The sequence below is a fragment of the Bacillus sp. FSL K6-1006 genome (assembly GCF_038593175.1).
GTDB classification, from domain to species: Bacteria; Bacillota; Bacilli; order Bacillales; family Bacillaceae; genus Bacillus; species Bacillus safensis.
Map to the genome: position 1 here is coordinate 805,071 of NZ_CP151970.1, position 115,343 is coordinate 920,413.

Annotated in this window: 114 protein-coding genes, 17 tRNA genes, 3 rRNA genes and 1 pseudogene (2 of these 135 cut by a window edge); 103 read left to right on the forward strand and 32 right to left on the reverse strand. The window is 41.6% G+C overall.

The genetic code is table 11. The features are described 5' to 3' along the window. The 3 genes from NSS65_RS03960 to NSS65_RS03970 all read left to right on the forward strand — a co-directional run. Window positions 1-146, forward strand: partial view of a hypothetical protein gene (locus NSS65_RS03960; protein ID WP_342467359.1) — the final stretch only. Its footprint begins 331 nt before the window's first position; only the last 146 of its 477 coding nucleotides appear in the window; its start codon lies beyond the left edge, outside the window; the stop codon is at window positions 144-146. Window positions 147-169: 23 nt separating this feature from the next. Continuing rightward, entirely contained in the window at window positions 170-1,453 is a 1,284-nt protein-coding gene (locus tag NSS65_RS03965) for a hypothetical protein (RefSeq protein WP_326135423.1), read from the forward strand. A gap of 343 nt (window positions 1,454-1,796) precedes the next feature. Further along, window positions 1,797-2,078: a hypothetical protein gene (locus NSS65_RS03970; protein WP_024425245.1), complete on the forward strand. Its 282-nt coding sequence runs from the start codon at window positions 1,797-1,799 to the stop codon at window positions 2,076-2,078. 53 nt (window positions 2,079-2,131) lie between these two features. On the opposite strand, the gene NSS65_RS03975 is transcribed toward NSS65_RS03970, so the two are convergent. After that, the gene (locus NSS65_RS03975) at window positions 2,132-3,640 is read right to left on the reverse strand and encodes a helix-turn-helix domain-containing protein (RefSeq protein ID WP_149125863.1); all 1,509 of its coding nucleotides are present in this window, start codon (window positions 3,638-3,640) and stop codon (window positions 2,132-2,134) included. A 709-nt stretch (window positions 3,641-4,349) separates the two neighbouring features. On the opposite strand from NSS65_RS03975, the gene NSS65_RS03980 reads away from it, so the two are divergent. The 4 genes from NSS65_RS03980 to NSS65_RS03995 all read left to right on the forward strand — a co-directional run bounded on the left by NSS65_RS03980 (window position 4,350) and on the right by NSS65_RS03995 (window position 12,665). Then, window positions 4,350-10,502 (forward strand): SpaA isopeptide-forming pilin-related protein, encoded by a 6,153-nt coding sequence (locus NSS65_RS03980; RefSeq protein WP_326135424.1) that lies wholly within the window; start codon window positions 4,350-4,352, stop codon window positions 10,500-10,502. A 21-nt stretch (window positions 10,503-10,523) separates the two neighbouring features. After that, the gene (locus tag NSS65_RS03985) at window positions 10,524-11,126 is read left to right on the forward strand and encodes a sortase (protein ID WP_326135425.1); all 603 of its coding nucleotides are present in this window, start codon (window positions 10,524-10,526) and stop codon (window positions 11,124-11,126) included. Continuing rightward, on the forward strand, window positions 11,119-11,445 hold the full coding sequence (locus tag NSS65_RS03990; RefSeq protein WP_326135426.1) for a hypothetical protein: 327 nt from the start codon (window positions 11,119-11,121) through the stop codon (window positions 11,443-11,445). The genes NSS65_RS03985 and NSS65_RS03990 overlap by 8 nt, the downstream gene beginning before the upstream one ends. A gap of 407 nt (window positions 11,446-11,852) precedes the next feature. Continuing rightward, the gene (locus NSS65_RS03995) at window positions 11,853-12,665 is read left to right on the forward strand and encodes a leucine-rich repeat domain-containing protein (protein ID WP_326135427.1); all 813 of its coding nucleotides are present in this window, start codon (window positions 11,853-11,855) and stop codon (window positions 12,663-12,665) included. A 93-nt stretch (window positions 12,666-12,758) separates the two neighbouring features. Here the strand turns inward: NSS65_RS03995 and NSS65_RS04000 are convergent, their stop codons facing one another. The 3 genes from NSS65_RS04000 to NSS65_RS04010 all read right to left on the reverse strand — a co-directional run bounded on the left by NSS65_RS04000 (window position 12,759) and on the right by NSS65_RS04010 (window position 14,077). Next, complete coding sequence (locus NSS65_RS04000) at window positions 12,759-13,073, reverse strand: multidrug efflux SMR transporter (RefSeq protein WP_041116238.1); 315 nt, start codon at window positions 13,071-13,073, stop codon at window positions 12,759-12,761. Next, window positions 13,074-13,418: an SMR family transporter gene (locus NSS65_RS04005; RefSeq protein WP_034283735.1), complete on the reverse strand. Its 345-nt coding sequence runs from the start codon at window positions 13,416-13,418 to the stop codon at window positions 13,074-13,076. It lies immediately after the preceding gene. Window positions 13,419-13,498: 80 nt separating this feature from the next. Then, on the reverse strand, window positions 13,499-14,077 hold the full coding sequence (locus tag NSS65_RS04010) for a TetR family transcriptional regulator (protein ID WP_046314349.1): 579 nt from the start codon (window positions 14,075-14,077) through the stop codon (window positions 13,499-13,501). Between the two features lie 176 nt (window positions 14,078-14,253). On the opposite strand from NSS65_RS04010, the gene NSS65_RS04015 reads away from it, so the two are divergent. The 4 genes from NSS65_RS04015 (at window position 14,254) to NSS65_RS04030 (ending at window position 17,240) form a co-directional block, all read left to right on the forward strand. Beyond that, window positions 14,254-14,799, forward strand: a complete 546-nt coding sequence (locus NSS65_RS04015; RefSeq protein WP_034283737.1) for a VanZ family protein — start codon at window positions 14,254-14,256, stop codon at window positions 14,797-14,799. Then, window positions 14,800-15,264: a DUF6884 domain-containing protein gene (locus NSS65_RS04020; protein WP_326135428.1), complete on the forward strand. Its 465-nt coding sequence runs from the start codon at window positions 14,800-14,802 to the stop codon at window positions 15,262-15,264. A 152-nt stretch (window positions 15,265-15,416) separates the two neighbouring features. Continuing rightward, the gene (locus NSS65_RS04025) at window positions 15,417-16,046 is read left to right on the forward strand and encodes a rhamnogalacturonan acetylesterase (protein WP_025093483.1); all 630 of its coding nucleotides are present in this window, start codon (window positions 15,417-15,419) and stop codon (window positions 16,044-16,046) included. A gap of 153 nt (window positions 16,047-16,199) precedes the next feature. Further along, window positions 16,200-17,240 (forward strand): NAD(P)/FAD-dependent oxidoreductase, encoded by a 1,041-nt coding sequence (locus NSS65_RS04030; protein WP_034283741.1) that lies wholly within the window; start codon window positions 16,200-16,202, stop codon window positions 17,238-17,240. A 67-nt stretch (window positions 17,241-17,307) separates the two neighbouring features. Here NSS65_RS04030 and NSS65_RS04035 read toward each other — a convergent pair whose 3' ends face one another. Then, a complete protein-coding gene (locus tag NSS65_RS04035) occupies window positions 17,308-17,634 on the reverse strand; it encodes a YnfA family protein (protein WP_034283743.1) in 327 nt (108 codons plus the stop codon). A 357-nt stretch (window positions 17,635-17,991) separates the two neighbouring features. On the opposite strand from NSS65_RS04035, the gene NSS65_RS04040 reads away from it, so the two are divergent. The 6 genes from NSS65_RS04040 to NSS65_RS04065 all read left to right on the forward strand — a co-directional run bounded on the left by NSS65_RS04040 (window position 17,992) and on the right by NSS65_RS04065 (window position 21,839). Then, window positions 17,992-18,558 carry a sigma-70 family RNA polymerase sigma factor gene (locus tag NSS65_RS04040; RefSeq protein ID WP_061110585.1) on the forward strand — a complete coding sequence of 189 codons (567 nt, stop codon included), beginning with the start codon at window positions 17,992-17,994 and terminating at the stop codon, window positions 18,556-18,558. Further along, window positions 18,555-19,301: an anti-sigma factor gene (locus NSS65_RS04045; RefSeq protein WP_034283745.1), complete on the forward strand. Its 747-nt coding sequence runs from the start codon at window positions 18,555-18,557 to the stop codon at window positions 19,299-19,301. The genes NSS65_RS04040 and NSS65_RS04045 overlap by 4 nt, the downstream gene beginning before the upstream one ends. Before the next feature lie 100 nt (window positions 19,302-19,401). Continuing rightward, the gene (locus tag NSS65_RS04050; protein WP_034283746.1) at window positions 19,402-19,905 is read left to right on the forward strand and encodes a hypothetical protein; all 504 of its coding nucleotides are present in this window, start codon (window positions 19,402-19,404) and stop codon (window positions 19,903-19,905) included. A gap of 90 nt (window positions 19,906-19,995) precedes the next feature. Beyond that, complete coding sequence (locus tag NSS65_RS04055; protein ID WP_046314304.1) at window positions 19,996-21,021, forward strand: zinc-binding alcohol dehydrogenase family protein; 1,026 nt, start codon at window positions 19,996-19,998, stop codon at window positions 21,019-21,021. Continuing rightward, on the forward strand, window positions 21,018-21,545 hold the full coding sequence (locus tag NSS65_RS04060; RefSeq protein ID WP_061110586.1) for a YfiT family bacillithiol transferase: 528 nt from the start codon (window positions 21,018-21,020) through the stop codon (window positions 21,543-21,545). The genes NSS65_RS04055 and NSS65_RS04060 overlap by 4 nt, the downstream gene beginning before the upstream one ends. A gap of 12 nt (window positions 21,546-21,557) precedes the next feature. Further along, window positions 21,558-21,839: a hypothetical protein gene (locus NSS65_RS04065; RefSeq protein WP_034283749.1), complete on the forward strand. Its 282-nt coding sequence runs from the start codon at window positions 21,558-21,560 to the stop codon at window positions 21,837-21,839. A 22-nt stretch (window positions 21,840-21,861) separates the two neighbouring features. On the opposite strand, the gene NSS65_RS04070 is transcribed toward NSS65_RS04065, so the two are convergent. After that, entirely contained in the window at window positions 21,862-22,341 is a 480-nt protein-coding gene (locus NSS65_RS04070) for a MarR family transcriptional regulator (protein WP_024425228.1), read from the reverse strand. A gap of 168 nt (window positions 22,342-22,509) precedes the next feature. On the opposite strand from NSS65_RS04070, the gene mprF reads away from it, so the two are divergent. From mprF to NSS65_RS04085, 3 genes are all read left to right on the forward strand, one after another. After that, window positions 22,510-25,080: a bifunctional lysylphosphatidylglycerol flippase/synthetase MprF gene (mprF, locus tag NSS65_RS04075; protein WP_034283750.1), complete on the forward strand. Its 2,571-nt coding sequence runs from the start codon at window positions 22,510-22,512 to the stop codon at window positions 25,078-25,080. Window positions 25,081-25,172: 92 nt separating this feature from the next. After that, window positions 25,173-25,721 carry a thioredoxin family protein gene (locus NSS65_RS04080; RefSeq protein WP_034283751.1) on the forward strand — a complete coding sequence of 183 codons (549 nt, stop codon included), beginning with the start codon at window positions 25,173-25,175 and terminating at the stop codon, window positions 25,719-25,721. Between the two features lie 333 nt (window positions 25,722-26,054). Then, a complete protein-coding gene (locus NSS65_RS04085) occupies window positions 26,055-26,522 on the forward strand; it encodes a DUF393 domain-containing protein (protein WP_041116252.1) in 468 nt (155 codons plus the stop codon). A 36-nt stretch (window positions 26,523-26,558) separates the two neighbouring features. Here the strand turns inward: NSS65_RS04085 and NSS65_RS04090 are convergent, their stop codons facing one another. Next, window positions 26,559-27,815 carry a transcriptional regulator gene (locus NSS65_RS04090; protein ID WP_034283753.1) on the reverse strand — a complete coding sequence of 419 codons (1,257 nt, stop codon included), beginning with the start codon at window positions 27,813-27,815 and terminating at the stop codon, window positions 26,559-26,561. Window positions 27,816-28,089: 274 nt separating this feature from the next. Between NSS65_RS04090 and NSS65_RS04095 the strand changes: the two genes are divergently transcribed. Then, window positions 28,090-28,677, forward strand: a complete 588-nt coding sequence (locus tag NSS65_RS04095) for a nitroreductase (protein ID WP_046314306.1) — start codon at window positions 28,090-28,092, stop codon at window positions 28,675-28,677. A 38-nt stretch (window positions 28,678-28,715) separates the two neighbouring features. Here the strand turns inward: NSS65_RS04095 and NSS65_RS04100 are convergent, their stop codons facing one another. The 3 genes from NSS65_RS04100 to NSS65_RS04110 form a co-directional block, all read right to left on the reverse strand. After that, window positions 28,716-28,871, reverse strand: a complete 156-nt coding sequence (locus NSS65_RS04100; protein WP_024425223.1) for a YfhD family protein — start codon at window positions 28,869-28,871, stop codon at window positions 28,716-28,718. A 61-nt stretch (window positions 28,872-28,932) separates the two neighbouring features. Further along, window positions 28,933-29,043: a YfhE family protein gene (locus NSS65_RS04105; RefSeq protein WP_017358836.1), complete on the reverse strand. Its 111-nt coding sequence runs from the start codon at window positions 29,041-29,043 to the stop codon at window positions 28,933-28,935. A gap of 52 nt (window positions 29,044-29,095) precedes the next feature. Continuing rightward, on the reverse strand, window positions 29,096-29,992 hold the full coding sequence (locus NSS65_RS04110) for a TIGR01777 family oxidoreductase (RefSeq protein WP_251232604.1): 897 nt from the start codon (window positions 29,990-29,992) through the stop codon (window positions 29,096-29,098). A 94-nt stretch (window positions 29,993-30,086) separates the two neighbouring features. Between NSS65_RS04110 and recX the strand changes: the two genes are divergently transcribed. Both recX and NSS65_RS04120 read left to right on the forward strand, forming a co-directional pair. Continuing rightward, entirely contained in the window at window positions 30,087-30,878 is a 792-nt protein-coding gene (gene recX / locus NSS65_RS04115) for a recombination regulator RecX (protein WP_284384722.1), read from the forward strand. A gap of 3 nt (window positions 30,879-30,881) precedes the next feature. Then, a complete protein-coding gene (locus tag NSS65_RS04120; protein WP_251232603.1) occupies window positions 30,882-31,196 on the forward strand; it encodes a YfhH family protein in 315 nt (104 codons plus the stop codon). 23 nt (window positions 31,197-31,219) lie between these two features. On the opposite strand, the gene NSS65_RS04125 is transcribed toward NSS65_RS04120, so the two are convergent. Beyond that, a complete protein-coding gene (locus NSS65_RS04125) occupies window positions 31,220-31,393 on the reverse strand; it encodes a YpzG family protein (protein ID WP_008360604.1) in 174 nt (57 codons plus the stop codon). 25 nt (window positions 31,394-31,418) lie between these two features. Next, entirely contained in the window at window positions 31,419-31,568 is a 150-nt protein-coding gene (locus NSS65_RS04130; protein WP_003217849.1) for a small, acid-soluble spore protein K, read from the reverse strand. 116 nt (window positions 31,569-31,684) lie between these two features. On the opposite strand from NSS65_RS04130, the gene NSS65_RS04135 reads away from it, so the two are divergent. From NSS65_RS04135 to NSS65_RS04150, 4 genes are all read left to right on the forward strand, one after another. Then, on the forward strand, window positions 31,685-31,957 hold the full coding sequence (locus NSS65_RS04135; protein ID WP_024425219.1) for a YfhJ family protein: 273 nt from the start codon (window positions 31,685-31,687) through the stop codon (window positions 31,955-31,957). Between the two features lie 300 nt (window positions 31,958-32,257). Beyond that, window positions 32,258-33,241, forward strand: coding sequence for a glycosyltransferase family 2 protein (locus tag NSS65_RS04140; protein WP_284384723.1), 984 nt, complete (start codon window positions 32,258-32,260; stop codon window positions 33,239-33,241). A gap of 87 nt (window positions 33,242-33,328) precedes the next feature. Next, window positions 33,329-35,923 (forward strand): YfhO family protein, encoded by a 2,595-nt coding sequence (locus NSS65_RS04145; RefSeq protein ID WP_342467360.1) that lies wholly within the window; start codon window positions 33,329-33,331, stop codon window positions 35,921-35,923. Between the two features lie 69 nt (window positions 35,924-35,992). Continuing rightward, complete coding sequence (locus NSS65_RS04150) at window positions 35,993-36,529, forward strand: DinB family protein (protein ID WP_260983473.1); 537 nt, start codon at window positions 35,993-35,995, stop codon at window positions 36,527-36,529. Here NSS65_RS04150 and NSS65_RS04155 read toward each other — a convergent pair. From NSS65_RS04155 to NSS65_RS04165, 3 genes are all read right to left on the reverse strand, one after another. After that, window positions 36,438-36,857, reverse strand: a complete 420-nt coding sequence (locus NSS65_RS04155) for a regulatory YrvL family protein (RefSeq protein ID WP_144496686.1) — start codon at window positions 36,855-36,857, stop codon at window positions 36,438-36,440. The two genes, NSS65_RS04150 and NSS65_RS04155, sit on opposite strands and share 92 nt — an antisense overlap. 69 nt (window positions 36,858-36,926) lie before the next feature. Beyond that, window positions 36,927-38,090, reverse strand: a complete 1,164-nt coding sequence (locus NSS65_RS04160; protein WP_034664992.1) for an oxalate decarboxylase family bicupin — start codon at window positions 38,088-38,090, stop codon at window positions 36,927-36,929. Window positions 38,091-38,184: 94 nt separating this feature from the next. Further along, window positions 38,185-38,349 carry a YvrJ family protein gene (locus tag NSS65_RS04165; RefSeq protein ID WP_003217819.1) on the reverse strand — a complete coding sequence of 55 codons (165 nt, stop codon included), beginning with the start codon at window positions 38,347-38,349 and terminating at the stop codon, window positions 38,185-38,187. Between the two features lie 166 nt (window positions 38,350-38,515). Between NSS65_RS04165 and NSS65_RS04170 the strand changes: the two genes are divergently transcribed. Then, window positions 38,516-39,118 (forward strand): sigma-70 family RNA polymerase sigma factor, encoded by a 603-nt coding sequence (locus NSS65_RS04170; protein WP_024425214.1) that lies wholly within the window; start codon window positions 38,516-38,518, stop codon window positions 39,116-39,118. Beyond that, the gene (rsoA, locus tag NSS65_RS04175) at window positions 39,066-39,287 is read left to right on the forward strand and encodes a sigma-O factor regulator RsoA (protein WP_047947016.1); all 222 of its coding nucleotides are present in this window, start codon (window positions 39,066-39,068) and stop codon (window positions 39,285-39,287) included. Before NSS65_RS04170 ends, rsoA begins: the two co-directional genes overlap by 53 nt. A gap of 24 nt (window positions 39,288-39,311) precedes the next feature. Here rsoA and NSS65_RS04180 read toward each other — a convergent pair whose 3' ends face one another. After that, on the reverse strand, window positions 39,312-40,292 hold the full coding sequence (locus tag NSS65_RS04180) for a metal-dependent hydrolase (RefSeq protein WP_342467361.1): 981 nt from the start codon (window positions 40,290-40,292) through the stop codon (window positions 39,312-39,314). A 191-nt stretch (window positions 40,293-40,483) separates the two neighbouring features. On the opposite strand from NSS65_RS04180, the gene mutY reads away from it, so the two are divergent. After that, the gene (gene mutY, locus NSS65_RS04185) at window positions 40,484-41,584 is read left to right on the forward strand and encodes an A/G-specific adenine glycosylase (RefSeq protein ID WP_081124132.1); all 1,101 of its coding nucleotides are present in this window, start codon (window positions 40,484-40,486) and stop codon (window positions 41,582-41,584) included. Here the strand turns inward: mutY and NSS65_RS04190 are convergent. After that, on the reverse strand, window positions 41,571-41,795 hold the full coding sequence (locus tag NSS65_RS04190) for a hypothetical protein (RefSeq protein ID WP_003217808.1): 225 nt from the start codon (window positions 41,793-41,795) through the stop codon (window positions 41,571-41,573). The genes mutY and NSS65_RS04190 overlap by 14 nt on opposite strands. Before the next feature lie 81 nt (window positions 41,796-41,876). On the opposite strand from NSS65_RS04190, the gene fabL reads away from it, so the two are divergent. From fabL to NSS65_RS04240, 10 genes and pseudogenes are all read left to right on the forward strand, one after another. Next, entirely contained in the window at window positions 41,877-42,629 is a 753-nt protein-coding gene (gene fabL / locus NSS65_RS04195) for an enoyl-[acyl-carrier-protein] reductase FabL (RefSeq protein ID WP_024425211.1), read from the forward strand. Between the two features lie 75 nt (window positions 42,630-42,704). After that, window positions 42,705-42,854 (forward strand): annotated as a pseudogene (locus NSS65_RS04200) (gamma-type small acid-soluble spore protein); the annotation flags it as partial. Between the two features lie 175 nt (window positions 42,855-43,029). Next, window positions 43,030-43,290: a YgaB family protein gene (locus tag NSS65_RS04205; protein ID WP_034284208.1), complete on the forward strand. Its 261-nt coding sequence runs from the start codon at window positions 43,030-43,032 to the stop codon at window positions 43,288-43,290. Window positions 43,291-43,437: 147 nt separating this feature from the next. After that, window positions 43,438-43,968, forward strand: coding sequence for a DUF402 domain-containing protein (locus NSS65_RS04210; protein ID WP_024425209.1), 531 nt, complete (start codon window positions 43,438-43,440; stop codon window positions 43,966-43,968). Between the two features lie 95 nt (window positions 43,969-44,063). Further along, entirely contained in the window at window positions 44,064-45,806 is a 1,743-nt protein-coding gene (locus tag NSS65_RS04215; protein ID WP_034284209.1) for an ABC transporter ATP-binding protein, read from the forward strand. 111 nt (window positions 45,807-45,917) lie between these two features. Further along, complete coding sequence (locus tag NSS65_RS04220) at window positions 45,918-46,940, forward strand: ABC transporter ATP-binding protein (protein WP_326135430.1); 1,023 nt, start codon at window positions 45,918-45,920, stop codon at window positions 46,938-46,940. Continuing rightward, on the forward strand, window positions 46,909-47,886 hold the full coding sequence (locus tag NSS65_RS04225) for an ABC transporter ATP-binding protein (RefSeq protein WP_342467362.1): 978 nt from the start codon (window positions 46,909-46,911) through the stop codon (window positions 47,884-47,886). Before NSS65_RS04220 ends, NSS65_RS04225 begins: the two co-directional genes overlap by 32 nt. After that, window positions 47,861-49,447 carry an ABC transporter substrate-binding protein gene (locus NSS65_RS04230; RefSeq protein WP_326135432.1) on the forward strand — a complete coding sequence of 529 codons (1,587 nt, stop codon included), beginning with the start codon at window positions 47,861-47,863 and terminating at the stop codon, window positions 49,445-49,447. Before NSS65_RS04225 ends, NSS65_RS04230 begins: the two co-directional genes overlap by 26 nt. A 61-nt stretch (window positions 49,448-49,508) precedes the next feature. Then, window positions 49,509-50,510 (forward strand): ABC transporter permease, encoded by a 1,002-nt coding sequence (locus NSS65_RS04235; protein WP_070326863.1) that lies wholly within the window; start codon window positions 49,509-49,511, stop codon window positions 50,508-50,510. A 17-nt stretch (window positions 50,511-50,527) separates the two neighbouring features. Continuing rightward, window positions 50,528-51,424: an ABC transporter permease gene (locus NSS65_RS04240; protein WP_034284214.1), complete on the forward strand. Its 897-nt coding sequence runs from the start codon at window positions 50,528-50,530 to the stop codon at window positions 51,422-51,424. A gap of 29 nt (window positions 51,425-51,453) precedes the next feature. On the opposite strand, the gene NSS65_RS04245 is transcribed toward NSS65_RS04240, so the two are convergent. Beyond that, complete coding sequence (locus tag NSS65_RS04245; protein ID WP_034284217.1) at window positions 51,454-52,527, reverse strand: aromatic acid exporter family protein; 1,074 nt, start codon at window positions 52,525-52,527, stop codon at window positions 51,454-51,456. A gap of 247 nt (window positions 52,528-52,774) precedes the next feature. After that, window positions 52,775-54,070: a glutamate-1-semialdehyde 2,1-aminomutase gene (locus NSS65_RS04250; protein ID WP_326135433.1), complete on the reverse strand. Its 1,296-nt coding sequence runs from the start codon at window positions 54,068-54,070 to the stop codon at window positions 52,775-52,777. A 129-nt stretch (window positions 54,071-54,199) separates the two neighbouring features. On the opposite strand from NSS65_RS04250, the gene bcp reads away from it, so the two are divergent. Together bcp and perR are read left to right on the forward strand one after the other, a co-directional pair. Next, window positions 54,200-54,667: a thioredoxin-dependent thiol peroxidase gene (gene bcp, locus NSS65_RS04255; RefSeq protein WP_024425791.1), complete on the forward strand. Its 468-nt coding sequence runs from the start codon at window positions 54,200-54,202 to the stop codon at window positions 54,665-54,667. A 157-nt stretch (window positions 54,668-54,824) separates the two neighbouring features. Further along, a complete protein-coding gene (perR, locus tag NSS65_RS04260; RefSeq protein WP_012009347.1) occupies window positions 54,825-55,262 on the forward strand; it encodes a peroxide-responsive transcriptional repressor PerR in 438 nt (145 codons plus the stop codon). Between the two features lie 35 nt (window positions 55,263-55,297). On the opposite strand, the gene NSS65_RS04265 is transcribed toward perR, so the two are convergent. Beyond that, entirely contained in the window at window positions 55,298-55,645 is a 348-nt protein-coding gene (locus NSS65_RS04265; RefSeq protein WP_024425201.1) for a YgzB family protein, read from the reverse strand. 189 nt (window positions 55,646-55,834) lie between these two features. Here NSS65_RS04265 and NSS65_RS04270 point away from each other — a divergent pair, with 189 nt between their 5' ends. The 23 genes from NSS65_RS04270 to NSS65_RS04380 all read left to right on the forward strand — a co-directional run bounded on the left by NSS65_RS04270 (window position 55,835) and on the right by NSS65_RS04380 (window position 66,042). Further along, window positions 55,835-56,713 carry a nucleotidyltransferase-like protein gene (locus tag NSS65_RS04270; protein ID WP_024425790.1) on the forward strand — a complete coding sequence of 293 codons (879 nt, stop codon included), beginning with the start codon at window positions 55,835-55,837 and terminating at the stop codon, window positions 56,711-56,713. Window positions 56,714-57,029: 316 nt separating this feature from the next. After that, window positions 57,030-58,578: ribosomal RNA gene (locus tag NSS65_RS04275) — 16S ribosomal RNA — on the forward strand. Between the two features lie 182 nt (window positions 58,579-58,760). Further along, window positions 58,761-61,691: ribosomal RNA gene (locus NSS65_RS04280) — 23S ribosomal RNA — on the forward strand. A 109-nt stretch (window positions 61,692-61,800) separates the two neighbouring features. After that, window positions 61,801-61,916: ribosomal RNA gene (rrf, locus tag NSS65_RS04285) — 5S ribosomal RNA — on the forward strand. Together the 16S, 23S and 5S rRNA genes with 16 tRNA genes alongside form the textbook arrangement of a ribosomal RNA operon. A 9-nt stretch (window positions 61,917-61,925) precedes the next feature. Then, window positions 61,926-62,000, forward strand: a tRNA-Asn gene (locus NSS65_RS04290). A 4-nt stretch (window positions 62,001-62,004) separates the two neighbouring features. Next, window positions 62,005-62,095: transfer RNA gene (locus tag NSS65_RS04295), tRNA-Ser, on the forward strand. A gap of 17 nt (window positions 62,096-62,112) precedes the next feature. Next, a tRNA-Glu gene (locus NSS65_RS04300) sits at window positions 62,113-62,187 on the forward strand. Window positions 62,188-62,220: 33 nt separating this feature from the next. Continuing rightward, window positions 62,221-62,296, forward strand: a tRNA-Val gene (locus NSS65_RS04305). Window positions 62,297-62,311: 15 nt separating this feature from the next. Then, window positions 62,312-62,388, forward strand: a tRNA-Met gene (locus tag NSS65_RS04310). A gap of 4 nt (window positions 62,389-62,392) precedes the next feature. After that, a tRNA-Asp gene (locus NSS65_RS04315) sits at window positions 62,393-62,469 on the forward strand. Window positions 62,470-62,487: 18 nt separating this feature from the next. After that, window positions 62,488-62,563: transfer RNA gene (locus NSS65_RS04320), tRNA-Phe, on the forward strand. Window positions 62,564-62,569: 6 nt separating this feature from the next. After that, window positions 62,570-62,642, forward strand: a tRNA-Thr gene (locus NSS65_RS04325). Between the two features lie 15 nt (window positions 62,643-62,657). Continuing rightward, a tRNA-Tyr gene (locus NSS65_RS04330) sits at window positions 62,658-62,742 on the forward strand. A 14-nt stretch (window positions 62,743-62,756) separates the two neighbouring features. After that, window positions 62,757-62,830: transfer RNA gene (locus tag NSS65_RS04335), tRNA-Trp, on the forward strand. 30 nt (window positions 62,831-62,860) lie between these two features. Continuing rightward, a tRNA-His gene (locus tag NSS65_RS04340) sits at window positions 62,861-62,936 on the forward strand. 9 nt (window positions 62,937-62,945) lie between these two features. Further along, window positions 62,946-63,017 (forward strand) — tRNA-Gln (locus NSS65_RS04345). Window positions 63,018-63,024: 7 nt separating this feature from the next. Beyond that, window positions 63,025-63,099: transfer RNA gene (locus tag NSS65_RS04350), tRNA-Gly, on the forward strand. A 5-nt stretch (window positions 63,100-63,104) separates the two neighbouring features. Continuing rightward, a tRNA-Cys gene (locus tag NSS65_RS04355) sits at window positions 63,105-63,175 on the forward strand. Between the two features lie 14 nt (window positions 63,176-63,189). Then, window positions 63,190-63,278 (forward strand) — tRNA-Leu (locus tag NSS65_RS04360). A 36-nt stretch (window positions 63,279-63,314) separates the two neighbouring features. Beyond that, window positions 63,315-63,396: transfer RNA gene (locus NSS65_RS04365), tRNA-Leu, on the forward strand. A gap of 290 nt (window positions 63,397-63,686) precedes the next feature. After that, complete coding sequence (locus tag NSS65_RS04370; RefSeq protein WP_061109577.1) at window positions 63,687-64,112, forward strand: hypothetical protein; 426 nt, start codon at window positions 63,687-63,689, stop codon at window positions 64,110-64,112. Between the two features lie 412 nt (window positions 64,113-64,524). After that, the gene (locus NSS65_RS04375; protein WP_326135002.1) at window positions 64,525-65,319 is read left to right on the forward strand and encodes a phosphotransferase; all 795 of its coding nucleotides are present in this window, start codon (window positions 64,525-64,527) and stop codon (window positions 65,317-65,319) included. Window positions 65,320-65,337: 18 nt separating this feature from the next. Then, a complete protein-coding gene (locus NSS65_RS04380) occupies window positions 65,338-66,042 on the forward strand; it encodes a hypothetical protein (RefSeq protein WP_211043020.1) in 705 nt (234 codons plus the stop codon). Between the two features lie 34 nt (window positions 66,043-66,076). On the opposite strand, the gene NSS65_RS04385 is transcribed toward NSS65_RS04380, so the two are convergent. The 5 genes from NSS65_RS04385 to NSS65_RS04405 form a co-directional block, all read right to left on the reverse strand. Further along, entirely contained in the window at window positions 66,077-66,619 is a 543-nt protein-coding gene (locus NSS65_RS04385) for a histidine phosphatase family protein (RefSeq protein WP_326135004.1), read from the reverse strand. Between the two features lie 62 nt (window positions 66,620-66,681). Beyond that, entirely contained in the window at window positions 66,682-66,879 is a 198-nt protein-coding gene (locus tag NSS65_RS04390; protein ID WP_034282315.1) for a hypothetical protein, read from the reverse strand. Window positions 66,880-67,021: 142 nt separating this feature from the next. Continuing rightward, window positions 67,022-67,291 carry a hypothetical protein gene (locus NSS65_RS04395; RefSeq protein WP_034282314.1) on the reverse strand — a complete coding sequence of 90 codons (270 nt, stop codon included), beginning with the start codon at window positions 67,289-67,291 and terminating at the stop codon, window positions 67,022-67,024. Between the two features lie 65 nt (window positions 67,292-67,356). Next, window positions 67,357-68,046 carry a DUF1963 domain-containing protein gene (locus tag NSS65_RS04400; protein ID WP_041116895.1) on the reverse strand — a complete coding sequence of 230 codons (690 nt, stop codon included), beginning with the start codon at window positions 68,044-68,046 and terminating at the stop codon, window positions 67,357-67,359. A gap of 18 nt (window positions 68,047-68,064) precedes the next feature. Then, on the reverse strand, window positions 68,065-68,868 hold the full coding sequence (locus tag NSS65_RS04405; protein WP_041116897.1) for a DUF2262 domain-containing protein: 804 nt from the start codon (window positions 68,866-68,868) through the stop codon (window positions 68,065-68,067). Between the two features lie 540 nt (window positions 68,869-69,408). On the opposite strand from NSS65_RS04405, the gene NSS65_RS04410 reads away from it, so the two are divergent. Next, window positions 69,409-71,352, forward strand: a complete 1,944-nt coding sequence (locus NSS65_RS04410; RefSeq protein WP_326135005.1) for an LTA synthase family protein — start codon at window positions 69,409-69,411, stop codon at window positions 71,350-71,352. A gap of 155 nt (window positions 71,353-71,507) precedes the next feature. Then, window positions 71,508-72,074, forward strand: a complete 567-nt coding sequence (lepB, locus tag NSS65_RS04415; RefSeq protein WP_041116900.1) for a signal peptidase I — start codon at window positions 71,508-71,510, stop codon at window positions 72,072-72,074. A gap of 47 nt (window positions 72,075-72,121) precedes the next feature. Here lepB and NSS65_RS04420 read toward each other — a convergent pair whose 3' ends face one another. Beyond that, the gene (locus NSS65_RS04420; RefSeq protein ID WP_061109582.1) at window positions 72,122-73,417 is read right to left on the reverse strand and encodes a homocysteine synthase; all 1,296 of its coding nucleotides are present in this window, start codon (window positions 73,415-73,417) and stop codon (window positions 72,122-72,124) included. 265 nt (window positions 73,418-73,682) lie between these two features. Between NSS65_RS04420 and NSS65_RS04425 the strand changes: the two genes are divergently transcribed. The 12 genes from NSS65_RS04425 to NSS65_RS04480 all read left to right on the forward strand — a co-directional run bounded on the left by NSS65_RS04425 (window position 73,683) and on the right by NSS65_RS04480 (window position 82,906). Further along, on the forward strand, window positions 73,683-73,838 hold the full coding sequence (locus tag NSS65_RS04425) for an FbpB family small basic protein (protein ID WP_029707817.1): 156 nt from the start codon (window positions 73,683-73,685) through the stop codon (window positions 73,836-73,838). A gap of 163 nt (window positions 73,839-74,001) precedes the next feature. Continuing rightward, the gene (locus tag NSS65_RS04430; RefSeq protein ID WP_024427408.1) at window positions 74,002-74,769 is read left to right on the forward strand and encodes an ABC transporter ATP-binding protein; all 768 of its coding nucleotides are present in this window, start codon (window positions 74,002-74,004) and stop codon (window positions 74,767-74,769) included. Window positions 74,770-74,783: 14 nt separating this feature from the next. Next, window positions 74,784-75,776 carry an aliphatic sulfonate ABC transporter substrate-binding protein gene (locus NSS65_RS04435; RefSeq protein WP_211042993.1) on the forward strand — a complete coding sequence of 331 codons (993 nt, stop codon included), beginning with the start codon at window positions 74,784-74,786 and terminating at the stop codon, window positions 75,774-75,776. Continuing rightward, complete coding sequence (locus tag NSS65_RS04440) at window positions 75,773-76,603, forward strand: ABC transporter permease (RefSeq protein WP_061109584.1); 831 nt, start codon at window positions 75,773-75,775, stop codon at window positions 76,601-76,603. Before NSS65_RS04435 ends, NSS65_RS04440 begins: the two co-directional genes overlap by 4 nt. A 17-nt stretch (window positions 76,604-76,620) precedes the next feature. Continuing rightward, window positions 76,621-77,763: an FMNH2-dependent alkanesulfonate monooxygenase gene (gene ssuD, locus NSS65_RS04445; RefSeq protein WP_061109585.1), complete on the forward strand. Its 1,143-nt coding sequence runs from the start codon at window positions 76,621-76,623 to the stop codon at window positions 77,761-77,763. 539 nt (window positions 77,764-78,302) lie between these two features. Next, a complete protein-coding gene (locus NSS65_RS04450; protein ID WP_012009371.1) occupies window positions 78,303-78,515 on the forward strand; it encodes a hypothetical protein in 213 nt (70 codons plus the stop codon). 115 nt (window positions 78,516-78,630) lie between these two features. Further along, window positions 78,631-79,377 (forward strand): ABC transporter ATP-binding protein, encoded by a 747-nt coding sequence (locus NSS65_RS04455; RefSeq protein WP_211042992.1) that lies wholly within the window; start codon window positions 78,631-78,633, stop codon window positions 79,375-79,377. Next, entirely contained in the window at window positions 79,355-80,821 is a 1,467-nt protein-coding gene (locus tag NSS65_RS04460) for a hypothetical protein (RefSeq protein ID WP_211042991.1), read from the forward strand. The genes NSS65_RS04455 and NSS65_RS04460 overlap by 23 nt, the downstream gene beginning before the upstream one ends. Continuing rightward, the gene (locus NSS65_RS04465; RefSeq protein WP_034282303.1) at window positions 80,805-81,710 is read left to right on the forward strand and encodes a PqqD family protein; all 906 of its coding nucleotides are present in this window, start codon (window positions 80,805-80,807) and stop codon (window positions 81,708-81,710) included. Before NSS65_RS04460 ends, NSS65_RS04465 begins: the two co-directional genes overlap by 17 nt. Further along, window positions 81,707-81,988, forward strand: a complete 282-nt coding sequence (locus NSS65_RS04470; protein WP_024425332.1) for a hypothetical protein — start codon at window positions 81,707-81,709, stop codon at window positions 81,986-81,988. Before NSS65_RS04465 ends, NSS65_RS04470 begins: the two co-directional genes overlap by 4 nt. 60 nt (window positions 81,989-82,048) lie before the next feature. Beyond that, complete coding sequence (locus NSS65_RS04475; protein ID WP_211042990.1) at window positions 82,049-82,705, forward strand: hypothetical protein; 657 nt, start codon at window positions 82,049-82,051, stop codon at window positions 82,703-82,705. Window positions 82,706-82,832: 127 nt separating this feature from the next. Beyond that, window positions 82,833-82,906: transfer RNA gene (locus tag NSS65_RS04480), tRNA-Gly, on the forward strand. Window positions 82,907-83,004: 98 nt separating this feature from the next. Here NSS65_RS04480 and NSS65_RS04485 read toward each other — a convergent pair. After that, window positions 83,005-83,601, reverse strand: a complete 597-nt coding sequence (locus NSS65_RS04485; protein ID WP_326135007.1) for a hypothetical protein — start codon at window positions 83,599-83,601, stop codon at window positions 83,005-83,007. 83 nt (window positions 83,602-83,684) lie between these two features. Between NSS65_RS04485 and queG the strand changes: the two genes are divergently transcribed. The 10 genes from queG to NSS65_RS04535 all read left to right on the forward strand — a co-directional run bounded on the left by queG (window position 83,685) and on the right by NSS65_RS04535 (window position 94,340). Then, window positions 83,685-84,833 (forward strand): tRNA epoxyqueuosine(34) reductase QueG, encoded by a 1,149-nt coding sequence (gene queG / locus NSS65_RS04490; protein ID WP_024427417.1) that lies wholly within the window; start codon window positions 83,685-83,687, stop codon window positions 84,831-84,833. A gap of 61 nt (window positions 84,834-84,894) precedes the next feature. Next, window positions 84,895-85,797, forward strand: a complete 903-nt coding sequence (locus tag NSS65_RS04495; protein WP_111927042.1) for an amidase domain-containing protein — start codon at window positions 84,895-84,897, stop codon at window positions 85,795-85,797. A 43-nt stretch (window positions 85,798-85,840) separates the two neighbouring features. Continuing rightward, the gene (trmL, locus tag NSS65_RS04500) at window positions 85,841-86,314 is read left to right on the forward strand and encodes a tRNA (uridine(34)/cytosine(34)/5-carboxymethylaminomethyluridine(34)-2'-O)-methyltransferase TrmL (protein ID WP_034282301.1); all 474 of its coding nucleotides are present in this window, start codon (window positions 85,841-85,843) and stop codon (window positions 86,312-86,314) included. Window positions 86,315-86,487: 173 nt separating this feature from the next. After that, the gene (locus tag NSS65_RS04505) at window positions 86,488-87,195 is read left to right on the forward strand and encodes a YrpD family protein (protein WP_342467363.1); all 708 of its coding nucleotides are present in this window, start codon (window positions 86,488-86,490) and stop codon (window positions 87,193-87,195) included. A gap of 375 nt (window positions 87,196-87,570) precedes the next feature. Next, the gene (locus NSS65_RS04510) at window positions 87,571-89,466 is read left to right on the forward strand and encodes a PrkA family serine protein kinase (protein ID WP_024425326.1); all 1,896 of its coding nucleotides are present in this window, start codon (window positions 87,571-87,573) and stop codon (window positions 89,464-89,466) included. 139 nt (window positions 89,467-89,605) lie between these two features. Then, window positions 89,606-90,769, forward strand: coding sequence for a sporulation protein YhbH (gene yhbH, locus NSS65_RS04515; protein WP_326135008.1), 1,164 nt, complete (start codon window positions 89,606-89,608; stop codon window positions 90,767-90,769). 364 nt (window positions 90,770-91,133) lie between these two features. Beyond that, a complete protein-coding gene (locus NSS65_RS04520; RefSeq protein WP_024425324.1) occupies window positions 91,134-91,766 on the forward strand; it encodes an HlyD family efflux transporter periplasmic adaptor subunit in 633 nt (210 codons plus the stop codon). A 39-nt stretch (window positions 91,767-91,805) separates the two neighbouring features. Continuing rightward, complete coding sequence (locus NSS65_RS04525; protein ID WP_034282298.1) at window positions 91,806-93,425, forward strand: DHA2 family efflux MFS transporter permease subunit; 1,620 nt, start codon at window positions 91,806-91,808, stop codon at window positions 93,423-93,425. 17 nt (window positions 93,426-93,442) lie between these two features. Then, a complete protein-coding gene (locus NSS65_RS04530) occupies window positions 93,443-93,967 on the forward strand; it encodes a flavodoxin family protein (RefSeq protein WP_024425322.1) in 525 nt (174 codons plus the stop codon). Window positions 93,968-93,980: 13 nt separating this feature from the next. Next, the gene (locus tag NSS65_RS04535; protein WP_024426616.1) at window positions 93,981-94,340 is read left to right on the forward strand and encodes a hypothetical protein; all 360 of its coding nucleotides are present in this window, start codon (window positions 93,981-93,983) and stop codon (window positions 94,338-94,340) included. Between the two features lie 115 nt (window positions 94,341-94,455). On the opposite strand, the gene cspB is transcribed toward NSS65_RS04535, so the two are convergent. Then, window positions 94,456-94,656, reverse strand: a complete 201-nt coding sequence (cspB, locus tag NSS65_RS04540; RefSeq protein ID WP_008349061.1) for a cold shock-like protein CspB — start codon at window positions 94,654-94,656, stop codon at window positions 94,456-94,458. Between the two features lie 211 nt (window positions 94,657-94,867). Continuing rightward, on the reverse strand, window positions 94,868-95,959 hold the full coding sequence (locus NSS65_RS04545) for a diguanylate cyclase (RefSeq protein WP_326135009.1): 1,092 nt from the start codon (window positions 95,957-95,959) through the stop codon (window positions 94,868-94,870). 97 nt (window positions 95,960-96,056) lie between these two features. Between NSS65_RS04545 and NSS65_RS04550 the strand changes: the two genes are divergently transcribed. After that, complete coding sequence (locus tag NSS65_RS04550) at window positions 96,057-96,437, forward strand: hypothetical protein (protein ID WP_041116926.1); 381 nt, start codon at window positions 96,057-96,059, stop codon at window positions 96,435-96,437. Between the two features lie 34 nt (window positions 96,438-96,471). On the opposite strand, the gene NSS65_RS04555 is transcribed toward NSS65_RS04550, so the two are convergent. Further along, window positions 96,472-96,870, reverse strand: coding sequence for a hypothetical protein (locus NSS65_RS04555; protein ID WP_024426613.1), 399 nt, complete (start codon window positions 96,868-96,870; stop codon window positions 96,472-96,474). Window positions 96,871-97,021: 151 nt separating this feature from the next. On the opposite strand from NSS65_RS04555, the gene NSS65_RS04560 reads away from it, so the two are divergent. Together NSS65_RS04560 and NSS65_RS04565 are read left to right on the forward strand one after the other, a co-directional pair. Further along, the gene (locus NSS65_RS04560) at window positions 97,022-97,528 is read left to right on the forward strand and encodes a YhcN/YlaJ family sporulation lipoprotein (protein WP_034282294.1); all 507 of its coding nucleotides are present in this window, start codon (window positions 97,022-97,024) and stop codon (window positions 97,526-97,528) included. Between the two features lie 156 nt (window positions 97,529-97,684). Then, window positions 97,685-98,557: a hypothetical protein gene (locus NSS65_RS04565; protein ID WP_034282333.1), complete on the forward strand. Its 873-nt coding sequence runs from the start codon at window positions 97,685-97,687 to the stop codon at window positions 98,555-98,557. A 25-nt stretch (window positions 98,558-98,582) separates the two neighbouring features. Here the strand turns inward: NSS65_RS04565 and NSS65_RS04570 are convergent, their stop codons facing one another. Further along, window positions 98,583-99,227: a spore coat protein gene (locus NSS65_RS04570; RefSeq protein ID WP_034282292.1), complete on the reverse strand. Its 645-nt coding sequence runs from the start codon at window positions 99,225-99,227 to the stop codon at window positions 98,583-98,585. Between the two features lie 144 nt (window positions 99,228-99,371). On the opposite strand from NSS65_RS04570, the gene NSS65_RS04575 reads away from it, so the two are divergent. The 3 genes from NSS65_RS04575 to NSS65_RS04585 all read left to right on the forward strand — a co-directional run bounded on the left by NSS65_RS04575 (window position 99,372) and on the right by NSS65_RS04585 (window position 106,355). Continuing rightward, complete coding sequence (locus tag NSS65_RS04575; protein WP_326135011.1) at window positions 99,372-102,752, forward strand: CheR family methyltransferase; 3,381 nt, start codon at window positions 99,372-99,374, stop codon at window positions 102,750-102,752. 86 nt (window positions 102,753-102,838) lie between these two features. Then, a complete protein-coding gene (locus tag NSS65_RS04580) occupies window positions 102,839-105,742 on the forward strand; it encodes a 5'-nucleotidase C-terminal domain-containing protein (RefSeq protein ID WP_101677427.1) in 2,904 nt (967 codons plus the stop codon). A 46-nt stretch (window positions 105,743-105,788) separates the two neighbouring features. Continuing rightward, window positions 105,789-106,355, forward strand: coding sequence for a class D sortase (locus NSS65_RS04585; RefSeq protein ID WP_034282287.1), 567 nt, complete (start codon window positions 105,789-105,791; stop codon window positions 106,353-106,355). 38 nt (window positions 106,356-106,393) lie between these two features. Here the strand turns inward: NSS65_RS04585 and NSS65_RS04590 are convergent, their stop codons facing one another. After that, window positions 106,394-107,302 (reverse strand): RluA family pseudouridine synthase, encoded by a 909-nt coding sequence (locus NSS65_RS04590; protein WP_305933602.1) that lies wholly within the window; start codon window positions 107,300-107,302, stop codon window positions 106,394-106,396. A gap of 109 nt (window positions 107,303-107,411) precedes the next feature. On the opposite strand from NSS65_RS04590, the gene NSS65_RS04595 reads away from it, so the two are divergent. The 8 genes from NSS65_RS04595 to NSS65_RS04630 form a co-directional block, all read left to right on the forward strand. Continuing rightward, window positions 107,412-107,759 carry a DUF5365 family protein gene (locus tag NSS65_RS04595; RefSeq protein ID WP_041116937.1) on the forward strand — a complete coding sequence of 116 codons (348 nt, stop codon included), beginning with the start codon at window positions 107,412-107,414 and terminating at the stop codon, window positions 107,757-107,759. 310 nt (window positions 107,760-108,069) lie between these two features. Then, window positions 108,070-108,735: an HAD family hydrolase gene (locus NSS65_RS04600; RefSeq protein ID WP_034282284.1), complete on the forward strand. Its 666-nt coding sequence runs from the start codon at window positions 108,070-108,072 to the stop codon at window positions 108,733-108,735. A gap of 15 nt (window positions 108,736-108,750) precedes the next feature. Continuing rightward, window positions 108,751-110,289: a bifunctional GNAT family N-acetyltransferase/carbon-nitrogen hydrolase family protein gene (locus tag NSS65_RS04605; protein WP_034282283.1), complete on the forward strand. Its 1,539-nt coding sequence runs from the start codon at window positions 108,751-108,753 to the stop codon at window positions 110,287-110,289. 128 nt (window positions 110,290-110,417) lie between these two features. Further along, complete coding sequence (locus tag NSS65_RS04610) at window positions 110,418-110,834, forward strand: VOC family protein (protein WP_041116939.1); 417 nt, start codon at window positions 110,418-110,420, stop codon at window positions 110,832-110,834. An 80-nt stretch (window positions 110,835-110,914) separates the two neighbouring features. Continuing rightward, a complete protein-coding gene (locus NSS65_RS04615) occupies window positions 110,915-111,832 on the forward strand; it encodes an AEC family transporter (RefSeq protein ID WP_061109599.1) in 918 nt (305 codons plus the stop codon). A 33-nt stretch (window positions 111,833-111,865) separates the two neighbouring features. Continuing rightward, a complete protein-coding gene (locus tag NSS65_RS04620; protein ID WP_326135013.1) occupies window positions 111,866-113,458 on the forward strand; it encodes a PucR family transcriptional regulator ligand-binding domain-containing protein in 1,593 nt (530 codons plus the stop codon). A gap of 255 nt (window positions 113,459-113,713) precedes the next feature. After that, window positions 113,714-115,054, forward strand: a complete 1,341-nt coding sequence (locus NSS65_RS04625) for an aspartate aminotransferase family protein (RefSeq protein WP_034282275.1) — start codon at window positions 113,714-113,716, stop codon at window positions 115,052-115,054. A 167-nt stretch (window positions 115,055-115,221) separates the two neighbouring features. Beyond that, window positions 115,222-115,343 carry the beginning of a glycerol-3-phosphate responsive antiterminator gene (locus NSS65_RS04630; RefSeq protein WP_024425304.1) on the forward strand. 436 nt of this gene lie beyond the right edge of the window, so the window shows 122 of its 558 coding nt (coding positions 1-122); the start codon lies at window positions 115,222-115,224; the stop codon falls past the right edge of the window.

Consider the following 115,343-nt stretch of genomic DNA (forward strand, 5'->3'; position numbering starts at 1 on the left):
TGCTTTTTCGTTTTAGAAAAATCGACCGGTCGACTGAAGGCGAATTAACAGGCTATACAAAAGAGTCAAATATAATGGCAATAGCTTTAGGGTTCTTAACTGTAATCATCATCTTCATCTTTATCGTCATCTTTTTTCTTCCATAAAACAGAATTTTGAGGTGAAACAAATGAATGCAAACATTCAACAACTGATCGATCAGACAAAGGCGAAATTTGGTTTAGATCTTTACTATTTAAAAAGACACAGTTTTCATCGCTACGTCAATATGTTCAATGAAACGGTTTATACATTGAATATGGAATGGTTTCCCTCTCATGAAGCTGAACCCGAGGACGACGATCTAAACCCGGACGGCACAGCTGTGATTGACGTGAACTTAAATACAGGCCAGATTGAAACGGTCATTTTTGTCATGGACAAAACCTTCGCGAAGAATGGTGTCACATTTAAGAGGCCTTATCCAGCTCATGTCATTCAATGGATCGAACAAGAAACAGGATTGGTCTATGGTGAGCATTTTCACATGCATCAAAAGGAGAAAGGGGAACTTTTTTTCGAAGAAGCAATAGATGGTGTGAAAGTGACGCCTTCAGGCAGAATCGAAGTGAAATGGGATGAACATGGGCAGCTCATTCACTATATACATCGAGGGCCATTTATGGCAAAAAAACGACTAAAAACTGAAGAATATGTGCTTTCCATTGATAGGATCGAGAATTTAGCTCAGCAGCAAGTGCAGCGGTTTGATTGGCCATCCTTCGAGCAGAATCGAATCCGCCCTATATATGCGTTAGAAGAAATTTATGTGAAGAACGATGGAACAGGAACGATACCGTTTGAAATTGGACGTGAAGAAACGCATTGCATCCACATGCATCAGGTCATGGAGTGGAATGAACCGTTAAACAAAGCCTTTGAAAAAAAGGAAATCGATATAAACGAGGACATTACTGCTGAACAAGCCTTCTCACTGGAGCCTTCACCAGATACATTCCCGATCTCAAAAGAAGAGCAGGCTGCGTGTATCAAAGCGGTTCGAACCTTTTTGGCGCAAAAATATCCAAAGGATACAGGGAAGTGGGTGCTAAAAACACTCCACCGTGATCATGGCTACATCGAAGCGATATTAAAAACGAATGAGCAAGAAGGCTGTGATTTTATGGATAAGATCAAAGTCTTCATTGATGCCAGCACTTTTGAAGCCGTTAATTACATAGATAAAAAAGAGATGTTTCAAGTATGCGGGATACTCAATCCATCTCAAACAGCTAGTAAAATCACCATATCTCAGAAAGAAGCCTTTGAAAAATTGAGGGAACGCCTCGAACTTACACCCATCTATGTCTATGACGATGTGCAAAAACAATATGTTTTATGCGGAAAGCTCGACTGTCATGAAGGCGTTGATGCAGTGAGCGGTGAAGTGTTCTCTTTGACAGACCTTTCATAACTTCTAAAAGAACAGTGAGCAACTGTTCTTTTTTATCCCATTTTCCTCTTTTTAGAATAAAAATGGAATTTTGTAGAAGGAAGTTGTCGTTTCATCACGAAAGAAACAGATAAGAATATACTCATAGGTCCATCGGTTGGAATTCGTATTTCAAATAGTAAACGTCATACATATTGAAAACCCATTGCAGTCAAGTTGATCTACAAATCTTTTAGAAGAAAAAATGAAATCATGTCTCTAGTAGTAAGCGAAAATAGGCGGACTGAGATCATAGGATGAGTTGAACATGTTTGTTTTTAGGTAAGCTTAAAGCCATAAATAGAAGAAAGTGAGGATATCTACCTTGAGTACATTGGAAGTGTTTCGTCAGTTTTTGGTTGACCATTATCCTGCGTTACAAGATGAGCTTTGGCTGAAAGATGTTGATACCCTTCGAATTTCTCCTATTCTTCATCCTTTTCTGAAAAGCAAGCTGCCAGAAGGAATCGAAAAATTCACTTGTGTTCTATTCACGCAGCAGACAGATCAAACCGCTGCACCGCTCAAAGTCTACCTTTTATTAGATGAATATGAGCAATCGCTTTACGCCATTGATTTGATGAATGAACAAATAGCGCTTCATTAATACAGAAGCAAAAAAGCTGCTTGAGAGCTCCTCAGCAGCTTTTCTTGTGAATATTAGTTTGTCATATCAACCAATCTTGAGTGCAGGTTGTCCAATTCTTTCTTTGTTGGAAAAGAGCTGATCAGCAGCGTAGGCCGTCCTAGTTGATTAGGAAGCTCAGTATCGGTCACAATCATATCAATCCCAAGTCGATCCATTGTCAGTTCATTTAATGTATTTTCTGGACTTGTGAAAATATGAATGAGAGGAGGCAATCTTAATTTAATTAAATCCGCAATCAACAAACTATGATTATAACCTAATGTTGAAATGACAAAAATGTTCAACACATTTCTCCGATCCATTTCCAAATGAACAAGCCCCCTCCAGTTAGAAGTAATGATACGAATCAATTCTCGTTCATTTTTCACTAAAGAAGCAAGTATATCGTCTGTTTTTAGCTCTTGGATGATATGAGTAATCCTCGAATAGAAGTAAGGAAGCTGTTTTTTTACCTCTGATAAATACCTCGATTTCTTTTTGAAAAGGAATCCATCTCTTACGGTAATTTCCCTAGAATACACATAATATTGGAGAAGAATCAGTGTCATCGCCTTGCGATTAGCCACCTCTTGATGAAAAATCAACTCCAATTGATTGATAAAGGAATGAATGGCTTCGAAGAGGTGTGGTGTATGCGATTGAAAGAACATCAATTTTTCTTCGACAGTTTCAATTGATTTATAATGGCCAATAGCTGGTTCAATCAATAGTAAAAAGACAAATTCGTGACGATCCAACGTAACACCAAAAGTGTCCTTTGTCATTTGGCAAACGTGTTCTTCCAAGTTTTTGATTTGATTATAGATACCTTTAGCTGTAGATGTTTGTTTTTCCTTATCCAATGAGTACCTATAATTGCGTCGTATTGAAAAATTTTTCCTCACTCGGTGTATGGAAACGGCGAGCCATAGGCAAAATTTATCTATAGCCACATCAGGTAGATTGACTTCGAGCACCTGAAAAAGCTTATGTAAAAAATCAACTGCATCCTGCTTTTGAATATCATCGAATGGCCAAAGCCTGCTTCCATAGACTTCAAACAAAAATTCCACAAAAAATTGACGAATCTCCTTCTCATTTCCATGGAACTGCATACTATCTGGTCGTAACTCAATGTCATACGAGATAAGAAGCGAATTGATTTTATGAATGGTGTTATACAATGTGGATCTACTGATATTCAGCGTGTCCATCCATTCATAGAAAGACCTGTTTTGTTCAAAAAAAACGCCGTCAATCAATCGAATTTCAATCGTATCTTTTAGAATTTCTTTGATATAGTAGTCGACTCGTATCGTCTGTGTATAACAAATGGATATGCCTTGTCTTGGCTTTATGTGGATTAACGGCTCTCCGTTCTCTGTTTGGAACGACTTCATCTGTTCTAAATCGCTTTGAATGGCACGAACCGAACCGATATTTTCATTCGATATCTCTTGTAGGCTCCACCACTTATCTTTTGATACAAGCAGTTTTAAAATGTTTATCCATCTCTTTGATTTATTATCAATGAGCTCCATTAAACAACTAACTCCTTCCCTTGGCTTGCCTCTATATGATGAAGTTCACTTAAAGAACATTTGATTTTCTAAATAGGCATAAAATGATTTTAATGTTTAGGCTAAATCGTTTTGTCTTCACTTTTCATGATAAAAGAGAAAAAAATTAGACGAAAACAAATGTTATTCCCTGTTTCTCCATATATTTCTTTTAAAAGGTGATAAGTAAGCCATGAATCCTATAAAAATGGATCATTTTAGATATTTAAGTTTATTTTTTTGCTGTTGAAACGGTAAATGTAAGAATAAAACGCAACAACTTTTTGATTACCATATGAAAGGGAGTAGAAAGGAATGCGATTTATATAATGCTGAACTCACTCACCTTACATACGATATGATACATGCTTGTTTCATATGAACGAACCATATGTGAATACATGCTTATATATGCATGTACACATCGTTTATTGTTCATTCCAGTATAAATATAAAAATTCACATTTAATCTTTTCACGATCCTCTCACTATTCCCCATTTCTATAGACCCCAATCCATTTACTCAATCCACTACTCATGATGACCTTTCAAGCTCATGATTGATCAACTCATTTTATTCATAGGGTCTTAAGGTGCAATTTTTAGAAAATATTGATCAGAAGCGGGGTGATTGATCTGACAGTATACTAATGATTTTTTTATCGTTGTTGAAAATTAATTTTAGAAAAGGGTGGATGTATTGAAAAGAATATTGTCGCTGGCACTCATTACAGTGCTAGTCATACAGTCTAGTATATTAGGAGTCTTGCCTTTAGCAGGGGCACAAGCAAAAGAAATTCAAGAAAACATTTATGGGGATATTGAATTTGCTGATAGCGAAGGTAATAAGTTATCAAGCATGGAAGATCAGCAAGTAAGAAAGGCCACTGTGCATTGGTCTATAAAAGGAATTGATCTAAAAAAACAATATCCGTATGTTCTCACTCTTCCTTCAGCCATCCAGGTAGAGAAGGAGCAGAAGGAACCCATTACTGTGGGTGACATAACTGTTGGCGAGTATACCGTTTCAAAAGAAAATGAAGTGACGGTGACATTTAAAGAAGATGTTGAGATCGATCCAAATTTAGAAGGATCAATTGACATCGATGTCACCAGTATAACTCAGCAAGAAGAGAAAACAAAGCAAAATAAGGGTGAAGAAAGCCTTCCAAAAGATGACTCAATCTCATCTGAGAAAGATAAAGCTTCTAACAATCAAGAAGCCGCTCAAACGAAACAAAACGATGAAGATGAATTACTAAAAAACAAAGTGAGCGTATCTAAGCGTGCAGGGCTGCAAAGTGTTTCAAAACAAATGCTGATACAAGAAAATCTCCTCACTGATGCGAAATTAATATTTGAAGATCAGGAAGGAAATTCAGTTGAAAAGCCTGATATCAACTCACTGATTTCCATTAACTATGAGTGGGCCATCCCGAACGGTCATAGCTATAATGGCGGGGATGAATTCCATTTCAAGGTTCCAGAGGAATTAGTGATTTATGAAAAAATCGATCGTCTTGAGATGAAATTTAATCAGGCAACCATTGGTTATTTTTCTGTAGATGAAAGCGGAAATGCCTCCATCGAGTTCACTGATTTTATTAAACAATATTCAAATATTCATGGAACACTTCAAGTGTGGACGCAATTAGATAAAAAAACTGTCATTACTGAAGAAAAAGAAGTGGTCATTACCCCGATTGAAGGAAAGGATAAAATATCCATCCCGATTAAATACATTCCAAATGGCCCGAATGTCTCTAAAAAGGGAGAACCAAATCGAACTTACAATGCTGAAACCATTCAATGGACAGTAGATTTTAATATGGATTTAGAAGATGTGAAACAAGCGAAACTGTTAGATCCGATTCAAGAAGGTCAGGCGTTGAAAAAAGATTCAATTAAGCTTTATCGTATTGATACAAAGCTAAATGGCGAAACATCGATTGGTCAGCTGCTTGACGAAAACCACTACACAATCGGCCAAACAGCAGATGGTCAAGATTTCACGATTGAATTTAAAGATGACGTTCATCTAGCTTACCGTTTAATGTATGAAACGGATATTACGAATCAGGATCAATCTGCATTTCGTAATAAAGCGTCCCTTGTTTCTGGTGATAAAGTGATCAGTTCAGCAGAAGGAACAGTGAATGTGACAAGAGGCAGTCCTTTAAATAAAAAAGCCGCTCACTACGATCCAGTCACACAAACAATTACATGGGAAATTCGATATAACTATAACGAAAAAAAGCTGGCTCAAAAGGACGCTTTGTTAGAAGACTACTTTAACGGCACACAGGCGCTGATTTCTGATTCATTTCAAGTCAAAGAAGTCACAATTGATCAAAATGGCAACGAAGCAGGGACTAAAGCGTTTGAAAATTATGTAGTTCAACCTCAAAAAAAGGATGAACAAAACGGGTTTACCTTGCAATTCAATCAAGATATTCAATCAGCTTATCTCATCACCTATCAAACGAAAGCAGCCGAGCGGATTTTTGAAGCTGAAGAGATTATCAATACGGTAACAGCTGGCAAAGAGAGCAAACAAGGGAAGCAAAGAATTGACCAGCAAATCCTAACGAAAAGTCATGGAACACCGAATTACAAGAACAAGACCATTCCATGGCGTATCACCTTCAACAAAGATCAACAAACGATGAACAATCTAATATTAAAAGATACGTTTACAAACGAAGGATTGACGCTGCAAAAAGATAGTTTAAAAGTAACGACAGGCAATTCAGTGCTTGAAGAAGGCACAGACTATCTAATCGTTGAACATGCAAATGGATTTGATATTCAATTTATGAAAGAAATAAACACAGAACATACCGTCACATATACAACGGCTTTTGATTATGAAAAAAGAGCAGATAAGGATCAAAAGAACCTGCGTAATCATGTAAAGCTTGAATGGGTAAATGAAGATGGCAAGGATTTGACGAAGGAAAATCAATCTGTCTTCACGCCTGACACATACACGCAGTCAAATGGATTCAAGAACGGAACTTATGATGCAAAGAAAAAAGAGATCACATGGAATATCGGTGTGAACTATAACTTGAAACATTTAGAAGAGGCGAAAATCGAGGATTTCATTCAAGGAAATCAGCGTTTGCTTAAAGATTCAATCACCGTTTACTCGCTTGATTTACAAGGCGGGGAAAATGGAGCAGAAGAAAAAGAGGTATTAGCGAAAGAACATTATGACATCAAATTCCTTGAAAATGAAAAGGGAGAAACAGGCTTCGAAGTCATTTTCAAAAAAGCCATTGATTCCCCATACAAAATCACGTATCAAACAAGTGTTGAAGGAATGGATTTAGTACAGAAAACCTACGATAATAAGGCGACCCTTTATGATGGACAGACAAAAGAATCAGACGTGAATGCTGTAGTGTCCATTCCAAATGGAGGGAAATACACGAGCAAATCAGGAAATCAACAAGGGAAAGTCATTGATTGGAAACTGAATATCAACTTTGGTCAATCAACCGTCCAAGATGCGACGATTATAGATCATCCAAGCAGTAACCAAGCCATAATAGAAAACTCATTTCATCTCTATTCGACGACAATAGATGAAAAGGGGCAAGTGGCAAAAGGAGAAGAGCTGGAAAAAGGGAAGGATTATGAGCTAGACCTTGAATTCGATCCAGATTCTTTTCAAATTAAATTTAAAGAAGAAATCACGAGACCATATATTTTAGAATACCAATCTCTCATTTTAGATAAAGTGGGAAGTACACTTCAAAACGAAGTAACGTTTAGAGGTGAAAATGTAAAAGAAATCAAAAAGGAATCCGAAGCCTCAATTGTGGTCAAACGCACAGCTGGTATGGGAGATGGCACAGGAGCGATTGGTGCTTTAACCATTAAAAAGGTAGATGCAAGTACTGGAAAAGCGCTAAAAGGAGCAAGCTTTTCTCTGACAGATGCTGCGAGTGGTATCGTCATTGGAACAAAGGCAACAGATGAAGAAGGAGCTCTTCGATTTGATCGTCTTCTGTATGGTGACTATATCGTGACAGAAGAGAAAGCACCTGATGGTTATATTAAGACGAAGGAACCGATCCATGTAACGATTGATCAGCCTTACGAATTAGGAGATCAAGCGAAAACAGGAAATAGCATGACGGTGCAGAACCAAGAAATACGCCAGCATGTCAAATTAATGAAAAAAGACAAAGAGACAGGTGCTGCATTAGAGAATGCAGAATTTGAACTGAAAAATGAATCTGGAGAGACCGTCCAAACCCATTTGAAAACGGACGAAAAAGGAGAAATTCTTTTCAAACATCTTGAGCCAGGTTCCTATTATTTTGTGGAGACAAACGCACCGAAAGGCTATCAATTAAATCAGCAAAAATGGCCGTTCACCATTAAAGAAAATCAAACAGAAACAACAACTGTAACCGCCGTAAATGACATCATCAAAGGCTCTGCAGAATTGAGCAAAATAGGTGAAGGCGGAGAGAGACTAGAAGGTGCACAGTTCAAGCTATTAGATCAAGACGGGCATGAGTTAAAAGGTTCGCTTGTCACAGGAGAAAATGGCAAGATCACGATAAACGAACTAAGACCGGGTACGTATCAGCTCATTGAAACAAAAGCACCAGATGGTTATGTGTTAGATGAAACACCAATCAAATTTGAAGTACCACTTGATCCAAAGGAACCAGTCGTCATTTCGCAAAAGAACCTATATGAAACAAGTGCATTAGAAGTGATGAAAGAAGGGGAAGATGGCGAGAAACTTCAAGGTGTTCGCTTTGAAGTCAGGGATCAAAATGACGAAGTTGTGCGTAAAGATTTGACAACAGATGAAGATGGGAAGCTTTTTGTCGATAACCTCAAACCGGGCAAATATCAGCTCGTGGAGACAGAGAGTGTTGATGGTTACCAAAAGAATAATAAACCATATCCTTTTACCATCGAAGTCGCACAAAAAACACCAGCAGAGATCAAAGTGATCAATGATCTCAAAACTGGAGATGTCCAGCTCACGAAGCTCGGTGAAAAGAATGAAGTGCTTGAAGGAGCAGAATTTAAGCTTGTAGATGCAAATGGAAAAGAGATAAAAACAGGTCTCGTCACTGATCAGAACGGGAAGATCATCGTCAACGATCTGAAACCTGGAACCTATCAGTTTGTTGAAACGAAGGCTCCATTCGGTCATGAGCTCGACGAAACACCTGTCACTTTTGCTATTCCATTTAATCCTGAGAAGCTGGTTAGTGTGACAAAAGAAAATAGCCGCACTACAGGCGGAGTGCTGCTGCACAAAAAAGGCGAAGATGGGAAATCATTAGAAGGGGTTGTCTTTGATCTATCTGATGATAAAGGAAAGATAGTGGCAGGAGGAGAAGGAATCACAACCAATCAGGATGGAAAGATCACCTTCACAGGGCTAAAACCTGGAACCTATCAATTTGTTGAAAGAAAGAGTCTTGAAGGCTATGAATTGAGTGCGAAACCACTTGTCTTTCAAGTTGAATTAGGTCAAAAAGAGTTGATTCAAGTGGAGGCAATCAATCAGCTTAAGAAAGGTTCTGTTGAACTCACAAAAATAGGGGAAGAAAAAGAAAGATTGAAAGGCGCAGAATTTACCCTTTTCAATGACGATGGTAAAGAATTGATGTCAGGTTTAACAACCAACGAGAAAGGCATCATCACTGTCAACGATTTGAAACCAGGCGCTTACCAATTGGTTGAAACGAAGGCTCCTTTTGGACATAAACTAGATGCAGAACCAGTAGACTTTAAGATTGATTTCAATCCAAAACAACTGGTGAAAGTGACAAAAGAAAATATTCGGACGACAAGTGCTGTGCAGCTTCAGAAAAAAGGAGAAGATGGTCAGTTACTCAATGGAGTGACCTTCGATCTGCTTGATGAGCACGATCAACGTATAAAGAAAGACTTAAAGACAGACAAAAATGGTCAACTAACAGTCGATCAACTGAAGCCAGGCACCTATCAATTTGTCGAAACAGCAAGCATTGCCGGCTATGAACTGGATCAGACTCCTGTCTCATTTAAGATTCGTTTAGGTCAAGACAAACCAGCAAAAGTAGAAATGATTAACAAGCTGACGCCGGGAGCAGTGGAACTGACCAAAGTGGATGATGAGGGACACACGCTGGAAAATGCAGAGTTTGCTCTTCTGAGTAAAGAAGGAAAAACGTTGAAGAAATCACTTGTAACGGACCAAAAAGGAAAGCTTCACATCAACGATTTAAAACCGGGACAATATCAATTCGTTGAAACGAAAGCACCTCTTGGCTATCAATTGGATGATAAGCCGATCCTGTTCACAATTGAGAAAAATCAGCAGAAGCCGCTTCAATTAACAGCGAAGAATCACTTGATCTTAGGAAGTCTGCGTATCATAAAGGTAGACCAGCAGACAGATAGAACCTTAAAAGGGGCATCCTTTGACATTCGTACAAAAGTCGGGAAAACCATAAAATCTGTGACAACAGGAAAAGACGGGGAAGCTATTGTCAAAGGGCTTAAACCTGGAGAGTATCTACTCACAGAGACGAAAGCACCGGATGGTTATGTAGCTTTAAAGAAACCGCTCGCTTTTACAATTCAAATGGGCGAAGTGGAGATCAAGACAATGATTGTGAAAAATGCACCAGTGAAGAATGAAGAGGACCACACGAATCCTCCAGCTTCAGATAAAGGGGATCAACATCCGCCTCATGACTCAAACGGTGAGCTGCCAAAGACTGGAGAAGAATGGCTGCGTTACTTGATGTATGCAGGGATATTACTAGTAGCTTCTGGAACTGTTCTTCTTGTTGTCAGAAGAAGAACCATTCAGTAAAAGGAAGGAACGAGTGTATTGATGAAAAAAAGAACCTTATTAGGCAGCTTTTTGGTGGTCACGGGGCTGATACTCACCTCCGTTCCTTTTCTATATGAGTGGCGAATTTCACAAGAGACAGCAGCAATGGAACAGGCATTAAAGATGATTGCAGAAAATGACGGTGATGCCCTTTCTTCTATTCCACATTTAACTGTGTCAGAAGAAGACCTGCGAGATGTGATGGAGCTAGAGATCCCGTCAATTGATTTAAACGAAAAAGTGCTTCCTGTTACATCAAAAGAAAATTTAGGTATAGCACTGACTCAAATTAAATCTCATCAAATGCCAGGTGAAGGGAATTTCACGATTGCAGGGCATAGAGGGTATAGAGGCGACCGTCTTTTCCGTCAGCTGCCAGAGGTACCTAAAGGAGAAAAAGTTGTCTTACATCATCAAGCGGAAACATACGAATATAAAATTGTCAGCTCTGCTACGATTGAACCGACGGATGTGGATGTACTAAAGGATCGTGGGAAAAATGAACTGACATTGATCACTTGTACACTTGATGGTCAGAAACGATTTGTCTTAAAAGGAATACGAATCAACGCTTCAAAGGGTGAGCAGCCATCGGATGTATAACACCAACATAATAAATGATGGATGCGATGGAAAAGCAGCGCTCACGACCGATATGTTACACCAATTGTTATCAGAGCATTATCCAACTTTAAAAAACGAACGTTGGGAAGTTGATGTAGATACAATTCGGTCTTCGCCTATTCTTCACCCTTTATTAAAAAGAAAGCTGCCAATTGGTATTGAAAAATTCACCTGTGTTTTGTTCACGCAGCAGACAGCAGCTTTTGGAGAGCCTTTGATTGTGTACTTTTTATTGGATGAGAAAGGCGAATCGATTTACGCAATGGATTTCTTGCTTGAGCAGCAAGATACCCATTAAACGAGAAATAAAAAAAGAGGCTTTGATGAACGGGTTCGATCTTAAGGTAGAAAAATAAAATCAGTCATATCATGAGGACTCTAATTCGGATAAGAATTAGAGTTCTTTTATTTATATATAGGCATTTTACTAACTTTATTATCTACTAAAATTAGCATATCAATTGGTAGAAGTCCGCTGCCTAGCAGATAGTCTCCAACGTTTAGATGATAAAGATTTTATAAAATGGATTGAAAACAGAGGTCATAATCACGATTGACGACCAAAGAAGATCATCTAGTTTTTATCCCTTCCCCTGTTTCTTCAGAAGAAATATCAGAAAGTGCTAAAGATAATAATGTGTTGACTCCAAAATACTGATAAAATTTATTTAGATATTCCCTAATTATAGGTGTGGAGGTAGAAGAATGCTAAAAGAAGACCCCCAATATATTTTTCATCATGATAAACCACCAGAAGTTGCTCATGATTTAGCCGATGTAGATGAAAATTCCACTGAGTTGTTAATCACAGGAAAAACAAAAAATATTGAAAGGTTGAAATCTTTTTCTAATCTGACGAAATTGTGGATTTACAAAGTGAACCAAAAGGAATTCAATACGATCTTGAGCTTAGTTAATCCCAAAATGCTCTATATGCGTGAACTGAGAGTAGAAGATTTATCAATCATCAGTTCTCTTAAAGATGTTGAGGTATTGGCACTTGAATGGAATACAAAGGCACAAAGTTTATGGGATTTATCAAAAAACACTTTTTTAAAAACTTTATCCATAACAGATTTTTCAAAGTTGAATGACATAGCCCCTTTGCAGAAAAAAACTGATTTAGAATGGTTAGAATTGTCAGGCGGTCTTTTTAATTCATTAAACTTAAATACTCTTCAACCTTTAAGATACCTCAAGAGTTTAACATATCTGTGTTTATCAAATATAAAAGTGAAGGACGAGTCTTTAGAGCCGATATCGGAATTAGTGGGACTCAAGGAACTTGAAATTTCGAACCAATTCCCGACAGAAGATTATGCCAGGTTATCCGTAACCCTCCCAAATACGAAGTGTGATCGTTTTGCGCCATACATCTTTTTATCAAGTCTTATTGTAGATAAAAATGTGATGGTGATTGGAAAGCGAAAACCGAAATTAAATTCAAAAGTTGATGGGGCAAAGCTGCAAAAATACGAAGAACAATTTAAAGCGTACCAAGAAAAGTATATAAATTAACTTAAAAAGCAATGGAACATCAATTCCATTGCTTTTTCTATTGCTACTGTAATGGCTAATACCATCATAAATTTTTTCTTTCTTGTGATTCAATTACGCAAACAGCTTGAGCCCAACCACACCAATTACAATCAGCAGCAAACTCAGTATACGAACCATGTTTTTCGGCTCTTTAAATAGAATCATATTAAACAAGACAGAGCCCGCTGTTCCAAGTCCAATCCAGACCGTATAGGCAACGGATACTTGAACGGAAGAAAACGAGGCGTACAAAAACAAAAAGGATAAGGCAAACCCGCCGACAAATAAAATGCCTGTCGTGAATTGCTTTTTCTTACTAAACATATTGAGGCCAATGGTTCCGCCGATTTCGCAGGCAGAGGCTAACAGTACAAAAAACCAGCCCATTTATACCGCTTCTCCTTTCTGCTCATGTGCATCTCCATCAGACACTTTCAGTCCAATAATTCCGAGAATTAAAATACCCATAAATAAGAGCTTTTCTAATGAAAACGAACCGCCGAACAGCGCATAATCCATCAATGACGTACCAATCGTTCCAACTCCGGCAAACACGGCGTACACAGTCCCTGTCGGCAGCTTCTCGCAGGCCTTCATTAAAAAATAAAAATCAACCGGGATCAGGCAGATAATGACCGCCCATTCCCACACAGCATCAGCTCTATTTAAACCAAACACCCAAAGTAATTCGAATAAACAAGTGAGTGCAACATACATCCAGCTTTTTTTCATCGTATTTCCTCCTAAAACTTAAAAATGACGATTCGTCATTTCGAAACCAAAAAAGAGCGTACAGCAAGTGCTGTACTAAGTTAAGGTGTCTCTAAGCCAAGTGCGTAAAGAAGAAATTGCTTCACCTCTCGCTTTTGAATCAGAACCTCTTCTGTGTCTGTTTCCGTAAATAAGTACATTTGCTCTGCAGAAGATTCAAGTAAACCGATAATGAATTTGGCTGCATATTGACAGTTCAAATTCGCACGGACCCTTTTGTCCTGCTTTGCTTTTTCTAAAAAAGCAGCGACCCATTTGTAAATTGGCTCATAAATATCTTCCCATTCCTTTAAATGCTCGGTGGCGGCTAAGCCTGAGTAGGTCAGGGCAAGGACATCACGGTATTGCCTTGTAAAAGCGAAAATGAATTCAACAAGCGCATCTGCTTGATCGAGGACATCTGCATGCTGAGTTAATTCCTTTTCGATCGCAGGCACCATCTGTGCGATCAAATGTTCAGCGATAGCAGGCATGACGGAAAGCTTTGAAGGAAAATATAAATAAAACGTTCCTTGCGCTACTCCTGCTGCTTTCACAATATCCGAAATGGTCGTCTTTTCGATTCCTTTTTCTTTAAACGCATCAATCGCAGCAAGCATAATCTTTTCTCGTTTCGACATATCATCACCGGCCTTAACTGACTGAATGTCATTCAGTTTAGCGGGAAAATGACGATTTGTCAATATGGTTTTCTCTTCATTGAATGTGAGAATAAGTGATGAATAGATGCGGGCAAGCCTGAATAAGCTGTAAATATGGTCAAGCATCATCATGTGAGAAAGGGGCAGCTTTCTGTATGACATCCAGTGCTATGTTTTCCATTGCTTATTTTCTCCTGCTCGTCCCGCTCTATTTACATATGAGATACAGACAGGCAAAAAAGCACAATCGTTTTATTTATTTGCGGACAGAATTGGTTCTTGCCAGTCTGTTTATTTATACGAATGTTTTATTATATTTGACGGTCTTTCCAAATCGTTTTTCCGCCCCAAGAGATCAGGTGAGTGTTAATCTCTTGCCTTTGCAGTCCATTTATCAAAATCTTCACGCCTACCATCACGGCTATCCAAATCTTGTCTTTTTAAATTTAGCAGGCAACATATTGTTATTTGTACCACTCGGTTTTTTTCTATATCAAGCCTTTCGAACCATGCGCTGGCAAAAGGCGGTTCTTGGTGGCTTTCTCCTGTCAACCATGATCGAATTGCTCCAATGGATGTTCTCACAATCTGGTATCATTACAAGAAGCAGCGATATTGATGATATTCTTTTAAATACACTTGGCACAGCGCTAGGCTGTATCGTGTATCAGATCTATCGAAAAAGGAAGGAGAAAACCTAAGTGAAGCGAGTTTGTATCATTCCATGTGGCGCGAAGAAAATTTGGGACGTCGATCCAGAAGCAGGGAGCCAGCCGGCGAATCTCGTTTATTTAAGTCCGCTGCGTCAGCGTACGAAAAGCTATGCCCAAACTTTTTTTTCAGACTGGATGATCTTATCAGCGAAGCACGGGTTCTTAAAGGCAGATGATATCATACATGAAAATTATGATGTTGCTTTTGGTACACCGCATGCTAAGCAGATCACACGAGAAGAACTGAGCCAGCAATTTCATCAAAAAAATCTTTTCGCATATGATGAACTGGTGGTACTAGGTGGAAAGAAATATCGAAAAGTGATCGACCCTTTATTACAGCCTCATCAAAAAGCAAATTATCCGCTGGCTCCATATAAAGGAATTGGCTACATGCTTCAGGCGTTACATCAAGCAGTGGAATCAAAAATAGAACTTCCGCCGCATATTTAACACATTCACATCTACCGGTAAGCAGGGTTTTGATCTTTAAAAAGAGAATAATTGAAATAGCGATGCTGATTGTTTCATATCTTTTCAGCAGCCAATAGGATGCCCGTATCGCTCGGGTGAAGTGGCTCAATGAAAAAGGGAGGCGTATGAACATGACAACCATCTATTTAGCTGGTGATTCGACCGTTTCATCATATCCAGATCGTCCTGTTCAAGGAGGATGGGGAGAGTTTTTACACCGCTATACAGCGCAAGGGGTGAACGTCGAGAACCGTGCCATTGGGGGAAGAAGCTCAAAAACATTCATTGAAGAGGGACGCCTTGATGACATATTGGCTGACATTCAGCCAGGAGACTGGCTTTTCACACAAATGGGGCACAATGATGCTTCCAAGGAAAAGCCTGAGCGGCATACAGATCCTTTCACGACGTATAAAAGCTACCTGTCTCAATATATTCATGGAGCAAGAGCAAAGGGGGCAACACCACTTTTACTCACGCCAGTCGGCCGTTTTCATGAAAAAGACGGAGAATTTATCAATGATTTTCCTGATTATTGTGCCGCTATGAAAGAATTAGCTGATGAAGAAGAAGTCCTTCTCGTTGATTTAAATACGGCAAGCCTTCAGTTTTATCAAATTTCTGGTATAGAGAAAACGACCTCTTACTTTATGCTGTCAACAGGCATAGAGGATCGCACGCACTTTACAAAAGAAGGCGCAGATGCGATTGCAAGACTTGTTTCTCTTGAATTAAAAGACCTTGGTTTAACCATTGTGTGATGGATGACAGGACGAGTGAGCGCTCGTCCTGTTCTTTTTTTGTAGAAAGCTATTGATTCCCTTCACTAGAGTAGACTACAATAGGTACATATGATAATGAGAATCAATATCACTGAAAAATAGATCATTCGATGGAAAACTGGAGGGACTCAAATGACAGATCAGCTTGAATTGTTTGACGTTACCATTATTGGCGGCGGTCCAGCAGGCATGTACACCGCCTTTTATAGTGGTATGCGGGACTTAAAGACGAAAGTACTTGAGTACAACGAAAGCCTTGGCGGGAAAATCCTTCTTTATCCTGAAAAGGTCATTTGGGATGTCGGCGGTTTGCCGCCAACAAGAGGAGAACAGCTGATACAGCAGCTGGAAACACAGGCGAAAACATTTGAACCAGAGATTGCACTGAATCAAAAAATCACGTCATTCGAGCGAGATGAACATAATCATATCCTGCTGACGGCTGAAAATGGTGATCGTCATTTGACAAAGACCCTCATATTAGCGATGGGTCACGGCATTCCAGTTCAGCGGAAACTTGAAATCGAGGATGCAGACCGCTATGAAGTGACAAACCTTTATTACACTGTCCAGGAGCTCAAGACATTTGCAGGGAAGCGGGTTGTGATTTCTGGAGGCGGCGACTCAGCGGTTGACTGGGCCAATGCTCTTGCACCGATTGCTGAAAGTGTCACCGTCGTGCATCGCCGAGACATGTTTGGCGGACATGAGAAAAACGTCGCCAACATGAAGGCAACTTGCAAACGAATTTTAACCCCGCATGAACTAACAGAGCTGCATGGTCAAGGCGACAAAATTGCTGCGGTCACCATTCAAAACATAGAGACAGGTGAAAAAGAACGAATCGAAACAGATGCTGTGATCGTCAATCACGGGATGAAAGGCGATTTAAGCGTGCTATCAGAATGGGGCCTCAAGCAAGGTGAATGGGGACTGATCGAGGTTAATGAAAAAATGGAAACCAATTTACCGGGCGTCTATGCGGTAGGCGACTTGTGTACACATAAAAGCAAGGTCCGCTTAATTGCCGGCACGTTTGTTGATGGAGTCAATGCACTGAATAGCGCAAAGCTGTACATCGAACCAGAAGCTGAAAAAGTGGCGTACGTTTCCTCTCATAACGAACGCTTTAAAGAGAAAAACAAAGAATTACAAACGGCTGGAGCTCGTTAAATCATTCAAATAACATAGCAAAAGTGCTGCCCGCATCGCATGTGGCAGCACTTTTTATATGGGTCCATTAACTGCGAGGCGCAAATAACATCACACTGACTCCAGCCAAACAAATCAAAGCACCCATCCAGTCATATAGATCAGGTGTTTTTCGATCGACCCACCAGCCCCAGAATACAGCAAGAATGACAAAAACACCGCCATAGGCAGCATAAACCCGTCCGAAAGTCGGGAACTGCTGGAAGGTCGGAATGATGCCATATGCAACCAAGATGAGGCTGCCGGCGATTCCGAAGCTGACAGGCTTTGCTTCACGCAGCCAAAGCCATACCAAATAGCCGCCGCCAATTTCTGCTAAACCTGCTAATAAAAAAAGAACAATCGTCACCATCATATACGGACACTCCAATTTCTCCAATTTACACCCTATTATGACATGAGGAAAGAATGCGTTCTACCTCAATTGAATTGAGAGGGAGACGAGAGTTTGCTAAAATCAGCTGATCAGAGAGTGGTCACACATGGATTCTTGACTTTTGTACCACGAGTGATCCAAATGGTCTGTTATGTCGTAAAGTAAGTACATTCTCATGAGGAGCACACTTCCCTTTTTCAGCGCTCTTTTTTTCTCCTTGAAAAAAGAGTAAAGTACAAGGTAGGCTTATTTCAGTAAATCGAGTGATAAGCAATACGTGAAGGATTTCATGATGAATACGCATGCTCTTTCTCATGAAAAAGGAAGGAGATGACCATGGACACATTGCAAGATTTTGAGCTGTATCAAAAGATCAAATATGATCGTCACAAGCCCTCGCTTGAAGTGCTGTACGATCGCTATGAACGTGTGTTATATTCGTTTATTTATAAAATGACTGGCAACCGTGAGCTCGCGGAGGAAGTGCTTCAAGAGGTCTTCATCAAGCTCTGGCGCGGCATAGGAGAATATCATACGGATAAAGGGAAATTCTCCTCGTGGTTATTTATGATGTCACGCAACACGGCCATTGATCTCATAAGAAAGAACCGGAATGAAACGGCTTTGGAAGATGAGCATATTGAATATTTAGCTGATCATCAAGAAGATATATCAAAAGAAGTAGAATGGAACGAGGAAAAACAAATCATACGTGAAGCAGTATCTACATTGTCAAAAGAACAGCAAACCATCATAGAAGATGTCTATTTTAAAGGAATGACACAAAAGAGCATCGCAGACAAGCTGGGCATCCCTATTGGTACGGTAAAAGGAAGGGTTCGATTGTCATTGAAGCATTTGCGATCGAAACTGTCTCGCGGAGGAAAGGAGGAAGAGGCATGACTCAGTGTAAACATCAAGTGATTGATTATTTCAACGGGCATTTACAAGGAGAAGAAAAAACGCAATTTGAAGAGCACATCAAGCACTGCTCAGCTTGCAAAGAAGAGCTTGAAGAATTAACATCGCTCATGTCTGACATTCCATTTCTAGCAGGTGACCAAACACCTCCGGCAGGGATGAAAGACCGTATTTTATCCCAGGTGTTTGAAGAAGAGACAGTCGAAGAAAAGAACAGCCATAAAAAAGAGCTCAAGGCTGCACCTGAGCCAAACGAAATCAAACCGCTGCAAAAGAAACGAAACCAGTGGCTCTTACCGCTCGTTGCGGCACTGCTTCTCATATCAGCAGCTGGAAATGTGTATTTCTTATCGAATGGAAAAGAACAGGCGGAAGAACCTGTCAGGGTTGTTGCCACAAAATCATTGGCATCGGCCGCATCACCAAAAACGACAGGTGCTTTTTCAGTAATAGAGCATAACGGTAAAAAAGAACTTGTGGTGAGTGCAGACGGCTTAAAGGGTCAGCTTGATTCATCTGCTGTTTATCAAGTGTGGCTTATTAAAGGAGATCAGCCGGTTCCAGCCGGTGCCTTTAAAACAGATAACAAGGGGGAAGGAACCGTCACCTATGCGTTATCTGAAAAAGAAGCAGGCGAATCATGGGATACCGTGGCTGTTACACTTGAACCGAAAAAGGATAACAAGCTCCCGCAAGGCCCTGTCGTACTAAGCGCTGCTTTTTAAGTTTGATTCATGAAAAGGATGCCTTCTTGGGGCATCCTTTTTTGATAGCGAAGGGGAACATTTTGGCAATTGAAACGTAGTACATACGGAGGTGAAACACATGAAAACATCTATAGAAAAAGACCTATTTCTCTTATCAGTCAGACACGCATTGATTGCCATTTATTTTCTTGTGATCCCATTTGCAGTCCCCATTTTTTATCACCCATCTCCTTTATCGATAGCGCTTATTGCACTATTTATAACTCATAACTTAGCAGAAAGTATCATTTGGTTCTACAAATCGAGAAAAATTAGAAAGCACCAGTCTGGTGATTTATTAAAACGCGGGCAGCTTCTTAGCCAGCTCGTGCAAAGAGTTGAACAGCTCATCATCCTCGGTTTTGTGATTCTTTTGATCAATGAATGGATACAAGGAAGGGCGGATCTATCTACACTCTCATTCACTCTTTTTCTATTGACCGTTGTTTTTCTCCAGCACGTCCAGTTTTATTACGTTCAGCTATTTTTTAAAACGAGCAGCTGGTTCACTTATGTTCCTTCTTTGCAAAAGGCACGTCCTTCATACATGGCGAGGGAGCGAAACGCCCTGAAAAGGTCATAAATGTGCCGTCATTCGTTTGATCCAGCCATAAACATCAGAAAATTATGATAAAATGTGGAAAGAAAGAATGGAGAAGGGGAGTGCGAACGAGTGAAAGCAGTTGGACTATTGGAGTATTTGCCGATTGAGCATGAGCAAAGCCTGATGGATCAGGAGGTCGAAAAGCCTAAAGCGTCTGGCAGAGATGTACTGGTGAAGGTAGAAGCTGTGTCCGTGAATCCAGTTGATACAAAGGTGAGATCACCGAAGGATCAGAAGGAAGAAAAACTGAAAATACTAGGCTATGATGCAAGCGGTACGGTTGTTGAAGTGGGTGAATCGTGTACATTGTTTCAGCCAGGTGATCACGTATACTATGCGGGAGATATTACGCGTCAAGGCTCGAATAGTGAATACCAGCTTGTGGATGAACGTATTGTGGCGAAAAAGCCTGCCAATCTATCCTTTGCAGAAGCAGCCGCAATGCCCCTTACAACAATTACGGCTTATGAGGCTTTATTTGACCGGATGCATATGAAGCGGAATGCTGAAGGCTCAACCTTGCTGATCATTGGTGGTGCAGGCGGTGTTGGTTCTATCGCCATTCAACTAGCTAAATTAACGAAGGCAACTGTGATCGCTACCGCATCAAGACCAGAAACAAAAGAGTGGTGTCTGTCCTTAGGTGCCGATCATATCATTGATCATCATCAGCCGCTTTTAGCGCAGCTAGAGGAAAAAGGAATCGGCGAAGTGGATTTTATTTTATGCTTAAATGATACAGATGGACATTTCAAAGGCATGGCAGAAGCCATCAAACCGCAAGGAACGATCTGTACCATTGTCGAAAACCAGCACAACCTAGACATTCAATTACTCAAAAATAAAAGTGCGGCATTTGTATGGGAATTCATGTTCACACGCCCTATGTTTGAAACAGCGGACATGATCAAACAGCATGAGCTTTTGACAGAGGCGGGTGAGTTATTTGAGCAGGGAAAAATAACGCATACTTTAACAAAGGTTCTCAGTCCGATCAATGCTGCTAACTTGAAGCAGGCACATCAAACACTTGAGCATGGAAAGATGATTGGCAAATTTGTACTTGAAGGATTTGAGAAAGGGGAGAACGTATGACGTCATTACAATATCCGATTGGCTTATATGAACCGGTTGAAACAAAAACGAAAGCACAGCTTGAAGCATGGATTGATCAGCTGGCTGCAATCCCCGAAGAGTATGAAGCGGTGACTGCACCGCTTACAGATGCGCAGCTTGATACACCTTATCGGCCGGGAGGATGGACTGTTCGTCAGCTCATTCACCACGTAGCAGACAGCCATCTGAATGCATACTTACGATTCAAACTTGCTTTGACAGAAGATACACCGGACATACGTCCATATGATCAGGAGGGATTTGCCTCACTTCCTGACAGCAAGGCGCCCATTAGTTTATCCCTGCCTTTGATCAGCAGTCTGCATCGCAGGTGGGTCACTTTACTGCGGGGAATGTCAGAGGATGACTTCAACGCTTCTTATTATCACCCTGCCGATCAACAAACGGTGTCCTTATATAATGCAGCAGGAATGTACGTTTGGCATTCAAAACATCACCTTGCCCATATCACGGAATTAATCAAAAGAAATCAGTGGAATTAAAGGAGTAAACGCATGTCTGGTAGAAGAATTGTCGGCGCCATGTTTATCTGTATGGCGGGATTGTTTTATATAGCGAAATATGTTCTTTTTGAGATACGTTATAGTAACAGCTTAGGCTCAGAAAGAACGATTGAGGAACTTGAACAGCTGCTTCCTGGCGGTACGTGGATCAGCATCTTTTTTCTCATCATTGGCTTAGCCTATCTTTTATGGGATGACAGGGAAGTTCTTCAAAAAAATTTCGTCCTCTCAGATAAACAAGTAGAAGAAATAAAAAAGACGGACCTCAAGTGACCGTCTTTTTTCCTTTTCATATTTAGCCGCGTTCAGGACGCAGTGCTTTTTCTAAGATAGCAAGGCCTTCATTGACTTTTTCTTTTTCCTCGTCATTGAGCCGCTGCAGGGAATTTTTGATTTTTTCGTGTCCTTTTTGATAAATACTTCTGAAAATATTTTTCGCTTCCTCTGTCAGCTCTACGACAATGATTCTCCGGTCACGCTCAGAGTGCTTTCGCACGACAAAGTTAGATTGTTCTAACCTGTCAAGCAGGCCTGTCATATTGGACAAAGAAGCGCCCATTTTTTCAGCGATTTCGGATACTTTGAGAGAGCCATGGTTATTGAGCAGCATGAGCACCTTCATTTGAGGCATACTCATATCAAGCTTCATCCATTCAGAAACATCTCCAAGACCTGCAGCTGTGAGCACTTTCATATAAAGAACCCATGTCTTTTTTTCTTCTGGAGATAGAATCTCTTCTTTTAATACGGTGGTGTCATGAATATTATATTCCACGCTTGTTCACTTCCTTTAAGCGGCTCTTTTTCTTTATATTACTGATTTTTACTTCTAATTGAAAGGTTCGTCAAGCTTTTAAATGTTAAACTGCATGAATCAAGTGGTATTTGTTGTATAATAATGTTCAGTTGAAATAATGAAGCAACCTAGAAAGTTGGGAAAAACATGTGGAACAAAAAAACGGGTATGACGATCTTAAAAATGCTTTTTCCGATCGTCATTATCCTTGTCTTAATTTTTGTCGCGAAGCAGGAGCTGAGCGGACTTTCCATTAAAAAGACGTTTTATATTATTGACAGCTTGAACCGAATGGACTTGTTTATTCTTGTCTTTCTTGGACTTGTCGCGGTTTTATCGATGTCCTTATATGATTTTATTTTACGAAAAAGCCTGAATATGCCGATCAGCGGCTGGAAAACGATACGCATTTCATGGATTGCAAACTCCTTTAACAGTGTTCTTGGATTTGGCGGTCTATCAGGAGCAGGGCTTAGAACGCTTCTCTATAAGGAGTACATAACAGATACGAAAAAATTGCTGAAAGGCATTGCCCTTTTGACTTCCTCTGTCCTTTTGGGCTTATCTATTTTCAGTGATTTGATCTTGGTCAGGGTGCTTCCAGTTGAAAGTATTATCAGCCAGGAGCCGTGGCTATGGGCATTTGTCATTATCTTTGCCTGTATTGTACCGATATATATCGTCATGGCATCCATTCGAAAAAGCTCGATTGAGAGCGGTGAAAATGGACTGAAGCATCCAATTTACGCTTATATCGGAGCATCGTTTTTAGAATGGCTGGCAGCTGGACTTGTCATGTACATGGCTGTCGTCTCTATGGGGATGAATGTCGATGTCCGAATTGTCTTAGGTGTATTTGCGATTGCGTCAATCGGCGGTTTAATCAGTATGGTTCCGGGCGGCTTTGGTTCGTTTGACCTTATCTTTTTACTGAGCATGCAATACATTGGTTTTGATAAAGAGATGGTGCTGACGGCGCTCGTCTTGTACCGTTTCGTGTACTCGATTTTCCCGTTTATTTTAGGGCTTTGTCTAGCTGCTTACGATTTAACGGGAACGACGCTTAGACGTCTTGAAGGCAATCCGAAAATGGCACCTGCCATTGAAACAACGAACGTTTTAATTGTTTTGCACCGTGCTTTATTAATCCGTTTATTGTACGGATCTTTATCGATTTTAACCTTTGGAAGCGGCTTGCTTATCATGGCATCTGTTGTGCTTCCAGTTGATCGATTAGGTGTGATTACCAGCATTCCGCGCTTTCTGTTATCAGGATTTAATGGTCTTTCTTTAATGTTCGGAATCATTCTGATGATTTTGTCCATTGAAGTGTATAAAAGAACGAAAAGATCGTACGTGCTGACAATGATCTCCTTAGCAGGCGGTTTTGTGTTTACTTTGTTAAAGGGGTTTAACCTCAGTCTGATCTTTATTTTGCCAGTCATCATGGCTGTGTTTTTCTCTCTTCGAAATCAATTTGTGAAGCAGCAGGCACCTTACTCCTTAAATCAGTTTGTGACGGCTGCCGCTGGTTATTTATTCGTGCTCTTTAACTATAATGTGATTGGCAACTTTATTTGGACAAAAATCGGGCATTTCTTGAGTAAGGATTACTTGGTGCATAATGAACGGCATATCACGATGACAAGCATGATCGCTCTCATCGGTGTACCGCTTTTCTTCTTCATTAGTAAATTGATTTTTAATAAGAAAGCCTTTCCGATTGGAGAAAAAGCAGATGATGAAAAATTAAAAACGTTTTTAGAAGAAAAGGGCGGAAATGCCCTCAGTCATCTTGGCTTTTTAGGCGACAAAAAACTATTTTTCTCAAGTGATGGAGAAGCGATGCTTCAGTTTGGGCGAATTGGCCGCTGCGTCATTGTGCTCGGAGATCCATCTGGACGTGAGGCTTCTTATCCGCTTGTACTTGAAGAGTTTTTACAGGAGACAGAAAAAGCCGGCTACCGCGTCGCTTTTTATCAAGTAGAACGAGAAGGGATGGCTCTTTATCATGACTTAGGCTTTCACTTCTTTAAGCTTGGGGAAGAAGCCATGGTCGATTTAGAAACGTTTACTCTGTCAGGTAAGAAAAAATCAAATTTACGAGCTGTGGCGAATAAATTTGAACGAGAAGGCTACACCTTTGAAATGCTGGAACCTCCCTTTTCAAATGAGTTGATCTCCACCTTAAAACAGATCTCTGACAGCTGGCTCGGAAAGAAAAAAGAAAAAGGATTTTCGCTCGGTTATTTTCAAGAAGACTATCTTCAAAAAGCACCGATTGCGATTCTAAAGGATGAGCAAGGGCAGATCATTTCCTTTGTATCATTGATGCCGATGTATCAAGAAGGGGAGATTTCCATCGATTTAATGCGTCATATGCATGATGCACCGAACGGGATGATGGATGCGCTGTTTATCCACCTGTTTCAATGGGCGAAAGAAAGAGGCTACAAATCGTTTAACATGGGAATGGCACCTTTATCGAATGTGGGGACGTTCCATCAGTCCTTTCTCACGGAGCGTTTGGCGAGTGTTATTTTCAACAATGTCAGATACATGTACAGCTTCAGCGGTTTACGGTCATTTAAACAGAAATATAAGCCTGAATGGCGCGGGAAATATTTAGCGTATAAAAAGAATACGTCACTGCCTGTCACAATGGTGCTAGTCACCAAGCTGATCGGGATGGACCCAAATCGAAAGCGGCGTCCATAAACCAAAAGACCTTTACCTTTCACTAGGTGAAGGTTTTTTTAGACAAAAGAATAGCAAAAGTGGTAAAGTTGAAGGGTAAGGGGGATGTTCATATGACATTAAATGAATGGTTTACAAAGGGATTAGCTGAACGTACATATGTACACAACATGGAGAAAAACCGGGAAAATCTGCTCACGGTGTACAACCAGTATGCAATTCATCAAAAAGAAAAAGAGCTGCTTCAAAAGCTGCAAAAGAAAAAGCTCCGAGCGCTTGTCATCACAGCGGATTGGTGCGGAGATGCGATGGTCAATGTCCCGATTTTCATGCGTATTGCAAATGAAGCACTCATTGATGTGCGCTATTTCATTCGGGATGAGAATCTAGACCTGATGGATCAGTATTTAACGAACGGGACCGCAAGATCGATTCCGATTATCGTCATCATTGATCAGGACGGGAATGAAGTGGGCAAATGGGGACCTCGCTCAGCAGAAGCACAGCGCTTTGTCGATGAGAAAAAACCGGACAAAGATGCACCTGATTTTGAAGAAGCTTTTCAAGTATTTGCGAAAGAAGCCGCACATCACTATACGACCGACCGTTACTTATGGAAAGATATTGAGAAAGAAATAGTAGAAGTTTTGGCAAAAATATAAACCAAAAGACTACTTCGCCGCAATGGGAAGTAGTCTTTTTTTATCTTGTTTTTGCGTTTTACCTACAAAACCACCGCATAAAGATGTAGAAAACCGCAGAATTCTATCAAATACCGCAGAAAACCGCAAAGCACCACGATTTTCCCAACCACTTTTAGTTGAAAAACCTCATATATGCCATAAAATCAATGATTTTGCCCTTATCCAAAGGCTCATATAACGCACAATGGTTGGCTTTTTCCCAATACAAGAGGCCCAGCAACTATAGTAATCTAGTTGTAATCTCCTTTGAACGAACTAAAAAAATGACGGAAAAGGACAGGCGATCAATTTATGAAAAAAATCATTTATCTCGATCAAGAAAAAAAGAAGCTCGCTGAATCGAAAAAAAGAGAACAGCGTTCCATTAAATCACTGAGGCTGCTTGTGTTTTATGACGGACAAAGTCCTGCATGTGCAAAAATGATTGATTTATTAAGATCACTCGATTGGAAAAATCGGATTCACTTTGAATCCTTTAGACACTCGCAGCTGCTCAGGCTGAATAAAATCAGTGAAGAGAAGGCGGAAAAACGAATCGTGTCTATTTCTTTAGCCAAAAATCAGAAGAATTCAGGGATTTATACTTGGCTGCGTATGGCCTGCCATATCCCTGCTTTATGGGGAACGGTCCCATTCATCTTGCTCAGTATTTGGCTTGGCTTTGGACAGCATGCGTACGATTTCTTTGCAAAAAGACGGTATATTCATTCTGTCAAACGGGTGAACCATCATGACACAGATCAACAAGAGACCATTTAATAAATAGAAAAAGCATGACCTTCGATCGGCAGAAGGTCATGCTTTTTTGTAATAGGGAAGATATCCCGCTAAATGATCAAGAAGCTTCTTTGTATAGGACTGATACGTCTGCTCATCAAGCTCAGCACCTGCATAGGTAAGTAAGGTTCTAAGAGCAAACAAATATTCACTGTGCAGCTCATTGTGTTCAAAGTAAGGAAGGGCTGCTTCGACCAAATAGGTTTTCAAATCAAGAGGGTTTTCCTCAATCATCAATTTATAGATTTTGATCATATATAAACAGTTTGGCTGAATACGAGGCTGTTTTAACAGCTCGTGTATGTAGGGAAGTGCTTTTTTGCGGTCATATTCAGCATATAGTGTCGCAATCTCATATAGCGTTTCACAGTAACGATCTTCTATCTGTTCTTGATTAAAGTAATTGAGTGAATCTAATAAATAAGGCACAGCTGAAGAGAAATCACCTTCACGTTTTAAGAGCACCCCGTAATAAAAATAAGCGGACATTTTAATAAAGGCATCAGGGTGAAGGGACGTGTGCAAAATCACTTCCTTTATATATTTCTTCGCAGTTTGATAGGCTTTTAGTTCAAGTGAGATCACGCCGTGAATAAGTGTACAGTGAATAATCCGCTTGAAATTGTTCTTTTGTCTATATAAATCCATCGCTTGATGTGTCGCTTCAAGCGCATCACCCAGCTGTCCCAAGTTTCCAAGTGCTTTTGCATAGTGATAATACAAATCACTTTGTTCAACTGAAGCGTAGGAAAAGCAGCTTTCAAGCTTTTTCAGTCCATCTTCAAGCTGACCAATTTTAATTTGATGAATGCCGTCAAGATATTCAAAAATTTCTTTTTCCGTTTCAATAAAGGTTTTTTCGAATTTTTTGAGCACGCGGTGTGTTTTTAAGGCAAGCGGCTGTTTATCCGTTAGTAAATAAAATTGAAATAAAGACAAATGATACTGAATGCCTAAATCGAGCGAAAAGAACTGCTCCTCGTGCTGAATGATCATTTCTGCATTTTGTTCAGCCTGATCGAGAGCATAGAAATACATATTCATTTGAAACTCATCCAAAAGTGACAGCAGATGACGCGCCTTTTGTGACAGCTTTTCTTGGCTGATGCCAAGCCGTTCAAGCAGCAGATTGATCGTATCTTGATTGGCCTCCTTTGAGCCATTTTCAATTTTACTTAAATGAGAGACAGAACAAATTCCTTCTGCCAATTCAGATTGGGTCATATTTTGTTTATAACGGTAGAGTTTAATGATTTGTCCAATATTAATTTTCATTCCATCCAGAAGCCTCCCTTCCAATCATGGTTGAAAGCCTTTTGACAAAAAAACAAGATCAGACAAAATGGGAATACTTGAAAATCATTTCATCATCTTGGCTTTTTTCTCAAAATTTGTTTAAAACGTAATATGATTGTAACATTACTTGAAAAAGTCAAACAACTATTTAGCAGACGGGGAGAAGAGATACTTGATTTGCAACTGCACGCGATGACGTTTATAATGTGAATGAGAATCAATTTCAATTAAGTTGATTGAAAGGATGACATTTATGCCAGAAATGAAACAACAAACAGAAGCGTTAACGGTTCGAGACGCTGTCAGATATAGACGATCGATTCGAAAATTCAAAGACACACCGGTGACGATTGAGCAGCTTCAGCCGCTATTAGAGGATGCAGTCTATGCACCTAATCATAAAATCACGGAGCCGTGGCGCTTTTTATATGCGGTGACGGATGAAGCCAAAGCGACTTTTGTAGAGCGCTTCATTGCTTTCTTTCAGCGCAACAACCCAGATGCAAAAGAAGAAAAAATCAATCAATACAGAGAATACTTTTCTAAGGTTCCGGCGCTTTTACTTGTCGTGCTAAAAGAAGACGAGAACCCTGTAGTGAGAAATGATGATTTTGCCGCTGTCAGCGCGCTCATTCAAAATCTTCAGCTGCTTGCGTGGGATCAAGGGATCGGTATGGTATGGAAGAGCGGACGTATTTTATACGACAAAGGCTTTCAACAAGACATGGGATTAAAGGAAAACGAACGGTTTGCTGCGATCCTTCATATAGGTTATCCAGAAGAGGTGCCTGAGGAAAAATCACGCCAGAAAGCATCAAGTCTTCTTACTGAAATCAAATAAAAGAAAAGCAGACCGCTGAATAAGGTCTGCTTTTTTACTTATTGTTTTTTGGCGCGCTGATCGGCTGCTTTCATACGTGCCATTGCTTTTACGTCATTCGGATCTGCAAGTTCTTTGGAAAATTCAACATATTCGCCATCCGTCTCTTGTGCCGCGAGCTCGTGGTTGGATTTTTTGTGTTGGTCTTTTTTCAAAGCCTTTCCCTCCTTTACAAGATCACTTTAGTTATGTGCTTGTTGGAGGGGAATATCCGCCTTATTTGTTTCTTTTTTCTGCTGCTCTTTCCGCTTTTTTGAATTCCTGCTGATACAGGACTTCCTGGGTTTTCTTCAGCTTCGAAGTTGGCTGGTGTTCTTTTTTCTTCATCAAAATCGCTCCCTCATCTCATTTCTAATAGGATGGGTGTTTTTGACAACATTTATTCCCCAGATTGCAAAATCGCTTCTTTTAGTTCAGGGTGCAAAAAGTCATAAGAAGAGAGCAGTGCTTTTTTTGGCAGAGCACGCTGGCCTTCTAAAACAAGTAATGACATTTCACCAAGCGCCGTTTTGATCACAAAAGATGGCACCTTCAGCCAATGGGGGCGGTGAAGGGCAGAAGCAATGGTTTGTCCAAGCTGTTTCATTTGAACAGGATTCGGTGATGTCGCATTGAGCGGACCTGACAGGTCATCATGATGAATCGCATAAGCAATGAGATGTGCCACATCCTCAACATGAACCCATGAAACCCATTGCGAGCCAGACCCAATTGTCCCGCCGGCAAACAGCTTGTAAGGAAGTGTCATCAGCGGCAATGTACCTTTTTCGCCCAACACGACGCCAAAGCGTGTGTAGACCGTACGAATGCCGAGGGCTTCAATCTTTTGTCCCTCAGCCTCCCAAAGCCTTGATGTATGACTTAAGAAATCAGAATCCGCAGGAGGTGATTCCTCCGTAAAATCTCCTGTTTGAGAAGTGCCATAAATCCCAACAGCACTTGCTTGAATCAGTACAGATGGTTTTGATTCCTGCGCTTCTATAATGCGTTTTACCTCTTGTGTTGATTTGAGACGGCTGGAGAGGATGCCTTCTTTTGCCTTGTCTGTCCAGCGTGTAAAAATGGATTTTCCAGCAAGGTTAATCCATACATCAATGGCAGGTAATTCATGCTCAGGCGCAGCACCTTCGGTCAGCCACTGCACATAATGTAAATGATTTTGTTCGGATTCCTTTGGATTTCTTGTTAAAATATATAGATGATGTCCCTCAGCAGCGAGCACTTTTGTGACATGCTGGCCGATAAAACCGGTTCCTCCGGTAATGGCGATATTCAATTGACATCTCTCCTCTCATATACATACCTATATCTTTCACGATTTTGAATCAGAAGAAACATCCTGACTGTTTTGGAAAAGGAGTGATCACAGGATGCCTTATATTACAAAAATTTCTGCTCAGAAAAACAATACCGAGCGGGTCAACATCTTTCTTGATGAAAAGTACGACTTTAGCGTTGATTTAGATGTGCTCGTCCAGCACGATTTGAAAAAAGGAAAAGAGCTTGACGAAGCAGATATCATTGAGATTCAATTCGGTGATTCAGTGAAAAAAGGATTTCAGCAGGCCGTTGATTATTTATCCTACCGCATGAGATCAGTGAAAGAAGTCACCGATTATTTAACGAAAAAAGAAATCCCTGCACCTGCTATTAGTGAAATTATACACAAATTAAAGCATTATAAGTATGTAAATGATCTTGAATTTGCAGAAGCCTATGTCAGCACCCACCGGAAAACGAACAGCAAAGGACCGTCCGTCCTAAAAAAAGAATTGAAGCTCAAGGGGATAGACGATGACACGATTGAACAGGCGCTGTCGCAATACCCTGATGACCTACAGCTGGAGGAAGCTGTAAAGCAGGTTCTCAAGCTTGTCAAAAAAGAAAAAAATCGTTCTGCAAAAGAGATCGAGCAGCGCATCAAGCTGCAGCTACAGCGAAAGGGATTTTCGTTTGAGATCATTGATAAAGCCCTTCAAGAAGCCTATGATGGACAAGAAGAGGAAAAGGAAGAAGAAGCCCTCCTTTATATGCTGGAGAAGGCAAAACGCAAGGTAGGATATGACGGATCATTTGAAAAGAAGATGAAAGTGAAGCAATTTTTATTCAGAAAAGGCTTTGATCTCGATACAATTGATCACGTTTTAGACAAAGGGGAATGACAGATGGAAAAACGCTATAGTGAGATGACAGAATATGAATTGAAGCAGGAGATTGCCGCCCTTTCTGAAAAAGCACGAAAGGCTGAGCAGCTTGGCATTGTGAATGAATACGCAGTTTTAGAACGGAAAATTGATATGGCGAAAGCCTATTTATTAGATCCAGCCTTGATTCAAACGAAAACGACTTATCAAATCAAAGACACAGACGAAGAGTTTTATGTAGAATATCTAAATGGCGTTTTTGCGTGGGGATACAGAGTATCGGCTCCAAATCAGGAAGATGCCCTGCCGATTTCAATGCTGACGCAAAAGGACTGATCCTAAGTGATCAGTCCTTTTCTTTACTTCGAACGCTGTTTACGGACGTTGTTCTGAAGTACGATGTCGTGCTGCGTTTGCTGCGTTTCTCCGTTGACCTGAGAGGCAGAATGCTTTGCATTTGCCCATGGTTGAGGGTAAGCGGTTGTCCTTAATTGAACAAAGTCTGCCATATACGATTTCCCATTTGAACTCATATCTCAAGCACTCCCTTTGGAAAAATTAGCGTTTCCCTGATGCCCTCATACGTTCCTGTGGACGTGTATTCGTTTCACCATTCGGCCGTTTAGACGCATAAGCATCTGTAGCGCCTGGTTCGCCTTCAAACTTGTGATTTACCTGATTTGGAAAGCCTTTTGCTTTATTACGCATATCGATTCCCTCCAAACAATACAAATCATTTGCGTCTTTTGAAGACGTAAGGGTAGTATATGAAAAAAGAAGTTTTTTTAAAAAGGCACTTTCTGCTAGATGAAGGAGGAACAGGCATGGAACAATACTTTGAGCGACTAACAGAACAACTTATGGAAAAAAACAATATGCTGACATATGACGAAGCACGTACATGGGTAGAGCTGCTTTGGAGTGATTTTGAAACGACCTATGCAAAGGCTGGCCGTAAGTATAAAGGACAGGAAACAACAGAACGAATTGTCCAAGAGTGGATCGAGAGCTACGGAGCGCAGCTGCATTTATTTCAAAATAAACAATCAAAGGCAAACGAGCATCTGCAACAAAACAATCGAGGGCTGCTTCACTAAAAAGGCTGCCCTTTCACTTCCATTCATCTTTTTCAATAAATAGGAAAATATATAAATGAACAAACAATTTTATGAAACAATACCCAGTCTGTGATCAAAATTACAGGCTTTTTACAATGATTAAACTTAAAATTACATTAAATTCATCCTGCTGAAAATCAATGGAAATAAAACTCTGATATAATGAAACGATTAAAGAGACATGTAATTTATGGATAATAAAAAAGGGTTTCGTTTTCTGACAAAAAAGGAATAATGAACATATCAGACTATGTGAAAAAAGTGAAGAGAAGGTGCGATATGGAACGGGAACTGCTCTCTGTTATAATTCCTTCTTACAATGAAGGTGAAAACATCAGACGAATCTTTGAGGCACTCGAGGAAGAGTTTCGCGATTTTCATTATGACTTTGAAATCATCTTTGTGAATGATGGAAGCAAAGACAACACGCTTCAATACATGAGAGAGCTCTCTCGAAAAAGTGCAAAGGTTAAATATATTTCCTTTTCGCGTAACTTTGGAAAGGAAGCCGCTATTTTGGCAGGTCTTGAATATGCAAAAGGAGCAGCTGCGATTATTATGGACGCCGATCTGCAGCACCCGACGTATTTAATTCAGGACTTTGTCAGGGGATATGAAGAAGGCTATCATCAAGTCATTGCCAAACGAAATCGTAAAGGTGACAGCAAGCTGCGCTCTTACCTGTCATCCATGTACTATAAGGTGATGAACAAGGTAGTAGAAGTGGACTTGCGTGATGGCGTCGGGGATTTCCGTTTAATTTCACGCCAAGCCATCGATGCATTGCTTCAGCTGAAAGAGGGAAATCGTTTTTCGAAAGGGCTTTTTTGCTGGATTGGGTTTGAAGAAAAGGTCATCTATTATGAAAATGTAGAAAGACAGCATGGTGATACAAAATGGTCACTGAAGAAATTATTTAACTATGGCATAGATGGCGTCATTTCTTTTAACAACCGCCCGCTGCGAATTTGTTTTTATACTGGCATACTGATCTTATTTCTCTCATTGATTTACATCGTGGCCACCTTTATTCAAATCGTCAGAACGGGCATTATGGTGCCGGGTTATTTTACTTTAATATCGGCTGTGCTGTTCCTCGGAGGTGTCCAGCTTTTGAGTCTAGGTGTGATTGGAGAATATATTGGCCGTATCTATTATGAAACGAAAAAGAGGCCGCATTATTTAATCCAGGAATCAAATGTGATGGAACAAGAGACAAGCTCAAAGGAACAAGACCGAGTGTTAACACAGTTATTTAAATAACGTGGAGTCAAATAACCGGCAAGCACGAATCGCTTGCTGGGTTGTTTTGTTTCAAAGAAAAGTGGATCTTTTGTGGAAAGGATTTAGATGATGAAACGTAGATGGATAATGATAGGAATGTGCCTCATTCTCGCTTTATTAGGACACTCCTTTTTCTTATATGAATATACGCAAGGCCGGTATATGACAGGAGATGGAGACGGAATCTCACAAATGCTCCCATTTAAAAAGCTGCTTTACGATGAATACGTCAAAGGGAACTTCTTTTATTCCTATCAATTCGGTCTAGGCGGCGGTACATATACGCAATTAGGTTATTATTTCACAACGTCGACTGTCTTTATGGTCACAGTCGCTGTCGTCTGGCTGATGAATGCGCTTCATTTCATCCAGTCAACGGACATTCATTTCTGGGCAAATGCCGTCATTTGGCTGAGTGTGATCAAGCTGACGCTTATTCTTTTCATCGCTTACCGTGTGCTTCTTTCAATGGTTCAGCATAGGCTGAGCGCATTAACAGGAGCCGCAATTTACGGATTGTCTATTGTGTATTTTCGGCATCAAACATTTTGGGAGTTTTTCACCGACAGTATGATGTGGCTCCCGCTGCTTGTACTTGGGGTTGAACGGATTTTCAAAACAGGTAAGCCGGCTTGGTTTATTGCGGCGTGCAGCCTGATGCTTATCAACAATTTTTACTTTGCTTATATTCATTTTATCTTTTTAGCGATCTATCTTGTCTTCAGATATATCATCAAGCTTCGAAGTGAGGAGAACGGGTGGAAGGTGTTCTGGACGCTGGCGGTCTCTACGCTGTTATCCTTTGGAATCAGTGCCGCCTTTTTTGTCCCGTCTGTCTATGGCTTTCTGAATAATATAAGGCCGCCATATGATCAATCCATACCTTGGTTTGATCTGCATGATCATCTGCTGTTTACAAGCAGGGTGTATTTATTACCTGTGATCTTTCTCATTTGTATGTTCCTCGTTCCGCTTTACCGGAACAGGTGGTTTTTCATGTTTACATCGATCAGCGTTCTGCTCATTGTTTTTCACTACAGTCCAAAGATGGCGAGCGTGTTTAATGGTTTCTCAGCACCGCAGTACAGATTTGAGTACATTCTTGCCTTTACAGTTGGAGCGGTCGCAGCCATCACCATCAAGCATTTCTCGCAAATCGAGTGGAAGTGGAAAAAGCGTGCGGTCTTAGGCGCTTGGATCGTGTTTCTTCTCGCAGTCATCTTATCAGAACGAGCAAAGGGAAATATGGATGTTGTTGTATTTACAGGCATAGGACTGCTTGTGATCAGCTTGTTTTTCCTTTTGATTCATGCGGAAAAACGCCAGCACCTTCGTCTCTTTTCAGCTGTGCTCATCGTTGTCAGCTTACTGACAGCAGGCGTGTATCAGCAGGGCTACTTATCTGAAAGAAGCAATATTAAGAGCGTATCAGATACGTATCTGAATAGTGAGGCTTATGCTGGACATGAGCAAATGAAGCTCATTCAGCAGATTCAAAGCCGCTCTTCAAAAGATCCGCTTGCCCGGATTGACTGGATGAACGGCGTGCGCAACAACACCCCGTTATTTGAAGGCTTTCAAGGCATGAGTGCGTATTCAAGTATATTGAATCAGCATTTACTCAATTTCTACTGGAATGACCTGCAAATCGATATGGGACGGGAAAGTGTCAGCCGTTATGCAACAATGGGGGACAGAGCGAATTTATACAGCCTGACCTATGGAAAGTATTATATGAGAACGAGCGCGATGCCTTACTCACCGCCAGCTTATTTTAAGCCAATATTGGAAAGCGAACATTATAAAGTGTATGAAAATACACGGCCGCTGCCATTTGCAAGAACAACAAGCACCGTTTATTCAGAAGAATCCTTAAAGGATGCCTCAGCACTTGATAGGGAGCATGCGATGCTGCAAGGTGTGGTTTTAGACAAAAAAGGAAACGCTGAAATTGAGCACGCGCCAGATCGAGTCAAGGATACAAATATTCATACGATACAAGCCATATACGAACATGGCGTGCTTGATGTATACGGAGAAACAGGCGGCCTGAATATCACGCTGCCAGATGATATGGCCCGCGCTGGGGATGTGTATGTGAGCTTTTATGTGAAGCGGACAGACCGTAACGAAGGATTTCAGTTATCTGTTGATCACTACGTCACCTCAAGAAAAAGCAATACATCCATCTACAAAACAGGCGTCAATGAAGTGACGATTCGAGTCCCTGCGGAAAAGATTCTCTCGATTCGAGTACCAAAAGGGACGTATGAGCTGAGTCAATTAAAGCTATATCAAGAGCCTTACCGCGTCCTAGAGAAGGCATATGAAAAAGAAAAACAGGATCATGGCAGCCAGCAAGTAAAGCTCGAAAACAACCGCTTTACGATTTCATATGATAACAAACGCGGCGATGATTATATGGTTCTGCCAGTACCATATGAAAAAGGCTGGGAGCTCACGGTGAACGGACAGCAGACCGATATTGAACAAGCCAATTACGCCTTTATCGGTTTTCCAATAGAAAAAGGCAAAAACGAGATTGTGTTAACCTACTATCCGCCTTATATCAGAATTCTCGGGTTGATTTCACTCGTCAGTTTGATTGGTGCGATCTTATATGCACGGAGAAAACACAAGAAACACCACTTTACATCATAAGTGGTGTTTTTTTATCTTTCTCATCATTGATACAATCTACATAAAAGCATGTAAATGGGGGAGAACCATTTGACGTTAAACAAAGAATCGATTATTGATTATTATGAACACTCCATTGAATGGGTACAGTCGCTAACGGAATTAACAGACAAAGAATGGCGAAGAGCGATCGCTGATGGAAAATGGAGCACCGCTGAAATCATCGCACATTTCGTTCCGTGGGATGAATTTATTTTAAACGATCGCCTAAAGGAATTTTGGAACGATCAGCCGTTACCTCAAGCTCCTGATGTGCACAAAATGAATCAGCAGTCAGCTGAAAGAGCGAGAAAGGAAAAGAAAAGCGAGACGATCGGTCGATTTATTGCTGTCAGAACAGAATTACTTCAAGAAATGAAGAAAATCGAACCATCTCGCTGGAATGAACTCTTTTTTATTGGTCAAACCAAGCTGACGTTATTAAGATACTTCCAAGGGCTGAACGAGCATGATATCCATCATATGAAGCAGATCATTAAGCTTCTTTCTCAAACGAAAACGTCGCATAATCAAACAAAAAATGAAACAACCAGAGGCTTAGGGCAAAGAGAATTTCCTCAGAAGTAGACAGTAAAATGCCGCCTACCAATTCATCTGATAAATAGACAGCACCCCAAATAAACAAGAGATGAATTGAAATGGCATAGAAAACGATGGAGCGTTTTTTGGAACGGCACTTTCTAACAACCTTCATGAGCACATGCTCCATATGCTCAAAGGATATCCCAAGTATCACATAGATGCCCATAAATAAAAGCATGGATAAAATCGATTGATAAAAAGCACCCGTCAAATGAAAGAACAGCACACAAAACAACAAAAATATGTAACAGACAGCCGACGCCGCCATGAGCCATTTCAACCCTTGCCATAAAGCGTGAACAGATTGCTGCATAGGTGAACAAACACTCCTTTACATGAAGATACCTGCAAAAAGGACAGCCTTTTTGCAGGAAGTTATATGTTAATCCTCTTTTTTTGGTGCAGCGATCACAGGATGTTTTTCAGTATCAAGCAGTTTTAAGAAATCTTCACCTTGATCTAAATGATCAAGAACAAGCTGTTTCGGTGTCACCGCAAGCCACTGATTGAGTGAGATATCTGCATAATGATCGCTCTTAAAGATTTCTAAGAAATAAAGCGGTTCGTCACCTGTATTCTCTACATAATGCCCCATCGCAAATGGCACATATCCAACGTCTCCTGCCTGATAGTTGAAGGTTCTCGCATGACCATCAGAAGCAAATACCGTCATTCGTGCTTTTCCAGAAATAAAATATTGCCATTCATCCGTATTTGGATGCCAGTGCAGCTCTCGGATAGCACCTGGATCAACTTTCACAAGAGCGGATGCAATCGTTTTAGACGCTTTGAAATTGGTAGAGTCTGCAATCCACACTTGTCCGCCGCTTGACGTAATCGGCTCCTGTTTTAACAGCTCATATTTAAAGGAATTCGGGACTTCTCCTTGCTCTGTTTTAACCTTGTCACACTCAAGGGAACCAGGAATTCCTTTTTGGAAAATATACTTCTCTTTCTCTGGCAGCTTCTCAAATTGCTCCTTTGTCATTCCAAAGTTTTGGAGAACGACTTCCTCTGGGGTATGGGCAAGCCAATCAGTCACTTGGAACGTACTATTTTCAGAGAAGGAACCATCATCAAACACTAGCAAGAATTCAGCTCCCGGTTCAAGTGCTTGGATAGAGTGCGGCAGGCCAGAAGGGAAGTACCACAAATCACCCTCAGTCACATCCTCTGTAAAATTGCGCCCCTCTGCATCAACCGATGTAATTCGGGCTTCCCCATAAATCATGTACGCCCACTCCGCTTCCTTATGCCAGTGCAGCTCACGAATCGCACCAGGCTTTAGCCGCATGTTCACAGAGGCAAGACTTTTAGAGATTGGTAGTTCACGTACCGTGACTTCTCTTGCGTAACCGCCTTTTTCTAAACGGTTGTGCGTATCAGAAAAAGAATATTTCATGTTGGGAACCGTTCCATGATCGGTTTCTGGTGGCGTGAGCATATCTGGGTTTTGTCTGTCTCGCTCGAGATTACGTGGAATTTTGACCGTTGCTCCTTTTTCTCCTCGAATCGGCTGCGGTACACCATTTTGCTTTTCACTCATGATAAAATCCCCTTTCAACATCGTATTGTATGAGGTGACAAAAGGCCTTTCATTTCGCCCTCGTTTTCATAAGGTGAAACGAATCAAGAAGATGTCAATCTGATTCATCATTTTTTTGAACAGCGACCAATCGTTGGATGAGTTTGCTTAATTCATCAAACTTTCGTTCAAAACGTGTCAGCAAGTAAACCGTCAAAATGGCAGGAAAGCCAGCCTGACCGAGCTGCTTCAGCCATTCCTCTGAAAAAAAGGTCTCCATTTGTCTCACCTCCCAGCGGATGCTCGTCTTCTATATAAGTGGTATGAAAGAAGAAAAAGGAAAGCAGAGGGGGATAAAATGAACCATTAGACCCGTTTCACGAAGTTTACTTTTTTTAACTTTTGTCCACTTAATGCTAGTAGAGGGAACAAAGGGGAGGATGCACATGGATTATCGGCTGTTATTGAAAGCAAAATGGAAGGAAATCATTGATCACCCGCTCATTCAGCAGTTTTTAAGCAACCCGAAAAACGAGCAGCTGCTCCGGCAAGTTATGGAAGAGCCAAACGAGGAAAATGCCAAAAAACTAGATTCCGAGTTCAAACAGTTCTATCAGAAAATCCGCATCATCAAGTATATCTCCACAATGATACGCATCTTTTCAGTCGACTTTGACAAACGAGTAAAAAAGAAGCAGCAGCGTTTTCCGCTCATACTCGATCATCCTGATACGCAAGAAGTGAAAGACCCTGTTCAAACAGATACGTATGAAGCCGTGCTCTTCAACCAGCAAGACCTAGGGGAGCATCTGCAAGATCAAACATTGTACAAGGCCTACCAGCAGCTCACAGACAAACAAAAAATGGTCCTAACCCAAATCTATGTCGAAGGCCAAACAATGAAGGAAATAGCCGATCAGTTAGGCGAAACAAGACAAAACATCTCAAACATTCACAAAAAAGCGCTCAACAAACTAAAAGAAGAAACAGGGGGAGATGTCCGTGCAAGAAGACAAAATGACCAATGGAGAAATGGAAGAACTCATTGAAACCTTCACACCCATGATCAAAAAGAAACTACAAAACACGGCATATCAAGAAAGAGAAGACCTCGAACAAGAACTCTATATCAAACTCATCGAAAAAGTAGACTGGCTGATTTATCAAGAAGGACCTGGCTTTTGGGAGTTTATTGTGGAATATATGACGAAGTTGTAAGAGTGAAGCACAAAAAAGACTCGCTCACACAGAGCCGAGTCTTAATTTTTTTTGCAGTTTTTCTTCACTGAAAATCCAGCCGGTATAGGAATTTTTGATTTTGTGGTCCATGTCGATATGGCAGATCGCGACAAAAGGATAATGACCTTTGCTGCGGTAGCGCAAATCAATGAACCGCACCTCGTAATGATCCTTGTATTTATCCACTTCCCACCGGTAGACAGGGGAGAAGGAGAGAAAGGCTGAAATGTTTTCATCTTGTTTGGCAATTTTCATAATTTCAGTATCAGGGACCGGCACACGGTTAAAGGTGTCTAAAATGACGACTTCTCCATTCATACTGCGCCCAACATGGAAAGAGGATTTGCATTTCACAGCAATGCGCCATTGTCTGAACTTCATTGTAGGCGAAATAATAATCTCTTCAATTTCATCGAATCGTGCACGCAGCTGACGTTTAATCTGAAGCTGCATGATGACCCTGACGATATAGTAACAGAAAATCACGGCATACAGCGTAATAAACGTATAGCCGGGATGTCCGCCAATCGCCCAAACGACAATGGCGACAAGGTGTGTAAAAAAGATAAACGGATCAAACGTATTAATGATCCCAAGTGCTACCCATTTCTTCGAAAATGGACGAATGGCCTGCGTGCCGTATGCATTGAAAATATCGACAAACACGTGAAGCACAACGGCTAATAGTGTCCATAACCAGAGGTGAAGTAAATTCGCCCCAGGCACAAATGGGAAAATCACAGCCGGAATCAGCAATGACCAAAACAGTACAGCTGGAATGGAATGTGTAAATCCTCGGTGATTTCTTATATAAACCGCATTATTTTTTAGTTTTAGCACAGTATCAATGTCTGGTGCTTGGGAGCCGGCGATGGTCGCGATCATCACGGCGTGTGCCATGTGTGGATCTGCGCTGACGGCTGGATCTAAAAGTGCAAGTCCCCCAAGAGAAATGCCCATTACTACATGAGTACCAGTGTCCAATTGATTACCTCCTAGTTGTCATGCTTAGGAACAATCATACAAAGTATACGTCTCTAATCAAGACTATGTGCAAAATCACTTTTGCTTTATCCCGATTTAATGTAACATGTTAACGTATCTACAAACAGTATACAACAAATAAGGTTCTATTCAGAACGTTAGCCCTCGGTCCAATGAGAAGGAGTATAGATATGAAAGACATTCAAGAAAAGCTGGACCGCAAAGATATTGCGGGCTTTCAGCATGATCTAATTGATTGGTATGAAAAAGAACAACGAACATTACCATGGCGTGAAAATCAAGATCCATACCGCGTCTGGGTATCAGAAGTGATGCTTCAGCAAACGAGAGTAGATACGGTCATTCCGTACTTCAACCGGTTTATGGAGCAATTTCCGACGGTAAAGGATCTCGCTTTAGCTGACGAAGAAAAGGTCATGAAAGCATGGGAAGGTCTTGGCTACTACTCAAGAGTGCGTAATTTACAGGCAGCTGTGAAAGAAGTATATGAATCCTACGGTGGCATTGTCCCTGATACGAAAGAGCAATTTTCAAAGCTCAAAGGTGTAGGCCCATATACGAGCGGCGCAGTGCTGAGTATTGCCTATAACAAGCCGTATCCTGCGGTAGACGGCAACGTGATGAGAGTCATTTCTCGTATTTTGTCCATATGGGATGATATTGCAAAACCAAAAACGAGAAATATTTTCGAATTTGCGGTCGATCAGCTCATTTCCCGGGAAAAGCCGTCAGAATTTAATCAAGGGCTGATGGAGCTTGGTGCGCTCATTTGCACTCCAACATCCCCTGCCTGCCTCATTTGCCCTGTGAACATGCATTGTTCGGCACTCGAGGAAGGCGTTCAGCATGAGCTCCCAGTGAAAAGCAAAAAGAAAAAGCCGACTGCAAAATCAATGGCAGCAGCGGTGTTATTTGATGACGCAGGCAACCTATATATTCATAAGCGGCCAAGTACAGGCCTCCTTGCGAATTTATGGGAATTCCCTAATATGGAAACCGTGAAGGGAAGAAAAACGGAAAAAGAGCAGCTCATTGATTTCTTAAAAGAGGAGGGGGGTGTACAAGCGGAGCTTGGTGATTTAGAAGGCACCATTCAGCATGTATTTACCCACCTCATCTGGAATATTTCTGTTTTCTTTGGACGAGTTACCTCTGTATCTGATGACACGAAGCTGAAAAAAGTCACAATAGAAGAATTTGAGGCATATGCTTTGCCAGTCTCACACCAAAAAATTTGGAAGCTGGCACTTGAGCAGCCTAGTCATATTTAACCGTTGTACCGTGGGTATAATCAGCTTCATTTCGGTGCAGACCCCCGCGGTCTTCGATTTCAGAAATGATTTCTCGATACTTAGATTGCCCTTCTTCATTCAAATAAGGTAAAATTTGTTGGAAAGCATGATGAAAGTAAGCAAGCTCAGTATCTTTCCATTGATCCTTGGACATCATGCCAAGCTGGCTTAAATCGCGTCCGACATACATGAATGTAACCTCCTAATAGAAACTTTCCTATTAGTGTGAAGCGAATGAACGAAAACTATTCAAATCAGGAGATGAACCATAATGAGTCAACGTAAATGTGCATTAATTACAGGAAGCAGCAGAGGAGTAGGGAAAGAAGTAGCCCTTCGCCTCGCTGAAAAAGGATATGACATTGTCATTAACTATGCGAGAAGCAAAAAAGCCGCACTTGAAACAGCGGAAGAAATTGAAGCGATGGGCGTTAAAACATTGGTTGTGAAAGCCAATGTAGGCCAGCCTGAGAAAATCAAAGACATGTTTCAACAAATTGATGAAACTTTTGGCCGTTTAGATGTATTTGTGAACAACGCGGCATCAGGTGTTCAGCGTCCAATTATGGACCTTGAAGAAAATCATTGGGACTGGACGATGAATATCAATGCGAAAGCTTTGTTATTTTGCGGACAAGAAGCGGCGAAACTAATGGAGAAAAATGGCGGCGGACATATCGTCAGCATTAGCTCTCTTGGCTCTATTCGCTACCTTGAAAATTACACAGTAGTCGGCGTATCAAAAGCAGCACTAGAAGCTTTGACACGTTACCTTTCTGTAGAGCTGTCACAAAAAAATATCGTCGTCAACGCTGTATCAGGCGGCGCGATCGATACCGATGCACTCAAGCACTTCCCGAACCGAGAAGAGCTTTTAGAAGATGCGAAGAAAAACACACCTGCCGGCCGAATGGTGGAAATTAAAGACATGGTCGACAGCGTGGAATTCCTTGTATCAGGCAAAGCAGACATGATTAGAGGCCAGACGATTATTGTGGATGGCGGACGTTCTTTGCTTGTTTAAAAAAATCATGAATAGGATCTGCACCTTCTGCACAAATTAATGTGCGTGGAGGTGATAATGATGGATCAACAACAAAACAAAACAAACGCACAACAAGTGAAGAAACAAAACCAAGCTTCTGCACAAGGCGGTCAATTTGGTACTGAATTTGCTAGTGAGACTGACGTACAGCAAGTAAAAAAATACAACCAAAAAGCTGAGCAAAACAAACAACAAAACAGCTAATCACTGAAACAAAGGAAAGCACTTCATATACGAATGAAGTGCTTTTCTTTTTTGCCTCTCATCACCATCCGACAAAACCTGTAAAACCTCTACATAAACAGTCAAAGGATTTCTTCTTTCTTTCAAGAAATGGTATACAGACAAAAAGTGGATTCGATGAAAAGGGAGGAGTTAGATGTCTGATTTCGATCAGCTTGTAAAAGAACAAATGCAGCTCATGGATCAGCTGCTCGATGTGCAGGGAGAACTCGATCTATGCTTAGAAACAGAAAAACAATTGCAGCAGGATGAAAAAAAAGAAGAGTGGCATAGGCTTTGTGATCAGATCAAACAGAAACGTGAGGAACTGCAAAAAGTGCAAACCCTATTTACAAAACAGACAGAAGAGGTCATCAACTCATATAAACAGATGGAAAAGAGTTCTAGCGTGATGTAAGTCAGTGTGCCGTTCAATTGGGTTGAATGGCTTTTTCATTTCATTTTTTAATGATGTAACGGTATAATATAATAGAGACATGTTTAGTTGGGAAATTAGGTCTTTGGACTGTTAGGTTTGTTTGTTATAGAAAGTAGGGGAGAAAATATGGGCTATCCCAAGGAAGGAGAAACCATCCAAATTCAAAGCTATAAACATAATGGCTTGATCCACAGGATTTGGAATGAAACCACCATTCTGAAAGCAACGGAATTGTGTATCATTGGTGCAAACGACCGTACAATGGTGACTGAATCCGACGGCCGTACTTGGATGACGAGAGAACCGGCTATTTGCTATTTCCATGCAAAACAATGGTTTAATGTAATTGGGATGCTTAGAGATGATGGGGTATATTATTACTGCAACATCAGCTCTCCTTTTGCGACAGATGATGAGGCAATTAAGTATATTGATTACGATTTAGACGTCAAAGTCTTTCCAGACATGACGTACAATATTTTGGATGAGGACGAATATGCAGATCATAAGAGGCAGATGAATTATCCAAAAGAAATCGATAGTATCTTAAGAGAGCATCTGAATACATTACTGCATTGGATTCACCAGCGGAAAGGTCCGTTTGCGCCTGAATTTGTGGATATGTGGTATGAACGTTTTTTACATTATACAAAATAAGCAAGAGCATCAAAAAACCTGTTTGGCTTTTTAGGCTAACAGGTTTTTGACTGCGTACGGATAAGAGGCACTGATAGATTGGGAAGGAGATTTACATGGGGGTCATTAAACGCTACATGGCTTTTGTAACACCGTATAAAAAACAGATTGCATTGACAATGGTCATCGGAATGATTAAGTTCTCGATTCCCTTAACCTTGCCTCTGCTTTTAAAGTATGTCATTGATGATGTCATTCAAGGCTCGGGGTCAGCTGAAGAAAAGACATCAACTCTACTGATCATAATGGGAATCATGCTCGTATTATTTTTAGTGTTGAGGCCGCCTGTTGAATACTATAGACAATACTACGCTCAGTGGACAGGCAGTAAGGTATTATTTGATATTCGGGAAAAACTGTTCTCGCATATTCAAAAGCTAAGTCTTCGTTATTATGCCAACACGAGAACAGGAGAAATTATTTCAAGAGTGATCAACGATGTGGAGCAGACAAAGGAATTTGTCATCACAGGGCTCATGAACATTTGGCTGGATATGATGACTGTACTGATCGTGATCGCTATTATGTGTACACTGGATCTGAAGCTCACCATCGTGTCTGTCATTATTTTTCCGCTATACGCGTTTGCAGTAAAGTATTTTTACGGACGGCTTCGCAAGCTGACAAAAGAGCGGTCACAGGCGCTGGCTGAAGTGCAAGGGCACCTGCATGAGCGGGTACAAGGAATGCCGGTCATTCGCAGCTTTGCGATTGAAGAATATGAACAAGAGAATTTTCATGATGAAAACAAAAATTTCTTAAACAAAGCAATCAACCATACGAATTGGAACGCCAAAACATTTGCCGTCGTCAATACCATCACTGACATTGCACCGCTGTTAATCATTGCATTTGCTGGCTACACTGTGATTAATGGATCGCTTTCGATTGGGACCATGATCGCCTTTGTCGGCTATATTGACCGGATGTACAATCCGATTCGCCGTCTCATTAACTCATCCACGACGTTAACCCAGTCCGTTGCATCAATGGATCGGATCTTTGAGTTTATTGATGAGCCATATGAGGTCACAGACCGGCCGAATGCAAAAGAAGCCAATCATTTAAAAGGAGAGGTAGAGTTTAAAAATGTGTCGTTTCGTTATGAACACACGCAGGAAGAGATTCTGCACAATATCTCCTTGAAAGTAGAAAAAGGACAAACGGTTGCGCTTGTAGGAATGAGCGGTGGAGGGAAGTCGACACTCGTCAGCTTAATTCCAAGGTTTTATGATGTCACAAACGGGTCACTTGAAATTGACGGCATTGATATCAAAGAGTACAAAGCAAGAAGTCTTCGAAATCAAGTCGGAATGGTGCTGCAGGATACATTCCTATTCAGTGACACGATTAAAGAAAATATTGCGGTTGGTGACCCTGAAGCACCTTTTGAAAATATCGTGTCGGCTGCAAAAGCGGCAAATGCGCATGATTTTATTATGTCTCTTCCTGAAGGATATGACACGAAAGTAGGAGAACGGGGCGTGAAGCTGTCAGGTGGACAAAAACAGCGGATTTCCATTGCAAGGGTATTTCTTAAAAATCCACCGCTTTTGATTTTAGACGAAGCGACGTCCGCACTTGATTTAGAAAGTGAGCATTACATTCAAGAAGCGATGCAAAAGCTGGCGAAGGATCGCACAACCTTTATTGTCGCACACAGATTATCAACCATTACACATGCTGACCAAATTGTGGTCATGGAACAAGGCGAAATTGTGGAAAAAGGAACACACGAAGAATTAATGAACCGAGACAGCCACTATCGTCATTTATTTACCATTCAAACTTTAAATTAGTAGAAGCCTATCCGATTCTAGCGGATAGGCTTTTTTATGTTGTCAAAAACATGACATATTTCCCAGCTTGTCTCAATACAATTTTAAAAAGTATGACGGGGTGGTGAATATGTGAAAGAACAAGACGTGCTGCTAGATGTCAAACAGCTGTCCATTGCGTTTCAGCAGAAAAAGCAAAAAGTGCCCATCGTCCATCACATATCGTTCTCGATTCAAAAAGGGGAAACGTTAGGGATTGTGGGTGAATCAGGCTGCGGGAAAAGTATCACAAGCATGTCATTAATGGGACTGAATCAGCAAACCGATACAACGGGCGAGGTTCACTTCGAAGGGCAAAATCTGCTGTCACTTTCAGAGAAGCAGTGGCGAGAGATAAGAGGAAATGACATTTCAATGATTTTCCAAGAGCCTATGACATCTCTGAACCCATTAATGACCATCGGCAAACAAATGACGGAAGCCCTTTTCACACATCAATCAATCGGTCAGAAAGAAGCAAAAGCGAAGGCGATTGATCTTCTTCAAACAGTTGGGTTGAAGCAAGCGGAATCGTTACTTAAAAAATATCCACACGAATTATCAGGCGGCATGCGCCAGCGAGTCATGATTGCGATGGCAATGCTTTGTCACCCAAAGCTCATGATCGCTGATGAACCGACAACTGCACTTGATGTAACCATCCAAGCGCAAATCCTTCGTCTGCTCAAAAAGCTGAACGAAGAGATGAATACTGCTATTTTATTTATTACCCATGATCTAGGTGTCGTGCGGCAAATATGCCAGCGAGTCATGATTATGTATGCCGGTCGAATTGTAGAAGAAGGAACCGTTGACCGTATTTTTCAAAAACCTCTGCATCCCTACACGAAAGGTCTTTTCGCCTCAGTTCCATCGTTTAAAGAGAAAAAAGAAAAGCTCATCTCTATTGCAGGTCATGTGCCTAAGCCAGGGGCCATCCGGTCCGGCTGTCAATTTGCACCACGCTGCCCATATCAAATGGCGCAATGTCTTGAAAAAGATCCAGCCTTACAATCCATTGAACAGAATCACCGCGTGGCATGTTTTCTAATGGAAGGAGGAGAAGACACTGAGTCACCCACTTTTGCAAGTGAATCAGCTGACAAAACGGTATGACACAGCCGCTTTTTTTTCTAAACATAAACAATCGACTTTGGCTTTAAATCAAGTGTCCTTTCACGTGAAGGAAGGAGAAACGCTTGGCATTGTTGGTGAATCAGGCTGCGGGAAATCAACACTTGGCAAAAGCCTAATGAGATTGACTGAACCGACGTCAGGCTCTATTCAATTAAAAGGGCAGGAGATCACCCTTCTAAAAGAACGAGATATGCGTTCCTTAAGAAAAGACATTCAAATGATCTTTCAAGATCCATATGCTTCTTTAAATCCAAGAATGAAAATCAAAGATATTTTAGAGGAACCACTGATTGTCCATCAGCATGGGACGAAAGCAGAAAGACGGAAACGGGTAAAAGAGATGCTGCACATTGTTGGATTTGATCCTTCCTACGGAGAACGTTATGCGCATCAATTCAGCGGCGGGCAAAGGCAGCGTATCGGTATTGCTAGAGCACTTATTACGCACCCAAGTCTTGTCATTGCCGATGAACCAGTTTCGGCTTTGGATGTATCCGTTCAAGCGCAAATTTTGAATTTGATGCTTGAATTGCAAAAGACGCTTTCTCTGACGTATCTGTTTATTTCTCACGACCTTGGGGTTGTCAGATATATGAGCGACCGGATCGCCGTCATGTATGCTGGGCGCATTGTGGAGATGGGGCCTGCCGAAGATGTGTTTCACAGTCCCCTTCATCCCTATACGTCGCTGCTTCTGAAATCCATTCCACATATGGATCACGTACTAGAGGCGCAAGATGTGGCAGCAGAAGAGACCACAATGACGGAACGCGGCGGCTGTCCTTTCTACAAAAGGTGTCCAAAAAGATGGGAGAAATGCCTGAAAGCAGTTCCTGCTTTCTATGAGGAGGCAACGGGGCACGCAGCCGCGTGTTATTTATATCAAAAGGAGGAACACAATGAAGAAGACATGGTTATTCAGTAGTTTCATTTTTGTGCTGGCACTGGCGCTCTTTTTAGGGGGATGCTCGTCTTCACCGACATCAGAAGAAAAGGCAACAAAAGATACCCTCGTATTTGGCAGAGGGGGAGATTCCACTTCACTAGATCCAATCACAACAACAGAAGGCGAAACCTTTAAGGTCACAGAGAATATATTTGAAAAGCTCTTGAATTACGGTGAGAAAGACACGACCATCCATCCTGGCCTCGCAACAGAATGGGATGTTGCAAAGGACGGAAAATCATACACGTTCTACTTAAGAAAAGGTGTGAAATTCCACGATGGTACAGACTTTAACGCAGAAGCAGTGAAATTCAATTTTGAGCGCTGGATGAATGGAGACGCAGAAAAGTTTCCTTACTATGGTATGTTTGGCGGCTATAAAAAAGATAAAGGGCATGTCATTAAAGACATCATCGTCAAAGGCGAGCATGAAATTGAATTTCAGCTAAAGCGCCCGCAGGCGACATTCCTCAAAAACATTGCTATGTCACCATTTGGCATCGCAAGTCCAGCGGCTGTTGAAAAAAGCGGCGATTCATTTAGAGAAAATCCAGTGGGGACAGGACCATTCAAGTTTAAAGAGTGGAAGCAAAACGACCGTATCGTGTTAGAAAAAAACGAGGATTATTGGCAGAAGGATAAGCCAAAGCTGAATCAAATCATCTTCCGCTCCATTCCAGAAAACTCTGCTCGTTTAAATGCCCTTAAAACAGGCGAGATCGACTTAATGGATGGCGTGAATCCATCAGATTTAGATGGCATTAAAACCGACAAAGCACTCCAGCTCATTGAAAGACCATCGATGAACGTAGGCTATATCGGACTGACTGTCACAAGAAAGCCGCTTGATAACAAGCTCGTTCGTCAGGCACTCAATTATGCGGTCGATAAAGAATCGATTATTGAGTCATTTTATGGCGGACTTGCTGAGCCAGCAAAAAATCCATTGCCTCCAGCTTTAGAAGGCTACAATGACGACATTGAGCCATATCCGTATGATCCAGAAAAAGCGAAAGAACTATTAAAAGAAGCGGGCTTCCCTGACGGCTTTCGCATCAAGCTTTGGGCAATGCCTGTACCGCGTCCATATATGCCAGATGGAATGAAGGTAGCAGAAGTCATTCAGTCAAATTTTGAAAAGGTCGGCGTCAAAGCAGAAATTGTGACATATGACTGGGCCACCTATTTAGATAAAGCAAGTAAAGGGGAAGCAGATGTGTTCTTATTAGGCTGGACAGGGGACAATGGCGATCCTGATAATTTCATTTACACGCTGCTGGACAAAGACAGCATTGGCGGCAACAACTATACATTTTTTCAAAATGATAAAATGCATGACATTTTAATTGAAGCGCAAACAGACACAGATCAAAAGAAACGAAATGAGCTGTATAAAAAAGCACAGGAAATCATTCATGACGAAGCGCCTTGGATTCCATTGGTGCATTCGATTCCAATGCTTGCCGCTTCTAATGATTTAAAAGGCTATCAGCCGCATCCAACTGGTTCAGAAGCTTTAACTGACGTGTATTTCGAATAAGCAAATAAGGGAGATCTTGTATCTCCCTTATTCAAACAAAGAAAAAGGCGGTGAAAGCTGTTTGTTTGCTTATTGTATGAAGCGGGCAGGAATGCTCATCCCAGTACTCATCGGAATGACATTGGTCGTGTTTTCAATTATTCGTTTTATACCTGGAAATCCAGCGCAGGTCATCTTAGGACAGCGGGCAACGAAAGAGGCAGTAGAACAATTAACGATCCAGCTCGGTTTAGATCAGCCATGGTACGTTCAATACGGTCATTATATGCTTGGCCTTTTAAAAGGGGATTTAGGAACTTCCATTCGAACAGGAGCGGCTATTGCCCAGGAAATGAAGCCTTACTTATTTGCGACGTTAGAATTGACCTTTTTTGCCATGGTGCTGGCGATTGTTGTGGGAGTGAATGCCGGAATCATTAGTGCTTGGTTTAAGCATTCTTTCTTTGATTATGCCGCGATGTTTATTGCACTCATCGGAGTGTCCATGCCGATTTTCTGGTTAGGTTTAATGGGGCAGTGGCTGTTCTCGATCGAATTAGGTATTTTGCCGACAACAGGCCGAGAAGATGTAAGGAATCCAGTCGAGTCGATCACGTATATTCATACACTGGACACGCTTTTGCAAGGCCGGTTTGATCAATTCACTGACAGCATCAAGCATTTGATCTTACCAAGTACAGCACTCGCCACAATTCCTGCTGCGATTATTGCGAGAATTACAAGGGCAAGTATGCTGGAAGTGCTTCATTCAGACTTTATTCGAACAGCAAAAGCAAAAGGAGTACGTTCATTTTTTATCATTTATCAGCATGGCCTGAAAAATGCGCTCATTCCGATCTTGACGATTATTGGTCTTCAAACGGGCCTCTTGCTTGGTGGAGCGATTTTAACAGAAACCATTTTTGCTTGGCCGGGAATCGGACGGTATATATATGACGCCATCAGTTATCGTGATTACCCAGTCATTCAAACAGGTATTCTTGTCGTTGCGCTTATATTTGTCCTGATCAATTTCATTGTGGACATCTTGTATGCGGTCATTGATCCAAGGATTAAATATTAGGGAGGGAGAGTGACAATATGGAAGCACAAAAAGAGCTTGAACCACCACAGACAAAAGATGAACGCTCTCAATCATTGATTCTTGAATCAATGAAGCAGTTCTTTCAGCACAAGCTGGCGGTCATTGGCAGTGTGATTGTCTTTTTATTTCTGATCCTAGCGATCTTTGCACCGCTCATTGCTCCTTATGGAATCAATGAGCAATCACTTGGTGAGCGATTTAGTGCCCCTTCAGCTGCGCACTGGTTTGGTACGGATGATTTCGGCAGAGATATATTTTCAAGAGTTGTGCATGGAGCACGGATTTCCTTATGGGTCGGTTTCTTCTCGGTTCTCGGGTCTGTCATTTTAGGCACACTGCTTGGATTGATAGCAGGCTATGGCGGAAGAGTGCTAGATGCTGTGATCTCCAGACTGTTTGATATTTTACTCGCTTTTCCTAGCATTCTATTAGCGATTGCTATTGTCTCCATCCTAGGCCCCTCCTTACAAAATGCCCTTATTGCCATTGCGATAATTAATGTCCCAACCTTTGGACGGCTCGTTCGTTCAAAAGTGCTGAGTATTAAACAAGAAGAATACGTGCTGGCAGCAAAGGCGGTGGGGATGTCACACCGCCGCATCGTACTGCGTCACATTCTGCCAAATAGTATGGTGCCAGTCATCGTACAGGCAACGCTAGCAATCGGCACCGCAATTATTGAGGCAGCGGCTTTAGGCTTTTTAGGATTGGGGGCACAGGCGCCAAGTCCAGAATGGGGGAAAATGCTCGCCGATGCGAGACCTTATCTCGTTCAAGCCCCTTGGACATTATTCTTCCCAGGAATAGCGATCATGCTGACGGTTCTAGGCTTTAACCTGATGGGAGATGGATTAAGAGACACACTGGATCCTAAAATGAAAAAAATAAAATAAGACCGATTCTAGGAATCGGTCTTTTCTGTTTATGCTTCTTTTTCTTCTGTCTCAATTTCACTATCTTTTGGGTGATACGTCTGGAAGCTTGTAATCAATGTATCTAAATGCTCTAATTCATCACGGTATTCGATGATGCTGGACATGACATTCAGCATGTTGTAATCGAGCAAGTCGTTTTCTTGGTTTTGCTGATGCTGAATAAATGATTTCGTTAACGTCTCAAGGCGAAGAGAGCATTCATTTTGAAATTCATCATCCTGCGGCTTCATTTTTCCGACGAATTTCATCAATGTGCGCTCATGCCAATACAGTAAATAATCAATTTCATCCGTTAAGCTTTCCCTGAAATGCTCTGGCATTAAATGAATTTCATTTTCTAATTTATGAAGCTTTTTCAGCAAATACAGAGCGCGATTCGATGTCATAATGGCCTGCCTGAACAAAACAAGCTTTCTTGATTTGACATACGTGGTTTTCTTTAAATAGCTTCGTTCTTCTTTGTATAGCAAGTAAATATGATCTAATTTGATCATGCGTTCTTTTATTTGATCGATGTCATCCTTTAATGTGGAATGATCAGTAGACTGTCTGGAGCTCAGACGGATCCATTTTAAAATCTCCTCCGTATTTTCCATAATGTGATGAACAAGCTTTGTTTCATACTTTGGCGGCAGGAAAATTAAATTCACTAAAAATGAAGAAAGAACTCCTAACACCACTGTAGCTGTTCTGATTAAGGCAAAGGAAAGGAAATGATCCCCTGCACTTTCTAAAATCGCGATGACGGTCACAAGTGCAATCGGAATCGTGTGTTCAATCTTCAGCTTTAAATTAATGGCGATGACCATGACGGCGGTTAAACCGATAATGACTGGTCCTGTGCCAAAAAGCAGACCGAACGTAATGGCAAGCGCTGCTCCAATAATATTGGCTTGCACTTGATCAACAATGGTTAAAAAAGATCGATAAATAGATGGCTGGATAGCAAATACTGCTGCAATTCCCGCGAAGACGGGCGTTGGCAACCCAAGCCATGTTGCCAGGTAAAGCGCGAGTACAATGGCAATACCAGTTTTTAAAATACGGGCTCCAAGTTTCATTGGTTTTGTCCCTGCATTCCTTTCTTTTCGATAATAGATGATCACTCGTCATTTATCATTCATATTTTGATGAAACAACTAAGTAATATACAGCGGTCTTCCGAAATATTCAAGTGATTTTTGAAAGTTCATGAAAACATCAAAAGAAGGTATTGAGAAGAAATGTAACAGATTCGCACGCTTTTGACAAACAAGAGCTGGTAAATAAAAAAACAGGCGCATGTTTTTACGCCTGTTTGGGACTTCATTATGATTGTTTCAGCTGTGCAAATGCATGATCTACTGCTTGCAGCGTCTCAGAAATATCTTTTTCAGTATGTGCGATCGTTAAGAACCAAGCTTCATATTTAGAAGGAGCGAGGTTAATGCCTTGCGCGAGCATTAATTTGAAGAAACGGGCAAACAGTTCGCCATCCGTATTTTCAGCCTGCTCGTAGTTCACAATCGTTTCTGTTGTGAAATAAATTGTGAGCGCTCCTTTTAAGCGATTCACTGTAATATCTACTTGATGCTTTTTGGCATGGGCTAAAATGCCTTCTTCTAACATAGCGCCAAGCTGATCAAGACGCTCGTAAACGCCGTCTTCTTTTAACAATTCCAAGCAGGCAATACCTGAAAGAATGGATGCAGGGTTTCCTGCCATTGTGCCAGCTTGATAGGCTGGTCCAAGCGGGGCAACTTGTTCCATAATTTCTTTTTTACCGCCGTAAGCGCCGATAGGAAGTCCGCCGCCAATAATTTTTCCTAATGCAGTGAGGTCAGGTTTTACTTGAAGCAAATCCTGTGCACCGCCATACATAAAGCGGAAAGCGGTAATGACTTCATCATAAATCACCAGTGCGCCTTTTTCATGTGTGAGGTCATTGACCTGCTGCAGGAAACCGTCCTTAGGTTCTACGATGCCAAAGTTCCCGACAATTGGTTCGACAAGGACAGCTGCTATTTCATCTCCCCAGCGATCTAATGCTTCTTTATAGCTGTCAATATCATTAAATGGAACGGTAATGACTTCATTGGCGATACTCTTTGGTACGCCCGCGGAATCGGGTGTTCCTAAAGTGGAAGGACCAGAGCCTGCAGCCACTAGCACAAGATCAGAGTGGCCGTGATAGCATCCGGCAAACTTAATGATTTTTGTTCTGCCTGTATATGCGCGAGCCACTCGAATTGTTGTCATCACCGCTTCTGTACCTGAATTGACAAAACGAACTTTGTCTAAAGCAGGCATGGCTTCCTTCAGCATTTTAGCAAAAGTGACTTCATGCTTCGTTGGTGTTCCGTAAAGGACACCTGTTTCAGCCGCTTTCGTGATGGCTTTTGTAATATGCGGGTGGGCATGTCCTGTAATAATTGGACCGTATGCTGCCAGATAATCGATATAGCGGTTTCCGTCAACATCCCAAAAATAAGCGCCTTCTCCTCTTTCCATCGCAACGGGTGAACCGCCGCCTACTGCCTTATATGAACGAGACGGGCTGTTGACACCTCCAACAATGTGCTCCAGCGCCTCTTGATGTAATTTTTCTGATTCTGTGAATTTCATAAATAGCCTCCTATCTCAACGTATCACGTCGTCTATCATTATTTTAACATGCCGATGCAAGCGTCCTTAGTTGAATATCCTCTCAAAATTGGATAGGCTAATTAAAAAATAGGTTGGAGGGATTGTGTCATGACAATCGAAGTAGGGCAGCAAGTACCTGACATTGAATTAACCGGTGACAATGGGGAGAAAGTAAAGCTTTCTGATTTTAAAGGAAAACATATTGTCCTTTATTTCTATCCAAAAGATATGACACCAGGCTGTACAACAGAAGCATGTGATTTCCGCGACCGCCATCAAAGCTTTGCAGAATTAGATGCTGTCATTATCGGCGTAAGCCCAGACAGTCAGGACAAGCACCAAAAATTTAAAGAAAAACACGATTTGCCGTTTCTTCTTCTTGTAGACGATGAACAGAAATTGTCTGAAGCCTTTGGGGTATGGAAGCTGAAAAAGAATTTTGGCAAAGAATATATGGGAATCGAGCGTTCAACGTTTCTTATTAATAAAGAAGGCACGCTTGTGAAAGAATGGCGAAAAGTAAAGGTAAAAGACCACGTAGAGGAAGCGCTTGAGGAATTGAAAGCTCACGCTTAATATCCTCACAGGATGAGATCGGCAGTCATGCCGGTCTTTTTTGTAAAGAAGAATAGGTAAAAAAGAGGATTGTAATTGACAAAGTTTCGGCTCTGGGGGTACACTATTTATAAAGATTATAATATAAGAATATTTTTGAAGAGAGGTGCATGATGAAATGGCTGCTCACGAACTAAAAGACGCTTTAGATGCTCTAAAAGAAACCGGTGTTCGAATTACTCCGCAGCGCCATGCCATCTTGGAGTTTCTCGTAAATTCTATGACACACCCAACCGCGGACGATATATATAAAGCACTTGAAGGAAAATTTCCAAACATGAGTGTCGCAACGGTTTACAACAATTTACGAGTCTTCCGGGAATCTGGATTAGTAAAGGAATTAACGTATGGTGATTCCTCAAGCCGATTTGATTTTGCGACATCTGATCACTACCATGCGATTTGTGAAAACTGCGGAAAAATTGTGGACTTTCACTATCCTGGCCTTGATGAAGTTGAACAGCTTGCATCCCATGTGACGGGCTTTAAAGTCAGTCATCATCGCTTGGAGATCTATGGTACTTGTCAAGAATGTGCGAAAAAAGAAAATCATTAATGAAAAAGCTGACCGTTTAAATGGTCAGCTTATTTTTATGACTTTTTTCGATTGTAGGATTCATCAAACTCTTTACCTTCTAATGCTGGATCAAGTGTAAGCGGCTCCCTGCAATGCATGCACATGTCCACCCGCCCAAGCACTTTTGTTTCCTTCTCACAGCCTGGACAAACGACACGTACTGCCTTCGTAGAAAGCATACCAATCCAAAAGTAAACGGCTGTACTTAATCCAATCGATAAGACGCCAAGCAGCATAAAGAAAGTCGACAGCCAAATCGATTCCTTGAAGAACACACCGATATACATGATCAGAAAGCCAACAAAAACCAAACTAAGTGCAAATGTTCTGATTTTATTAATCTTACTGGAGTATTTCGCCATCCCTAGTCCCCCTTATCTCCAATATAGCACATTTTACCTTTCCGTTTGAATTAGTTATAGAGTTTTGTGAATAAATTGCTTATAATGATTCAATGATCTTTTTTCATGTATTGAAGGAATTTTGATTCTATGAGGAGAAATACATAGCATTAGAGAAGAACCTTACACCCGAGTATTGGAGGAATCACTATGGAAAATCTTCTCCGTCCTATTTATCAAGAGAGAGCAAGCCATCCAGACACATTAGCTGTGATTATAGTAGAAAGAAGACATAAAGTATCTTCTGAGACGGATAACTTTGATGCAGCACTTTTAGTCATCGTAAAAGAAGCGGAAGAGCCGTTATTTATCAAGCACTATGAATCCGATCACCAAACAGCTTCTTTAAATGTTGTCACAGATGATCAACTGAAGGAATGGATTACCCTCGGCACTAACCGCCGAATCATCGATTGGATTTTGAATGGAAAAGTCCTGTTTGATCGAAATGAATATATCTTCAACTTAATTGATGAACTAAGTACATTCCCGTTTTCAAACCGCAAGCTCAAAATCGGTTTAGAATATGGCAAGCTCATTCGCAGATATATAGAAGGAAAAGCATTTTTTGAGTCAAATCAATTCCTCGATGCATATAATTCCATTGTGCATGCCCTGCATCACCTAGCACGTATTGAAGTAATTGATAAAGGCTTCCACCCAGAAGTGACCGTTTGGAACCAAGTGCGTCATATGGAACCTGAAGTATACAAACTTTACTCAGAACTGATTGAAAGCCATGAAAGTCTGCATAAACGTTTGGAACTTTTATTTTTAGCAAATGATTTTTTGATCCATTCAAAAGCGGAAATTGGTGCCGCTCATTTGCGTCATGTCATGGAACAGAAGGATATATGGCTTTTTGGTGAGCTTCTTGCACACCCAGATCTAAAGTATTTCACGCCTGACCTTAGCGTCATGATTGATTTCTTTGTGGAAAAAGGAATTGTTCAAGTGGAGCCGATTGAGACAAAGGGACAAAAAATCTATCATCGAGGATATTTTGTGAAAAAAGATATTGACGCATGAATATTATGATGGTATATTATTAAACGTCGCTAATGAGCAAATGAGTTGCTTTGAAAGAAAAGCTGACAAAAAGAAATTCTAAAAAACGCTTGACGCACACGGCGCTCAAATGTTATATTAAGAAAGTCGCCTCTGAGAGACGACGAAGATGATCTTTGAAAACTAAACAAGACAAAACGTACCTGTTAATTCGAGTTTTTATAAAAAAATCCTATGAAACTTCATAGGTAGTCAGTCAAACTGGCGAGGCAGGAAATGATCACATGCTAAGTTCGCTACATCATGTAGCAACGCATGTGTGATATGCATCCTGCATACCTCGGAGAGTTTGATCCTGGCTCAGGACGAACGCTGGCGGCGTGCCTAATACATGCAAGTCGAGCGGACAGAAGGGAGCTTGCTCCCGGATGTTAGCGGCGGACGGGTGAGTAACACGTGGGTAACCTGCCTGTAAGACTGGGATAACTCCGGGAAACCGGAGCTAATACCGGATAGTTCCTTGAACCGCATGGTTCAAGGATGAAAGACGGTTTCGGCTGTCACTTACAGATGGACCCGCGGCGCATTAGCTAGTTGGTGGGGTAATGGCTCACCAAGGCGACGATGCGTAGCCGACCTGAGAGGGTGATCGGCCACACTGGGACTGAGACACGGCCCAGACTCCTACGGGAGGCAGCAGTAGGGAATCTTCCGCAATGGACGAAAGTCTGACGGAGCAACGCCGCGTGAGTGATGAAGGTTTTCGGATCGTAAAGCTCTGTTGTTAGGGAAGAACAAGTGCGAGAGTAACTGCTCGCACCTTGACGGTACCTAACCAGAAAGCCACGGCTAACTACGTGCCAGCAGCCGCGGTAATACGTAGGTGGCAAGCGTTGTCCGGAATTATTGGGCGTAAAGGGCTCGCAGGCGGTTTCTTAAGTCTGATGTGAAAGCCCCCGGCTCAACCGGGGAGGGTCATTGGAAACTGGGAAACTTGAGTGCAGAAGAGGAGAGTGGAATTCCACGTGTAGCGGTGAAATGCGTAGAGATGTGGAGGAACACCAGTGGCGAAGGCGACTCTCTGGTCTGTAACTGACGCTGAGGAGCGAAAGCGTGGGGAGCGAACAGGATTAGATACCCTGGTAGTCCACGCCGTAAACGATGAGTGCTAAGTGTTAGGGGGTTTCCGCCCCTTAGTGCTGCAGCTAACGCATTAAGCACTCCGCCTGGGGAGTACGGTCGCAAGACTGAAACTCAAAGGAATTGACGGGGGCCCGCACAAGCGGTGGAGCATGTGGTTTAATTCGAAGCAACGCGAAGAACCTTACCAGGTCTTGACATCCTCTGACAACCCTAGAGATAGGGCTTTCCCTTCGGGGACAGAGTGACAGGTGGTGCATGGTTGTCGTCAGCTCGTGTCGTGAGATGTTGGGTTAAGTCCCGCAACGAGCGCAACCCTTGATCTTAGTTGCCAGCATTCAGTTGGGCACTCTAAGGTGACTGCCGGTGACAAACCGGAGGAAGGTGGGGATGACGTCAAATCATCATGCCCCTTATGACCTGGGCTACACACGTGCTACAATGGACAGAACAAAGGGCTGCAAGACCGCAAGGTTTAGCCAATCCCATAAATCTGTTCTCAGTTCGGATCGCAGTCTGCAACTCGACTGCGTGAAGCTGGAATCGCTAGTAATCGCGGATCAGCATGCCGCGGTGAATACGTTCCCGGGCCTTGTACACACCGCCCGTCACACCACGAGAGTTTGCAACACCCGAAGTCGGTGAGGTAACCTTTATGGAGCCAGCCGCCGAAGGTGGGGCAGATGATTGGGGTGAAGTCGTAACAAGGTAGCCGTATCGGAAGGTGCGGCTGGATCACCTCCTTTCTAAGGATATATGGAGCAGCGTACGTTTTCGTCTTGTTTAGTTTTGAAGGATCATTCCTTCAAAACATGTCTCTAGCGAGACAGGATTGTTCTTTGAAAACTAGATAACAATAAGTAATACATTCACATTGAATGCAATGCAAAGTTCATCACACATAGTGATTCTTTCTAAAGTAAGAAATGGTTAAGTTAGAAAGGGCGCACGGTGGATGCCTTGGCACTAGGAGCCGATGAAGGACGGGACGAACACCGATATGCTTCGGGGAGCTGTAAGCAAGCTTTGATCCGGAGATTTCCGAATGGGGAAACCCACTGCTCGTAATGGAGTAGTATCCATACTTGAATACATAGAGTATGAGAAGGCATACCCGGGGAACTGAAACATCTAAGTACCCGGAGGAAGAGAAAGCAAATGCGATTCCCTGAGTAGCGGCGAGCGAAACGGGAACAGCCCAAACCAAGAGGCTTGCCTCTTGGGGTTGTAGGACACTCTATACGGAGTTACAAAGGAATGATATAAGCGAAGAGGTCTGGAAAGGCCCGCCAAAGAAGGTAACAGCCCTGTAACTGAAATGTTGTTCTCTCCAGAGTGGATCCTGAGTACGGCGGAACACGTGAAATTCCGTCGGAATCCGGGAGGACCATCTCCCAAGGCTAAATACTCCCTAGTGACCGATAGTGAACCAGTACCGTGAGGGAAAGGTGAAAAGCACCCCGGAAGGGGAGTGAAATAGATCCTGAAACCGTGTGCCTACAAGTAGTCAGAGCCCGTTAACGGGTGATGGCGTGCCTTTTGTAGAATGAACCGGCGAGTTACGATCCCGTGCAAGGTTAAGCAGAAGATGCGGAGCCGCAGCGAAAGCGAGTCTGAATAGGGCGCATGAGTACGTGGTCGTAGACCCGAAACCAGGTGATCTACCCATGTCCAGGGTGAAGTTCAGGTAACACTGAATGGAGGCCCGAACCCACGCACGTTGAAAAGTGCGGGGATGAGGTGTGGGTAGGGGTGAAATGCCAATCGAACCTGGAGATAGCTGGTTCTCTCCGAAATAGCTTTAGGGCTAGCCTCAAGGTAAGAGTCTCGGAGGTAGAGCACTGATTGGACTAGGGGCCCCTACCGGGTTACCGAATTCAGTCAAACTCCGAATGCCGATGACTTATCCTTGGGAGTCAGACTGCGAGTGATAAGATCCGTAGTCGAAAGGGAAACAGCCCAGACCGCCAGCTAAGGTCCCAAAGTATACGTTAAGTGGAAAAGGATGTGGAGTTGCTTAGACAACCAGGATGTTGGCTTAGAAGCAGCCACCATTTAAAGAGTGCGTAATAGCTCACTGGTCGAGTGACTCTGCGCCGAAAATGTACCGGGGCTAAACGTATCACCGAAGCTGCGGACTGTTCTTACGAACAGTGGTAGGAGAGCGTTCTAAGGGCTGTGAAGCCAGACCGGAAGGACTGGTGGAGCGCTTAGAAGTGAGAATGCCGGTATGAGTAGCGAAAGACGGGTGAGAATCCCGTCCACCGAATGCCTAAGGTTTCCTGAGGAAGGCTCGTCCGCTCAGGGTTAGTCGGGACCTAAGCCGAGGCCGAAAGGCGTAGGCGATGGACAACAGGTTGATATTCCTGTACCACCTCCTCACCATTTGAGCAATGGGGGGACGCAGGAGGATAGGGTAAGCGCGGTATTGGATATCCGCGTCCAAGCAGTTAGGCTGGGAAATAGGCAAATCCGTTTCCCGTAAAGGCTGAGCTGTGATGGCGAGCGAAATTTAGTAGCGAAGTTCCTGATTCCACACTGCCAAGAAAAGCCTCTAGCGAGGTGAGAGGTGCCCGTACCGCAAACCGACACAGGTAGGCGAGGAGAGAATCCTAAGGTGATCGAGAGAACTCTCGTTAAGGAACTCGGCAAAATGACCCCGTAACTTCGGGAGAAGGGGTGCTTCTTAGGGTGTTAAAGCCCCGAGAAGCCGCAGTGAATAGGCCCAGGCGACTGTTTAGCAAAAACACAGGTCTCTGCGAAGCCGTAAGGCGAAGTATAGGGGCTGACGCCTGCCCGGTGCTGGAAGGTTAAGAGGAGCGCTTAGCGTAAGCGAAGGTGCGAATTGAAGCCCCAGTAAACGGCGGCCGTAACTATAACGGTCCTAAGGTAGCGAAATTCCTTGTCGGGTAAGTTCCGACCCGCACGAAAGGCGCAACGATCTGGGCACTGTCTCAACGAGAGACTCGGTGAAATTATAGTACCTGTGAAGATGCAGGTTACCCGCGACAGGACGGAAAGACCCCGTGGAGCTTTACTGCAGCCTGATATTGAATGTTGGTACAGCTTGTACAGGATAGGTAGGAGCCTTGGAAACCGGAGCGCTAGCTTCGGTGGAGGCATCGGTGGGATACTACCCTGGCTGTATTGACCTTCTAACCCGCTGCCCTTATCGGGCAGGGAGACAGTGTCAGGTGGGCAGTTTGACTGGGGCGGTCGCCTCCTAAAATGTAACGGAGGCGCCCAAAGGTTCCCTCAGAATGGTTGGAAATCATTCGCAGAGTGTAAAGGCACAAGGGAGCTTGACTGCGAGACCTACAAGTCGAGCAGGGACGAAAGTCGGGCTTAGTGATCCGGTGGTTCCGCATGGAAGGGCCATCGCTCAACGGATAAAAGCTACCCCGGGGATAACAGGCTTATCTCCCCCAAGAGTCCACATCGACGGGGAGGTTTGGCACCTCGATGTCGGCTCATCGCATCCTGGGGCTGTAGTCGGTCCCAAGGGTTGGGCTGTTCGCCCATTAAAGCGGTACGCGAGCTGGGTTCAGAACGTCGTGAGACAGTTCGGTCCCTATCCGTCGCGGGCGCAGGAAATTTGAGAGGAGCTGTCCTTAGTACGAGAGGACCGGGATGGACGCACCGCTGGTGTACCAGTTGTTCTGCCAAGGGCATCGCTGGGTAGCTATGTGCGGACGGGATAAGTGCTGAAAGCATCTAAGCATGAAGCCCCCCTCAAGATGAGATTTCCCATTCCGCAAGGAAGTAAGATCCCTGAAAGATGATCAGGTTGATAGGTCTGAGGTGGAAGCGTGGTGACACGTGGAGCTGACAGATACTAATAGATCGAGGACTTAACCTATATTCTAATGTGAAGCATGAACATTGTTATCTAGTTTTGAGAGAACATTTTTAAAATATCTCTTGATTTATTTTCAATACATAGTATAATATCTTTTGTCACTAAATTGTCTGGTGATGATGGCGAAGAGGTCACACCCGTTCCCATGCCGAACACGGAAGTTAAGCTCTTCAGCGCCGATGGTAGTTGGGGGTTTCCCCCTGTGAGAGTAGGACATCGCCAGGCTTTCTTCATTCCGCAGTAGCTCAGTGGTAGAGCTATCGGCTGTTAACCGATCGGTCGTAGGTTCGAATCCTACCTGCGGAGCCAATTTGGAGAGCTGTCCGAGTGGCCGAAGGAGCACGATTGGAAATCGTGTAGGCGGTAACCCCGTCTCAAGGGTTCGAATCCCTTGCTCTCCGCCACAATTTACATAATAAAGGGCCCGTTGGTCAAGCGGTTAAGACACCGCCCTTTCACGGCGGTAACACGGGTTCGAATCCCGTACGGGTCACCATTTTTATAGAATATACACCAGCATTTTTTATTCGGAGGATTAGCTCAGCTGGGAGAGCATCTGCCTTACAAGCAGAGGGTCGGCGGTTCGAGCCCGTCATCCTCCACCATATCTTTTATATCGTCGCGGGGTGGAGCAGTTCGGTAGCTCGTCGGGCTCATAACCCGAAGGTCGCAGGTTCAAATCCTGCCCCCGCAACCAAAATGGTCCGGTAGTTCAGTTGGTTAGAATGCCTGCCTGTCACGCAGGAGGTCGCGGGTTCGAGTCCCGTCCGGACCGCCATTTTTCAAAAGAATACTTGGCTCGGTAGCTCAGTTGGTAGAGCAACGGACTGAAAATCCGTGTGTCGGCGGTTCGATTCCGTCCCGAGCCACCACTATTTGCCGGTGTAGCTCAACTGGTAGAGCAACTGACTTGTAATCAGTAGGTTGGGGGTTCAAGTCCTCTTGCCGGCACTGTTTTTCAAAAGTGGAGGGGTAGCGAAGTGGCTAAACGCGGCGGACTGTAAATCCGCTCCCTCCGGGTTCGGCGGTTCGAATCCGCCCCCCTCCACCATTTTTTATTTTCATAGGGGCATAGTTTAAAGGTAGAACAGAGGTCTCCAAAACCTCCGGTGTGGGTTCGATTCCTACTGCCCCTGCCAATTTTCTTAATATGATTCATAACATCTATGGCGGTTGTGGCGAAGTGGTTAACGCACCAGATTGTGGCTCTGGCACTCGTGGGTTCGATTCCCATCAATCGCCCCATTTTATTATTGGGCTATAGCCAAGCGGTAAGGCAACGGACTTTGACTCCGTCATGCGTTGGTTCGAATCCAGCTAGCCCAGTTGATGTGCGGAAGTAGTTCAGTGGTAGAACACCACCTTGCCAAGGTGGGGGTCGCGGGTTCGAATCCCGTCTTCCGCTCCAATAATGGCGGCATAGCCAAGTGGTAAGGCAGAGGTCTGCAAAACCTTTATCCCCGGTTCAAATCCGGGTGTCGCCTTTTTTGAAAAGACTGCCGGGGTGGTGGAATTGGCAGACACACAGGACTTAAAATCCTGCGGTAGGTGACTACCGTGCCGGTTCAAGTCCGGCCCTCGGCACCATGTTTTTTAATATAAGATGCGCTCTTTAATGATCATGCCGGTGTGGCGGAATTGGCAGACGCGCACGACTCAAAATCGTGTTCCTCACGGAGTGCCGGTTCGACCCCGGCCACCGGTATCTAGTTTTAGATATTCTTTATTGTCGTCAATTACAGAAGAATTAAGGAATATCAACGTTTAAAACGTCTTTCTACAAATTGTAGGAGGGCGTTTTTTATTTGTTTTTTAGCTGCTTCTTCATACGACAAAATTACTTCAAATCGCGTTCACTGCTGAAAGGGTGAATTAGCTAAGAGGAACATATTAAGGAGATTAACTTTTACTTTATTGATGGTTGTCTTATTATTAAACTAAAGGGGCAGGATAATTGAAGAAGGATTGGATAAATTGTACACAAGAGGTGTTGTAATGATTACGGTTAAAAATGCTGAAAGTTATCTTAAAGATAGCATTAGTGAAGATAACGATGATATAAAAAAGGTTTGGGAAACATTTAAGGCTTTTTCAAAGGAGACAGTTGAGGGCGAAGAAGATAAAGAAATTTTATTTCAGTGTGGTGTCTATGATTTTACAGGAGAGGAACTATTTCATTTTGACTTTGTACGTCAGTTTACAGTTTATGAAGAAGATGATTATTCTCACATGGAACAACTACACTGTGAATTTTTATTTAAACCAACAAGCGAGTTAAAAAAGTTAAAGGTGGTAGAAGAATGGTCAATGGATTATGACGATATCAATCATTTTTTTAATCATATTGAAAGTATTCATGAGTTTAAAATACCTTTGAGTTTAAAGCCGATAAAATCAGAAATATATCAGGAAGAACTTTAATTCTTTTCATTAACAGGGGCTTTACTTTAAGAGGGTATACCTTGCCTTTTTAGAATAATTTATCACGGAGTGCTGGTTCGACCCCGGCCACCGGTATCTTTTAAAATTTTCATGATTGGTTTTTCCATGAACCTAACGTTTCATCCTCGTGGTAAAACGTTTTTTTGTGGTTTAAATGAGTTATTTAGATAAAAAATAGGAACCTATTAGAAAATAATGAGTATGTACTTCTTTTGGCAGAATAATCTTTAGATGATTTGCAACATTTGATAAGATACATTTAACCATGTAATGAAACAAAATGGAGCAGCGCATTCACATAAAACAGTGAACCATCTTTGTGTAACTAAATGAATATTTGTGGGTACATACACATCTTTAGCTGACATGACCCAGTATGAGGGGAGAATTTATGAAAAAACAAAATGATCATGAGGAGTTATTGACAGGTGGCAATGTCTCGAACGTATATCGTTCTGGAGATACGGTTCGTCGAGAGGAAAAGTCAGACAATATCAATATACAAAAGCTGCTAAAGCATTTAGAAAAAAAGAATTTCTCCTATGCTCCAAAGTTTTTAGGGGTTGATGAACAAGGTAGAGAGATATTGTCCTTTATTGATGGCGTGGCCGGTCATGATCCTTTAAAAGAATACATGTGTACTCACGATGTTTTAAAAGAAATAGCGAGCATGTTAAGGCTTTATCATGATGCTGTTCAGGACTTCTCCATTTCAGATGATTGGGAACGAATGGACAATACGCCTAACAACATAGAGGTTGTATGCCATAATGATTTTGCTATGTACAATATCATTTTCAATAACGAAAAACCAGTGGGAATTATTGATTTTGATGTAGCTGCTCCTGGTCCAAGGCTTTGGGATATCGCATATACCCTTTATACATGTGTGCCTCTCAGTAGATTTTTTCGCACTGAAACAGGGGAGGTCGTGAATTATCTTTCATTAGACCATGCAGACCAGATAAAGCATAGAGTCAAACTGTTTTTTGAATCTTATGGCGAGGAAATAGCAGAAGATTATTTGGATATGGTGCTGCTTCGTTTAGAAGGGTTATGTCAGTATATGAAACGACAAGCGTGTGAGGGTGATATCGCTTTTCAAAACATGATTCAAGAAGGACATCTTGAACATTATCAAAAAGACATTCAATTTATTCATGAACATAGAAAAGAATGGATGTAAAGAGGCGGCGTTGTGATCATGCAAACGAAGACGATATTACAGGCTATTATTCAAGACGAGGGAGTAAATGATTATCCTCTTTTTAGACAGTACTGTGTGAGAAAAGAACAGGGCCTGCGTAAAGATGCGCTAAACGTTCTTCAGGCCTTTATTGAAGAGATGAAAGAGAACGATTTTGAAGAACAGCGTGAATTTGCTGCTTGGCTGTTTGAGTGGATTGAACGGTTTGAGGATGGTCATCATCTGCTTGTGTATCCGCTGGTAAATGGGGTGATCCAGCCTGTTTTTCAAACGTGGGAGAAAGTTGACCCATTGGATGTAAGACTGTATCGCTGGCAAGGTTTGTTTGTACATCAGGGAGAAGGGCTGCCTCATTTATTGAAGGCACTAGAGCTTGGGGGCAGCAAGGAACAGCGTGTGATTTTTCAAATTTGTGAAATCTATTTATCGGCCTTGTGGTATTCGTTTCACCATATACATGAAGATCTTTATTTAAGCACCTATGAGAAGGATCAAGAGAGAATTCAAGGGATTGAAAATGTTATGATGCTGATTCAAAATAAAAGAATTCGTACCAATGTTCAAAAACAAGCCGTCTATTATGGCCAGCTTTTAAAGGACTGGATGGCGTTTCAGCAGACGGAGACAAGAGGCTTTATGACATGGTGTGCGGAGCGTAAGAAACCGTATGAGTGGGTAGAGGCATTTTATTATCAGCAATAGATGAGAAAACGGCAGAGTTCATTCTGCCGTTTTTTTAATGCCATATTCGCTTTGTTTCTATATGATCTGGACTAAAATATTTCAGAATATAGACATCTGGATTGCTTAGTTTCTTCCACTCCTCGAATCCAATCGTTGGATCAGCGTGTTTAAGAAGCAGGCTCATGATATTGCCATGTGTGACGAATAGGGTATGATCTTTTTCTAATTTTATTTGTTCGTGGAGTGCTTCTACAATACGATTCATGGCTTCTTGGCTCGATTCTCCGCCTTCACAGGTCATATGTAAGTCTGTAAAACTGAGCTTTAGCTTCTCAAACCAATCATCTATTGGTTTGCTGCTTAATACACGTTCAGAGAGGCGCTGATCGATTTTTATCTCGAGCTGTTTTGCATGAGCAAGGGGCTCAGTAGTTTGGATCGCTCGTTTATAAGGACTTGAGATAATTTGATTGAGATGAATGCTGGAAAAAAACTGTGTCAGTTCATGAGATTGAGTGATGCCTTGTGGGGTTAAAGCTGCAGCTTTAGATTGTGCATCTGCTTGGCAGTGTCTGACGATATAATATGTTTTCATTGGATACACCTTTCATTGAGTATAAAAAAATCATCCAGTATTGGATGAGGATTTACGAAGATCTAGGTAAGCTTGTTCGTATCTGTTTCTTTATAGGGATCTGTGAGCTTGGAGGTCAGGTCTAGGTTGAACAAAAAATCATCGACGGTGTCTGTGCCAAAGGGAAGTGTGGAGAAGTTGACTGGGATGCTGTCTTCTTGCTTTTCTGAAGTGATTTGCTGTGCAGGCTGCTTTTTTCTCCAGTTCTTAAACAAGCGCATGTGAGGCCCCCTTTTCTTTGAAAAAGATGGATTTATACATAATATACGGGGAGAGTTGTCCAGGCGTCAAATGTTTTCTTCAAAAGGAACGATTCTATTAATAAAACAAGAGCCACAGGAAAGTGCGGCTCTTGTTGTCAGTTTAGAATGCGCGTTGTAATGCTTGCAGTAATTTACGTTCGCATCTTAAGTTGTATCGCTTCTTATGGAGTTTCTCCGTTTTAAACCTGCCTATGACACGTCGAACATCGGGATCATAAATGATGAGCTCCCTGCAAGTTTGTTCATGTAATAGTGTTTGAAACCAGCTATATTTTTTGAGATGTGCTGCGTTCCTCGAGATCTCCTCTTCATCCACTTGTAGAAAAGGAATATACACAGCAAGTGAAAAGATGTCTAGAATGAATCCCATTTTGCTGCCTCCTTTCATTGTTACTCATTACGTTTAGGAGAAGGCGAGGTTTCATTCAATAAACATTAAAAACAATCCCAGTGCATAAACCATTCTTTTGATTCTTGGTCATAATAGAAATACATCGTGCCGTTATCACCAATCATGAAACGAGGTTTTTCTTCTGAGGCGATTTGGAGCATGAATTCGCCTTGTTGTTGATGGGGCGGGGATTGAATATACGCCCCATATCCACCGATTTTTGTGAACGAATAATTTGTGTATTGATTAAAGAAGTGGTCTGTCGCTTCTTCACTTTCGTTTACTTCTGTTAGGTCCACATATGACCATGCCTCTTCCCAGCAAGGGAAGTCCCTTTGCTCACTTTTGTTCCATTGGATTTGAAAAGCTTTGAGCCCTCTCACTTCTTCAGGAGTTTCAGCTACTTCTAAACCTTCGATTGATGAATATTCAATGAGCTTCCAGCCTTCGCCGTTTTTGGTGAGATCAATCGGAAGTGTATTCTGATTAAGAAAAATTTGAATCAGCTTACATTCATTGAAGCCGTTCATTCCTCCTGGCACTTCTGGTAAATAAATTTGTAAAATCGGAATCATGGCTCCATCTTGATCTATCGGCCAGCCTTGATTAGGATCGATGAAAAAATGACCTGCAAACCAGCTGTGTACAGCTGGATCAGGACGGAAGCCGCCAATTTTGGCGATGGCTGGCGTTTTCCCGATTAGATTTAATTCTTGAAAAGCTTTGATTTCCATGGGTTATTCCTCCAGCCTTTAGCCTGCAATATGTGCATCATGAAATGTGCCATTTATATTTCCTGTGACAATAATGACATGCCCCCAAAATAAATCACCGTCATGATAGTAGACTTCAAACTCTCCCTCAGGGTAAACATGCAGGCTTTCAAGTGAAATGCGGCTTATAAATTGATTCATTGTGAGTTCTTCTTGCTCTTCAGCTGATTCGTCTTGTTCCTGCCAATCCTTTGCTAGATCTATCAGCTGATTCGCGGCAAATGATTTAATAGAAGAATCCCATTTGGCCTGTTCTTGCATGAGGTGGTTTGCTGTTCGAAGAGAGTCATTTATTTTTTCATCTTCTTCGAGGTTAAAGTAGAGAAGGCACTCTTCATTGCTCCATTGGATGGTTTTTTCAAATAAGTCTAGTCCTTTTACTAACTCAAAGGTTCCAAGTATGTCATCATGATAATACACAGGCATTTGGGCTTCTTCTAAAATTTCTTGAAGCGCTTGATCCTGTGTATCTGTATCAATCAAAGATACAAGCATGAATTCACCTTCGCCTTTTTGAACCTGAAGTGTAACGATTGATTCTTTATGTAATTGTGCCTGTTTTTCCCTTAATCCCTCGTCATCTGTTAACCAGCAAAGTCTTACATTTTCGGTTATGATACGGCCGTTTTCTTTCCAAGCAATCAGTGGAATAGAAGCGGTCCAAAGAGGTGCCTGTCCTGCTTTTCCTGCCCCTACGCCAGAAGGTCCTGTAACAGCAATGATAGTGACTACATCTTCTGAAAATCTCTTTTCAAAAGTGTTGATTTGTTTGTTCATCTTCATGTGATGTCCTCCAGCCTGATTTTTTTGTCATGAACATATAAGTGTTGTGTTCAAGTTCTACCTCTTTATCACACCGCACATCAGTAGGGGAAATCAAGCTTTTTTTGTGTAAAACTGTTTTTTTAGGGAGGTACATGGATTAATGGAGGTTGAGTCACAATAAAAGAAGCATGGATCGAATTTTGTATAAATTTGGGTAAATGAGTCGAAAAGCCTAGGTGATTCTTCCTTTTCTTTATAATTACTTTGACACGAATAGATGAAAAAAGTAAAGTAATACTGAGTGATTTACAAAACCTTCTTCATCCACTAAAACATGAAGTGTGCGTAAATTTAATGTAAATGGATATTTTTCCTTTTATTTACTCGTATTTTTTTGAAACTTATGATGCTTCTCATTCGTTATATTAAAGGAGCGCATGTATCCGGCGGAGACAGAGCATCGGCATGCTTGGCGAAGAAGATTTACATTTGCAAAATGAATGTAAATTTTTTATGATTTCATTTATATCAGAACGATGATAAGAAAGAAGAGGTTTTATGAAAAAAATATTTGCAAACAAATATAACTTTTTTGTTTTGGCTGTCCTTTTATTCTGGGCAAAATCGTACACAGCCTACAAAATGGACTTTAATTTAGGAGTAAAAGGTTCTTTTCAAGAGGGGCTTCTCTTATTGAATCCATTTAGTTCAGCCATCGTGTTTTTTGGACTTGCTCTCTTTTTGAAGGGGCGTAAATCTGCCATTGTTTTAATTGTTATTGATTTTATTATGACCGCACTTTTATATGCAAATGTAGCGTATTACCGTTTCTTTGATGACTTTTTGACTTTCTCAACAATGAAGCAGGCAGGAAATCTTGGGGGAGGCATGACTGGCGGTGTGTTAGCAAGCATTAAGCCGCATGACCTTTTATACTTCCTTGATATTATCATCTTGATTGCGATTGTCATTTGGAGACCAGAAGTGAAGAAGTTCCAAATGAAAAAGACGTTTGCACTGCTGATTGTAGCTGCAGGTATTGGCCTGTTCTTTGTAAACCTTCATTTGGCTGAAAAGGATCGTCCAGAATTATTAACGAGAACCTTTGATCATAAGTATGTTGTCAAATACTTAGGTGTTTATAACTATACGATTTATGACGGGGTACAAGCAGCACAAAACGCAACACAGGTAGCAAATGCAAGCAGTGAAGATTTAACGGATGTTGTGAACTATACGTCTTCTCACTATGCGAAGCCAAATGCAGAGTATTTTGGTAAAGCAAAAGGCAAAAACATTATTAAAATTCATTTAGAAAGCTTCCAGTCTTTCTTAATTGACTACAAATTAAATGGAGAAGAAGTGACTCCATTCTTAAACAAACTGGCTCATGGGAAAGACGACTTTACGTATTTCGATAACTTCTTCCATCAGACTGGTCAAGGGAAGACATCAGATGCTGAGCTGATGATGGATAATAGTATGTTTGGCTTGCCAGAGGGAGCAGCATTTGTGACAAAGGGTGAAAATACCTTCCAATCACTACCTGCCATCCTAGATCAAAAAGCAGGCTATACGAGTGCAGTGCTTCACGGGGACTATAAATCTTTCTGGAACCGTGACACGATTTATAAACATATGGGAATTGATCAATTCTTTGATGCTTCCTATTACAACATGGATGAAGAAAACCTTGTGAATATGGGTCTGAAGGATAAACCGTTCTTCAAAGAATCAATTCCAATGCTAGAATCAATGAAAAAGCCATTTTATGCACATTTAATGACACTGACAAATCACTATCCATTTAATTTAGATGAAAAAGATGCGACAATCGCTAAGGCAACAACTGGCGATAAAACAGTCGATAACTATTTCCAAACAGCAAGATATTTAGATGAGTCATTAGAGCAATTCTTCAAAGACTTGAAAAAATCAGGTATGTATAAAGACTCAGTCATTTTATTATATGGTGACCATAACGGTATTTCTGAGAACCATAACCGTGCAATGAGTGAAATTCAAGGGAAAGAAATCACTCCTTATCAAAATGCACAAAACCAGCGTGTTCCGCTTATGATACGTATTCCCGGTAAGAAGGGCGGCGTGAACCATACGTATGGTGGTGAAGTCGACGTTATGCCAACACTTCTTCACTTACAAGGTATTGATTCAAATGAATTCGTGAATTTTGGAACAGACCTATTCTCTAAAAAGCATGATGAGACTGTTGCCTTCCGTAATGGAAACTATGTGACACCGAAATACACACTTGTCGATAATACCGTTTATGATACGAAAACAGGTAAAGTGGTGAAACAAAATAAAAAGACAGAGGCGATTAAAGCCCGTGTTGATAATCAGTTAAGTCTTTCAGATAAAGTGCTCTATAGGGATCTACTTCGATTCCATAAGTTATCTGATTTCAAACCAGTGAATCCATCGGATTATTTCTATGGTAAAGCAAACAAAGAAAAAGAAGCGGATTCTTCTGCTAACTAACTGAGTTTTGGGCAAGCACAGAAAGGTGCTTGCCTTTTTCTCTCTCTTCGCTTGATTTGTTGGCAAAATATGTTTATATTTAGGGAGAAACAAGCGTGACGCCGGCTGGCAGCTGGTGACACACATTTCGTCCTTGGGGAATTCAGGAGGAGCTTATGACAACAAATACAAAAACACAAAAAAAGAAATCAGAATTATGGGGCTGGATCAAAGCCATCTTAATCGCATTTATTGCTGTTTTTATCATTCGGAACTTTTTATTCGCACCGTATATTGTGAAGGGGACTTCTATGGACCCAACACTGCATAACACAGAGCGGGTGTTTGTGAATAAAACGGTTGATTATTTCGGTGATTATAAACGGGGACAGATCATTGTTCTTGATGGGGAAGACCGCAGCACTCATTATGTCAAACGATTGATTGGTTTACCTGGTGATAAAATTGAAATGAAAAATGATCAGCTATATGTTAATGGAAAAAAAGTGGCGGAGCCTTACTTAGCGTCAAACAAAAAGAAAGCAGCTGCAGATGGCACCTTGCTGACACCTGATTTTGGCCCTTTGACTGTTCCAAAAGGAAAGTACTTTGTCATGGGGGACAACCGCCAAAATTCAATGGACAGCCGCAACGGCTTAGGTCTTTTTACAAAGCGTGATATTCAAGGAACTACCTCATTTGTATTTTATCCTTTCCAAGACATTCGATTACTCAATCATTAATAAACAATAAAAAAGCACACAGCCGTGTGCTTTTTTCTATGTCATTGTCATTCAGACTGACTTTTTTTCATCGCCTGTTCAAGATCTTCAAGAATATCTTCAATCGCTTCTGTTCCAACAGATAAACGAATGAGCTCTGGTGTGACACCTGTCGCTTTTTGTTCTGCCTCGCTTAATTGCTGATGCGTTGTGCTGGCAGGGTGAATGATGAGGGATTTAGAATCACCCACGTTTGCGAGATGGGAGAAAAGCTGGACAGAATCAATGAGCTTTTTACCTGCTTCGCGTCCACCTTTAATACCGAATGTGAGGATCGCGCCTTGTCCTTTTGGTAAATAGGTTTGAGCAAGCTCATATGATTCGTGACTTTCAAGACCTGGATAGCTTACCCAATCGACAAGAGGGTGATCCTGTAAGAATTGTGCTGTTTTCAATGCATTTTCACTATGCCGCTCAAGACGAAGGTGTAATGTTTCTAAGCCCTGCAGAAGTAAAAATGAGTTGAATGGCGACAGAGCTGCCCCTAAATCACGTAATAGCTGTACTCGTGCTTTTGTGATATAAGCCGCTTCTCCAATTGCTTCTGTATAGGTCAGCCCGTGATAGCTTGGATCTGGTTCAGTCAGCCCTTTAAACTTATCGCTGTCAGCCCAAGGGAATCGGCCGCTATCAACGATGACGCCGCCAATTGATGTACCATGGCCGCCAATAAATTTCGTCGCTGAGTGGACGACAATGTCTGCACCGAATTCAATAGGTCTTAATAAATAAGGGCTGGCGAGTGTATTGTCAACAATAAGCGGGATATGATGCTTGTGTGCAATGGCTGAGATGGCTTCAATATGTAAAATGTCGCCTTTTGGATTCCCAATGCTCTCTGCATAAACTGCCTTTGTTTTGTCAGTGATCGCTGCTTCGAGTTCTTCAAGGTTGGATGAATCGACAAATTTTACAGTAATTCCGAGTTTTTTGAGTGTATGGGCAAATAAATTGTAGGTGCCGCCATAAAGACTGCTTGAGGAAACGATTTCATCTCCGGCTCCTGCGATGTTTAAAATAGAATAAGTCGTCGCTGCTTGTCCAGAAGAAACAGCAAGTGCACCAATTCCACCTTCAAGCTCAGCGATACGCTTTTCAAATACGTCATTTGTAGGGTTCATAATACGTGAATAAATATTTCCCGGTTCCTGAAGACCAAATAAATTCGCTGCATGCTCACTGTCTCTAAAACCAAATGAGCTTGTTTGGTAAATAGGCACGGCTCTTGAATAGGTCGCTGAATCAAGCTCCTGACCTGCGTGAATGGCTTTTGTTTCTAAACGAAATGGACGTTCTTCTGACATGTGTGTATCCTCCTTTTGTTAGATAAAACCAACTGTTTTGATAAGAAATATTTAATAAGACTATAAATCTTGTTCCCTGCTCGGTCAATCATTTTTTAGATAAATCTGAAAAAACAATAAATATAGTTGACAGGTAGGAATAGTGTGTATTAACATGAGCATACTGAAAACACGAACAAGAATGGCTGATCGGTCAACCGAAGGCTCTATCACTCAAATATGAGTGAAGAGCCTTTTTTTATTTGAATGAGAAAGGATGAAGAAGATGGAAAAAAAGAAAAAACGAAAAAAATACAGAAAACATATGGATCTGACACTCGATATCTTGATTGAGCGGAACAAATATGAGATTTACAGTAACAAGGAACGAATAGAAGCGATTTACGATCGGATTGATGAAAAGCATACAAGGACAAAATAACCATTTTATAAATTTGAGTTGATTTATGGGATTAATATGATTTAGGATGGTGCTAACAAATCAATATGATTAGCTGATCGGACAACGCGAAGGCTCTTATCTCTTTTTTGGGATAAGGGCCTTTCTGTGTATTTATCTGATCGTAAGAGGAGTGGAGGTTTCAATGACGATTTCAATTGATATTGTGGATAAATCCTTTTGGAAAGACAAACAGACCATTCGGGTACTTGAAGACTTAAGATTGAGCATTATTCCCGGTGAATTTGTGACAGTGATTGGTCCGAGCGGATGTGGGAAAAGTACATTGCTAAAGATCATAAGCGGCCTCGACACAGCGTATGATGGGCAAATTTTGATAGGAGGCAGACGGATCACAGAACCAGGAATGAAACAGGGCTTTATCTTTCAGGAACACCGCCTGTTTCCATGGCTGACGGTTGAAGAAAACATAGCGGCCAATTTCAATTTAAAACAACAGGATGTACGCCGCAAAGTGGATGAATTGATTGAAATTGTTCGATTAAAAGGATTTGAACATGCTTATCCACATGAGCTTTCAGGAGGAATGTCACAACGGGTTGCCATTGCGAGAGCACTCCTTCGTGATCCGGAGATCTTATTGCTGGATGAACCATTTGGTGCACTGGATGCATTCACACGAAAACACTTGCAGGATGTGCTGCTGGACATTTGGCAGGAGAAAAAAACAACGATGATGCTCGTAACTCATGATATTGATGAATCGATTTATTTAGGAAATGAAATTGTGCTAATGCAAGCGAGACCTGGCCGAATCCATAAGATTCTTCCTGTGAACCTGCCTTTTCCGCGTGATAGAACGTCAACCGCTTTTCAAAGCTTAAGACAAAAGGTGCTTTCAGAATTTGAGAAAACAGATGAATTGTTACTAACCGATGGCTTAGGGATTTAGGGAGGGGAAATCGCATGAAAAAGAAACAAATGATCGTTATCTTTTTGAGTCTGCTGCTTGTTTTAGCAGGGTGTGATCAAGCAGCAGACGGCTCGGAAAACAAGGTGAAAGAAATTAGGATTGGGATTCAGCAAAGTTTGAGCCCGCTGCTTTTAGCAAAGGAAAAGGGGTGGTTTGAACAATCATTTGAAAAAGAAGGAGTGAAGGTAAAGTGGGTGGAGTTTCAAAGTGGACCTCCCCAATTTGAAGGACTTGCTGCAAATCAATTAGATTTCACGCAAGTTGGAAACTCACCTGTTATAGCAGGTCAGGCAGCTGGTATTGATTTTAAGGAAATTGGTTTATCTCAGGATGGGCTGAAAGCGAACGGTATTTTAGTGAATAAGAACAGTGAGATTCAAAAAGTAGAAGACTTAAAAGGGAAAAAAATTGCTGTCGCTAAAGGGAGCAGCGGCTTTGACTTTTTATACAAAGTATTAGATCAGGCAGGTTTATCTGCGAAGGATGTTCAGATCATTCAGCTTCAGCCAGATGAAGCGATATCAGCATTTGAAAATGGGTCCGTTGATGCTTGGTCGATCTGGGAGCCGTTCTTATCACTTGAAACGATAAAGAAAGGAGCAAAGCTGCTGGTGAATGGGGAAGCGACCGATTTATATTCTCCAGGTTTCACACTTGTTCGAACTCAGTTTGCTGATCAGCATCCTGAACTAGTGGTGAAATTCTTAAAGGTATATGACCATGCGGTGAAGTGGCAGAAATCACATCCAGAAGAGGCTGTTACTCTATATGCGCGTTTAAAAAATTTAGATAAGAAGGTTGTCACACAAGTATTAAACAATACGGAGCCACTCAATAAGCCCATTTCTAAGAAGATCATCAATGCCCAGCAGCATACCGCTGATTTTCAATACAAAACAAAGGCGATCCAGCGGAAAATTGATGTTAATCAGGTTGTAGATAATTCGTTTATTGAAAAAATGCTGAAAGAGGAGATGGATGAATGAAAGCTGTATCGAATCCGGCTTTAGCATCTAAAATCGAGCGGGCAAAGAAAAAAAGGAGAAAAGCTTCTTCTTTATATAAGTTAAAGGGACTGGTATTACCTGTTCTACTTATTGCGGTTTGGCAGATCATAGCTGGTTCTCAAATTGTTTCTTCCACTGTACTTCCAGCGCCTGTCTTGATTGCAGAATCTTTTCGAGATTTATTTCGTTCCGGTGAACTGTTTGGCCATCTATACATCAGCCTTTATCGAGCGATATGTGGATTTTTACTTGGGGGAGGTTTAGGTCTTTTGCTGGGCGTATGCGCAGGGTTTTCTAAAAAAACAGAGCAGTATGTAGATCCGACCTTGCAAATGCTGAGAACCGTTCCACATTTAGCGGTCACTCCTTTATTCATCCTCTGGTTTGGTTTTGATGAAACAGCGAAAATTTTATTGATTGCACTTGGGGCTTTTTTTCCGATTTATATTAATACGTTTCTAGGTATTCGCAGTGTAGACAATAAGCTATTTGATGTGGCTCGCGCCTTAGAGTTTAATGTGTATCAAAGCATCACAAAGCTGATTTTACCGGCTGCTCTTCCTCATATTCTTCTGGGCGTGAGACTGTCATTAGGAATTGCTTGGCTTGGTTTAGTGGTAGCTGAGTTGATGGGTTCAAGCAGCGGCGTCGGCTATATGATTATGGATGCAAGGCAATTCTCTCAAACGGATAAAGTGTTTGTAGGAATTATCATCTTTGCAGTAGTAGGTAAGCTGACAGATTCATTTGTACGTCTGTTAGAAAAGCGTCTGCTCAAGTGGCGCACTAGTTATCAAGGTGAATAATAACAGGGGGCGATGTCATGAATATTTTATGGTTTATTCCAACGCATGGAGACGGTCGTTATTTAGGATCAGCGAAAGGGGCAAGACAGGCAGACTATCCATATTTTAAACAGATTGCTCAAGCAGCTGATCAGCTTGGTTATACAGGGGTCTTGCTGCCTACTGGGAAATCATGTGAAGATCCATGGCTGACGGCAGCTGCTTTAGCTGCGGAAACCACTCATTTAAAGTTTCTCGTGGCTCTTAGACCAGGGCTGATGCAGCCGTCTGTTGCTGCTAGAATGACGTCTACATTAGATCGTCTTTCAGGCGGGAGACTGCTGATTAATGTGGTAGCAGGGGGAAGTAAAGAGGAGCTTGAAGGAGATGGGCTGTTCATTTCTCATGATGAACGCTATGAGGCAACAGAAGAGTTTTTGACGATTTGGAAGCGGTTATTGAAAGGAGAAAATGTACAATTTCATGGCAAACATCTACAAGCAGAAAATGGCCGGCTGTTATTCCCACCAGCTCAAACCCCCCATCCACCAGTCTTTTTTGGCGGATCATCAGCAGCAGGAATTCAAGCAGCCGCCAAGCATACAGATGTTTATTTAACTTGGGGCGAACCGCCTGCACAAGTGAAAGAGAAAATTACACAAGTGAAGAAGCAGGCTGAAAAGGAAGGAAGAACGGTGAAGTTTGGCATTCGTCTTCATGTGATTGTGAGAGATACCGAAGAGGAGGCATGGCAGGCAGCGGAACATCTGATTCGTCATTTAGATCAAAAAACCATTGATGAGGCGCAAAAAGTGTTACAGGGGTTGGACTCAGTGGGTCAAAGACGAATGGTGGAATTGCACCAAGGGAGGAAAGACAAACTTGAAATCAGCCCAAATCTTTGGGCAGGCATTGGTTTAGTACGCGGCGGTGCAGGAACAGCACTCGTCGGAGATCCGCAAACAGTAGCAGATCGTATCATAGAATACCAGTCTCTAGGCATTGATACATTTATATTTTCTGGATACCCGCACCTAGAAGAAGCTTATTATTTAGCAGAGCTTGTTTTCCCGCTCCTTCCATTTAAGAGATCTGGGGATACAGGACTCTCTGTGCCAGCCGGTGAAATCATTGGGAACAATCATTTTCCAGATGCATCCTCTGCTGCTAGTTCCTCATAAATTTGAAAAAGCAAAGCAGTCTGCCATGGCTGCTTTGCTTTTTTTCATAGAATAGGCGAGTCATTTGTTGTGTAGTGCTGAACAAGGTAAGGGCTTTTTTCCCAATCGATTTTCTTGTATATACATATTTTTAGAGTCAAGAGAAGAAGGAAAATGTGCTCACTCTTTTATCGGAATGATCAGTAAATATTTCATAATTGGCATTATTGCGACATATAATCAGGACTTTTATATCTGATATATCGGGGGAATTCTTTCTATCTCACAAAAAGGAAAGAATAAATATGATAGATGATAAATATGGACTATTTGAAAAAAAGAAGAAAAAAGATGGTGAAAATGACATTAAATGGGTCTTGTGGTTCTTATGGGGTGTCAAAATCTAGTAAATAAGAGAGGGTTTAAACAGATGGAAGTGAATAATTGAATAAAAAGTCACATTTTAATCAAATGTATGTTCGGTCAAAAATGGGATGTTCTGTAGATGTTTGGCGTGTGACGCCTATGATACGATCATCATAAGCTGGGAGGTGAAAAGTATGACTTATGCAGCGCCGCAAGTTGACTATTCCACTATGGAACCTGCTATTATGGACCAAGCTTGGTTCTTAGTATTTGTTGCTGTCCTTCTTGGATTGGGAGCAACAGTCGTTCTAGGAGCAGCAGTTTGGTGTATCGCAAACGGCAAGGGCAGCTTTACAGGAGCCGTTCAGTGGGAAAGTGGCTTAAAAGTCCAAATTGAATGTAAGTAGCTATACTTAGGATTCATCTTTTTGCTTCTTAGATAAGACACCAGGGCTAAACCGTCTGTGGCGGGCGGTTTAGCCTGATCTGTTTTTAAAGAATATGCAGACACTTGGAGGTTATATGTTTACGATCGAGAATTTAACCAAGACGTATAAAAATAACGTGACTGCTGTCAATGATTTTCATTTAAAGATCGACCCTCATCAAATCGTTGCTGTTGCTGGACCGAATGGTTCGGGTAAAACAACGATGATTAACTGTATACTCGGCATTATTAAGCATACAGAAGGAAGGGTTCACTTGCAGGACGTCACAAATGATGAACCATCCTTTAAAAAACAAGTAGCCTATGTTCCAGATGACCTGCTGCTCCCTGAAGCATTGACTGGTGCTGAATATTTAGATTTTGTTTCTTCTATGTATGAATGTAAAACAATTCACAGAAGAAATCAACTAATTGAACTGTTTGATATGAACTCGGCTTTATCAAGACCGATCGAAACCTATTCACATGGGATGAAAAAAAAGACACAGCTGATTGCTGCATTTATGCTTGATAGTCAATTGGTGATCATGGATGAGCCCTTTAGAGGACTTGATATTGAAGCGGTTATAAACACAAAGAAACTGATGAAGCGGTATGCCGAGCACCATGGTGCGATCTTGCTTTCAACGCATGATATGCTTTCAGCGGAAGAGCTGTGCCACAAAATCGCCATTATTTCTAAAGGAAATAAAATGGATGAAGGAACGGTCTCAGCCTTAAAGGAGAAGTATCAATCAAGCACACTGGAACAGGTGTTTCTGAAAGCTTCAATGTTAAGTGATAGGGGTGCACATTTTGATGAAATCATTAATCATTTCTAAAATGATGCTTAAAATGTGGCAGCAGGAGATGTATAAGCTCTTTGATACTCAAACGAAGCGGATCATTGTGGTCTTATTCTTTTTGTTTGCCGTCACAATGGGAGCCATTATCGGATACAGCTTTACAGGTGTCTTTATGAAGGCTTTCTTAAATGGAGATGAACGTTCACTTGGATTACTCGTCGTGTCAATGGCGATCAATGCTTCTATATTTACAAGCTTGTTATTCGTTTTGATCAAGGTCAGAACACCTGAACAAGACCGGTTTTCTATGCAGCTCAGCTGGTTCCCGCTCTCTACCTTTCAGAAAAGTTTTGGATACTTCATTCCGATGGTGACAGTGGCGGCAGGGCTTGTTTTATTTTTTATCGGCATTCTGCTTTTACCTAATTTTATTGCCCAGGGAATTGGTATTTTTTTTATCTTCACTTTCTTTTTGATGGTGCTTTTGCAGTCGCTTTTTGTCTTAATGCTGCTCCAGTTTATTTACAATATCACTTATTTACTCGTTTTGAAATTAAAATTACCGTTGCAAAAATTTGCAGCGATATTTGTTTTATTGGCACTGGTCGTGGCGTATGGATTGACGCATTTTGATATTAGTCAAATTCAGCAATCATATATTCAGTTTGATTATCATTTGATGTATTTGACAGCACCGTTTTTCTTAGCGGCACAAGGAATGCCTCCTGAAGGGGTAAATTATGCCATTTTGATTCTGTTCATCCTCTTATCGGCAGGCGGGGCATTTCTTTCTCTTGCGATGATGCCGATTATGGCAGAGAAAAAAGCGCTAACCTTTTTACACAAGCTGCCGTTCTCTTCTTCAAAGAAGTGGTCGCTTATTGTGAAGGAAATGAAGTCACAGGTGCGAAATGAAGAAAACATTTTAAACTTTCTTATTCTCCTCATTGTGATCTTATTCGTCCGTTATCAGTTTGGATTCCGCTTTGAAGATGAAGCATTTTTTGTTCTATGCGCTCTTGCTGGTTTAACAGCCTTCAATTCGTTTGGCAATGATAAACGAATGCTGGGCATGTATAAAACATTTGGTCTGAGATCTTGGGAAGTGGCTTTATATAAATTTATCGGCCTTCTGCTCGTAGGTGTACTGCAAATTGTTTTATTCATGCTGACAACGCTGACGCTTCCTGATCAGATTTGGCACGCATTGATTGGTGCTGCCGTCTTATGCAATGCCACTGCGCTCTTTTATGTGGTAGGTATCTTACTTCCTCTAGATCGAAACAATCCCTACACAGGCATTTTTTCATTTGGAGCGCTTATTTTACTCATGATTCCGATTGTTTTTATTGGGAACTATGTCATAGGGGCGTCTAGTCAAGCGCTTCAGTGGCTGCTTATGGCTGCATTTGAGGGTCTGCTCATCTTTGCCATATACAAAGGTTTTTCATGGAGGTATTCACATGATTCAACTTCTTAACAATAAGCTAAAGATTGAGCGGGTACCGGCACTAGCGCCGTATGTGACCTTACAAAAGAGGCATCTCACGGATACGCAGTATGGAAGCACACTCCCGATCAATGAAAGTGCCTATCATATGTTAACGAAAGTGGACGGTAAAAGAACTGAAGCGAGTATTACCGCAGAGCTCGCCGATTTGTTTCAGGTCGATGAGTCGGTGATTGCTCGTGACTTTTATCAGCTGATGATGGGATTGAATCAGCATCACTTGCTGTCTATTCATTATCATTCACCATATCGGATTGTGACAGCCTGCTGTCAATTTTTCAAGCAGTATCAAGTCAAAATGAAGGAACGATTTGATTGTACTGGTCACTCGTTCCTTCACATTTTTGGGACGGCTTTGCTCATGGTGACACGTAAAATCATCTTTTTCTGGATGCTTTTCATGGTCATGGCAGGGATCGCTTTTTTATTCATTCCTGATCCGTCGATTGCAGCCATTGCGATTTATTTTACGATTATTTATTTCGGGTTAATTACCGGAACCGCCTTACATGAGGCGGCACATGGCTATGCGCATCGAAAATTTGCAGGGCGGGATGGGCCTCAAGGCTTTTTTGCGAGTGACATGATGTCAGTGAAGTTTGTAAGGCCCGTATTAGATCCATTTCAGAAAAAGCAGGTATGGATTACGCTGCTTGGTCCGCTTGTTCCCGGTGTGATTGGCGCAGCAGGCATCATTGTGACCATTTTATTTCTAAAAGAAAATCCGGTTTCGACAGGATTTTTCATTTTTTCAATCACGTATTTTATTCAATTACTCTATCTTCTTCCGTTTATGGGGGATGGTAAGTCCATTATGAAGCAGCTATTGCTTGGGGGAATGGGAGGACAACGATCATGAACGTACAGGCGATGAAACAAGGCGCGATAGTTGGTAGTTTTCTCGGATTCTTAGGCTTTCCGATGCTGACAATCGGTGTACTGTTCTATCATTTATTTCAATCAAAAACGAATGATGCTTTATTATTTAACAGTCTCGCTTTTGAAATGGAAGGCTCGTCCGCATTTACTTTTCAGATCAAGCCAAACTTTTTTATTTATATGATGGTGATTTTTGCTGTGAGTTTTCTCATTGTGGCATTCTTATCAGCCATGAAGCAGAAAAAAGCAAAAGGTTAGGAAAATTCTCCTAACCTTTTTTGGTATAATAGGAAATAAAAAACACCAAAGGGGATCACAATGTTTAAAAAATGGAGCATTCTTTTATTCACAGTTTTTCTATTAGCAGGATGCGGCGAGAAGGCCGAAGAAACCACGACAACCGAGAAGACGGTTTCGACAATAAAAACAGAGCCTGCCACTAAAAACCAAGTAACCATCGAACAAATGAAACTCTCAAAAAAAGAAAAAAACTTACTAGAAGCAGCAACGGCTAATGAAAAGGTGGCTCTGACACTGAAAGGATTAACGAAGAAGAATAAGAGTATTACGTTTATCGGGAGTCATTACAAAAATGGACGATTAGTGAATAAGGAAGCATCATCTGCTACCTTTACTTTACACCAGGATGGAACCGACCAAACGGTGAATGTACTTCTTCAATTACATCATGAGAAAGATACATATGAATCACAATTTAGTATTTGGTCAAATAAAAAGAATGATGGGATGACGAAAGCGACATCAAGCTTCCCGTTCAAAGTAAGTGACTATGTATTTTCTGCACAATCTGAAACTGTCAAAGTTGCTTCTGGAGGAAAGGCACTGATTGCGTATACAGCGGCGATGGGGAAAGACGGGGGTTCAACAATATTTGAAGAGATTGAGGAGAATCCAAAGCAAGCACTGAAGAATAAGTCACATGCATACTTATTTTATATCCAGCTAGATAAATAACTATCGTAATATATACGGAGAATATGAAGTTTTTTGACGAAAAATTTTCATATTCTCTTGACGAATTGTTAAGAAAGTTGTAACATAATAAAAGTCAACGCGATGACGTTGCTTTTAAAAGATTGATGCGGGTGTAGTTTAGTGGTAAAACCTCAGCCTTCCAAGCTGATGTCGTGAGTTCGATTCTCATCACCCGCTCCAATACATAATTTTGTTTATAACGCAGTATTTCGTTTCTTAGATAAACGAAGTGTTGCGTTTTTTATTATGTCAGTATAATGTGAAAAAGCACTGTCAGGCTACAGTGCTTTTTCAATGAGTTCATATTTGCTTTCTCCGCCATGTATTTGTACAAACATCTTCGTCAAGGATTGAATAAGAGCTTCACTCTTTTCCCGGGAAATAGATGGCGGGAAAAGGATGATTTGAAGAATGTTCTTTGTGTCTTGAGAAATTTGTGCTTTACTTGTTTGAGAAAATAATCCATTCAATCCTGCGCTGTCCTGCCATTTGATGTCACCAGCCTCATGTTTTGCCAGTGAAAGCGGTCCTTTGATGCGATCGGCATCTAATGTCAGGATAGGTAAGAAATATTTTAGTGAGAAAAATATCGACAAATCCTGTACGGAATTGGTCGAGTCAATAAATTGTTCCTTTTGGATGTTAGAAAGAAGTGGAAGGAAAGGAACGTCTTTTAAAAGATCCGTCCATTCTTTGATGGCTGGTACTTCTTCTAAGACTTTATCTTCGTATTCAAAAAATAAAGATTCTTGAAACAAGCGTAAGCGGCCTTTTAACATTTGAGGTGATGTACCCACTTCAATATGTGAATATTCAATCTGCCCAACATGGATAGACGGGTTTTGAGGATGAGAAATTTCCATATGTATCTTCACAGTGACTCACTCCAATCGGTCATGATACACTCGTATTATACTGAAAACAACAGAAGAAACAAAGAAAGGAGGTTTGCAAGGTGATTCATGTTGGAGAATTAAAAGAAGAATTGATTCAATATGCGAAAGAAATTGGTGTCGATAAAATTCGATTTGCAAGTGCCGATACATTTGATTCATTAAAGGACCGCCTCATCTTACATGAATCGTTAGGGTATTTGTCAGGTTTTGAAGAGCCTGATATTGAAAAAAGGACAAACCCTTCTTTGCTGCTTCCGAAGGCCAAATCAATTGTTGCGATAGCGCTCGCGTATCCTTCCAAAATGAAAGATGCTCCTCGAAGTACAAAGGATGCGAGACGGGGGATTTTTTGCCGGGCTTCATGGGGAACAGATTATCATGTTGTGCTGAAAAAAAAGCTTGATATGCTCGAAGAATTTCTGCGAAGCAAACATGTCGATATACGGACAAAATCAATGGTGGATACAGGAGAATTATCTGATCGTGCTGTAGCGGAACGTGCTGGCATTGGTTTTAGTGCAAAGAACTGTATGATTATCACGCCAGAGTTTGGATCTTATGTGTATTTGGCTGAAATGATCACAAATGTTCCGTTTGAACCGGATGAGAAAATTGAAGACCAGTGCGGAACTTGTAATAAATGTGTGGATTCGTGTCCAACGGGTGCGCTTGTGAATCCAGGGCAGCTGAATTCTCAGCGGTGCATTTCATTTTTAACGCAGACAAAAGGGTTTTTACCTGACGAATTTCGTTCGAAAATAGGGAATCGATTGTACGGGTGTGATACATGTCAAACTGTCTGCCCGATCAATAAAGGAAAAGACTTTCATCTGCATCCTGAAATGGAGCCAGACCCTGAAATTGCGAAGCCGCTGTTAAAGCCGCTTCTGACGATCAGCAATCGTGAGTTTAAGGAAAAATACGGTCATGTTTCAGGTTCATGGCGGGGGAAAAAGCCCATTCAGCGGAATGCAATTTTGGCACTCGCTCATTTTAAAGATACATCTGCCTTACCAGTGTTAATTGAGTTGATGCACAAGGATCCAAGACCGGTCATTCGGGGAACGGCTGCTTGGGCAATTGGCAAAATTGGCGATGATCAGCAGCTCCCAGAGTTGGAAAAGGCCCTTGAGCGGGAAAGTGATGAAGAAGCGAAAGAGGAGATTGTGAAAGGGATTGAGCTTTTACAGACACCTTTAAATACTAAATAACATCCCTGTGAACATAGAATGAACCAAACAAAGATTTTAAAAAATGTTTGGTGGTGTCTGTGTGAAACAATTATTAGAGAAAACTTTAGAAGACAGGCTGGCGTATTTAATCAATGACCGTGCAATCAAACAGCCGCAGCTTATGTCTGATGTGGAAGCAGTAGAGCGGAAAAAAGAGCTTTTTGCTAGAAGACAGGTTGAGATTGTGAAGGCGAAAGCAAAAACAAAACTTCTCGATTCAGCCATTCAAGATGATGGGGCTCAGCATGTGCAGTACCTTGCTCATCTCACATATGTATGCAAGGATGTAGACGATTCTTTTTATTTAGAGGAACAGGTGGAAAAAAGAGAAGCGTTTCTTTATAACAACATGCTTGTTAAAGATCGGATGATGTTAGAAGAGCGGCAAAGGGAAGAGCATATGGATGAGCGCTTTCAGACCGAAGAACAATTCGGGAGAGCCTTTCATTATGACCGGCGGGCAGCCGTGAAGTATGCGGAGACATATTGGAATAAACGGAATCCAGCCTATAAAAACTTTGAAGATAACTGTACAAATTTTATTTCACAATGTTTGAAAGCAGGGAACGCGCCAACGAGAGGGTATCCAAACCGCGGGTCTGGCTGGTGGGTGCGTCCGCATACGTGGAGCTATAGCTGGACGGTGGCTCATTCGATGAAAAATTATTTAGCGAATTCGAAAGCGGGTTTGAGAGCAAAGAAACTCAAAGAAGCCCACGAGCTTCAAATTGGTGATGTCATTTGCTACGATTTTGAAGGTGATGGAAGGTATAATCATACAACCATTGTCGTTGATCATGACAAAGGCGGAATGCCTCTTGTGAATGCACAGACGTATGACTCCCGCATGCGCTATTGGTCATACGAGGATTCGACTGCCTATACACCTGCTATTCGATATATGTTTTTTCACATTTTGGACGATGCCGCGAAGGATAGTTAGTGGTATAATGTTGAGCGGAAATGAAAATTAGAGGTGAACTTTTTTGGGACTTCATGTCGTTTTATATCAACCAGAGATTCCAGCTAATACTGGAAATATTGCGCGTACATGTGCAGCAACAAATACAACCCTTCATCTGATTCGTCCGCTTGGTTTTTCGACAGATGACAAAATGCTGAAGCGTGCAGGACTCGATTATTGGAAATATGCCAATGTGGTCTATCATGATTCACTTGATGAATTATTTGAGGCACATCCGAAGGGGCAATTTTTCTATATCACAAAATTTGGCCAAAAGCCGCATACAACATTTGATTACTCTCAGCTGGATGAAGACTATTTCTTTGTGTTTGGAAGAGAGACAAGTGGATTGCCAAAAGATTTGATTGAACAAAATATGGACCGTTGTCTTCGTTTACCGATGACAGAGCATGTTCGTTCTTTGAATCTGTCGAATACGGCAGCCATTCTTGTATATGAGGCACTTCGCCAGCAGCAATATCGCGATCTCATATAAGATCATGATTAAAAGCCGAGATACTGATCTCGGCTTTTTTATATGAGTTAAGAAACAGAAAGATGAAAAATATGACTTAATTATACTTTTTTTGACATGTTAAAAAATAGGTAGTATGATAGATTGTGATCACGTTTTCAAAAAATGATGAATCCATTAGGAGGAATAATGAGATGAAAAAGCTACTGATCACTAGTGCCATTAGCTCAGCAATTTTAATGGGGACGCTTCCAGTCAGTATTCCAGGACTCTCTCAGACGCAGGAGATAGAAGCAGCGCAGTTATCAAAAGGGATTGGCGGGCGTACTTATATCAATAGTAACGGATCCATATTGGTCACAAAAATTCAACTCCCTTCCACAATGAGTGTGTCAAATGGTACAGCTTATATTTATTCTGGATTCACAGGTTCAAAAGAAGTGGATATTGGTCTTCAATACAGTTCAACCTATAATGTGTGGAAACCTACGATGAAAGTAGGAGCAAATAATCAAGAGACATATATCGAAGGAAAAGATGACTTCACGTATACAAAGGGATTTAAACCTGGAAGTACTGTTCAAATGACGATTTATAAAAATTTGAATGGGCATACAAGAGCGACGTTCTGGGGCACAAATAATGTTGGTTATACCGGCCGCATTATTACAGAAATTCAAAACTCAAACATTGGCTCTGTGACCAAGTGGAAACTACTGTCGACGGTAGCAGTAACTGACGATATTTATCGAAAAGACATTCGGGCGAATTTCTCTACTCGTTTTACTGACATCACATTGGATAATCGTGCCGTTACACCTGTGGTCGATACGCAAGACTTTACGAAGGTGCAGGTGTCAGGGAATACAGTGAATATGCAAGTGCTGAAAACAACGAACTAAATGAAAAAGGATGTTCCGCAAATGGAACATCCTTTTTTTCATTTACCAGGCTTGCCTTCGTAGCCAGCAGTGAAAATGGATACTAAAAACGTAATGATGACGCCCATCATAATGACCGTTCTCATATAAGCTCCCCCTTATCCCTTTGTTCCGTTCGCTGCCTGTTTCATATGATGTGAAGTTCACCTTGAAAAGCAGGAGAAGAAAATCATTTTTCTCCTATTTTTCCTTTATTATGAAGGGTCTTGCGGATGGTTGTCAATTCAGTTTGCCAATTCGTCATTTTGAAGAACGAAAGCATGTAATAGGACGCCTCCGCATAGATTGTAAAACAGTATCTGATTTCTAGCTTCAATCTTGAAAGAGGAGGTTCATATGGATATTTTAAAGAAAATCGAACAGCACAGAGAAGAAGAGCAGCGTCTGAAATGGGAAGGCACATTCAGCGATTATTTAGACATTATTAAGGAAAATCCACTTGTCGCTCAATCTGCTCATTCTCGCGTTTATCATATGATTAAAGACAGCGGGATTGAAGAGGAGAATGGGGTCAGAACCTACAAATTTTTTGATCAGGAGCTGTTTGGGTTAGAGGAATCACTCGAAAGATTAGTGGAGGAATATTTTCACCCTGCTGCAAAGCGGCTGGATGTCAGGAAGCGTATTTTATTACTGATGGGACCAGTAAGCGGGGGAAAATCGACGCTTGTCACTAGATTGAAAAGAGGACTTGAAGAATATTCACTCACAGATCATGGCGCAGTCTATGCGATCAAAGGCTGCCCTATGCATGAAGATCCGCTTCATCTCATTCCGCAAAATCTGCGGGAGGATTTCTATAGAGAATATGGGATTCGTGTGCAGGGGAATTTGTCGCCTCTGAACATGATGAGACTAGAAGAGGAATATGGCGGCAGAATTGAGGATGTAAGGGTCGAGCGGATCTTTTTCTCTGAAGATAAACGGACCGGCATTGGTACCTTTAGTCCGTCTGATCCGAAATCTCAGGACATTGCCGATTTAACAGGAAGCATCGATTTTTCAACCATTGCTGAATTTGGATCAGAGTCAGATCCCCGCGCCTACCGCTTTGATGGAGAACTCAATAAAGCAAACCGAGGGATGATGGAGTTTCAGGAGATGTTAAAGTGTGATGAGAAATTTCTCTGGCACCTTCTGTCATTAACGCAGGAAGGAAATTTTAAGGCAGGAAGATTCGCCTTAATTAGTGCAGATGAATTGATCGTCGCCCATACGAATGAAACCGAGTACCGGTCGTTTATTTCAAATAAAAAGAACGAGGCGCTCCATTCAAGAATTATTGTGATGCCAATTCCTTATAACTTAAAGGTCACAGAAGAAGAACGCATTTATCATAAAATGATTTCAGAAAGTGATGTCTCAGATGTGCATATTGCCCCGCATACGCTGAAGGTAGCAGCAATGTTCTCCATTTTGACGAGACTGAAAGAGCCGAAGCGTTCTGATATTGATTTGGTGAAAAAAATGCGTCTGTATGACGGAGAAAGTGTCGAAGGCTTCCAATCAGTCGACATTGATGAGATGAAAAAGGAATTTCATGACGAAGGGATGAGCGGAATTGATCCGCGGTATGTGATTAACCGAATTTCATCTACCATCATTCGAAAGAATATGGAATCGATCAATGCACTGGATGTCCTTCGCTCCTTAAAAGAAGGGCTCGATCAGCATCCGTCTATCTCCAGCGAGGATCGGGAGCGTTATTTGAATTTCATTTCAGTCGCGCGAAAAGAGTATGATGATATTGCGAAGAAGGAAGTGCAAAAGGCCTTTGTGTATTCCTATGAGGAGTCTGCGAAAACGCTGATGGATAATTACTTAGATAATGTCGAGGCATACTGCAATAAAAACAAGCTGCGTGATCCGTTAACGGGTGAAGAAATGAATCCTGATGAAAAGCTCATGCGTTCAATTGAGGAGCAGATTGGTATTTCTGAAAACGCCAAAAAGGCATTTAGAGAAGAAATTCTGATTCGTATCTCGGCTTATGCGAGAAAGGGAAAACGCTTTGATTATAATTCACATGAGAGATTGCGGGAGGCCATTCAGAAGAAGCTGTTTGCTGATCTAAAAGATGTGGTGAAAATCACGACATCGACGAAAACACCGGATGAACAGCAGCTGAAGAAGGTCAATGAAGTAGTGGCTAGATTAATTGATGAGCATGGCTATAATTCAACAAGTGCAAATGAACTTTTAAAATATGTAGGCAGTCTTCTGAATCGATAATAAACGAAGGAGGCATTATTGGCGCATCAGCACCGGTAATGTCTTTTTTAGAAATGATCGTCAACTTGGATGACGAGCAGCATAGGATAAAGGAATCGATGGCTAGAAGAATTGTGCAAATAGGTGAGGAGGGGGATGGATGTCCCGGCAAGAAAAAAGTCAGTTTATTGTGTCTCAGGAAGACTGGTCCCTCCATCGAAAAGGCTATGACGACCAGCAGCGTCATCAGAAAAAAGTCAAAGAGGCGATTAGAAATAATTTGCCGGATCTTGTTACAGAAGAAAGCATCATCATGTCGAACGGAAAAGATGTTGTGAAAATTCCGATCCGTTCATTAGATGAATATAAAATTCGGTATAACTACGACAAAAATAAACATGTGGGTCAAGGCGATGGAGACAGCGAGGTTGGCGATGTTGTTGCACGTGACGGCTCGGACAGCAAGCAGGGTCAAGGAAAGGGGCAGGGTGCTGGAGATCAAGTTGGTGAGGATTATTACGAAGCAGAAGTCTCATTAATGGATCTCGAGGAAGCACTGTTTCGTGAACTGGAGCTGCCAAACCTCAAGCAAAAGGAGCTTGACGACATCATTGTTGAACAAATTGAGTTTAACGATATTCGCAAAACCGGGTTAACAGGAAATATCCACAAAAAACGAACGATGCTGTCGGCATTTAAACGAAATGCGATGACAGGCAGTCCTTCCTTTTATCCGATTTACCCAGAGGATATCAAGTATAAAACGTGGAATGAAGTGACCAAACCAGAGTCGAAAGCTGTCGTTTTGGCGATGATGGATACGAGCGGAAGTATGGGGCTTTGGGAAAAATATATGGCGAGAAGTTTTTTCTTTTGGATGACACGTTTCTTACGGACAAAGTATGAGACGGTCGATATTGAATTTATTGCCCACCATACAGAGGCGAAGGTGGTAGACGAAGAACATTTCTTCTCACGGGGTGAGAGCGGGGGGACCATTTGCTCGTCTGTCTATCGAAAGGCACTAGAGCTCATAGACGAACGATACCCGCCGTCGCGATATAATATTTATCCTTTTCATTTTTCTGATGGTGACAATTTGACCTCAGACAACGCCCGGTGTGTGAAACTTGTTTCTGAGATCATGAAAAAAGCCAATTTATTCTGCTATGGTGAAGTCAATCAATACAACCGGCATTCTACGTTAATGTCAGCATATAAACACATTCAGGATGAGAAATTTAAGCATTATATTTTGAAGCAAAAATCAGACGTTTTTCTCGCACTAAAAAAATTTTTTCAGCAGGAAGAAGTTCATTCATAACGAGCACATTTGAAAAAACCTTTCAGCATAAGGGCTGAAAGGTTTTTTGTGTGGAGAAGGAAAGGATCGCCAAAAAAAAAGTAAAACTTTCTCTTTGACATTTCAATTTTCATTTATTAATATTTAATCTTGTTAAATATAAGTTTTTCAAAAAAGATGCCGATCGTCTTTTCTTCTTTTTCTGCTCTTTGCTCATAAGTGAACAATAAGTATAAATGGGCTGCACACCATGATAGGGGCGGGAGTAGAAGAAGGGAAAAGGACAGAGTGTTGAGCTTGTTTCATATTCTGTCAGATGATGGGCATTCTAAGTTTGCTAAAGCAGATGACACTATATTTTTATACATGAAAGGAGAAACAAAACATGAACAGAGGGCGTTTATTGCTAACGAACATTATTGGCCTTATTGTGATTCTTGCCATTATTGCCGGAGGTGCTTATTACTACTATGAAAGCACAAACTTTGTCAAAACAGATGAGGCAAAAGTGACAGGTGACATGTATCAAATTACAGCACCAGCAGCTGGACAAATCAAAGGCTGGGATATCAACGAAGGTGACGAAGTGGAAAAAGACAGCACAGTTGCAAAAGTTGAAGGACAAACAAAAACAAACATTAAAGCAGTGGCTGATGGCACATTAGTCAAAAAAGAAGTACAAAACAATCAACAAGTGCAGCCTGGTACAGTTCTTGGTGAAACAATTGATTTAAGCAAGCTTTACATCACAGCAAATATTAAGGAAACAGATATTAAAAACATTGAAAAAGGCGACAAAGTCGACATCGTTGTAGATGGAGATCCTGATACAACATTTGAAGGAACTGTTGAACAAATTGGTTATGCGACAAACTCAACATTCAATATGCTGCCAGCAACTAATTCAAGTGGCAACTATACAAAAGTAACGCAAAAAGTAGCAGTGAAAATTTCAATTAAAAATCCATCAGACAAAGTGCTTCCAGGTATGAATGCTTCTGTCAAAATTTCATCTTAATGATGATTGATATCAAAATATGAAAGGAGGTTGTCTGAGATGGCAAATCAACCTGCAACGACAAAACAGGGAACAGGCTCCTTGTCTTTACTGATCATTTTAATGGCCGGTTTGTTCGTAGCGATTTTAAACCAAACGCTTTTGAACGTAGCTATGCCCCATTTAATGACAGAATTTAATGTGAGTGCAACGACGATTCAGTGGCTGACAACAGGCTACATGCTTGTCAACGGTGTGCTGATTCCGTTGTCTGCGTTTTTAATCACACGTTTTGGACAGCGCAGCTTATTCCTAGTGGCTATGATCTCGTTTACACTAGGTACATTTATTTGCGGCATTGCGCCAAACTTTTCAACGATGCTTATTGGCCGTTTGATTCAGGCTGTCGGCGGCGGTATCTTACAGCCGCTCGTTATGACAACAATCCTTTTTATTTTCCCTCCGGAAAACAGAGGGAAAGGAATGGGGATTTTTGGTCTTGCGATGATGTTTGCTCCTGCAGTAGGACCAACATTATCTGGTTACATTATTGAACATTATTCTTGGCGTATTATGTTTTATGGACTTGTGCCAATCGGTGCGATTGTCATTATCGCGGCTTTCTTTATGTTTAAAAATATTGTAGAGCCTAAAAAAATCAAGCTGGACAGTCTTGGTGCGATTCTTTCAATCGTCGGTTTTGCTTCCCTTCTATACGGTGTGAGTGAAGCAGGAAGTGATGGTTGGACAGATCCGATCGTCTTATCTACGATTATTATTGGTGCGATTGCGATCATTCTCTTTATTTTCCAACAGTTGAAAGTTGATAATCCGATGCTTGATTTCCGCGTATTTAAATACAGCATTTTCTCATTATCAAGTGTCATTAACATCATTATTACGGTTGCTTTATATACGGGGATGTTCTTACTTCCAATTTATCTGCAAAACCTCGTTGGGTTTACGGCATTGCAATCTGGGCTATTAATGCTTCCAGGGGCACTCGCGATGCTCATTATGTCCCCGATTTCAGGGATCTTGTTTGATAAATTTGGACCTCGTCCGCTTGCCATTGTGGGGATGCTCATTACCGTTGTCACGACGTATGAGTTTACGAGGCTGACCATTGATACTTCCTATAGTCACATTGTGCTCATGTATGCAGTACGCGCATTTGGTATGTCACTCTTGATGATGCCGGTTATGACAGCAGGGATGAACCAATTACCGCAGCACTTAAACAGCCATGGTACAGCGATGTCTAATACATTAAGACAAATTAGTGGTTCCATTGGTACGAGTTTGATCACAACGATTTATACGAATCGGACGACATTCCATTATTCCAATATGGCGGATCAAACAAATACTGCGGACCCGTTCTTTATGAATTCATTCCAGGCGGCTGTATCGAATGTGATGCATCATATGGGCATGACAGCAGAAGCTGCTCAAAAATATGTATCTACCCAGCTCTTTACAAAAGCACAGGTTGATTCAAACGTGATGGGCATCAACGATGCTTACATGTGGGTGACATTATTCTGTGCCGCTGGTGTCATTCTCAGCTTGTTCCTGCGAGATGTTCGTAAGGATAAAAAGCGAAAAGAACAGCAGCATAAGAAACAAGAAATATCACTGCTTCCGGCACCTAAGGAAGCTAACCAAGATGCAAGATAAGTGTGGAGGGACCGTACATGAAAATTTATGTTGTATACGATAGTGAAGGTGACCATACAAAAGCACTTGCAGAAGCAATTGCAGCAGGCGCGGGTGAAACAGAGCAAGCTGAAGTATTCATTGATCACGTGAAAGATGCGGATATTCGCAAGCTTGATCAAATGGATGCGATCATTTGGGGCTGCCCTGGTCACTTTGGTACCATTAGTTCTGGGTTAAAGACATGGATTGACCGTCTCGGCTACTTATGGGCAGAAGGAAAACTAATCGATAAAGTCGGTGCTGTTTTCTGTACAACTGCTACAACACACGGCGGTTTAGAAATGACAATGCATAATTTGATCACACCAATGTTCCACCAAGGAATGCTTGTTGTCGGCCTTCCTGGAAATGTCCCAGAGAATGCTTTATACGGCTCTTACTATGGAGCTGGTGTGACATGTCCGATCGATTCAGATGAATTGATTTCGACTGAAGGCATTGAACTTGGAAAAGCACTAGGAAGACGTGTAGCATCAGTCACTGCATCATTTAAGCGATAAGGAGAGGGTTCTTTTGGCGACGATTATTGTAGCGTTAGTAGCTGCTGTTCTAGTCATTATTGGATTAGTAGCGTTCAATGTCAGACACGCATCAGCCGATAAGGAAGAGATCAAAGAAGATGTCTCCAAACAGCCTGACGTGCCGCATAGCGAGCCAGAATCTGTGGCGAGACATGTAGAGCCTGAAGTTGAAAAAAAAGCGTCAGAGCCTTCTCAAACGGATGATGCTGCGTCTGGCGACGATTTCTATAGACAGGCGCTTCAAAAGTTTAAGCAGCCAGAACCACCTGTCAAAGAAGAAGAACCAGAGACAAAAATGAATGATGATATGTATCGTTCTGCTTTGCAGAAGCTAAAGCAGAAGGACAAATAAAAAAAGAGAACCTCTCATCAGGTTCTCTTTTTTTTATGGTACAAAAAAACCGCCGGCAGAAGCCGGGCGGTTTTCCTTCACTCTATAAAGTGCTAAAAGAGCAGATGCTCTTAAATTACGCTTTGTTAACGTTAGCAGCTTGTGGTCCACGGTTACCTTCAACGATTTCGAAAGAAACTGATTGACCTTCTTCTAAAGTTTTGAAGCCTTCGCCTTGGATAGCAGAGAAGTGAACGAATACATCGTCTTGACCTTCTACTTCGATGAATCCGAAACCTTTTTCAGAGTTGAACCATTTTACTTTACCTTCTAACATGAAATTTCCTCCTAAAGCGATCTTAACGCTTAAATTCACTATTCTTGCTCTTACACAAACTTCAAAGACGAAAACTCTTTCAAAACTTTCTTCTTAAAGATGATACGAACAAAAATAATTACCTTTACTTTACCAGTGTTTGCGGGAAAAAACAACTGTTATACGAAAACTTTTTTAAAAATAATTAGTGCTAACAAATTGAGGAAAATGCCTATGTCAAATGGTCTTTTTTTCTCTCTGAAAAGCTCACTTGATTTCGGCCGGACTCCTTCGCTTTATAGAGCTCCTGATCAGCTATAATCGGTAATTGCTTGATGTCTGCACCAGTTCCATGAGAATAAGCACATCCAATTGATACCGTAGTGTGAATGGACAGACCGTTTTTTAAATAAATCGGCTGATCGGCTATTTTTTTTCGCAAGCGTTCTGCAATCTGCCATGTTTTTTCAATTGTACAATTTGGTAGAAGGACAGCGAATTCTTCACCGCCAATCCGACCAATATAATCAGAGCTTCTTGTGTTTTTAATCAGTCTTGTACCAATTTCTTTTAAAACAATATCTCCCTCATGATGCCCATATTGATCATTGATGGTTTTGAAGTAATCGATGTCTAGGTAAATAAGGGACATTTGATGGATAGGCTGCTTCAACTTCTTAGTAAAAGCTTCACTTAATACCTCATCGAACTTCCGTTTATTTAAAACACCTGTTAAAAAGTCATAATGAGCTTGGAATTTATATAAATTTAACAGCTGATATGCTTTTGTTTGATGTTCAATGACATAAAAGTTAAACAATCCAGCAATATATGAGAAAATCCAATAAGTAGAATGCAGCTGAAATGATGTCTCATGCACGATCAAGATGAACAGGCTTGTGGCAACCACATTACCAATCGTAATGGATAACAGCATTTTCACAACATGATTCATATGACGCTCTGCAATCAAAAAAGAAGAAGCTGCGATAAACATCATGGAAAAAATATTGATGGAAGAAGCGATGTTGGCTTCAATTAATAATCGGCCAATGATCACAATAAAAGCTGCAATCATTGTTTGGGCGATGCCTCCATAAAAGGCCGTTAAAATAAGGGGAATATGTCTTAAATCGATGATCGCTGGTCCTGTTTTAATAGAGAAGAACATTAAAAGGACACCGAGTAACCCAGAAAGCATGCCTTTGCATATTTGTCTGAGCAAGGTATCTTCTTTCTTCAGAAAATTCTCTTTAAACACAAGCATAAATAAATAATGGAAAGTGACAAGAATTGTTAAATTAATAAAGAGGTCTCTTAGCAAAATAGAATCACCTTTTTAAAATTACTAAAATTTGTTGCAAAAGAAAAGGGGAAAAAGGATAATTAATAAAAATTTTAATGATGAGGAATTGAAGAAAATGCGGGGAAAACGCTTTCCAGATCAAACGGACTGGCTTTCTTTTTTTGAAAAAATGCCAGATGCCGGATTTGAAAAAGAAATGCCGGTTGAATATCAAGATTTGACGTTTCGGTTCGAGAATCAGGAGGAGCGATTTGTTGTGAACATGTCGCTTGCTATGCAGGAGTTTACCTTAAAGGTCGTTCGAAAAAAGACCGAATCCGTTTTAGGAATATATGATTTTAAAACAGTCCAGCATGTAGAGATTAAAAAAGATCGGAAGGAAGAAAAGGAGCTGTTGCTGATATTAGAGCATCGTGACGACTTCATCACAACAATCGAAATCACATTTCTACCTTCCTTTTGTCTTATGGTCAAAGAACATTTTTCAGGAGAATAAACAGGAGCCTCTTTTTATGAAGGCTCCTGTTTTATTATTTGTGCTCGATGTCATTGATGACTTGCTGGATCGATTCATCATCCATCACATTCATCACACTTTCATCAATGTGAAGAGATTGCGCATAAGATTCTCTTGGCTGATGAGTTCTTGATGGTGATTGGTGCTGGTTCGTTTGATTTGGCTGGACAGCTGTGAATGCCTGCTTGATCATTTGGCCAACTTCACCTGTTCCTTTTGATTCCTTATGTGAGCGGGACTCATGACGAGATGAATCTTGGTGCTGATGGTTTGCGCCTTTCATCATTGAAGACATATTCATTTGTGTCATGCTTTTCAGTCTTCTTCGTAAAACCGGGGAGAATAATGCAATGATAGCTGTTGATACTGCGATCATTGCGCCAGTGCTCATACCTTTTCTTTTTTTAAACAAACGAATCCCTCCATTTGATCGTGATGATCTTTCATCAAGTTTAGGATGACCAATCACAGCTGAATTATGAATTCATTTTGCGGAAAGAGAGGATATGTGCATAAAAAGCCGGCTGGATGAAAAACCTATGAGCAAAAGGAGGGAATAATTGATGAATAAGAAATGGATGCTATCTTTACTGCTCGTGCCAACATTAATCACCGCTGGGTGTGGAATGAACAACCAAGGCGATGAGCGTAGAGGAACAATGAAAAGGCAGTATGAAAATGTCACATATAAAAATGACAACATGAGACAGGATCAGCCAGATGTTCAAACACCTCAGAAGGTCAAAGTGGCAGATAAGGCGTCAGAGCTTGTAGCCAATATGTCTGAAGTGAAGACAGCAAACGTGCTTGTCACAGGAAAAAATGCATTTGTTGCCGTTGTACTTGAAGGCAATAAAAGCGGTGATGTGACGGACGATCTGAAAAAGAAAATTTCAGACAAAGTCAAATCAACGGATCAACAAATCGACAACGTGTATGTATCTGCTAATCCAGACTTTGTCGATCGTATGCAAGGTTATGGAAAACGTATTAAAAGCGGAGAGCCGATTTCAGGATTTTTCGATGAATTTACTGAAACGGTTAGACGTGTCTTCCCTGAATCAAAATAGCTACGACAAAAGCCGTATGTCATATGCGGCTTTTTTGTTTGGAACCGCACCTCGCGCACCTGACTGCATAAAGTAAAAAATATATCACCTCTTGTTGATCTTTGTTTCTTCATAGAGAGAGAAAGAGGGTGCAGGATGAATTCAGGTGGGGAGCAAATGAAAGCAGGGCCGTCATTGATTCATAAAAAACTTGTAAGCGGGATGATTGCAGCAGGTCTGATTTTTTATGCTTTCACCGCGTACTTGATTTATGTTGCGTTTCAGCTGACAGGACAATATTTGGAGCAGTCTTCTCCTAAAACGGTTATCACGGAGGGACTCAATAAGCAAGTCTATGAACATATTCGAATCTACTATGCAGAGGAAGAGGATGCTTTTGTTGATCTGACCATAGAGGCCATGAAGCAGGCAGAGAAGAGGACAGCGTCAGTGTTTCAATTTGAAGCTGACAGACCTTTAGACGTTATTTATTTTGATGATAAAGAGACGATCGAACAAATCGCTGGTATCAAGCATATTACGGGATTTTACTCCGATCATGATCAAATGATTGGGTTATATCCAGATAAACGGGAAGCATTATTAAAGAAAGAGACACTGCCTTTATACTTTTTCAATACGCTTTTTATTCATGAGTATGCTCATTTTGTTTTCTATGAAAAGGTCCATTCATATGAAGTATCTCCAGGCATTTTTCCGCTTTGGTTCCACGAAGGAACAGCAGAGTGGACGGCCTATGACGTGTTAAATGCTACGTCTGAACGCTTCGATGTAATTCCATTTCAATCTCTTCATTCTGATCAAGACTGGCAGAACTCCCGGGTAACGTATGAGACAGATGTCTATTTACAAAGCTATTATATGATCTATGAGCTGGTGCAGCTTTACGGACGAGACATCATACATGAGATTATGGAGGAAACTGCGAAAACGGGCCAATTTGCTAGCGGCTTTGAACAGGCGACGGGGGAGAGGCTCACAGATTTTGAAGAACAGTTTAAAGTGATGTATCAAAGAAAAAACGGCTGACCAGAGAAGGAGGTCAGCCGTTTTTTTAATGAAGAGGCTTTTGTTGATCTGCCTTGCTAGGAGGCATTTGAACCTGCCCCTGAAGCGGTGCAAAAGCTGACGTCATGGCTGTCATATCTTGTTTGGAAAGCTGAGGAACTTGATAGTAGCCATGCTTGTTTTGATACAAGAAAATTTCATATGCCATTTCGATAAAGTTCGGAATCTGCGCAGCAAGCACACGTCTGACAACAGGATTTGTTACTTCTAATGCGGACATGGAAAGTAGCCCAGCGTGTGATTTGACTAGGCTGAGCATATGTCCTGTGATGCCTAAGTCTTTTACATCCTGTAATGACTGATTCGGCTTCTTCGGCTGAGAAGGTTTGATTCCGTATGTCACTTGTGTGTGTTCTTTCATCATATAAGTAGCGGTTTCTTCACTAGGCTTTTGGCCTGTAGAAAAACAATCTACAGTGACATTGTACTGTGATAAAACGAACTGATATTGTCGATCCAGGATGTCGCATAATGCAGGATCTTGAATAAATTGCCGCAGGATCATATATTGATCCAAAATATTAATCGTGCCGGCTAAAATTTCATGTAAATCGAATAATTCATGCCCGCCATGGTTGAGCTCAGGCTGCTGAGCGCTTCCTTGAAACATTGGCTGCTGATCGTTTTGCATTGATATTCCTCCTTCTGTTTATGCAATCTGTTTTAATGTGAGGATATTTTCTCGTTTTCATGCAAAAAACATTATTTACAATTAGAGGGTTTTCTTTCTTTTTGTCGAAAAAAAGTATCAGACGAATGAACATGGGGGTACCAGATGCAGGACAAAATCATTAATCGTTTGATAGAAGACGAACATGTGCAGGCACCAGTGATCGGCATCGGTGTTTCGCCGTTTGAACAGCATCATCTTGAGGCTTTTTTTCAATCGTTGCCACATGAATTAAATGCCTCTTTTATTGTTGTGCAAAATCACGTGACAGGCGATTGTATAACAGATTTGGAAGCACTTGTTTTACCGATTGGCTACCGGGCAAAAACGATTAAACATGGTGAGAAAGTCATGAAGAAGACCATCTATTTTTGTCCGCAGCATGCGGCTGTGACGTTAACAGAAGATCATCGGCTTCATGTATCTGAGCAGCTGCCAACAAACAAGGGATGCTCTGTCGACTCGCTTTTTAAGTCACTTGCCAGTGTTCAAAAGGAAGAGGCGTTTGCGATCTTTTTTCAAAAAGGTCATTGTGTGGGGAGTGGATTGCTTCGGTTGGTTGAGCAAGGCGGTACAGCGTTATCGTGCAGTGAGGTAGAGAGTGGTTTTGACAGCATGTATCATCAATCATTCAAAAATCCATCCACCCTTGCAGCTTATATGGCCAATATCATCAATGTCCCGCATGCGGATGAGACGGATCCAGCTTTACTAAGAATCATTGAACGTCTCGAAATGTATAAAGGGATTGCCTTTTCAACCTATGAAAAGAAAAGGCTGCTTTCTGTTATTCAAAAACGCATGCGCACTGCAAACGAACCAATGTCATTATTAACAGAGTACGATCGTTTATTAGAAAGAGAACCAGATGAGCTTGACCGCCTGCATGCTCAGCTCCTAAGCGGCACGACTGCTTTCTTTAGAGATATGGAGGCTTTTCGAGTATGTGAACAGAAGGTGATCCCGTCAATCATTGACCATTCGATGAACAACGGGAAATCTCGGTGCCGAATTTGGATTGCGGGATGTTCGACAGGGGAAGAAGCTTATTCTTTTACGATTTTATTTTTAGAAGAAATGAAGCGAAGAGATGTGTCCATTGAACTTCAAGTCTTTGCGACAGATATCAACCGAAAAGCCATTCAAATAGCTAGTAAAGGTCTTTACTCGATAGAGTCTATGGCAAGCATACCGGAAAAATGGCGGGCGCGATATTTCGAAAAAAAAGGTGACGCTTTTATTGTGAAGCAGTCGCTTAGAAAACATATTGTTTTTGCTCCTCACAATTTATTGATTGATTCACCTTTTATCCACCTCGATTTTATCAGTTGCCGAAATGTTCTGATGTACTTTGAGCCAGAAGTACAAAAACGAGTATTATCCCGATTCCAATATGCTTTAAAAGATCAAGGGGTGTTAATCTTAGGGCCAAATGAAACTGTTCCCAATATTCCTCGATTGTTTCAATTGTTCAATGAGAAGTGGAACATTTACACCTATTCAAATGTTCCTGCATCTAGTGTCCCTTGGGTATATGACGCTCGTGATGCCGAGTTAAAAAAGCGAGCTGCACAATATATGGAAGAAGTGGGCGGAGAATATGACGCATGCATGGTGATCAATGATTGTGACAAAATTCTGGCGATGTCAAATGGGGCCTATTCCTTTTTAGACCGTACAGAAGTGTCAGATCAATCATGTGAATATGTCACACCTGATTATTTGAAAGAGATGTTGAGTCAAACCTTTCAAAAGGTATGGACGGACGAGACAGAGGTTGTGTTTCAGCATGTCCTCATTTCGGAAAAAGGAAAAAAACAGTATGCGGATTTTATTGTAAAGAGTTTTGATCACCGTTTTAAAGGGGTATACGTCATTCTCATTCGAATGAATGAGAGAGGGAAAATTCAAAAGAACAGCAGGGAAAAAGGGATGCCAGATCAGAATTCAGTTTATCAGCAGCGTATTGTCGATTTAGAAATTGAACTCAATGAAATTAAACAAAAAGAGCAGGAGGCAAGGGCTCAATTAAAAGTGAAAAACACGCAAATAGCGGAGCTTGAGAAAAAACATGAACATTTTATTAATATCATAAACAACTTAAGGGTAACAAGGGAAGAACTGTATAGACCTTCTGTCAAGCCTCAGCTTGCGACGTTGTTTGTGGACCGGGACATGAATATTCGCTATTACACTCCTACAGCCGCCTCTTTATTTACTTCAGCACAAATAAGGCAACAGCAATCCTTTCAGGCGATGGCTAAAAAGCTTACACAGGAAACGCTCTATCATGACATACAATCGGTTATCTCGGACAGGCGCGTCATCGAACGAGAAATTGAAACGAATGAAGGAGAACAATTTACTGTTCACATCACACCTATCTTTGATCAAGATCATGAGGGAGCGGTGATGACGTGGATTAAAATGACGGAAATGACAAAAATCAAACAGTCACTCCATCTAGCGGTAACAGCACTGGATAACAGCCATATCCATATTGTTGTTGCAACTGAGGAAGGGGTCATTCAATGCGTGAATCAGCGCTTTTGCCAGTTTGTACAGCAGCATGAATATGACCTGATCGGCAAAGATATTTTTTCTGTCTATCATTCGCTGTGTCAATGTGATGATTTAGAAAAGCAATGGGACGTTTGTTTAAAAGAAGGCAGCTGGACTGGTGAGCTGTACTTTCAGGATTTATCAGGCCGTGAACGATGGGAGAGAGTCTCTTTACACCGAATTGATGATCCTGACAAAATGCAGTCAACCGTGATGCGGATTTCTGAGGACATTACCAATCAAAAGCAGTCAGAGAAGATGCTGATGAAGTCCGAGATGCTGTCCGCAGTTGGTCAGCTTGCAGCCGGCATCGCCCATGAGATACGGAACCCGCTGACGTCGTTAAAGGGATTTTTACAGCTGATGATTCAAAGTAAGAAATATCAGAAGGATTATGCAGATGTGATGATGTCTGAATTTAATCGGCTTGAAGCCATTATTAATGAATTCCTTGTGCTCTCTAGAAGCAAATCGGTGAAATTTGAGCCGGTACATGTCAATCTTCTGCTCGAAGAAGTGATCATGGTCGTTGAATCACAGGCGGTTTTAAAAGGCGTATCTATTCAGAAGAATTTGTCTCCGTCGCTGCCAAACATTCAAGGTATACCAAATGAGCTGAAACAAGTTTTCTTAAACATTCTTAAAAACGGTATTGAAGCGATGGATGGTGTGACAGGTGTCATTCAAGTCACATCCGTATTGGAACATAATCAGATGATGCTGATTTTTGAAGACCAAGGAAAGGGCATACCAGAAGAAGAACTAGGGAAACTGGGTGAACCTTTTTATACAACGAAAGAAAAAGGGACTGGTCTTGGTTTAATGATGACGATTAAAATCATTGAAAGCCATGGCGGCAGCATTCGTTTTGAAAGCAAAAGCTTTGAGGGGACACGAGTGATTATTACGTTTCCAATGAGCTGACAGACATAAGATTTACAAGAAATCCATCTACCATCAATATTTACTTAGTACACTATGAGAGATAAAGCTCGGAAGGGGAGGGTCTAATGAAACGTGTTCGATCCATTCGTATGATCTGCTGTCTGGTTTTAGTGATCTTTAGTCTGCAATCCTTACTGCCTGGCATGATTACAGCAGAACAAGCCATTGCGTCTGAAAAGAAGGAAACGGTTTGGAACCAAAAGAAGCCAATGAAAATCAAGAAAGCCCGTCTGCTGATCGGAGAAACGGTGACGGTGAGTGGAATTGTGACAGCAGACCAATCGGCTATAGGCAATGGGAAACTGTCAACGTACATTCAAGACAAATCAGCAGGAATCAATATTTATTCAGTACAGCCCAACAACTTCCCAGAACTGAAAACAGGCATGAAGGTGACAGTAACGGGGAAGATCACGTCTTATAAAGGACTGATTGAAATTGTGCCGGATCGAGATGCCCTGAAGGTAGATGCTGTCAATCAAACCTTGCCAAAGCCAAAGCGAGTCTCACTGAAACAACTAGAAACGGATCAGGCACATAAACATGAAGGAAAACTTGTGAAGATCAAAGGCTATGTTGAATCAAAGCCAGAGCAGCCGGCTGGCGGTGGATATAATGTCGTGATTATTGATAAAAAATATCACAGCACCATCCTTAGAGTGATGGTGGATACAAGTGCCATTGATGAAGTAAAGACAGGGAAATGGTATGAGTTTACAGGAGTTTTAAGCAGATATGATACGCTGCAGGTGCTTCCAAGACACAAGGGTGATGTCAGTCTGCTGAAACGCCAGCCAAAGCCGCCAAAAATCAAGAAAGAATACGAGGCAACGGTTGACCGGGTAGTGGATGGTGATACGATTCATTTAAAGAAGCCTGTGCTTGGTACAACAAAGGTGCGCTTTGTGAATATGGACACGCCGGAAACGTACCATAAGCCAAAAAATGAATTAGATCAAAACCAGCTGCGTTTTGGACAGAAGGCGGCGGACTATTTAAATACTCTGCTCTCAAGCGGAGATAAAGTCACATTAAAGATTGGTCCTGAAGCGAAGGACGACTATGGACGTCTTTTAGCTCAAGTGAAAACCAAAAAAGGGGTCAATACGAATTTAGAGCTTGTGAAAAAAGGATATGCTCCTACGTATTTCATCTGGCCGATTGGAGATGAAAAGGACTATCAGATGTTCCAAAAAGCGGTCAAAGAGGCGAAAGAAAAAGGGCTGGGCATATGGAACGAAGCGGACCCGCTGCTGGAACAGCCGTTTGAATTTAGGGCACGTGAACAGAAAAAAGGACTGACACGCTACGTCGGTGATTCATCAGCGAAAACGTACGTATCGCCTGACAGCTGGAAAGAAATCGCTGTAGATAAACGCATCTTTTTTGCTTCAAAAGAAGAAGCAGAACAGGCTGGCTATCAGCCGGCAGAGGAAGCTGGGGAAGTCCCGTTAACCATTTTAAGCATGAATGATTTACACGGAAAAATTGATCAACAATACGAGCTGGATCTAAAAGGTGATGGCAATAAAGGAACGTACGGACGGATGGATTATGTGGCGGCTTATATGAAACAAAAACAAGCAGCACACAAAAATACGATCACAGTTCACGCCGGAGATATGATTGGCGGCAGCTCTCCAATATCGTCTCTTCTGCAGGATGAACCAACTGTTGAACTCATGGAGAACATTGGCTTTGATGTTGGCACGGTCGGCAACCATGAATTTGATGAAGGGGTGGACGAGCTATTACGGATCATAAATGGCGGAGATCATCCTAAAGGCACAAAGGGATATGACGGACAGAATTTTCCGCTCGTTTGTGCAAACTGTGAATACAAGGATACAGGTAAACCACTTTTACCTGCTTATGAAATCATGGATGTCGAGGGAATTCCTGTAGCATTTATCGGTGTTGTGACAAAGTCAGCCGCAGGAATGGTGATGCCAGAAGGGATTAAAGACATTCAGTTTACAGATGAAGTCAAAGCCGTTAATGAAGCCGCGAAGGAATTAAAACAAAAAGGGATCAAAGCCATTGCGGTCTTAGCTCATATGACAGCCTCTCAAAATGGAGATACCATCACTGGAGAAAGTGCGAAGCTTGCCAAAGAAGGCGATGATGAAATTGATGTCATCTTTGCGGGGCATAATCACGAAGTGGTAAACGGAGAGGTCAATGGGAAATTAATTGTCCAAGCCTTTGAATATGGGAAGGCCGTTGGCGAAGTCAATGTAACACTTGACCGCAAAACGAAGGATATTGTCAAAAAGAGTGCAAATATCCAGTATGTAGACCAGTCTGGTATTGAAAAGGACAAGGAAGCAGCCGGCATCTTGGCTCATTACGGAAAAGAAGTTGAGCCGATTATTAGTGAGGTAGTTGGAGAAGCTGGTGTCAAAATGGAAGGCGGCTATTCAAATGATGGAGATACGCCGCTCGGAAATTTGATTGCTGATGGTATGAGGTATTCTATGAAAAGTGATTTTGCCATGATGAATGGCGGCGGCATCAGACAAAACCTTGAAAAAGGGCCGATTACGTGGGGAGATCTGTTTAATATTCAGCCTTTTGGCAACGTCTTAGTTAAACTTGAGATTAAGGGGAAAGACTTGGCTGAGATCATTGAAGCGCAAATTTCTCCTCAATTTGGACCAGATTATAGCATTTCGGGTTTTTCATATTCCTATGATCCGGTAACATATAAAGTAGTCGACTTAAAGCTGCCAGATGGATCAGACGTTGAGCTCGATCAAACGTATACACTCACGGTGAATAACTTTATGGCAACTGCAACTGGCAGTAAGTATGCACCGATAGGAAGGCTGGGGAAAAATCCTGAAACAGGTCCAGAGGATTTAGAAGCCACTGTCGCTTTTGTGAAGAGCTTTGAAGGAGCTTCCATTGTGTATCAAAAAGAGGGACGCATTCAAAAAGCAAAACAAGAAGAAAAAGCAGCAAGCTAAAGAGCGTTTCATATAAGAGAAATGTAACAGGTAAAGGAGTTTAAGCATGAAAAAGTGGCTTGCACTTACTGTGATGACAGCAGGAATTGTCTTGCTCGGCTGGGGAATTTGGCAAATCGCCTCTACACACCTTCAAACAGCACAATCATTAGAAGCCGCGAAGAAAGCGGTAGCGGACGATCAAAGGATGTCAAAGAAGCAGTTTTCTCCTGAAGTGGGGAAAGCCTCTGGCATCCTGACGATTCCGAAATTAAAAGCAGACCTTCCCATTGTCGAAGGGACAGATGCGGATGATCTTGCCAAAGGAGTCGGGCATTACAAAGGCAGTTATTACCCTGATCAAAAGGGACAAATCGTCCTATCTGGCCATCGTGACACGGTATTTCGCCGAACAGGTGAGCTGGATATTGGCGATCAGCTGAAAATCACTGTGCCGTATGGTGAGTTTCTTTATGAAATCACACATACGAAAATCGTGGATCAGCATGATACATCCATTATTACTTTGCAGAATGAAAAGGAAGAGCTCGTGTTAACGACATGCTATCCATTTCATTTCGTCGGCAATGCACCAGAGCGATATATTATTTATGCAAAAAGAGCATCTGTCTAATGAAGAAAGAGCCTGCATTTAATCAGCAGGCTCTTTTTTTAATGAATGATCTCGTCCATGAGCTGAGCCATATCTGGTGGAAGCGGCGCTTCTATGCTCAGTTGCTCACCTGTAAAAGGATGTGTCATGTCTACTTGTTTGGCGTGAAGAGCGCATCTGTTGATATAAGCGCGAGCGCCGCCATAAAGTGAATCCCCGGCTAAAGGATGCCCAAGACTGCTAAGATGGACACGAATTTGATGTGTTCTTCCGGTCTCAAGTTGCAGCTTAACAACTGTCATTTGCAGGCGTTTATTGGTGTCCATAACCTGAAAATGAGTCACAGCACTTTGACCAGTAGGAGAGATTCTTCGTCTGACGGCATGATGCTTGTCACGGCCGATCGCTGCATTGATCGTGCCTTTCTTTTTCTTGAAAAGTCCTTCTGCGATGGCGATGTAAGTTCGGTTGATCGTTTTTTTAGAAAGCATTTGATCAAGCACAGCATGAGCTAACCTGTGTTTAGCAAAAATGACAGTGCCGCTTGTATCTTGGTCAAGCCTGTGGATATGTCTCACTCGCTTTTCCTCGCCATTTGCTTGAAAATGAAAGGCCACAAGGTTTGCCAGTGTGCCCGTTTGTCCCTTTTCATTCGGGTGCGTTGGTCGTCCAGCGGGCTTTTGCACAATCAATAAGTGCTCGTCCTCAAAGAGCACCTCTAATTCACCATATTCTGGCGTCACATCACTTTCTTCCGTTTCAAATAAATCGATCAGGATGTGATCGCCTGTACTGACTTTTGCCGCGTGATGGGCAGGCTTTTGATTTAAACGTATTTTTTGATGCTCCATCCAAAAATGGATAATCGGTTTTGAGGCCGATACGGCTGTTTTTAAAAACTGACTAAGTGAAGTGTCATGATGCTGCTCACCTGCTTTTAGTGAGAGCGTGTGCCCGTTAATATTCATAATATCCGTTCCTCTCTTTGGGTATATATAGGAAACACTTACCTTGGCGAACGCCTTTTTTTCTGTGCTATTCTGAATGGAGAACTAACGACAGAGAGGTAGATGCCACGTGAGAATAATGAAAGCTGCTACAGACCTGCAAGAGCAGGCAATTGAAGAAATATCAAAGGATGTTGAAGATCTTCTATCCCATGCTGTCGGTGAAAACCCAGCTGCGCGTCAACAAGAACGCCCGCTGACCTTTGTTGAAGGGGTTTATAACGGAACGATGGACGATGCTTTTCGTATTTTATCGGGACTTCAGCTATTACATACCATTATTGTAAAACCTAAACGCCATATGACAAAGCGTGATCGTGAGCTATTCGAGCGAAACCGTGAGCAGGTCAATGCATGCGGCTTTTCTTTTCCGTTTGATTTAGACGATTTTGCCAGCCGCCGCCTTCAAAATGCGTAAAAGTTGGTGTGAACTTCCTTGTTAACTTACAAGGCTGCCGCACATACTATTTTTAAGGGAACGGAGAAACCTTTAGATCTGTAATACCAAACCCGCTCTTTTTCAACATTGCCTATTTCTCCACGAATCGGAGCGCTTGGACCTCTTGCAGAATAAACCGAACACGGGTAGGAGCCTGACAAAATGGTACAGGCTCCTTTTATACATAATTATTTTAGCAGACATTCATCTTTGAAAGTCAATTTTATTCACGATATGATAGCATTGAGTATCATATTAAAGACTTTCGTAAAAAAAAGGAGTGGCCTCGTTGGTAAAGGCGATTATATTTGATTTTGACGGATTAATTTTAGATACAGAAACACATGAATATGAAGTTTTACAAGAAATGTTTGCAGAGCATGAGTCGGAACTGCCTCTTTCTGTATGGGGTAACGTCATCGGGACGCAGGCGGGCTTTAAGCCTTTTGAATACTTAGAAAAGCAGCTAGGAAAGACGCTCGATCATGAGGCACTCACAGCGGACCGGCGTTCTCGTTTTCAAAAGAGAATGAAGGATGAATCAGCACGACCTGGCGTAGAAGCTTATTTACAGGCAGCGAAGGAGCTTGGAATCAAGATTGGACTTGCTTCCAGCTCAGACTATAAATGGGTGTCTGATCACCTGAAGCAAATCGGTCTTTTCGATTACTTTGAATGTATCCGTACGTCAGATGATGTGGAAGAAGTCAAACCTCATCCAGAGCTTTATTTGCAAACCGCAAGCTGCTTAGGGGTAGAGCCAAAGGATTGTGTGGCATTTGAGGATTCAGTGAATGGATCAATTGCTGCCAAACGGGCAGGCATGAAATGCGTCATCGTCCCAAACAAAGTGACGAGCACGCTGCAGTTTGAAGAATATGATGTCAGATTAGAATCCATGGCTGAAATCGAATTGCTCCAGCTATTCCATCAGCTTGAAAAAGAGGATCAGTAAGGGGGCAAAAACATCATGGCAGAAAAACTCGATTTAACGCGGTTTGAAAAAAGAATGGTGATCCGTAATATCCGGGAAGAAGATATTGACCGAATCATCGCCTTGCAGGAGGTATGCTTTCCGGGCATGGACCCTTGGAAACGAGAGCACCTTGAAAGCCATCTTGAGCATTTCCCAGAAGGTCAGTTTTGTGCTGAATTTGAGGGGGAAATCATTGGCTCTTGTTCAAGTTTATTAATTAACTTTGATGAATACGATGACCGTCATACTTGGCAGGACATCACAGATGATGGGTACATCACTAACCATAATCCAGATGGGATGAATATGTATGGAATTGAAGTGATGGTTAGTCCTGAATACCGCCGCATGAAAATTGGCCATCGTTTGTATGAAGCAAGAAAAGACTTAGCGAGAAGATTAAATTTAAAAAGCATCATCATTGGCGGACGCATCCCGAATTATCATAAATACCAAGAGGAAATGACGCCTCGTCAATATGTGGAGCAGGTCATGCTTCACCAAATTTATGATCCTGTTTTATCTTTTCAGCTGTTAAATGAATTCAGCCTCATGCGGATCAACCCGAATTACTTGCCGGATGATAAGGCATCGAGCACATATGCGACGTTAATGGAATGGAATAATGTTGATTATCGTCCGCAATCGAAAAGATTTTATAAATCGGCGTTCCCAGTTCGCATTTGCGTCATTCAATATGCGATGAAACAAATTCATTCCTTCGAGGAATTTATGAATCAGGTGGAGTATTATGTTGATGTCGCATCAGATGCGTCAGCTGACTTTGCCGTATTCCCAGAAATTTTTACAACGCAGCTCATGTCTTACTTAGAGGAGCGCTCCCCAAGTCTTGCAGTTCAGCGGATCACGGAATATACCGAGGATTACATTAATTTGTTTACAGACCTTTCTGTGAAGTACAACATTAACATCATCGGCGGATCACATTTCGTTGAAGAGGAAGGGAAAATCTACAATATCGCTTATTTATTTAGACGTGATGGAACAATTGAAAAGCAATATAAGCTCCATATCACACCGAATGAAAGAAAATGGTGGGGGATTTCAGCAGGTGATCAGGTTCGGGTATTTGATACAGACTGCGGTAAAATTGCGATCCAAATTTGCTACGATATTGAATTTCCAGAGCTTGCTCGGATTGCAGCTGATAAAGGAGCGAAAATTATTTTTACACCGTTCTGTACAGAAGACCGTCAAGGCTATTTAAGAGTGCGTTACTGTGCACAGGCTAGAGCGGTTGAAAATCAGATTTATACCGTGATTTCAGGAACTGTCGGAAACCTTCCGCAAACCGAAAATATGGATGTCCAATATGCACAATCAGCGATTTTTGCCCCATCTGACTTTGAATTTGCAAGAGATGGAATTGTAGGAGAGTGTAATCCGAATATAGAAATGGTTGTCGTTGGCGATGTCGATTTAGAAATTTTAAGAAGACAGCGGCAAGATGGAACGGTACGTCAGCTCAAAGACCGAAGAAGAGACGTGTACCATATTGAATATAAGAAATAATGAAAGGAAGCGCCTATTGTTGAGGCGCTTCTTTTTGATGACATCAGATTTTTTCAATTGACAAAGGGATGCCGGAGCAAAATCTGAATATACTGAAAGGAGATCATGTGTTCAAAAAGGAGAGGAACATGGGACGACAAGCTAAACATTTGTATATCAATTTGCCGGTAAAGCATGTCAAGGAATCAAAGGCTTTTTTTGAGCAGCTGGGTTTTGAGTTTCAAGAGCAGCTTACGAATGATCAGGCAGCTTGTTTGGTCATTGGTGACACTATTACGGTCATGCTGTTATCCCATAAGCATTTTCAAACCATCTCAGAGAAACAATTGGTGGATGCAAGGCAGGGATCAGAGGTCATTGTCTCTATGCGGGTTGATTCACGAAAAGAGGTCGATGAGCTTGTCGAGCAGGCGATGGCAGCAGGCGGTTCACCGTTTAAGGAAAAGCAGGATCATGGGTTCATGTATGGCTGGAGCTTTCAAGATCTTGATGGTCATTTGTGGGAAGTATTCTATATGGATGAAGAGAGAAGCGGCCTTTCATAAGGGTGCTTCTTTTTTATTGTTTAACAGTGGTATGATAATGAGGAAGAATAGGAATTCATCTAGAGAAAAGTAGGTGCAGCATGGAGTTTTTACTTGTCTTACTGCCAGTGTTCGGTATCTTTCTTATCGGATATATTGGGCAGAAGGCCATTGGTTTTGACATACATACGCTCTCATCAATGTCTTTATATTTAATGTCACCATTTCTTGCGTTTGAAACCTTTTATCAAAACAAAGTATCGATGGACTATGTGTACCTATCTATTTTTGTCGTCGGACTTTGTCTTTCACTTGTTTTATGCGTTTTTATTTTATCTCGTATTTATGGTTATTCGAATGAAATGTATTGTGCCATGATTCTGTCGTCAGCCTTTATGAACAATGGGAATTACGGCACACCCGTTGTCCTGCTTGTCTTCGGAGCTGCTGGTTTAGATATTGCCATCGTTTTAATGGTACTGCAGCAGCTTGTCATGAGTACAATCGGTATGTATTATGCAGCAAAGGGCGGAGAGGATGCAGGAGATGGAAAGGTTGTGCTGAAAAAAGTGCTGCGTATGCCTGTTGCATATGGGGCACTCCTCGGTCTATTATTTCAGCTGCTTGATCTTTCATTACCTAAAGAGGTGATGACGGGTGTCCAGCTTGTGGGGGATGCCGCCATACCGACGATTATGCTTATTTTAGGCATGCAGCTCGCCGTCATTTCTTTTAAGCAAGTGGATTATCGAAATATTTCTTATGCTGTATTGCTGAAGCTGTTTATCTCACCTCTCATCGCATTTGGTTTTACGCTCATTTTACCGGTAGATGATTTGGTGAAACAAATTATGATCTTAGTTGCAGCCATGCCGACAGCAGCAAATACCACGCTGATGGCTGTACAATTTCGAACGAAACCTGAGTTTGTCTCAAGCACGACATTTCTCAGTACCGTTTTAAGCATCGTGACATTACCAGTTTTATTATGGATTTTATCTATGCACCCTCTGGGATAGGGGATAGGCGGCAAAACAAAGGGGGACATATCAATGAATGCAGATGTTCATTTTCAAGTGAGTGATGTGTTGAAAACAAAGTATTTTGCCCATGCAAAAGTGTTAGCAGGGGAAAAGGGATTGTTTCGGCAGGTCAAATGGGTCCATGTGCTAGAAGTGCCTGCTGTAGAAGATTTGTTAAATGGGGGAGAGCTCATACTAACAACAGCCGCAGGCTTTCATGATCAATTGGATGTGTTTCAAGCATTTTTAAAACAGCTGATCGATTCTGGTGCGGCAGGCTTGTGCATTGAATTTGTTCCGCTCAGATTCGATGTGCCGGAAGAACTGATTGCGTATGCAGAAGAAAGAGATTTTCCGCTGATTCTGTTTACAAAAGAAGTGAAATTCGTCAACATTACACAGCATCTCCATACGAGGATGATTGAACGCCAGTATCAAATGATGGCTGATTTAGAAGCACTGTCATCAAAGCTGAATGAGCTTTTGCTGACTCCGCATCCGCAGATGGATATTTTGGATCAAGTGTATCAGCACGTAAGGGGCATTCTTTTACTTATTCCTGTTCAGGGGGAGCCGATTATTTTATGTGATTCCTCTAAACAAACCGAAGAGCTGGTCATGAATTATTTACAGTTTGCTTCCTTGCCAAAAGGATATGAAGTGACCAAAAAAGAAGTGCTTGCACTCAAGCAGACATTTGCAGACCTTGTGCTTATTCATCAAACGAACGCGCTCTCAGAATTCGAACTGCTCGTCATGGATAAAGGGGCAAATGCTCTTGCACAGCAAACGCTAAGAGAGCTTTATACAGAAGAATTGAAGAAGACAAAAGAGAACGAATGGCTGCAAAAATGGTTCCAAGAAGAGCATTCAGAAAGAGATATTTTAGAGCATCTTGAAGAAACAGAAGGATTGAAAAAACCAACCGGCTGTGTGGTCATGCTCTTTCAAAAGAATCATCAAATCGAAGAAATTGCAGGAAATCTTTATTTTCTCGTATCGTGCCGCTCCATCTTTCAGCGAGCAGGTTTCCACTTGATTCCGTATGAGCATCAAGGACAAACCTTGTTTATTTTATTGAACACGAGAAAGAAGGAGGACTGGAAAGAGCGTGCAGAGAAGGCGGCAGCTGACATCAAACAATTGTATGATCGGGAGCAGCCACGCGGAACTGTGATCAATTTTGGCATCGGTCCATATTGTGAACAGTTTCAGCATATGAGAAAAAGCTTTCAGGCAGCCAAGGAAGTGCTGCATATAAAGAAAGTGATGCCCCAGCGGGTGGAAAGCCCATTTTATCAAGATTTGCATATGCTCCGTCTTATGCCTGTCATGCAGGAAAGCGGACTGCTTGAATGTATGGTGAAAGAGTATTTGGAGCCTGTGATTTTATATGATAAGCAAAATAGCGGAAGACTCTATCAAACGCTGAATATCTTTTTACAGACAAACGGTTCTAAAAAGGAAACTGCAAGCCGGCTCTATATTGTCAGGCAGACCCTTTATCATAGACTCGATAAACTGCATGCATTGCTTGGTGAGGATATGATGCAGGCACCGAAACGACAGGCGCTTGAATTTGCGATTCTTGCATATGAATTCCTGCAAGGAAATCGCCGTTAACAAGGTATGTTAGATTTGCTAAGGCAACCGAGTAGAGTGTCTTATGGTTCTTTTCAATCAGTTGACGATCTGTCTAATGTAATCAGCCCGTCCCCTTTTTTATAATGAAAGTAACGATTGGTTCTCTCTTACGGGCGGCCTAGTTTCAGTTTCATATGCCTCCCTTTTCATCCATATAATGAATGGAGAGGCAGTGTGCTGCTGAACCGGTCTAAGCTTCTTTAATGATGAAAACGGATACATGGGGGCGGGAAGATGAAAATACATGAGCAGGCTCAAAATCTTCAGGCGAAAGATGATCAGTTGATCTGGCACCATATGAAAGGGACAAACAAGGAAAATGAAAGCATGGTCATTCACGAGGCAGAAGGCGCATGGGTGACTGATATTCATGGGAATCGCTATTTAGACGGGATGTCAGGTCTTTGGTGTGTAAATGCCGGTTATGGCAGAAAAGAGCTGGCAGAAGCTTCATATAAGCAGCTAAATACAATGCCTTACTATCCGCTGACGCAAAGCCATGTGCCAGCGATTCAGCTGGCTGAAAAGCTAAATGAATGGCTTGGCGGGGACTATGTCATCTTCTTTTCTAACAGCGGTTCTGAAGCCAATGAAGCCGCATTTAAGATCGCCAAACAATATCATGCGCAAAAAGAAGAGAGCACAAGAACAAAGTTCATCTCCAGGTATCGGTCGTATCACGGCAATACAGCAGCAGCCCTTGCCGCAACGGGGCAGGCGCAGCGTAAATATAAATATGAACCATTAGGTCAAGGCTTTATCCATGTCGCACCGCCTGATATGTATCGTCATCCTGAGGATCAAGATACATTGGCAAGTGCAGCGGCAATCGATCAAGCCATGACGTGGGAACTAAGTGAGACCATTGCTGGGGTCATTATGGAGCCGATTATTACAGGCGGCGGTATCTTAATGCCTCCGAAAGGGTATTTGAAGAAGGTCAAAGACATCTGTGAGGCTCATGGAGCGCTTCTCATTGTGGATGAAGTCATCTGCGGATTTGGCCGGACAGGGAAGCGGTTTGGTTTTATGCATGAGGAAGTAAAGCCGGACATTATCACAATGGCAAAAGGGATCACAAGCGGCTACTTACCTCTTTCTGCAACGTGCGTGAAACGAGAAATTTATGAAGCGTACGCAGGGGAAGATACGTATGACAGGCTGCGCCATGTAAATACATTTGGCGGTCACCCTGCTTCTTGTGCGGTTGCACTTGCCAACCTAGAGATCATGGAAAACGAGAAATTAGTAGAACGGTCTGACACGCTTGGGCAAGACATGCTCGAACGTTTGCAAGAGTTAAAAGAGCATCCATTTGTCGGTGATGTCAGAGGGAAAGGCCTGCTGTTTGGAATTGAGCTTGTCCAGGATCAACAGTCCAAAAAACCAGCTGATCCACAGGTTGTCGGTCAATTGATTGCTGAATGTAAAAAACGCGGACTGATCATCGGGAAAAATGGTGATACGGTTGCCGGCTATAATAACGTTGCCCAGCTTGCACCTCCGCTAAATATAACAGCCGAAGACGCTTCGTTTATTATCAACACGCTAAAAGAAAGCATGGCACAGTTATAGCAGAGAGATTTCTCTGCTTTTTTCTGTGGAAAAAGCACATACATAGATCCAGTAAGATGCTGCTAGGTGAAATCAGCATTGGATACACTAGGTGTATTGAAAAATAGAAGAGATTCTATTACTGTTAGGAGAAGACTGAACCAATACACTTTAGAAGGAGACGGCATATGAGTTTTCATGATCAACCCATTCTACCTGCTGTTCGCAATATGAAGCAATTTGAGGAATTTTTAAAAAGTCCATTTACATACGGGGTGTTACTTGATGTCCATTTAGGCCGGCTAAAGGG

Excerpts from the sequence above, each read along its gene's own strand:
- NSS65_RS04105 (WP_017358836.1), bottom strand. The coding sequence starts at position 29,043 with ATGAAGAAAAAAGAACACCAGCCAACTTCGAAGCTGAAGAAAACCCAG.
- NSS65_RS04230 (WP_326135432.1), top strand. The coding sequence starts at position 47,861 with ATGAAGAAGACATGGTTATTCAGTAGTTTCATTTTTGTGCTGGCACTG.
- NSS65_RS04385 (WP_326135004.1), bottom strand. The coding sequence starts at position 66,619 with ATGAAAACATATTATATCGTCAGACACTGCCAAGCAGATGCACAATCT.
- NSS65_RS04060 (WP_061110586.1), top strand. The coding sequence starts at position 21,018 with ATGACGTCATTACAATATCCGATTGGCTTATATGAACCGGTTGAAACA.
- NSS65_RS04120 (WP_251232603.1), top strand. The coding sequence starts at position 30,882 with ATGGAAAAACGCTATAGTGAGATGACAGAATATGAATTGAAGCAGGAG.
- NSS65_RS04050 (WP_034283746.1), top strand. The coding sequence starts at position 19,402 with ATGAAAACATCTATAGAAAAAGACCTATTTCTCTTATCAGTCAGACAC.
- NSS65_RS04625 (WP_034282275.1), top strand. The coding sequence starts at position 113,714 with ATGAAAATACATGAGCAGGCTCAAAATCTTCAGGCGAAAGATGATCAG.
- NSS65_RS04450 (WP_012009371.1), top strand. The coding sequence starts at position 78,303 with ATGACTTATGCAGCGCCGCAAGTTGACTATTCCACTATGGAACCTGCT.
- NSS65_RS04605 (WP_034282283.1), top strand. The coding sequence starts at position 108,751 with ATGGCAGAAAAACTCGATTTAACGCGGTTTGAAAAAAGAATGGTGATC.
- NSS65_RS04265 (WP_024425201.1), bottom strand. The coding sequence starts at position 55,645 with ATGGCGAAATACTCCAGTAAGATTAATAAAATCAGAACATTTGCACTT.
- NSS65_RS04165 (WP_003217819.1), bottom strand. The coding sequence starts at position 38,349 with ATGGAGACCTTTTTTTCAGAGGAATGGCTGAAGCAGCTCGGTCAGGCT.
- NSS65_RS04005 (WP_034283735.1), bottom strand. The coding sequence starts at position 13,418 with ATGAAAAAAAGCTGGATGTATGTTGCACTCACTTGTTTATTCGAATTA.
- NSS65_RS04140 (WP_284384723.1), top strand. The coding sequence starts at position 32,258 with ATGGAACGGGAACTGCTCTCTGTTATAATTCCTTCTTACAATGAAGGT.
- NSS65_RS03975 (WP_149125863.1), bottom strand. The coding sequence starts at position 3,640 with ATGGAGCTCATTGATAATAAATCAAAGAGATGGATAAACATTTTAAAA.
- NSS65_RS04580 (WP_101677427.1), top strand. The coding sequence starts at position 102,839 with ATGAAACGTGTTCGATCCATTCGTATGATCTGCTGTCTGGTTTTAGTG.
- NSS65_RS04420 (WP_061109582.1), bottom strand. The coding sequence starts at position 73,417 with ATGTCAGAAGAACGTCCATTTCGTTTAGAAACAAAAGCCATTCACGCA.
- NSS65_RS04080 (WP_034283751.1), top strand. The coding sequence starts at position 25,173 with ATGACATTAAATGAATGGTTTACAAAGGGATTAGCTGAACGTACATAT.
- ssuD (WP_061109585.1), top strand. The coding sequence starts at position 76,621 with ATGAATATTTTATGGTTTATTCCAACGCATGGAGACGGTCGTTATTTA.
- NSS65_RS03995 (WP_326135427.1), top strand. The coding sequence starts at position 11,853 with ATGCTAAAAGAAGACCCCCAATATATTTTTCATCATGATAAACCACCA.
- NSS65_RS04525 (WP_034282298.1), top strand. The coding sequence starts at position 91,806 with ATGGCAAATCAACCTGCAACGACAAAACAGGGAACAGGCTCCTTGTCT.
- fabL (WP_024425211.1), top strand. The coding sequence starts at position 41,877 with ATGAGTCAACGTAAATGTGCATTAATTACAGGAAGCAGCAGAGGAGTA.
- NSS65_RS04035 (WP_034283743.1), bottom strand. The coding sequence starts at position 17,634 with ATGATGGTGACGATTGTTCTTTTTTTATTAGCAGGTTTAGCAGAAATT.
- NSS65_RS04470 (WP_024425332.1), top strand. The coding sequence starts at position 81,707 with ATGAACGTACAGGCGATGAAACAAGGCGCGATAGTTGGTAGTTTTCTC.
- NSS65_RS04160 (WP_034664992.1), bottom strand. The coding sequence starts at position 38,090 with ATGAGTGAAAAGCAAAATGGTGTACCGCAGCCGATTCGAGGAGAAAAA.
- cspB (WP_008349061.1), bottom strand. The coding sequence starts at position 94,656 with ATGTTAGAAGGTAAAGTAAAATGGTTCAACTCTGAAAAAGGTTTCGGA.
- NSS65_RS04190 (WP_003217808.1), bottom strand. The coding sequence starts at position 41,795 with ATGTATGTCGGACGCGATTTAAGCCAGCTTGGCATGATGTCCAAGGAT.
- NSS65_RS04095 (WP_046314306.1), top strand. The coding sequence starts at position 28,090 with ATGCCAGAAATGAAACAACAAACAGAAGCGTTAACGGTTCGAGACGCT.
- mutY (WP_081124132.1), top strand. The coding sequence starts at position 40,484 with ATGAAAGACATTCAAGAAAAGCTGGACCGCAAAGATATTGCGGGCTTT.
- mprF (WP_034283750.1), top strand. The coding sequence starts at position 22,510 with ATGTGGAACAAAAAAACGGGTATGACGATCTTAAAAATGCTTTTTCCG.
- NSS65_RS04270 (WP_024425790.1), top strand. The coding sequence starts at position 55,835 with ATGGAAAATCTTCTCCGTCCTATTTATCAAGAGAGAGCAAGCCATCCA.
- NSS65_RS04425 (WP_029707817.1), top strand. The coding sequence starts at position 73,683 with ATGGAAAAAAAGAAAAAACGAAAAAAATACAGAAAACATATGGATCTG.
- NSS65_RS04245 (WP_034284217.1), bottom strand. The coding sequence starts at position 52,527 with ATGAAACTTGGAGCCCGTATTTTAAAAACTGGTATTGCCATTGTACTC.
- NSS65_RS04125 (WP_008360604.1), bottom strand. The coding sequence starts at position 31,393 with ATGAGTTCAAATGGGAAATCGTATATGGCAGACTTTGTTCAATTAAGG.
- NSS65_RS04000 (WP_041116238.1), bottom strand. The coding sequence starts at position 13,073 with ATGGGCTGGTTTTTTGTACTGTTAGCCTCTGCCTGCGAAATCGGCGGA.
- NSS65_RS04205 (WP_034284208.1), top strand. The coding sequence starts at position 43,030 with ATGTCTGATTTCGATCAGCTTGTAAAAGAACAAATGCAGCTCATGGAT.
- NSS65_RS04390 (WP_034282315.1), bottom strand. The coding sequence starts at position 66,879 with ATGCGCTTGTTTAAGAACTGGAGAAAAAAGCAGCCTGCACAGCAAATC.
- NSS65_RS04145 (WP_342467360.1), top strand. The coding sequence starts at position 33,329 with ATGATGAAACGTAGATGGATAATGATAGGAATGTGCCTCATTCTCGCT.
- rsoA (WP_047947016.1), top strand. The coding sequence starts at position 39,066 with ATGTCCGTGCAAGAAGACAAAATGACCAATGGAGAAATGGAAGAACTC.
- NSS65_RS04395 (WP_034282314.1), bottom strand. The coding sequence starts at position 67,291 with ATGGGATTCATTCTAGACATCTTTTCACTTGCTGTGTATATTCCTTTT.
- NSS65_RS04250 (WP_326135433.1), bottom strand. The coding sequence starts at position 54,070 with ATGAAATTCACAGAATCAGAAAAATTACATCAAGAGGCGCTGGAGCAC.
- NSS65_RS03990 (WP_326135426.1), top strand. The coding sequence starts at position 11,119 with ATGTATAACACCAACATAATAAATGATGGATGCGATGGAAAAGCAGCG.
- NSS65_RS04505 (WP_342467363.1), top strand. The coding sequence starts at position 86,488 with ATGAAAAAGCTACTGATCACTAGTGCCATTAGCTCAGCAATTTTAATG.
- NSS65_RS04170 (WP_024425214.1), top strand. The coding sequence starts at position 38,516 with ATGGATTATCGGCTGTTATTGAAAGCAAAATGGAAGGAAATCATTGAT.
- NSS65_RS04530 (WP_024425322.1), top strand. The coding sequence starts at position 93,443 with ATGAAAATTTATGTTGTATACGATAGTGAAGGTGACCATACAAAAGCA.
- NSS65_RS04520 (WP_024425324.1), top strand. The coding sequence starts at position 91,134 with ATGAACAGAGGGCGTTTATTGCTAACGAACATTATTGGCCTTATTGTG.
- NSS65_RS04550 (WP_041116926.1), top strand. The coding sequence starts at position 96,057 with ATGCGGGGAAAACGCTTTCCAGATCAAACGGACTGGCTTTCTTTTTTT.
- NSS65_RS04560 (WP_034282294.1), top strand. The coding sequence starts at position 97,022 with ATGAATAAGAAATGGATGCTATCTTTACTGCTCGTGCCAACATTAATC.
- NSS65_RS04400 (WP_041116895.1), bottom strand. The coding sequence starts at position 68,046 with ATGGAAATCAAAGCTTTTCAAGAATTAAATCTAATCGGGAAAACGCCA.
- NSS65_RS04045 (WP_034283745.1), top strand. The coding sequence starts at position 18,555 with ATGACTCAGTGTAAACATCAAGTGATTGATTATTTCAACGGGCATTTA.
- NSS65_RS04010 (WP_046314349.1), bottom strand. The coding sequence starts at position 14,077 with ATGTCGAAACGAGAAAAGATTATGCTTGCTGCGATTGATGCGTTTAAA.
- NSS65_RS04565 (WP_034282333.1), top strand. The coding sequence starts at position 97,685 with ATGAAAGCAGGGCCGTCATTGATTCATAAAAAACTTGTAAGCGGGATG.
- NSS65_RS04210 (WP_024425209.1), top strand. The coding sequence starts at position 43,438 with ATGGGCTATCCCAAGGAAGGAGAAACCATCCAAATTCAAAGCTATAAA.
- NSS65_RS04575 (WP_326135011.1), top strand. The coding sequence starts at position 99,372 with ATGCAGGACAAAATCATTAATCGTTTGATAGAAGACGAACATGTGCAG.
- NSS65_RS04430 (WP_024427408.1), top strand. The coding sequence starts at position 74,002 with ATGACGATTTCAATTGATATTGTGGATAAATCCTTTTGGAAAGACAAA.
- NSS65_RS04475 (WP_211042990.1), top strand. The coding sequence starts at position 82,049 with ATGTTTAAAAAATGGAGCATTCTTTTATTCACAGTTTTTCTATTAGCA.
- NSS65_RS04375 (WP_326135002.1), top strand. The coding sequence starts at position 64,525 with ATGAAAAAACAAAATGATCATGAGGAGTTATTGACAGGTGGCAATGTC.
- yhbH (WP_326135008.1), top strand. The coding sequence starts at position 89,606 with ATGTCCCGGCAAGAAAAAAGTCAGTTTATTGTGTCTCAGGAAGACTGG.
- NSS65_RS04620 (WP_326135013.1), top strand. The coding sequence starts at position 111,866 with ATGAATGCAGATGTTCATTTTCAAGTGAGTGATGTGTTGAAAACAAAG.
- NSS65_RS04460 (WP_211042991.1), top strand. The coding sequence starts at position 79,355 with ATGAAATCATTAATCATTTCTAAAATGATGCTTAAAATGTGGCAGCAG.
- NSS65_RS04215 (WP_034284209.1), top strand. The coding sequence starts at position 44,064 with ATGGGGGTCATTAAACGCTACATGGCTTTTGTAACACCGTATAAAAAA.
- NSS65_RS04030 (WP_034283741.1), top strand. The coding sequence starts at position 16,200 with ATGACAGATCAGCTTGAATTGTTTGACGTTACCATTATTGGCGGCGGT.
- NSS65_RS04040 (WP_061110585.1), top strand. The coding sequence starts at position 17,992 with ATGGACACATTGCAAGATTTTGAGCTGTATCAAAAGATCAAATATGAT.
- NSS65_RS04590 (WP_305933602.1), bottom strand. The coding sequence starts at position 107,302 with ATGAATATTAACGGGCACACGCTCTCACTAAAAGCAGGTGAGCAGCAT.
- lepB (WP_041116900.1), top strand. The coding sequence starts at position 71,508 with ATGACAACAAATACAAAAACACAAAAAAAGAAATCAGAATTATGGGGC.
- NSS65_RS04465 (WP_034282303.1), top strand. The coding sequence starts at position 80,805 with ATGATTCAACTTCTTAACAATAAGCTAAAGATTGAGCGGGTACCGGCA.
- NSS65_RS04090 (WP_034283753.1), bottom strand. The coding sequence starts at position 27,815 with ATGAAAATTAATATTGGACAAATCATTAAACTCTACCGTTATAAACAA.
- NSS65_RS04065 (WP_034283749.1), top strand. The coding sequence starts at position 21,558 with ATGTCTGGTAGAAGAATTGTCGGCGCCATGTTTATCTGTATGGCGGGA.
- NSS65_RS04015 (WP_034283737.1), top strand. The coding sequence starts at position 14,254 with ATGACATCCAGTGCTATGTTTTCCATTGCTTATTTTCTCCTGCTCGTC.
- NSS65_RS04155 (WP_144496686.1), bottom strand. The coding sequence starts at position 36,857 with ATGCAGCAATCTGTTCACGCTTTATGGCAAGGGTTGAAATGGCTCATG.
- NSS65_RS04585 (WP_034282287.1), top strand. The coding sequence starts at position 105,789 with ATGAAAAAGTGGCTTGCACTTACTGTGATGACAGCAGGAATTGTCTTG.
- NSS65_RS04130 (WP_003217849.1), bottom strand. The coding sequence starts at position 31,568 with ATGCGTAATAAAGCAAAAGGCTTTCCAAATCAGGTAAATCACAAGTTT.
- NSS65_RS04085 (WP_041116252.1), top strand. The coding sequence starts at position 26,055 with ATGAAAAAAATCATTTATCTCGATCAAGAAAAAAAGAAGCTCGCTGAA.
- NSS65_RS03985 (WP_326135425.1), top strand. The coding sequence starts at position 10,524 with ATGAAAAAAAGAACCTTATTAGGCAGCTTTTTGGTGGTCACGGGGCTG.
- NSS65_RS04410 (WP_326135005.1), top strand. The coding sequence starts at position 69,409 with ATGAAAAAAATATTTGCAAACAAATATAACTTTTTTGTTTTGGCTGTC.
- perR (WP_012009347.1), top strand. The coding sequence starts at position 54,825 with ATGGCTGCTCACGAACTAAAAGACGCTTTAGATGCTCTAAAAGAAACC.
- NSS65_RS03965 (WP_326135423.1), top strand. The coding sequence starts at position 170 with ATGAATGCAAACATTCAACAACTGATCGATCAGACAAAGGCGAAATTT.
- NSS65_RS04240 (WP_034284214.1), top strand. The coding sequence starts at position 50,528 with ATGGAAGCACAAAAAGAGCTTGAACCACCACAGACAAAAGATGAACGC.
- NSS65_RS04435 (WP_211042993.1), top strand. The coding sequence starts at position 74,784 with ATGAAAAAGAAACAAATGATCGTTATCTTTTTGAGTCTGCTGCTTGTT.
- NSS65_RS04510 (WP_024425326.1), top strand. The coding sequence starts at position 87,571 with ATGGATATTTTAAAGAAAATCGAACAGCACAGAGAAGAAGAGCAGCGT.
- NSS65_RS04025 (WP_025093483.1), top strand. The coding sequence starts at position 15,417 with ATGACAACCATCTATTTAGCTGGTGATTCGACCGTTTCATCATATCCA.
- NSS65_RS04610 (WP_041116939.1), top strand. The coding sequence starts at position 110,418 with ATGGGACGACAAGCTAAACATTTGTATATCAATTTGCCGGTAAAGCAT.
- NSS65_RS04615 (WP_061109599.1), top strand. The coding sequence starts at position 110,915 with ATGGAGTTTTTACTTGTCTTACTGCCAGTGTTCGGTATCTTTCTTATC.
- NSS65_RS04570 (WP_034282292.1), bottom strand. The coding sequence starts at position 99,227 with ATGCAAAACGATCAGCAGCCAATGTTTCAAGGAAGCGCTCAGCAGCCT.
- NSS65_RS04440 (WP_061109584.1), top strand. The coding sequence starts at position 75,773 with ATGAAAGCTGTATCGAATCCGGCTTTAGCATCTAAAATCGAGCGGGCA.
- NSS65_RS04455 (WP_211042992.1), top strand. The coding sequence starts at position 78,631 with ATGTTTACGATCGAGAATTTAACCAAGACGTATAAAAATAACGTGACT.
- NSS65_RS04405 (WP_041116897.1), bottom strand. The coding sequence starts at position 68,868 with ATGAAGATGAACAAACAAATCAACACTTTTGAAAAGAGATTTTCAGAA.
- NSS65_RS04135 (WP_024425219.1), top strand. The coding sequence starts at position 31,685 with ATGGAACAATACTTTGAGCGACTAACAGAACAACTTATGGAAAAAAAC.
- bcp (WP_024425791.1), top strand. The coding sequence starts at position 54,200 with ATGACAATCGAAGTAGGGCAGCAAGTACCTGACATTGAATTAACCGGT.
- NSS65_RS04370 (WP_061109577.1), top strand. The coding sequence starts at position 63,687 with ATGATTACGGTTAAAAATGCTGAAAGTTATCTTAAAGATAGCATTAGT.
- NSS65_RS04380 (WP_211043020.1), top strand. The coding sequence starts at position 65,338 with ATGCAAACGAAGACGATATTACAGGCTATTATTCAAGACGAGGGAGTA.
- recX (WP_284384722.1), top strand. The coding sequence starts at position 30,087 with ATGCCTTATATTACAAAAATTTCTGCTCAGAAAAACAATACCGAGCGG.